Origin of the sequence: Qipengyuania citrea (assembly GCF_024171405.1) — a bacterium.
In the GTDB taxonomy this organism is placed as follows: Bacteria; Pseudomonadota; Alphaproteobacteria; order Sphingomonadales; family Sphingomonadaceae; genus Qipengyuania; species Qipengyuania profunda.
Window position 1 is genome coordinate 2,196,523 of record NZ_JALJZT010000002.1, and the last position, 112,913, is coordinate 2,309,435.

Consider the following 112,913-nt stretch of genomic DNA (forward strand, 5'->3'; position numbering starts at 1 on the left):
CGCGGCGATGATCGCTTGGCCGATTGCGCGTCCGTCGCGCAGCAGGAAGAAGCCGACATACAGCGCGATTGCGAAGGACAGGACGAACCCGAACACGCTTCCGCCCAAGGCGATCGCCTGGGTCGCGATCAGGCCGAGACTCGCCTGCACAAACGCGGTCGCGCGAGCCTGTACCTCGCCGAAATCGCCAAAGCCTGCGCTGTCGAGCGAAGCCTGGATATTGGTCGGGAGTGCGGCGAATATCTGTGCGAAATACATCGATACGTCGATATTGCCTTCGCGGAAGGCGACATAGAGGCCGGCCGCCTCCTCGACCACCGCACTGCCAATCCACAGCGCCGGAAGCACCACCGCGAACAGGATCACCACGAGGCTGGCCAATGCCGCCTGCGTTTCTTTGTCGGGCCGCCGCACGAGGAACCAGCGGTAAAGCGGCTGGAACATGATGGCCGCCAGCGCCGCCCACAGCATCGGGGTGAGGAATGGCAGAACCACCGCCAGCAGCGCAAGCGAGACCAAACCGAGAAAGAGCAGGAAACCGCCCCGCTCGGTCGCCGATGTCGACTGCCCCCCGCCCACCGCGTCAGACGTCCAGATTGGCCACGTTGAGCGCGTTGTTCTGGATGAACTCGCGGCGCGGTTCGACCACATCGCCCATCAGCCGGGTGAAAATCTCGTCGGTGACGTCGGCATCCTCGACCTTGACCTGCAGCAGCGCGCGATTGTCCGGATCGAGCGTGGTCTCCCACAATTGCTCGGCGTTCATTTCGCCCAGGCCCTTGTAGCGCTGGATCTTCTGGCCCTTGCGGCCGGCCGCCATGACCGTCTCGAGCAGCTGGGTCGGCAGGGTGATCGCATCATCGGCGAGGATCGGTGCGTCCTCCTCGACATCGCTGCTGTCGACCTCTTCCGCCGGCTCCGCGGCACCGCTGCGGACGAGCCGCACGGGCGAAGTGTAGACGTCGGCGAAATCCTGCGCGATGCGGTGCAGCTTGCGCGCTTCGGCGCTGTCGAGGAAAGCCGGGTCGATCTCGTGGACGTCGGTCACTCCGCGCCAGATGCGGTTGAGACGGACCTTGCCGTCTTCGCCGATCTCGGCGCTCCAGCGCGCTTCGGGATCGCCCATCTGCAGATGCGCGGCGGCCCGGTCGAGCGCCGAGCGGCGGTCGCCATCCGGTTCGAATGCGCCCGCCAGCGCCATCGCCTCGATCAAATCGGTCTTGTACTTGCGCGGGACGAAGCCGAGCATATTGCGCATCCGCAAACCATGGTCGACCAGCGCTTCGAGTTCGCCGCCGGCGTGGGTCGATCCGCTCTGCGATTCGAGCATGCGCCCGTCGAGGCCCTGCGCGATCAGATAGCGATCGTAGGCGGCCTGGTCCTTGAGATAGACTTCGCTCTTGCCGCGCGCGACCTTGTACAGCGGCGGCTGCGCGATGAAGAGGTGCCCGGCCTTGACGATCTCGGGCATCTGCCGGTGGAAGAAGGTCAGCAGCAGCGTACGGATATGCGCGCCGTCGACATCGGCGTCGGTCATGATCACGATCTTGTGATAGCGCAGCTTCTCGAGATCGAATTCGTCGCGCAGCCCGGTGCCCATCGCCTGGATCAGCGTGCCCACTTCCTTTGAGGAAATGATCCGGTCGAAGCGCGCGCGCTCGACATTGAGGATCTTGCCCTTGAGCGGCAGGATCGCCTGCGTCTTGCGGTCACGGCCCTGCTTGGCGCTGCCCCCTGCCGAATCGCCCTCGACCAGGAAGAGTTCGCAGTTCGCGGGGTTGCGGTCCTGGCAGTCGGCCAGCTTGCCCGGCAGTGAGGCGATGCTCATCGCGCCCTTGCGGCTCATTTCGCGCGCGCGTCGCGCGGCTTCGCGGGCGGCGGCGGCGTCGATCACCTTCTGGATGATCGCCTTGGCTTCGGCGGGGTTTTCCTCCAGCCATTCGCTCATCTTCTCGCCCATCAGGCTTTCGAGCGGCGAACGCACTTCGGAACTGACCAGCTTGTCCTTGGTCTGCGAGGAGAACTTGGGATCGGGCAGCTTGACCGAAACGATCGCGGTCAGGCCTTCGCGCATGTCTTCGCCCGAGAGCGAGACCTTCTCCTTCTTCAGCATCCCGCTGGCGCTGGCGTAATTGTTCAGCGTGCGCGTCAGCGCGGTGCGGAACGCGGCGAGGTGCGTGCCGCCGTCGCGCTGCGGGATGTTGTTGGTGAAGGTGAGGACGTTTTCGTAATAGCTGTCGTTCCACTCGAGCGAGACATCGATGCCGATGCCGTCCTTTTCCGCGCTCACCGCGATCGGTTCGGCGACCAGCGGCTGCTTGTTGCGGTCGAGATATTTGACGAAGGCGGCAATCCCGCCTTCGTAGAACAGGTCGTGTTCCTGCGCTTCCTCGTGGCGCTTGTCGCGCAGCAGGATCCGCACACCCGAATTGAGAAAGGCGAGCTCGCGGTAGCGGTGCTCGAGCTTTTCGAAGTCGAATTCGATGACGTTCTTGAAGGTATTTTCGGACGCCTTGAAGGTGACGCGCGTGCCCTTCTTGAAGCCGTCCTCGTCGGGGTTCTGTTCGACCCGCGGGGCATCGCCCACGACGCGCAAGCTTGCGACCGCATCGCCATGCTCGAAGCGCATCCAGTGTTCCTTGCCGTCGCGCCAGATCGTCAGTTCGAGCCATTCGGACAGCGCGTTGACCACCGATACGCCGACACCGTGCAGGCCTCCCGACACCTTGTAGGCATTGTCGTCGCTGGTGTTCTCGAACTTACCGCCCGCGTGAAGCTGGGTCATGATGACCTCGGCTGCGGAGACGCCTTCGCCCTTGTGCATGTCGACCGGGATGCCGCGGCCATTGTCTTCGACCGAGACCGAGCCATCGGCATTGAGTTCGATCAGGACGAGGTCGCAATGCCCCGCCAGCGCTTCGTCGATGGCGTTATCCGAGACCTCGAACACCATGTGGTGGAGGCCCGAACCGTCATCGGTATCGCCAATATACATGCCGGGGCGCTTGCGGACCGCGTCGAGGCCCTTGAGGACCTTGATCGAATCTGCGCCATAACCGGGTTTCTTCGGCGCTTCGGCGCCCGTGTTTTCAGGGGTTTCGTCCATAGTGAGCATATAGGCGTTCGAAGGCGGATTTCCAAAGTTTCGCGGGCGATTTTACCCACAGATTGCCGCTGCTCCGGTTTCGACTGCAACCGGTTGATTTCGAAGCGGCAAAGGCGCATCTCGCGGCCATGCTATCGGTGCTCGACATCTTCCGGATCGGGATCGGTCCTTCGTCCTCGCATACGGTCGGGCCGATGCGGATCGCGCGCACCTTCGTGCGGGCGCTGGCCAAGTCGGGCAAGCTCGACAGGACGGCGCGCATCACGGTGGAATTGCAGGGCTCGCTCGCGCTGACCGGCGTCGGACATGGCACGCTCGATGCGAGCATTCTCGGCCTGATCGGCTTCGCGCCCGACACGACCTGTCCCGACGACGCCGCGGCCGCGCTCAAGCGGGTGCGCGAGGGTCGGCGGCTGGTGCTGGGGGGCAAACGCGAGATCGCTTTCGACCCGGCGGCCGATATCGATCTTGCCGGGCATATCATTCCCGACCTGCATCCCAACGGGATGAAGCTGGCGGCCTTCGATGCGGCCGGGGAGCGGTTGTCCCAGCGGACCTATTATTCGACCGGTGGCGGTTTCGTCGCCTCCGAAGCGCAATTGCAGCGCAAGCCCAAGGACGACCGGATCAATACGGGCACGCGGGTGCCGCATGATTTCGGTTCGGCGGAGGAATTGCTGGCCGCCTGCGCGCAGACCGATCTGCCGATCGCCGAGCTGATCCTCGCCAATGAAGACAGCTTCCGCCCGCGCGAGCAAACGCTCGAGGGGATCGACCGTGTCGCCGCCGCGATGGACCAGTGTATCGATCGCGGCCTGCACCAGCGCGGTATCCTGCCCGGCGGCCTCAAGGTGGCGCGGCGCGCACCCGACCTGTGGGACAAGCTGTCCGCCAACCCGCTATCGAACGAGCGCGAACAATTGTTCGACTGGCTCAATTGCTATGCGATGGCGGTCAATGAGGAGAATGCCGCCGGGGGGCGTGTGGTCACCGCGCCGACCAATGGCGCTGCGGGGATCATCCCCGCGGTCATTCGCTTCTATTGCACGACCACCGGCGACGGCCCGTGCCGCGACAGCCGCCGTACCTTCCTGCTGACCGCCGGCGCGATCGGGCTGCTCTACAAGCAGCGCGCGAGCATTTCGGGCGCGGAAATGGGGTGCCAGGGCGAAGTGGGCGTGGCCTGCTCGATGGCTGCCGGGGGACTGGCGGCGCTGTGGGGGGCCTCGCCCGCGCAAGTCGCCTGTGCGGCGGAGATCGGGATGGAGCACAATCTCGGCCTGACCTGCGATCCGGTCGGCGGGCTGGTCCAGGTGCCCTGTATCGAGCGCAATGCGATCGGCGCGGTCAAGGCGGTCAATGCCGCACGGCTCGCGCTGCACCGGACCGAGGCGGAGACCTGCGTCAGCCTCGACCAGGTGATCGAAACAATGCGCCAGACCGGTCTCGACATGTCCTCGAAATACAAGGAAACGAGCCAGGGCGGGCTCGCGGTCAATGTGATCGAATGCTGATGCTGCTCGTCGTGGTGCTGGTGGTTTCGGGCGCTTTGGTCGCCGGGGCGGCATGGGGCATATACGGCAAGCTCCCCACCCGCGTCGAAGGGTTCCTCGTCGCACTCGCCGGCGGCGCGCTGCTGCTGTCGGTGACGAGCGAATTGATCGAACCCTCGATCGCCAAGAGCAGCGTGTTCCACGCCATGCTCGGCGTGGGGGCCGGGGCGATCGTCTTTGCCGTGGCGGACTATCTGATCGACGAAAAATGGGGCTCGAATAGCGGCGGCGGCCTGCTGGCGGCGATCACGCTCGACGGGATCCCCGAGAATCTTGCGCTGGGTGTCGCGCTAATCGGTGCAGGCGGGATGGAAGTTGCCGCGCTTGCGGGATCGATCCTGCTGTCCAACCTGCCCGAAGCCGCGGGCGGCGCGCGCGCCATGACCTCCGACGGGCGCTCCAAAGGCACCGTGATGCTGCTGTGGATCGGCACTGCAGCGTTGCTCGCGCTAGCGGCAATCATCGGCAATCTCGCATTGGCCGGGGTCGGCGAAGGCACGCTGGCGGTGATCCGCTGCTTTGCCGCCGGGGCAGTGGTCGCAAGCCTTGCGACCGAAGTCTTCCCGCAGGCGTTCCGCGAGGATCGCCACTGGGCGGGGGTTGCCACCGCGCTGGGCGTCATCCTCGCCTTTTCGCTTGGCAGCCTCGCTGGCAGCTAGACAGCGCAGCGCGCCGCGATAGGGTGCGCCGCATGGGAGAGACACAAAGAGCAGCGCTGGCCGAAACTTTCGGCAGCTTTCCGCACATCATCGCCGCCAATGCCGCCGCGCTGGACAGCCAGATCGCGATGCGGGACGACGAGGGCGAGCTGAGCTGGGCCGCGCTTGGCGACCGGGTCGAGCGGATCGCCGCACGGCTCGTCGCGGACGGGCTGGAGCGGGGGCAGGCGGTGGCGATCCTCGGCTATTCCTCGATCCCCTATGCGCTGGTGTTCCTCGCCGCGGTGCGCGCGGGCGGGGTGGCAGCGCCGCTGACCACCAGCGCCAGTCCCGACCAATTGGCGGGCATGGCGCGCGATTCGGGTGCGCAGCATATCTTCATCGACCGCGCAAAGCTGGCGGAACTGGGCGAGGATTGCTTCCCGGGCATGACGCGGATCGTGCTCGACGAGGAACTTGCCGAGTGGATGGCGCCCGCAGGCGCGCAGGCGCCCGAATTCCAGCCGCAGCCGGGCGATCCCTTCAACATCATCTATTCTTCGGGCACGACCGGCGTCCCCAAGGGCATCGTCCATTCGCACCAGATGCGCTGGCGGCAATTTGCCAGCACCGCATCGAGCTGGCTGGAGGGCGGCCTGCCCGTCCGTACGCTCGCCTCGACGCCGCTCTATTCGAATACCACCATGGTTGCGTTCCTGCCGCCACTGCTGGCGGGCGGGACGGTGCGCGTGATGCGCAAGTTCGATGCCCTGCGCTGGCTCGAATATGCGCAGGCGGACCGGACCACCGCGACCATGCTGGTCCCGGTGCAGTACCGGCGGTTGATGGAAGAGCCGCGCTTCGACGAATTCGACCTGTCCGCCATGCAGCTCAAATACTGCACCTCCGCGCCTTTCCCGGCGGAATTGAAGCGCGAGGTGCTGGTGCGCATGCCGGGCGCACTGATCGAGATCTATTCAATGACCGAGGGCGGGGTTGTCTGCCTGCTCGAGGCGCACAAGTTTCCCGACAAGCTGCATACGGTGGGCCGCCCGGCGCCGGGCAGCGAACTCAAGGTGCTCGACGATGCGGACCAGCCGGTCGTGCCGGGTACGCCGGGCAATCTGATCGGACGCAGCCAGACGATGATGGCGGGGTACAAGAACCAGCCCGACAAGACGCGCGAGGGCTACTGGACCGACCCGGAAACCGGCGATGTGTGGCAGCGCATGGGCGATATCGGCCGCGTCGATGCCGACGGCTTCGTCGAACTGGTCGGCCGCGCGAAGGACATGATCATTTCTGGCGGGTTCAATATCTTCCCGGTCGATCTCGAGGATGAATTGTCCAAGGAAGCCGATGTGGTCGAGGCCGCGGTGATCGGCGTGCCCAGCGCGCGCTGGGGCGAAACCCCGGTCGGGTTCGTGACGCTGGCGAATGACGCGCGCGATTGCGAAGCGATTCGCGAAGCGGTCAATGCGCGGCTCGGCAAGACCCAGCGGCTGGCGCAGCTCCATAGGATCGCGGACATGCCGCGCAGCCATATCGGCAAACTGCTCAAGACCGATCTGCGCGAAGAGGCCGATCGGCGCGGCCTGCCCGACTGAGCGGGTGGCGCAGCGCTTCGAGACGCGGCGCCGACTTCTTGGGGGGAGGGAGAGGAATGTCGGCGGCCGCGTCTCTACTCGCTGCCATATCGCCTCGCCGGTGCGGAGGGCCGGTGGCCGGCCGCCGTGGCGAGGAAGGCCAGAAACGCGGCTGCTTGGGGGGCCGACGCTTCTGTAAATCGTCCGGGACGGGAGTGTCAGGGTTCACCGTCCGGCTGTGAGGCGTGTAATAATCTTACTCGTCAGCGAACGAAAGTGAGAAAACTTTGAAAGATGTTGCGATTTGCGCAACCAAGCTTTCGCGCCTCTGCCGTCCCGTCTCAAAACGAGCGGTGCCGCCAAGACCGAGGTCATGGCGGCACCGGAATATCCTGCAGTCGCGCGTGCAGGAAAGTCGCTTAGCGAGCCTGCGCCAGCTTTGCCGAGGTCTTCAGCGTGATCATCTTGCGCGCCGATGCGACCAGCGAAGCCTTGCAGCGGCGATCATAGGAGAAGGCGTTGACCGACAGCGCGTCGGGATGCGTGCAGGCGGCTTCGGCGGCATCGGCAACGCGCTCGCGCAGGACTTCGACCTGGTCGGGATCGCGCAGGTCGAGGTCGTTGAATGCGACTTCGATGCTGACTTCGCTGCGTTCGGCCTGCGCCGGGGTGTGGACGAGTGCGGCAGCGACGAGGCTGGCGGCGAGAAACTGGTGATACTTCATGAGCGTCTCCTGGGGTAAAGGTTATCGCTCTTCAGGCATCCTCGGCCTTGTTCTTGATCGCGATTGTGCATCGCAACATAAGTGTTCGCAAGTGCAAAATACGCGACGATACGTTGTAAGCGATGCATCTTCGCCGCGGCCCGCGCGATATGACCGGCAGCAGCGCTGCGAATGCTGGACAGGCGACGCGCGCTGCCCTTATCGGGACCCATGCAGGCAGAACACCTCCCCGATTCCATTCTGATCGTCGATTTCGGCAGCCAGGTCACCCAGCTCATCGCGCGCCGCGTGCGCGAGGCGGGGGTCTATTCCGAAATCGCCCCCTTCACCCAGGCAGAAGAGGCGTTCCACCGGCTCCAGCCCAAGGGCATCATCCTGTCGGGCTCGCCCGCCAGCGTATGCGACGAAGGCAGCCCCCGCGCGCCGCAGGTGCTGTTCGACAGCGGCCTGCCGATCCTCGGCATCTGTTATGGCCAGCAGGTGATGACCGAACAGCTCGGCGGCGAGGTTCGCCCCGGGCATGAAACCGGCGAAGGCGGCGAATTCGGCCGCGCCTATCTCACCGTGTCGGAAGAGTGCGCGCTGTTCGACGGGCTGTGGCAGACCGGCGAGCGGCACCAGGTGTGGATGAGCCATGGCGACAAGGTCACCCGCTTCGCCCCCGGATTCGGCATCGTCGCCACCAGCGACGGCGCGCCCTTCGCGGTCATCGCTGACGAGAAGCGCCAGTATTACGGCACGCAATTCCATCCCGAAGTGGTCCACACGCCCGATGGCGGCAAGCTGCTCGCCAATTTCGTGCGCCATGTCTGCGGGCTCGCGGGCGACTGGACCATGGCCGAGTTTCGCCGCACCAAGATCGAGGAAATCCGCGCGCAGGTGGGTGACGGCAAGGTCATCTGCGGCCTGTCGGGCGGAGTCGATTCGGCGGTTGCCGCAGTGCTCATCCACGAAGCGATCGGCGACCAGCTGACCTGCGTCTTCGTCGACCACGGGCTGATGCGGATGAACGAGGCCGAGCAGGTCGTCACGCTGTTCCGTGACCATTACAATATCCCGCTGGTGCATGTGAATGCGGAGGAGATGTTCCTCGGCGGTCTCGCGGGCCAGACGGACCCCGAAAAGAAGCGCAAGTTCATCGGCGGTGCCTTCATCGACCTGTTCGAAGCCGAAGCGAAGAAGATCGGCGGCGCCGATTTCCTCGCGCAGGGGACGCTCTATCCCGATGTGATCGAAAGCGTCAGCTTCACCGGCGGCCCCTCGGTCACAATCAAGAGCCACCACAATGTCGGCGGCCTGCCCGAACGCATGAACATGAAGCTGGTCGAACCCTTGCGCGAACTGTTCAAGGACGAGGTCCGCGAACTGGGCCGGGAACTGGGCCTGCCCGAGATCTTCGTCGGGCGGCATCCCTTCCCGGGGCCCGGCCTCGCGATCCGCATTCCCGGCGAAGTCACCAAGGAGCGCTGCGATATCCTGCGCAAGGCCGATGCGATCTATCTCGAGGAAATCCGCAACGCCGGGCTCTACGATGCGATCTGGCAGGCCTTTGCCGTGTTGCTGCCGGTCAAGACGGTCGGCGTGATGGGCGATGGCCGCACCTATGACAGCGTCTGCGGCCTGCGCGCGGTGACCAGCACCGATGGCATGACCGCGGATATCTATCCCTTCGACAGCGCCTTCCTCAGCCGCGTCGCGACCCGCATCATCAACGAGGTGCAGGGCATCAACCGGGTGGTCTACGACTATACGTCGAAGCCCCCCGGCACGATCGAGTGGGAATAAGCGCGGGGAAACCGCGCGCACCGGCTGCGGCTGCGCGCCCGTTCGGGCTCGCGACGGTTCTGGTCCTCGCCAGCCTCGCGGTGCTGGCCTTTGCCGGCAATTCGCTCATCGCGCGCTATGCACTCGCCGGAGGGGGAATCACGCCGATTGCCTTCTCGGCGGTCCGGCTGGCGACCGGGGCGATCGTCCTCGCGCCGCTGCTGCTGGGGCGCGGCGGGACATGGAATTTTGGCGGCGGGCTCAGCCTGTTCGCCTATGTCGTGATGTTTTCCTGGGCCTATGTCGAGCTGCCCGCGGCGACGGGGGCGCTGATCCTGTTCGCCGTCGTCCAGGCGACGATCCTGCTGGCCGGCATGGCGCGCGGCGAACGGGTGGGCTGGCTCGGGTGGACGGGGCTGGTGCTCTCGCTTGCGGGTCTGGCGGTGCTGCTGGTTCCGCAAGTGCAGGGCGGACGATTGCTGCCATCCGCATTCATGGCGGTCGCCGGGATCGCGTGGGGTGCCTATACGATGATCGGGCGGGCGTCCGCCGGCGCGGGCCGCTATACGGCGCGCAGCTTTGTCATCGGTGCGGTGCTCGCGCTGCCGCTGCTGGCATTCGACATGACGATGCCCGAAACCCCCGGTCTGCTGCTCGCGATGCTGTCGGGTGCGGTCACGTCGGGGCTCGGCTACGTCATCTGGAACCGCGTTTCCCCATCGCTGGGACTGGCGACGCTGGCGACCGTCCAGCTGGCCACGCCGCTGGTCGCGGCGCTGGGCGGCATCGCCCTGCTCGACGAACTGGTGACCAGTGAACTGATCGTTGCCGGGGTGCTGATCGTGACCGGCATCGGCCTGACGCTACGGCGCTGACCGATGCTGCCGCTGGGTCCCGATCCGCGCACCGAGACGCTCCGCCGCCTGCAGGCGCTGCTGGTCCAGCGCTTCGGACATATCGAACGCGTGGCCGCCGAATGGCGCCAGCCCGAATGGGTGCTGGTGCAAGGCGTGATTGGCGCGCGGACCAAGTCCGAGATCTCGAACGCCGCAACCGACCGGCTGCTGCAGCGCTGGGGCAGCTGGGAGGCGGTGGCCACCGCGCCGCTTGAAGACTTGCAGGCCGAGCTCGCGACGCAGACCTACCCCAATGTCGCCGCCAAGCGCCTGCAGGCGAGCCTTGCGGCGCTCATCGACCTGTGCGGCGCGGTAGACCTCGCGCATCTCGCCGAGCTGGACACCGAAGCGGCGATGGACTGGCTCGAACAGCTCCCCGGTGTCGGGCGCAAGATCGCCGCGGGCGTGATGAACGCCAGCACGCTCGACCGCCGCGCCATCGTGCTCGACGGGCATCACACGCGTATCCTCCAGCGCATGGGGCTCGTCCCGCCCAAGGCCGGTACCGCACGCGCTTTCGCCGCGATCATGCCCGCCATGCCCGAGGACTGGTCGGGCGCGCAGTTCGACGAGCATCACCTGCTGATGAAGAAGCTCGGCCAGACCTGGTGCCGCCCCTCAGCCCCCGACTGCCCCAATTGCCCCGCGCAGGCGCTGTGCGAGACGGGTCGCCGCCGCGCCTGATTGCGGCGCGTGCCAGCTTGCGCCACAAGGGGCGGCAATGAAGCGTATCGGCTCGATCCTCCTGTGGTCCGCAATCGCGGCGGCATTCATCGGGCCGGGCACGGTCACGGCGGCTGCCAGCGCGGGGGCGAACACCGGCGCGGCGCTGCTGTGGGCGATCCTCTTCTCGGGCATCGCCACCTTCACGCTCCAGGAATTTGCCGGGCGGCTGGCGGTCGCCACGGGCGACGATCTGGCGACCGTGCTGCGGCGCCGATACCCGACAGGTTTTGCGCATGTGGCCACGCTGCTGTTGGTCGGCGGCGCGATCCTGCTGGGCTGCGCGGCCTATGAAGCGGGCAATATCCTCGGCGGCGCGGCGGGGGCGATGCTCGCCTTCGACGGGCCGCGGACAGGCGTTACGCTGGGTCTGGCGGCAGCGGCTGCGCTGTTGCTGCTGGCGGGATCGCCGCACAGCGTTGCGCGGCTCATGGCGGTGTTCGTCGCGCTGATGGGGGGCGGCTTCCTGCTCGTCGCGCTGTCGCTGGCGCCGCCCGCCACCGTGCTGCTGGCGGGCCTTGTCCCGGCACCGGGTTTTGCCGACGATCCTGCCGCGCTGCTCGCGGTGCTGGCGTTGGTGGGGACGACGGTGGTCCCCTACAATCTGTTTCTCGGCGCGGCGCTGGCGCGCGGGCAGGGGCTGGGGGACATGCGCTTTGGTCTTGCGATCTCGGTCGGGCTCGGCGTGGTGATCACTGCGGCGATCCTGGTGGTCGGCACGGCGCTGGTGGGCGAGTTTTCGTTCGAGGCGCTGGGCGATGTGCTCGATGAACGGGTTGGCGGCTGGGCGCGGACGGGCGCCGGGATCGGGCTGCTCGCGGCAGGCATTTCATCCGCGGTCACAGCCCCGCTGGCAGCCGCGCTCACCGCGCGTGGGCTGTTCGGCAAGGCGGATGACCCGCGGTGGCAGGCCCGTGGCTGGCGTTTCCGCGCGGTCTGGGGCGCGGTGCTGCTAGTCGGCCTTGGCTTCGGGCTGGCCGAGATACGCCCCGCTCCGGCCATCCTCGCCGCGCAGGCCTTCAACGGCATATTGCTGCCGCTGGTCGCGCTGTTCCTGCTTGCAGCGATGAACGACGCAGGCCTGCTGGGCGAGCGGGTCAACGGCCCGCTGGCAAATGGCTTCGGCCTGCTGGTGGTGGGGGTTGCCGCCATGCTCGGCCTGACCGCGCTGGCGCGCGCTACGGCGACGCTGTTCGGCTTCGATCTGCCCGACCCGGGCCTGATGCTACCCGCCTTTGCCCTGCTCGGCGTGTTCACGGGCCGCGCGGTCATGCGCCGCGCGGTGCTTTAATCGGGAAAGGCTACCCCGGTCAGTTCTTCCGACTTGCGCCACAGCGCTTTTGCCAAGTCCTCGTCGCGGATATGCGGCCAGCAGCCGCCCGCGCGCGGGTTTTCGGGATCGGCGGGGACCGCGATGTCGCAGTCCTCGCAATAGACGCCGCCCTTGCCCTCGAGCAACGGCGAGACCGCGCACCACACGCTGGTCGACGCGCCTTCCTCGGTCGATTTGAAGGCTTCGTGGACATTGCCTTCCTCGTCATACCAACCCATCGCGCGCTGCTCTTCCATGGTGAGGTGGCGCTGGAGCGGGGTCGCAATTCCGCCCGGATGGACGGCAAAGGCACGCACGCCCTGCGCTTCGCCCAGCTTGTCGAGCTGGAGCGCGAACAATGCGTTGGCCGACTTGGCCTGCCCATAGGCCAGCCACTTGTCATAGTCGCGGCGCTCGAAGTTGGGATCGTCGAGGTCAAGCCCGTTGAGCCGGTGCCCGATCGAGGACAGCGCCACGACCCGCGCACCGCCGTCAGCCAGCAGCAATGGCCATAGCCGCGCGGCGAGCTGGAAATGGCCCAGATGGTTGGTGGCGAATTGCATCTCGTAGCCACGCGCATCGCGCGCCAGCGGACTGGCCATGATCGCGGCATTGTTGATGAGGATGTCGATGGTCGCGGTTTCCTCCGCGACCTCCTCGGCAAAGGCATCGATCGAGGCGGGATCGGACAGGTCGAGCGGCAGGATGGCGATATCGCCGCTCACCCCTTCGAGGACATCCTCGGCCTGGTCGGGTCGCCGCGCGCCGACGATTACCTGCGCTCCGGCCCCGGCCAGTGCGTGGACGGTTTCGGTGCCGATGCCCGAATAGCCCCCGGTGACGACCACGGTCTTGCCCGCCAGATCCACGCCCTCGACCACTTCGCGCGCGGTGGAGCGATAGCCGAAGGGCGAATTCACGGGGGCTTGCGGGCTGGTCATTGGGCTCTCCTCGAAAAAAGAGAGCTATGCCCCCCGGATAACGGGCTGGCTACCCTTGGGGGCGATCAGCCCTCGGCGTCGACCTTCGCATAGGGGATGAACTCGTCGAGGAAGATCACCCCGCTGAGGAAGCCGCCGGTGCGGCTGACCAGTTCGATCTGGTCGGTGCGGCACAGGCTGGTGGCGCTGAAGCGCTTGATCACCATCACTTCGCTCTCGTCGATGCTCTCGGGATTGCGCGTGTAATTGACCCAGATGGTGTCGCCGTCGCGATAGGTCAGCGCGGTGCCGTCGATCTGGTTGATATTGCGGCTGCCGATGGTGCGGATGCAGTCGCGCGGTTCGCCCGCAACGCGGCCTTCGAGCAGTTTGGCGAGTTCGGCCTCACCGCGGGTCATTTCCTCGGTTTCGTCGGCCTGGACGGGCGCGGCAAGCAGGCCGAGCGCGGCAGTGGCAATGGCAAGCGGCTTGAACATGGCGAGTCTCCTGATGAGCGGCGGATACTGTATCACACCGCCTGAACCTGCGCTGAGTTGACGCGCGCGTGGGTCAGCCGGTTCCGCCCACGGTGATGCCATCGACCAGCAGGGTCGGCTGGCCGACGCCCGCAGGCACGCTCTGCCCGCCCTTGCCGCACATGCCGACGCCTTCATCCAGCGCCATGTCGTTGCCGATGCCGCGCACCTTGGTCAGCACGGTCGGGCCGTCACCGATCAGCGTTGCGCCCTTGATCGGCGCGACCACCTTGCCCTTTTCGACCTTGTAAGCCTCGGTGCAGGCGAAGACGAACTTGCCGCTGACGATATCGACCTGCCCGCCGCCGAAGCTGGTGGCATAGATGCCGTCGTCGACGCGGCTGAGCAATTCCTCGGGATCGTCGCTGCCGCCCTGCATGAAGGTGTTGGTCATGCGCGGCATGGGGGCATGTTCATAGGATTGGCGGCGCCCGTTGCCGGTCGCTTCGACACCCATCAGGCGGGCATTGAGGCGATCCTGCATATAGCCCTTGAGGATGCCGTCCTCGATCAGCACGGTCTCGCGCGTCGGCGTGCCTTCGTCGTCAATGCTCAGCGATCCGCGGCGATCGGTCATGCTGCCATCGTCGATCACGGTGACGCCGGGGGCGGCGACGCGTTCGCCGATGCGCCCGGCAAAGGCGCTGGTGCCCTTGCGGTTGAAATCGCCCTCGAGCCCGTGGCCGACCGCTTCGTGCAGCAGCACGCCGGGCCAGCCGGGGCCAAGCAACACGGTCTGCTCGCCCGCCGGGGCGGCAACGCTATCGAGATTGACCAGCGCCTGGCGGACCGCTTCGTCGACCGCGCGCATCCAGCGCCCCTCGTCGAACAGATCGTCGTAAAGATAGCGTCCGCCAAATCCGAAACTGCCGGTTTCGCGGCGGCCGTTGGCTTCGGCCACGATGCTGACGTTCAGGCGGACCAGCGGGCGCAGGTCGCGCGCGGTGAACCCATCGGCGCGGATGATGTCGATTGCGCTCCAGCTGGCCGACAGGCTCGCATTGACCTGCGCCACGCGCGGATCCTTGGCGCGCGCCACCGCATCGATCTTCTCGAGCAGCGCGACCTTCTCGGCGAAGGGCACGAGGTCGAGCGGGCTGGCATCGGTATAGAGATGCCGGTTGGTCCGCTCGGGCGGGGCGGCATGCGGCGAGGTGGTGGCGTCGAGCAAGCGCAGCGTCTCGCCGGCGCGGGCGATCGAGGCGGCGCTGATCTCGTTGGCATGCGCGAAACCGGTCGTCTCGCCCGACACGCCGCGCAGGCCGAAGCCCGAATCGCGGCTGTAGTCGGCGGTCTTGAGCCGTCCGTCATCGAAAGCGAAACTCTCACTCGCCATGAATTGCAGGTAGAGCTCGCCATCGTCGCAGGGGGCCAGCAGACGCGCGGTGAGCGCCTTGGCTTCCTCGGGATCGAGCTGGTTGTAGAGCAGGGCGTGCGGGTCGGTCGCTGGCGTCATGCGCCCTATGTAGGGGCTGGCGCCGGCGAAGGCGAGGGGGTCAGCGGTGGCCCGGGTCTGCGCCTTCGGAAATATCCATCAGCTGCGACTGGTCGACCCCGTCGGCGGGCCCGCCTTCAAGCACGAAGCGGCGATCGCAATAGCCGCAGTCGACATAGCCATGCTCGTCGATTTCGAGATAGATCTTGGGGTGGCCGAGCGCGGCGGGTTTGTAGTTCGCCCCCGTCCTGATGTCGGTCGCGCCGTCGCACCACACGCGCCGCGTGGTGACCTTGGTGATTTCGGGAGGAGGCAGGCTCATGCGCAAGCCGATAATGGGTTTGACGGAGCTGCTCAAGAGCCTAGGTCACGCGGCATGACCACCCCACCTGCGATCAAGATCGACAATCTCGTCAAGGAATACGCCTCGCCCGGTCCGGGCTCGCCGCCCAAGCTGGCGCTCAAGGGCGTCAGCTTCGATGTGCCGCAGGGCGGCATTTTTGGACTGCTGGGCCCCAATGGCGCGGGCAAGTCCACGCTCATCAACATCCTTGCCGGGCTGGTGCGCAAGACCAGCGGCAGCGCCGAGGTCTGGGGTTTCGACATCGCGGGCAATCCGCGCAACGCCAAGCGCTCGATCGGGATCGTGCCGCAGGAAATCGTCTTCGATCCCTTCTTCACCCCGTTCGAAGTGCTGGAGAACCAGGGCGGCTTCTACGGCATACCCAAGGCCGAGCGGCGCAGCGAGGAACTGCTCAAGGCAGTGCATCTGTGGGACAAGCGCGATGCCTATGCGCGCACGCTGTCGGGCGGGATGAAACGGCGCCTGCTGATCGCCAAGGCGATGGTTCACTCGCCGCCGATCCTGGTGCTCGACGAGCCGACCGCCGGCGTCGATGTCGAACTGCGCCGCCAGCTGTGGGAACTGGTCACCGAACTCAACCGCGAGGGCGTGACCGTGGTGCTGACAACGCATTATCTAGAGGAAGCCGAGCAGCTGTGCGACCGCATCGCGATCATCAATCACGGCGAACTGATCGCCGACAAGCCGACTCGCGAACTGGTCGACATGGCGCGCGAAAAGATCGTCTCGATCACGGTCGACAAGGATCTCGGCGGGCCGATCATGGAACCGGCTTTCACCAAGGCCGAAGTGATCGAGCCGCGGCGGCTGGAGATCACCTATGACCGCGACAAGACGAGCGCGGGACAGGTGCTCGCGCTCGTCCAGTCGCACGGCTATGCGATCGAGGATGTCACCACCCGCGAAGCCGATCTGGAGGACGTGTTCGTCCAGCTGACCGGCGCGGGATAGGCCTGCGCGTTACAGGAAGGCGCGCGGCCCGAGCCCTGCATCGCGGACCTTCTGTACCGCCCACAAATGCGGTTCGACCTCTTCCATCGGAGCCTTGCACTTGCGGCAGCGCCCGACCTGCTGCCCGCTGACGCGTGTTACATTCGCGTTGTCGACGCTGTGCCTACCCAAGGCACAGCCGATACGTCCCAAAGTCATGATCTCGCGACCCTTCCAAACCCGTTGTTTTGTCCCCTGTCGATTCGCCCCCTAGTGCAGCAAGCGGCTGACAATAACCTCGCTGCGCCGAATCGTTCCTTGCTTGCCGCGTAGTGATTGCGTCGGCATGACGCGGGCATGACAGACACCCCTTACGACGTCCTCGTCATCGGTTCGGGCGCTGCCGGACTTACCGCCGCGCTGGCGCTGGCGCAGACCAAGCGCGTGCTGGTGCTCGCCAAGGGCCGGCTCGACAGCGGCTCCACCGCCTGGGCGCAGGGCGGCATCGCCGCCGTGCTCGACGCGGGCGACACGTTCGACAACCACATCCGTGACACGATGGTCGCCGGGGCGGGTCTCAACGACCAGGAGACGGTCGAATTCGTGATCGAGCGCGCGCCTGCCTCGATCGACCGGCTGTGCGAGCTGGGCGTGCCCTTCAACCGCGAGGAAGGCGACCTTCACCTGACGCGCGAAGGCGGGCATTCGCACCGCCGCATCGTCCATGTGAACGATGCCACCGGCTGGGCGGTGCAGGCCGCGCTGCTCAAGGCGGCGGAGGAAAGTCCGAACATCACGCTGCTGCCCGGGCAAAGCTGCATCGACCTGGTCACCGGGCGCAACCAGGCGGATTATTCGGGGTCGGGCCGCGTGTGGGGTGCCTATGCGCTCGACGAGGCTACCGGCGACGTGGTGACGCATGTCGCGCGCGCGACCGTGCTGGCGGCGGGCGGGGCGGGGCGCGTGTACCAGTTCTCGACTGCGCCACGCGGCGCGACGGGTGACGGGATCGCCATGGCATGGCGCGCGGGCGCGCGGGTCTCCAACATGGAGATGATGCAGTTCCACCCGACCTGCCTCTACAATCTCGAGGTCAAGAATTTCCTCATTACCGAGGCAGTGCGCGGCGAGGGCGGGAGACTCTTCAACCCCGTCACCGGCGAGCGCTATATGGAGAAATACGACCCCGAGCGGATGGAACTGGCGCCGCGCGATATCGTGGCGCGCGCCAATGACGACCAGATCAAGCGCCATGGGCTCGACTATGTCCATCTCGATATAAGCCACCAGCCGCCCGAATTCGTGAAGGAGCATTTCCCCACGATCCACGAAAAGCTGCTCGGCCTCGGCATCGACATGACCAAGGGGCCGATCCCGGTGGTGCCGGCGCAGCATTATACCTGCGGCGGGGTGAAGATCGGGCTCGATGCGAAGACCGACTTGCCGGGTCTGTGGGCGGCGGGGGAATGCACCGAAAGCGGGCTCCACGGCGCCAACCGGCTGGCCTCGAATTCGCTGCTCGAATGCTTCGTCTTCGGTGAGGCGGCGGCCAGCGACATCCTGTCGTGCTGGGACGACCTCGATGATCCGCCCGCGATCCTGCCGTGGGATGCCAGCCGCGTGACCGATTCGGACGAGGAAGTGGTGATCAAGCAGAACTGGACCGAGATCCGCCGCTTCATGTGGAACTATGTCGGTATCGTGCGGACCACCAAGCGGCTGGAACGCGCGGGCAACCGGATCGAGATGATGCGCAAGGAAGTGGAGGACTATTACGGTTCGTTCCGCGTCACGACCGATCTGATCGAGCTACGCAATTTGCTCGATTGCGCGGGGCTGATCGTGACCAGCGCGCTCAGGCGCCACGAAAGCCGCGGGCTGCATTACATCATGGATTATCCCGCCACCGACCCGGTCGCGCGCGACATGGTGCTGGTGCCCTGACGAGGCACCCGGGCGGCATCAGCCCGTTACCGACCGCCAATTGGCTGCCGACCAGTCGCTGCGCAGCATCCAGTCGTCGAGCGCGAAGTGCCGCACCACCCCCACGCTGATGGGTTCGAGGAAGAAGATGCCGATGCTCTCGCCGAGCTGCCAGGCGACTTCGCCCTGCGCGATATAGCCGGGCAGCAGCACGACTTCGACCGGCGTGCCGACATCGGCAATCAGGTCGCGGCACTCGATCATGCATCCCGAAAGCGACAGATTGCGCATGGCACAGCGTAGACCGGTGCCGCCGATCGTGACGCGAAGATTGTCCTGCGTCTGGCTTCGCTGTTCGTCGCGTCGGTCCATCGCTCGTTCCCTCGTTCCGCCCAATGGGGCAGCGCGATTCCCTTCTACATCCCGGTCCAAGTCGGGAAGCTGAACAGCCGCGGCGGCGGTAGCCGTGCGATGATCCATTGCCGTCAAAGCCATTTCGTTCACCCTCGAGCCACGCCAATGCGTGCCATCCGCGCGGGGATATGCCAGCGGTCGGCGCGGTAGGATTGTAAGCACACGCCATTGTGATGAGCCGGCGAAACCCACAGCTGCAGGCCGGTTTGCGCTGGACAAGGGCATGAGCATGCGATGAGGTCTCCAGCCGGAATTCGGAGGAGGTAGAGCAATGCCCAAGGCAATCGCGAACGGGATCGAGATTCACTACGAGGAACAGGGCGACAAGGCCGCCCCGCCCATGCTGCTCATCATGGGGTTCGGCGCGCAGCTGACGCTGTGGCCCGACGAACTGGTCGAGGCGCTTGCCAGCCGCGGCTTCCGTGTCATCCGCTACGACAATCGCGATATCGGCCTCAGCCACAAGTTCGACGGGGTCAAGGCGCCGGGGCTGGTCAAGATGACGCTCCTCTCCAAGCTCGGGCTCAAGCCCAAAGTACCCTATACGCTGGCCGATATGGCCGATGACGGGGCCGGCTTGCTCGATACGCTGGGCATCGAGAAGGCGCACATCGTCGGCGCGAGCATGGGCGGGATGATCGCCCAGCATTTCGTCTCGCGGCATGCCGACAAATGCCTGTCGCTCACCACGATTTTCTCGACCACCGGCAATCCCAAGCTGCCGCCCGCCAAGCCCGAGGCGATGAAGGCGCTGGTTACCCGCCCCGACAGCACCGATGAGAAGGTGCTGGTCGAGCATGGCATGATGGTGGCGCGCACGATCGGTTCGCCCGGCTATCCGACCGAGGACGAGCGCCTGCGCGAGCGCACCACCGCCAGCGTGCGCCGCAGTTTCTACCCCGAGGGGCCGACACGGCACCTCTCGGCGATCGTCGCGGATGGAGACCGCCGGGGCATGCTGAAAGACGTTACCGTGCCGACGCTGGTCTTGCATGGCGAAGACGATCCGCTGGTGCCCTGCGAGGGTGGCCGCGATACGGCGGCCTCAATCCCCGGCGCCAAGCTGAAGACCATCCCGGGCTGGGGCCACGACCTGCCGCTCGAGCTGGTCGACGAGCTTGCCGATGCGATCACCGGCCATGCCACGGCGAATGCCGGCTAGGCCCTAACTCGGGCGGTTGTTCGACCAATGGCTGTCGCCGGTCGACCGGCGGACGAACGGAAATTGTCGCTAGTGGTTCGCAAAAGGCGAGTCTGCTGCGCCGCTGCGCTCGATTCTTGCGTTTGACGATAATGATCTCTTCCGGATGCAGGCGAGAAGTTGCGCTGTCCCCTCAGGGAATTGCCATTTGCCCTTCCGAGACCCCCTTGCGCCGGGAGTTTGACACGGAATTCTTCGCGCGTATCCTGATGCACAGGACGTCCGGCTCCCGCAGACGCCGGCCTGCCCCGATCGACCACTGATTGTGGACCATGGGACTGCCGCCCGCCTTGTGCCGGGCGTGCAACGCGACTGCGGCCGATCATCTTTGCACGCGAAAGGATGATCCGATGAAATCCCCCCTTATAGCCTTTGCCGGTGCCTTGCTGGTGACCGGCGTCCCCGCGACCTCGCAGGACATCGTGGTCTCGGCGGAGAGTGCCGCCGTCGAGACGATTTCCCGCGACCTCGATCGCAATCTCCTGCGCGCCGACTGGCCGCGGCGCGAGCTGGTTGGCGAAGGGATTGCCATGGTGCGGTTCCAGCGCGGCGCCGATGGCCGCCCGGCCGATGTGAAACTCTATCGCAAATCGGGCCAGCGCAGCGTGGATCGTCGCGCGCTGGTGGCGGTTGCCCGGCTGGGCCGGAGCAATCCGCTCCCGGCGATCGGGGCGCCCGACCAGATCTTCCAGGCCAACATCGTCCTCGCCAACAGCCACCAGGCCTTTGCCGATCTGTCGTCGCAGCTGGCGAAGCTGGAACAGGCGCGCCTCACCGACCCGCGCGAACGCACCGTATTCGCGTTCAATTCGGCTCCGCGCACCGCGTCCTAGCGCCGGCCCCGGCACTGTTCTTCGGCGTTGCCGTGATCCCGTGCTGCGGACGGGTTGCGGCGGCGCCGGAGTCTGTGCCGAATGCCCGCCTCGATTCCAAAATTGCGCACCCGGATTCGATTGTCTCACAAGCCGGACGGATCGTTTTTGCCCGCAAAATTTTTTTCACGGATTCATTTAGCCCCTTGCGCTCGCCCGAAGTCCAGCTTGGTCCACGCGTCGCGGCGTTGCAGCCGGATAAGGCACCGCGTCTGCCGGGCCCGAACCAGCCCTAAATCGGTGTTGACCCTCTTGCGCCGGAGTGCCGCCTGATTCAGTATCTAGTGGTCAGGCTACCATGGGTACCCACAAGACCTAGCTTTTGGCGGCCGGCTCCCCATATTGGAGAGCCCCGCCCCAGCGGCATGGCTGTGGGGAAAAAGGGGAAAAGTTTTCGCCCCGGAGCCACACAAAATTGGTAGGCGGGGCAGTGGTCTCGTCGACTCGAACACAACCGGAACGCGGGTGGCCTGATAGCGGCCCGCGGAGCACTCAGACGGCGGGGCACACGATGGATTTCAAGAGCGGGAACGATACGGCGATGGCATTGGATTTCGACACACAAGACACCGCGCCCGAACCCACCACCGAAGAGAAAGCGGTCGCCATGGACAAGACGGACAAGGGCAGTGACGAACTGGTCCAGGCAGCGGCGGGCGAGGCGCTGGCCGGCGCGGTCGCCAGCGCGACCTCGGAAGCGGCCGAACATGACAGCAAGAAAGTGCTCGATCGCCGGTTCGACGTGAAGACCGACGAGAGCCGCGATGCGCTGCTGACCGAATTCGGCAAGGAAACGCTGACCGATCGTTACCTGCTGCCGGGCGAAGGCTATCAGGACCTGTTCGCGCGTGTGGCCGATTACTTCGCCGACGATGCCGAACATGCGCAGCGGCTTTACGACTATATCTCGAACCTGTGGTTCATGCCCGCCACGCCCGTCCTGTCGAATGGCGGCACCACGCGCGGCTTGCCGATTTCCTGCTATCTCAACAGCGTGTCGGACAGCCTCGACGGCATCGTCAACACCTGGAACGAGAATGTCTGGCTCGCCTCGAAGGGCGGCGGCATCGGCACCTATTGGGGCAATGTCCGCGGGATCGGCGAACCGGTCGGCCTCAACGGCAAGACCAGCGGCATCATCCCCTTCGTGCGGGTGATGGATTCGCTCACGCTCGCAATTTCGCAAGGCTCGCTGCGCCGCGGTTCGGCGGCCTGCTACATCGACGTTTCGCACCCCGAGATCGAGGAGTTCCTCGAGATCCGCAAGCCGAGCGGCGACTTCAACCGCAAGGCGCTGAACCTGCACCACGGCGTGCTGGTCACCGATGCCTTCATGGAAGCGGTGCGCGCGGGCGAGGAATTCGACCTCGTGTCCCCGCGCGACGGATCGGTGCGCAAGACCATCGACGCGCGCGGCCTGTTCCAGAAGCTGGTCGAAACCCGGCTCGCCACGGGCGAACCCTACATCGTGTTCTCCGACACGGTGAACCGCATGATGCCCAAGCATCACCGCGAACTGGGGCTCAAGGTCTCGACCTCGAACCTGTGCGCCGAAATCACGCTGCCCACCGGCATCGACCATCTCGGCAACGATCGCACTGCAGTGTGCTGCCTGTCCTCGCTCAATCTCGAGAAATGGGACGAATGGAGCGGCGACAAGCAGTTCATCGAGGACATCATGCGCTTCCTCGACAACGTCCTGCAGGACTATATCGACCGGGCGCCCGACCAGATGGCGCGCGCGAAATATTCGGCCATGCGCGAACGCAGCGTGGGCCTCGGCGTGATGGGCTTCCACTCCTTCCTCCAGGCCAAGAGCATCGGCTTCGAAAGCCCGATGGCCAAGGTGTGGAACCTCAAGATGTTCAAGCATATCAGCGCCAAGGCGGAAGAAGCCTCGCTGGTGCTGGCGCAGGAACGCGGGCCGTGCCCCGACGCCGCCGAAACCGGCGCGATGGAACGCTTCAGCTGCAAGATGGCGATCGCGCCGACCGCGTCGATCAGCATCATCTGCGGCGGAACCAGCGCCTGCATCGAACCGATCCCGGCCAACATCTACACGCACAAGACGCTGTCGGGCTCGTTCATCGTCAAGAACCCCTATCTCGAGAAGATCCTCGACAAGAAGAGCAAGAACTCGACCAATGTCTGGAATTCGATCCTCGAGCGGGGCGGCAGTGTCCAGCACCTCGACTTCCTGACGACCGAGGAAAAGGCCACCTTCAAGACCAGCTTCGAAATCGACCAGCGCTGGTTGCTCGAATTCGCCGGCGACCGGGCCCCCTTTATCGACCAGGCGCAGTCGCTGAACCTGTTCATCCCGGCCGATGTCGACAAGTGGGACCTGATGATGCTGCACTTCCAGGCGTGGGAAAAGGGCATCAAGTCGCTCTACTACCTCCGCTCGAAGAGCGTGCAGCGCGCCGGTTTCGCGGGCGGCGTGGAAGCGGACAACACCGCCGATGCCGCGAAGTTCGAACTGGCCGCGGGCGCCGAGCAGACCGATTACGAGGAATGCCTCGCCTGTCAATAGTAATGTTGTGCTGTGTCTCATTCTATGGAACAGGATGGGGCTGCAGTCAATAAATGACTTGAAAAAGTGAGAAGTTGTGCCCTCATGGATCGGGAAACCCCGTAAACCATGAGGGCACACCGTCTTGCGTCTGGCTTTCGTCAATCCTGATCTTCTCGACCAGCCGGTCGACGAAGCCCTCATGCCGAGAGAGCTTGAACGGTTCTGGCACGAGCGGGCGGGCCCGTTGGCGAAGTCACTCTACGCCAGGATCGGGATCACCGAACGAGTCCCCTTCGTTCTCGATCAGAATTCTCATCCTCCTCAAATCCATCATCAGTCCTCTAGCGTCCTACGCAAGATGACCGAGCAGGTGGCCGGGCGGACCACCATGCGGACCTATGGTCAGCACGTCCTCAGGTTCATCGCCACGCTAGCCGAGGATGGTGGAGATCTGGCGACTGTCGATCCGGGATACCTTTCCCAATACCGGGCTCGCCGCTTGGCGAGCACGACGCCTCAAGGGAAACCACTCGACCCCGTCTCCTGGAACTCCGAGGCCGCAGCGCTGAAGACCATGTTCGATGCGGCCGTCCTCCTGCGTCTGCGCCCTGACAACCCGACCGAACATCCGGCATTGCAATGGTCCTTCAAGGGTGCCGCAGCTGCGTCCGAAGAGCCCAAGTTCATCACGCTCGACCGCTTCCGTATTTTCCGGGACGACGGTCTGATGGTGACCAGATCGCCGTTGCGCAATGCCGCCTTCGCCGAAACCATCCTGACGTCCGGCATGCGTCTCTACGAATGCAGCAGGATGCCGGCATCGGCTGTTCCCTCTCGCGCCGAAAGCACCGGTGGTCGAGCGTTCACCTATCCGGTCCCTGCGATCGATGGAAAGGGCTATCGCGCCCGGAAAGTCCCCGTCGGCATCCACGCGTTCCGTCGCCTCCAAGCATATCAGCAACTCGAGCGACTGCCGGCGCTCGAACGCAAGGGGCTTTCAGCGTCTTTAACTCCGCTCTGGATCAACCAATCCGGCGGCCTCATGGGGATCGGCGGCTGGGAAAAGGTCTTCGAGAACGCATCCGAGCGATCGGGTATCAAGGTGACGCCGCACACCCTCAGGCACACCTTCGCGGTCTACATGCTCTGCGCGCTCCTGCGTCGGCATCACGACAGCATGAAGATCAAGGACGATGTCAGACGCCTCACGGAAGGCGGTCGCGGTGACGTCTACGCTACGATCTTCGGCGACCCCCTCCGCGCCCTCCAGCGTCTCCTGGGACACAAGCACTACGAAACGACCTTCATCTACCTCGACATCCTCAGCGCAGACGATTTCGTCATCGACGAGGCGCTGCGGATCTTCGAGGATACCCTGGGATCGGAGGAGGACTACCTTGACCTCATCCGCTGAGAACAGGAACGACGCGTCCGATGCAAATCTCCCGCCGAGGCGCGGGCGGCCACGGCGGAAAGTCCCGAGTCTCGACCGTGGAGGCGTTCTCCAGTTCCCCACTCGGTCGAATCCGAAAGATTGGCGGCATCGCCATTTCGAACGCAAGAACCCCCTGAACTGGGACTTCGCTTCGCTGCGTCCCGCCCTCGGGAGGGCCATGCTCGATGCGGTCCACAGGATGTCCGGACCCGGCAAGGCCATCGCCACCGGATCGACGGCCTTGGCCTACCAGACACAGAGCAAGCCCTTCTTCCTCTGGCTGGCAGAGACGGAAAAGGACGCGCGAGGTCAGGAGCCCGGCAAGGAAGACACCATCCTCGATCCTCAGATCGTCGAGGACTTCCGCATAGCCATGGACCTGCGTGCGACGCTGGGAGAAGTCACCGGCACCACCGCCTATGCCTACAAGGCCGCGCCGCTGCGGATCCTGCGACAGCTGTATCTCGAGGACGCGGCGGTATTGGGTCCGGGTTGGCGTGACGAGGACTTCCTTCCCGGCGAGCGGATCGACGATACGAAGCCCAACGCACCCTATTCGCTCGCCGAATCACAGCGCATTATCTCCGCCTGTGCGGCCATACTGCACCGAACTCACGATAGTGGCGACCCCGGGGACAAGGCGGCCATGGAGATCGCCGCCTTCGTCATCATCGGCCTGAAGCTCGGGATCGAGCCCGAATGCCTTCCCGTGCTCACGCTGGCGAATCTCAGGACCGATGGGCGGCGCATCAAGGTGCGCTACATCAAGCGACGCGGCGGTGGCGGGAATGGATTTCGCAAGAGCCGGACCACCAACCCGAGCGACGGCAGCATCGACACTGAGGAGGAGGCCATCGCGGATGGGACCTCGTTCCGGGAAGCCGCGGGGGCCCTCGCTCTCCTGCGGGATCGAGCCAGAAAGAGGCAGGACCAGGACGGCGGAACCGACGATGCGACACCGCTGTTCACGTTCCACTGTGCCGCCGATGCCTTCAGGGCGTTCAGCGACCATCTCAACGAGAGCGGCCTGCGAGATGATCACGGCGGGCGATTGCCGATCGTCAGGAACAGGCTGCGCCCGACCTGGCGGACGCAGCGCACGATCAGGCATGGAGGCCGATTGTCAATCGACAGGTCGGACAACTCGGCCGACGTGCGCGCCAAGCACTATCTCGACAACGACCGTATCCGACCCTTTCTCGAGAATGCGGTCCTGGACGCGCAGGCGCAGGCCTGGGACCACGCGCTCTCCAGGCGGGTCATCGATCTTCCGAACGACGCATCCGAGGATCAGGTATCAACAGCCGCACGGAAGGTCGAAGTCGCCGAAAACGACATCGCAACCGCGCTGTCCGGCGAGCAGGACCTGTGGCTCGCCAGCTGCCGCGACTTCACAAATTCCCCGTTCGACAAGCCGGGAACGCCCTGCTCAAAGGCCTTCTTCGGCTGCGTGGTCTGTCCTAACGCTCTGATAACGCGTCGATCCCTGCCCGCGATCCTCGGCTTCCGGGCGCATGTCGAGCGGCGCCGCGACGAGATGGGGTCACCCGAGTGGGAGGCCCTGTACGGCGCTGCGTGGCGTGAGATCACCCATGCCATCCTCCCCCAGTTCGACCAACGCACCGTCGCAGAGGCGGAAGCGATCGCCAGGGGGCTGGACATGCATCTCCCTCCCGAGATGCTGCAATGAACGCGCATGCCGGCCATATCCGGGCTCAAGATGAGCGCAGCCAGCGGTCGCCCCACGGCGAATCGCCCATCCTGCTGCGTCGTCCCGACCTCAAGGGTCGGTTCGACGCGATGGTCTGGGATCTGACGGAGACGGATCACCATTCCGGCCGTGTCGAATCGATCTGCCGGATCGACTGGAACGACGTCGCCGCGAACCACCCGGGCTGGCTCTCCATCTGCAAGGAACTGTGCTGGCACCGGTTGAACACGCCGCTGGCGACCCAGAAGACGATCGGCAGCTACCATGCCTCACGCGAGCAGCTGAGGATGAAGCGGTTCCTGCGTTGGCTGGACGTCAAGCACCCCGATGTCGCGGGTCCTCTGGACCTCCGCCAGCGGCACGTCCACGAATATCGCGTATGGCTGGAGAACCATGGCCCGGAAGATGCAGTCAATGCCTCCGGCGCGAATGTGCGGACGGGTTCCTCCTGCAGCCCGCAGACGGTCTGGAGCTATCTCCTCCCGATAAAGGCGCTCGACGTCTTCCGTGAACGCCTGAATTCCCCACTGCCATTCTCCCCCTACGACGGCAACCTGACCGCAAAGATGCTCGGCGCCGGCGAGGCCAATGAGGAGAACGCGACCGAACCCCTGCCGGACGAGGTCATCGCGACGCTTATCGACTGTGCGCGACGCTATATCGAGCACTATGCACCCACCGTGCTTGCGATGCGGGAAGAGATGCACGAATTCTGGGACGATGGCAGGGCTGATTTTCCCGGTTGGAAGACATCACCTGGCACCTGCCCCGAGACGGGCATCACCTGGATGCCGGACCGCAAGAAGGCGGCGCACCATCTCTATCGCGAGGAACTCGGCCATCTTGTCGCCGCCTGCCTCATCGTGATCCTCTACCTTTCCGGAATGAGGTCAGGGGAGGCCAGTAACCTCGGTTCCGACTGCCTCGACCGTCCCGTCGACAGGGCTACAGGCCTCCGCGACCGCTGGCGCATAAGCGGCATACCGCTCAAAAAACGCGGCAAGGGCAAGGAGGGCAAGCCTCCACCCGTGGAATGGGTGGTCCCGGATATCGTCGCCCAGGCCGTGCAGATGCTGCAGAAGCTTCTGGCGCCATACCGCATGATGCACGGGTCGGACCTGCTCATGCTGAGCAAGGATGCCCTGCGCAAGCCCAAGTCGCGAGACAGGAAGCTGCTGCGTTCATCGAAGACCGGCTATCCACTGTCCGTCACGTCCATCGGGAGCCTGATCAACCTGTTCTACGAACGGGCAAGATGGCAGCGGGATGCGATCGTTCAATCAGACCCGAGCATCGCCCCTGCACCCGATTATCACATCAAGCCGAGCCAGTTCCGGCGCACGCTCGCGAGGTTCATCGCCAGGCAGCCCTTCGGCATCATCGCGGGACGCCTCCACTATCATCACGTGTCGACGGCCGTCTTTGAAGGATACGCAGGCTCCGCTTCCGACACCTTCGCACTCGATGTCGAAGACGAGCGCATCCTCGCGGGCATTGATATCCTCGAGGAGATGAGAAGCGATGCCCGGGCAGGCTGGCGGGCCGGGCCAGGTGCCAGCCGCGTGCTCGCTGAATGGGAGAACGTGCGGGAAGTGGGCCTCGCATCGGCCGTGGTGGACACGTCCTCGAAAGGAGCGGTGCTCGACAACAGCGTGCGCAAGCTTGTCCAGACGGTCCATGTTGGCAGCCTGAGCTACTGCGTGTTCAACGTGAGCAACGCGCTCTGCCTGACCGAGCAGGAAAAGTCCTCACCGGGCGCATCCCCGGCGATAAGCATGTGCTCTCCGGACAAGTGCGCCAATTCGGTGATAGCGCCCTGCCACGTTCCCAAGTGGCAGGGCCTGCTCGACGAAGTCCGAAGACTAACCGGAACCGCCCGGAGCGGACCGCAGAAACAGTCACTCCGGACCGCCGCCGAGAGATACGAAGGGGTGATCGCCAAGGCACAGGGAGGTGGAAATGAAAAAGATTGACCAGACCTCCTTCGAGGAACTCAGAAAGGACAATGCGGACCGCCTTCACGAACTCGACGTGCTGGCGGGAGGAGGCGACCTTCGCGGAACGGAAACGACCGAAAGGACGATCCGGGCCGGAATCGACCGCTTCTGCCGCGGGACCACGCAGACGGACGGCTCCTGGACGGTCGTCAACCTGGTCGAGGAGACCGGCGTCCCGCGGCCGACGCTCTATCGTTACAAGCGCGAACTCGAACTCTTCCAGAATCTCGGCGCATCGGCTCCGCACGGCGGCGCGCGCGAAGAGCTGAAACGCCTACGGAGCGAATTGGCGGCAGAACGCGAGGCGGCGAAGGCGGAACGCGCGCGGCACCGCAATGCCGAAGCCGTCCTTGTGGAACGCATCCACGCACTATCCCTACTGGTGGCTTCGGCGATGGGAGAGGATTCGCTGCCGCGAATGATCGAACTCAGCAAGCCGCCCGAATAGATCGGAGCTCAGGAAATGTCGCTGGTGATGGAAAACGGGTAGGAAACGCCTATCCTGATGAGGTGGAAGAGAAGGGGAAAAGCAGATGACGCATGCAGCGACCATTGCCGACGACCGGCTCGAGGCCGCCCTGGCCCTTCCAGGCGCAAGGCGTTCCCTGCGCGTGGCGATCGGTCATCTGAACGTGTCCCTTCCCGACAGTGTGAGCGAGCAGGAGTTGCTCGGCTCGCTACTCGACATCCAGCCTTTCTCCATCGACAGGGTCTGCGTCAGGGAATTCCTCAACGAGGCCGAACTCGAGACGCTGTCCGACCTCGTGACATCGGGGGCCATCAGCTACGACCAGCTCGCCGATGCCGCTTCGCTGCACCTCCCTTCCGGACACGAGACGAGGAGGTGGCTCGATGACCGCAAGGGCCTCTGAATGGCGCAAGCTCCTCGACAAGGCGCTCCCGGCACTGGATCACGTGTTCGGCGCGCAACCGGAGAAGACGGATAGCCCCGACTGGACGCTCGGGGGCGGCACCGCGATCGCCATCCAGATCGGCCATCGCATATCCTACGACATCGACATCTTCGTGCCCGGCACCGCGCTCAGGAACTTCGTGCCCGCGAACAATCCTGCCTCACGCGGCATTTCCGAACGCTTCCAGTGGCCGGGTCACTACCTGAAGTTCGAGCTCGACGAGGGAGAGATCGACTTCCTCTCCCCACCCTTGCAGACCGAACCGGGATTCGAATGGGCCAGATACGGGGATCGGCGGATCGCCGTCGAGACTCCCGAGGAAGTGATCATCAAGAAGATCCGATATCGATCGGCCAAGTTCACGCCTCGTGACGTCTACGATCTGGCAGCCGTTTCCCAGGAAAGGACCGCCCTCGCCACGATCATGTCGGAAGAGACATCCGACGCCTTACCGCGCCTCAAGGAGTCGCTGCGCGTATTGGAGGCCAAGGGCGGGACCGATCTGTCCCCCTACGTCACGCCAACCGCGAAGGGGCGGTCGATCCTCCCCGACGCATTCCGCATCGCCCACGCGACAATCGGCGAAGCCATGGGCATGGCGGACCGGGCCTCGCGGCAGATTTCCCGTGATCCGCGTCGATTCCCGCCTCCGGATCGCGGCATCGGGGACTGAGGCGACATGCTTCTTCTTCCGCTGCTCCGCATCGGAATCCGATATGAAGAGCGGTGTCGCTGCTGAACGATGAGACGTTGGAAAACGGTGTATCCACATAGGGAAGGAAAAGGCACTCCTACGACCTGACGCCATCACCGCCTGGGTGAAGTTGAAGATCCGGATGTGGAAGATTCCGGTCCGTCGTCCTATATTCGAAATGAAGAACAAAACGCAGAAAAGAGGAGGCTCTCTCATGGCTAATCAGGATTTCAGCCAATCCGACAGGGCCAAGGCAAAGCAGGCCGCGCGCGACCTCGATGAATGCGATCTCGCCGCCGGACGTATCGATGTCGCTTCGCTTCAGGAGCGCAACGGGTTCATCCCACGTGATATCGCTCGGCGCGCAAGAGTTCGTCAATGGAATGAGCTCGATTGATCGCCATGGAGCAAGGCATTCCTCGCTAACCATAAGAACTAGGTCGATGGCGATCTTAGCTTCGAGCGAGCTAGTCGCATAGCACCCGCTTGAACCTCGGCTCCGGATCCTCTGCGCGAGGATCGGAACGAACCAACACAACAATACACATCGCGTCCACCCGCGGAGGCCTTCGCCTCTGCGGGTGCTTCGCCGTGCCCATCTCAAAGGAAGGAGACCATCATGAGCAATGTCTGGTCGCGAATGCCGCATTGGTCGACGCTGGTACAGCGATGGACCGAAGCGATGGAACGCCACGGCGTGGACCTCGAAGAGGGGCTGACGACCGTGGTCGACGTCGTATGCGACGACCTGTCCGAATTGCGGACCGTCTCGGGCCTGCGCCACATGTGGATCGATCGCGGCTCGAGCCTTTACGACCGTCCCATTCCCGCCTTCCACCTTCTCTCGCTGGAAAGTCAGAAATCGCGCCTGCACGACGCAAACGAAGTACTGCGCGCACTTGGCGAGACCGGTGGGGACCTGGAGCTGGTTCCTGCCGTGATGATCGCCGCAACCGCCGCCGGCTATGACGATCACGACGACAGCCTGCAGGCGGCGGGAAGAATGGCCACGGCGCTCCTCGAAGCACATGCGATCAATCCTCCTCGGCAGGACAGGCGGCCGGTGTTCCTCATGGAGGACCGGTTCGACCTCGGTGGACTGGCCTCGGAACGCCTCGCCGACGCGCTCGCACGCGAACATGCCGGCATATTCCGGAGCATCATGGCGGCGCGCATCAGGTACCTCGTCAAGACCGCGGATGGTGTCCGCATTCCCAGCCGCGAGGAGCTGGCCATCGGCCTGCCCGGTGAATTCGATCTCGCCTTCGGTGCGCGTACCAGACCAGTGACGAGTGGCTCACTTGACGGCGCACGTGAGGATACCACCAGGGTCGCGCTCTCCAGCCTCCCGCGCGACGAACTGATCATGATCCTGGACGCGATCACTGCTGGGCTCGCGGCGGGTTGTCACGACATCGATGCGGTGACCAGTTTCGATCCCGAACGACGTTCGAGCAGCTACTTCGGACCGGCCATCCGCGCGACCGTAGACGCCAATACGAGAAACGGATGGCTCCTCCGGGTGAGCCGCCCCACTCTGATCACCATCAAGCCTGAGGACGCCGATTCCTGCACGGTCCTCGTCGGTCTGGACGGTTCGGTCAGGACCGAGGACATCGAGGCGCTGGGCAGACTCATGGAGCGCGCCATCGAAGCCGGTAAGCGCATCGACGCCGAAGGGCTCAGGATCGAGGATTGGGAGCATGTCGATCCCCGTGATCTGCGGGTGGACAGCCTGACGAGACGCATCGCCCACCTATGGGGAATTGATCTCATCCACGATGTCCGGTGGAGGTGGGGTGACGAAGGAAAAGAGGATCCGACCCCGATCTCCGAAAAGAACGTCCGTTCGATCGGCCTCAGGGCCACTGACCGGAGAGTGCATATATTGCGCCAGTGGCTGCCTTGCCCGCGCGATGGAGCGTTACTGTTCGAGGACGACGGACGGACGCAAACCATCCGGACGCCTCGTGCCATCGGCCGAGACGCGTTGGACCGGCCCATCGCGGAAGTCCTCGGTCAACCCGATCTGGCCGATATCCATGATGTGATCGTCGACGACATCATGACCGATGCGGACGGAAGAAGCGTTCTCTACCTCCGCTCCCGTCCCACTTCACTGCCGTTTCCCGACGAATTCCGAAGAGCGGAGTGAGACAGACAAGCCATGATTTAACCTTGGAGAACTGGCGACCTTGTCCTAGAATCAGGATGAACGTCATTCTCCTCCCAACCGACCGAATGACAGGAGAAGAATCAATGAACACCACGTTGCACAAATGCATCTGGCAGGTGCGCAATTGCGCAGTGAGACACCCTCACATTCTAACTAAGGCATGCCAGTAGTAGGCGGCCTCTGGTGACGTCCGGGCGGCCCTAGGTGCACCTCACCAGCCACGATTGCCGATATGAAAGGCCCCGCCACCGGAACATCCGGGGCGGGGCTTTTTCGATCCGCTATGGGATCGTAATGGCGGGGTCGCTCAGGCGACCGCCTTGTTGCCGAGACCGGCGGGAATGCGCGCACCTTCCTTGAGGTAGATACGGTTGTCGTCGATCTTCTCGACATCGTCGAGCGGCAGGAAGTGGTGCATGTCATCACCGCTGTCCGACTTGGTCAGCTTGATGGCGTCGCCTTCGACTTCGTCGACGGTTCCGACATGCTGGCCCTTGGCGTCGGCGATTTCCATGTGTTCCTTGATGCGAATCTTCTCGAACATGTAAATTCCTTTTGTTTTGCGTTGCTTACACCCTACCAACGGGCGGGCAGTGGCTTTGGTCCACGCTTCGCCGAAGCTGGTGCACGGCGCAGCCGACCCCCCCAAGATTTCTTGGGGCCGGACGCTCTCTCGACTGACGGGGCGCTCAAATTAAGGGCTTCGGCCTTCCGCGCGTATCCTGCGCCGCCCCGATGCTCTCGACAGCCGACCGGGACGGGCTAGTATTAACCAACCGGCGCAAGGCGCATTTAATCACCCATGCGCGGGCATTATTCAGACATCCCGTAATATCTTCGGATGGCATTCTGCATTGTCTTTGGGAGGAGGGGGAATTCGGTAGTGCACTCTCCATACGTATGTCCGGGGCACGGCCATGGGCGGGCTGAGGAATTTCTTCGAGGATTTCCTGGCGTCGCTTGACCATGCCGAAAGCGCGGATGCGATCTGGACCGCCGCGCTCGATGCGATCGGCCGGGTTCCCGTGTCCGGCGAGGTCCATGTCTTCTACCGCGATACGGAGCAGGAGCAGCAGGCGGCGACCGCGCTGTCCACACAAGCGCTCGGTGCCTCTGGGCCGGCTGTTGCCAGCAGCGTCGCGATCTCCGCATTCCCCTTCGGCCAAGTCGCCCGCGATGGGGCGGATGCGAACGCGGGCAGCATCGGGCAGTTTGTCGAGCGACCGGGCACGGGCGACAGGTCGACCATGCAGGCCATCGCCATCACCGTCGATGACCCGCCCTGCGAAGGCAGGGCCGGCCTCCCGGTGGTGCGCGATGCCAGCGCCCCCGACCGCGGCGTCCTGCCTGAGGATTTCGCCGACGACGTGACCGCGGCGCTCGATGACAGCTACTGGATCTACCTCTCGGCGGTGATGCATTTCACCTATGCCTATCTCGAGAAAATCGCCGGACCGGCGCCAAAGCGCCTGCGGCCCGCGCTGAGCGGCCGCCAGGCCGATGTCCTCGCGGGTCTTGCAGCGGGCAAGCGGCAAAAGGAAATCGCCTACGACCTCGGCATCAGCGAAAACACGGTGGCCTATCATGCCGCGCGGCTGCGCCAGCGGCTCGGCTGCAGCCATTCGAACGAGATCGTCGCGGCGGCCTATCTCAGCGGTCTGCTACGGTCTCCCGATCCGCGCCGCAGCTAGCGACCACGAATATGGTAATAGGAATCGATCTGGACGCGCCGGTAGGCGCGCTTCCCCGATAGCGCCCTGAAACTGCCGCGGATCATGACGTCGACGATTTGGCCCACAACCAGCAGGACTACCCCTAGCAGCGCCATGGATCCGAAGATCGGGGACAGCGGAAAGGTCCATACATGACGCCGCAGCAATTTGCTGGGCCAGGCAGAGGTGGCGATACGAACCAGCAATGAGGCGAACACGAGGCTTGCCACAAGGTAGGTACCGACCCCGGTCGCAACGTCATCGAGCCCGATGGACATGTCGATCTCCAATTCTCGCCTGCGCGGCGCGCAATTGCACATCTGCCGAAAGGCGGGAGCCGCTCGACCGGTGCCCGGCCCGGGGAAATGGACGGATTCGCTTCCTGGGTGTTCTGGTGAATCACCCCCCTGCCGTTAATGATAATGCCCAGCGGGCCGTGCAGCGACAATACCGAGGAACCTTGGGGTTGACGCAAAGCGCGGCGGGCTATCCAGCGCACAATGGGGCGCTCCGGTCGCGTGGCATGCGACCGCCGCGGGTACGGCGAGCGGCTGCTGCTTTGAAGAATCGCGCGGTTCGTCGCACATCGCCCCCGCGCCCCCGGGCGCATCTGCGGTTGACCACATCTTATCCCCGCCGAATCATTCCCGCTTGCCTTCGAATCCGGGTTCTGATTCCCTATATGAGTCGTTCACGCTGAATCGGAGAACTACCAGATGTCGTTGCTCGAAGCCCGTAAGACCTACAAGCCCTTCGAGTACCCCTGGGCCTACGACTTCTGGAAACGCCAGCAGCAGATCCACTGGATGCCCGAGGAAGTGCCGCTCGGCGAGGACTGCCGCGACTGGGCGCAGAAGCTCACCGAGCACGAGCGCAATTTGCTCACGCAGATCTTCCGTTTCTTCACCCAGGCCGATGTCGAGGTGCAGGATTGCTACCACGACAAATATGCGCGCGTGTTCAAGCCGACCGAGATCAAGATGATGCTGACCGCCTTCTCCAATATGGAGACGGTACACATCGCCGCCTATTCGCACTTGCTCGACACGATCGGCATGCCCGAAAGCGAATATTCCGCCTTCCTCGAATATGAGGAAATGGCCGACAAGCACAGCTACATGCAGCAGTTCGGCGTCGACAATGACGAGGATATCGCGCGCACGCTGGCGATGTTCGGCGGCTTCACCGAAGGCATGCAGCTGTTCGCCAGCTTCGCCATGCTGATGAACTTCCCGCGCTTCAACAAGATGAAGGGCATGGGCCAGATCGTCAGCTGGTCGGTGCGCGACGAAAGCCTGCACTGCGAAGGCATCATTCGCATGTTCCACGAATTCGTGCGCGAGCGCGACTGCCTGACCAAGGCGGTCAAGGAAGACATCATCGACATCTGCCAGAAGTCGGTGCGGCTGGAAGACAATTTCATCGACCTCGCCTTCGAAATGGGCCCGGTCAGCGGCATGACGCCCAAGGAAATCAAGAAGTACATCCGCTATATCGCCGACTGGCGGCTGGGCCAGCTGGGCCTCCAGCCGATCTACATGATCGACGACCACCCGCTGCCCTGGCTCGCCCCGCTGCTCAACGGCGTGGAGCACGCCAACTTCTTCGAACAGCGCGCCACCGAATATTCCAAGGGCGCCACCACCGGCGACTGGAACTCGGTCTGGTCGAGCTTCGACAAACGCACCAAGGCCAAGGCCGCGAACGAGGAAGAAGCCGCGGACGATGGCCCGGGCCTGTTTGGCGATGAGGCTGGAGCGCAGGCGGCGGAGTGAACTTAGACAACCGGACGCCAGGTTGCTTGGTCGACAAAAGACTTGAGTAGTATTATTCCGAACTCGAAACTGAAAGAAACTTGGGGCTTTTGCGCGGACTATGCGGCTAGTTTCTGGAATTTGTGCATTCTTTTTTCCGGCGCTTCTCATTTTGATGGAGCAATTTCTTAAGCCTGTTGAGGCTCAAAATTGGGATTTCGCTCCGGCAGCTCTTTGTGCGTGTTCCGTTTCGGTATTAATATCATCATTCCGTGTACACACCCGCAAAACGGGAAGCCATGCGGGTGTGGAATACACGCGCCAGCTCACCTCTGAATTATATGCTACCTACGTCACGTTTTTTATTGCGATAGCTCTCATTGCGATATGGGCCATGGTAATTGGCGATGTTTATGAGAAGAAGGTGAAATCAGGCCTCTTTGGTCTTTCCCTGACCTATACCTTAGGGCTGGCGTCCTATCTATTGGCTCAAATCACCGTTTTCGTAAAATCAGCTTCATATGAGCGGTAGTATGCCACTATTCTATGAGATCGCTATCGCAGTCGTTTCGGGGCTTGTTGCTCTTCTAGCAGCTCGCAAGGGTCGCGAAATATTTTCGAAGTTCGTGGTTAAAGATGGCTTCGAAGAAGTTATTGTCAAAGTCGGCCGCCTGCAGAAAGAAGAGAGAATCGATGTTGATTCATCAAAGCATAGCGTCGATCAAGTAGTCAAAAGATACTTGGACGATGAACTCATTGTGCACGAGGCGTTGATGAAAATATCCGACTCAATCGAAACCTACAGCGATTCGATGCCTTTCGATTTCGGTATTCGTAGCGGTGACGCAATAATCGGGATCGAAGTAAAGTCGATTTTCAATCCGAAATCCAACATAGGTAGGGTCTTAAATCCCGCAAATTTTAGTAATCATAACCGATCTGGATTGGTCGACGGATTGGTTTACGTTATCTTTAATCATTCCGAATTGGAGCTGGAGGGCGTAAATCCAAAAATTAGCGGTCCGCGCCCCATGGATTTTGTGCTGTTGAATGTTTGTGAAGATGTTGAAGGAAACATGATGGATAGCACCGTAAGCTCGGAGGAATTATCTCGAAGCCTTACGCACGCGGTATCGAAAATGCGGAGTGAAATTGCGTTGAATGAATAACGCGAGTCTGAATGAACCTATCTTGTTCGGATATAAGCTTTGAAACGCGAAAGATTTTTCTCGTTCAGCACCACTCCCCTCTTCCCCCACCCCAATAACCCCGCGCGCCGCCCTCGCGGCGCATGAAGTTCGCCAGCCGGTCCTCGCCGCCATCGGGGCGCAGGCGGTAGACGGTCCTTAGCGCGCGGCCGTAGCGGTCGGTGGGTTCGTCCAGCCGGTGCGTCATGCGGAACGGGCCGCGGTTGAGCCAGCCTTGCAGCCCGCGGGTCGAGGCTTCGGCCTGCACCGCCTCTGCCGGGCATTCGGCGTCGCGCTCCGCCGTGTCGATCCCGACCACCCGCACGCTGGTGTCGCCCATCTTGAACGTGTCGCCATCCACCACGCAGTAATAGCCGCGGCCCTGCCCGCGGCGGGTGCAGGGCCCTTCGATCACCTGCGGTTCGCTCGGCAGGAAGCCCGGGCACGGGAAAGGCGCAGGGCAGCGTAACAGGGATTACAACCAGCCCCATGCCTGCGGGTTGCATCCCGTGCCGCGATGGCAGAAAGACCTATCGCGTCAACGCGCTAGCGGCGTCTCGCCGACCGCCTATCGAGGGAGATACAGCGGTGTCGAAATTGCAGGTGCTCGAACTCGCGACCTATTATCTGATCGCGGTCAATTTCCTTACCTTCCTCGCCTTCGGCTACGACAAGATGCAGGCCGAGAGAGGCGGCTGGCGTGTGGCCGAGGCGACGCTGGTGTTCTTCGTCGTCATCGGCGGTATCGTCGGCGCGCTCGCCGGACGGGCGCTGTTCCGGCACAAGATCCGCAAATCCTCCTTCACCGCCAAGCTGGGGGGCGGGGTGCTGCTCAATCTGGGCATCGTCGGCGGGCTTGTTGCGTTGGAGAACCGGACGTCGCCCGAAGAGCAGGCGCGGCTCGATGCGATCATGGCGAGCGTCCATTACCCCGGCTGCAACGAAGTGCGCGCTGCGGGCAAAGCGCCGCTGCGCTATGGCGAGCCGGGCTACCGGACCGACATGGACGGCGACGGCGACGGGGTCGCCTGCGAACCGCATTACTGAGCCGCCCGCGCGAACGGCTTGCGTCGTATCCACTACGGTGCGAAGCTGCGGGGGCACCATCCCGTGACAGGAGTATTGCCATGACCACCCGTTTCACCGCCGCCGCCCTTCCGCTGGCTGTCGCATTCGCTCTCGCCGCTTGCGGCGAAGCCGAGGACACCACCTATGAAGTCGACGCGACCGATGAAGGTGGCGGCGAGCTGATCGTGACCGAGGAAGTGCCCGGCGCGGTCGAGGTTGATACGCCCGACACGCCGATGACCAATGTGCCCGAGGATGGCACCGAGCCGGCCGGCGACGAGGCCAGCGACGCGGAACCCATCGCGCGATAGGCCAGGCCCCCGCGCCGCGCTGTCGGGAATCTCCTATACGCGCGGCGGGCCGTGCCCCTAGCGTTTGCCGGTGACCGCAAGATGGCGGCATCGGCACTCTTGGGGGAGAGCGGAAATGGGCCTGCGAAAACTTGCCTTGGTACTGAGCTGTGCGGCGCTGGGGGGATGCGCCTCGTTCGACGGAATCCAGGAGCCGGTGATGGCATCCGATGCGGCGGTAAACGTCGCCGTCGGGAGCTACGGCCTCGCGCCGACGCTCCAGCAGATCCAGACGGAAACCGACAAGAAGGCCTATCGCAACCGCGTGATCAGCGTGTGGTTGCTGGCCATCGACACGCGCTACGATGCCTTCCGGCGGGACCTGTCGCGGGGCCGGAAGGGCTCGAATGTCGGTCTCGACATGCTGACGCTCGGCCTGACCAGCGCGGGCGCGATCTGGGATGGCGCGGCGAGCGAATTGTCCGCCCTCGCCACGGGCGCGGGCGGGGCGCGCGCCAGCCTCGACCGCGAACTGTATTTCGAGAAGACGCTGCCGGTGCTGATTTCCTACATGGATGCCGAGCGGCTCAAGCTGCGCGGACATATCATGGAAGGGATGGCGAGCCCGATCGGCGAATATTCGCTCGAGCAGGGCTTTTCCGACCTGTGGCGCTACCAGTCGGCCGGAAGTCTCGACCGCGCGATCGGCAAGGCCGCCGAAGGCGCCGCGGAAGAGATCAAGGATGCGGAATATGATTACAGCACCGCGATCGAGCTTTGTCTGCCAACCGAACAGCAGGATGTACGGCGGCGAAGTCTCTACAATCGGATGATCGCCGGCGTACCTGGTGACGAGTCCGCGGTGCCCGATGAGGCGCTGGCCCGCATCAACCGCGGCGCTGCACAGGCGGGCAAGTCCGCGGTCGCCAATGATGCTCCGCTCGCGAGCAAGTTGGGTCAGGCCTATGCCGCATCCGATCACCTCAACACATTGTGCAAGGAAAGCGAACTCGACGCTTTCGAAAACGCGGTATTCGGTGGAGGGCAGTAATGGCGCATATCATCCATAAACTGGCGGGACAGAACGCCGAGGACATTGGCCATGAATTGCGCGCGCGCGAGCTTTCGCTGATCCTGACCGATATCGGGACCGACGAGACGGACAATTACGGTGTGTATGCTCGCCGGCTCGTCATGCCTGCCAGTTCGATCGTGGTTCTCCCGGAAGCGTCCGTGCCGCCGGAAGACAGCGACTTCATCGCATCCGGCCCACTGGTCATCGGCGGTGTGAAGCAGGTCTTCCACGCTTACCGGGTCCCCGTCCGGGGCGAAGCCGCGGCGGCAGAGGATTAACGCCTACGCGGTGTCGCAAGGCGCTCCTGTCACCAGCCCCACGCAGCGGGTGGCGGTTCCACCCGCGCGTTGGCATCGATTTCGACGCGGAACACCCGGGTCGGGTCGTTGCGGCGCGTGAGCTGGTAGGCGAAGCGTGCGTTGGCGCTGCCGCGCGGTGTGACTTCGATCCGCCAGACATTGGTCAGCGACGCGCCAAGCCCTTCACGGGTGAACAGCGTCACGCTTTCGGCGTCCACGGGGAAGTCCTGCGCGCTCGCGCTGCCTGCGTCGGCAGTGGTCCCGCCATAAAAGGTCACTGCATCGGCCTCGCCATCGGCATGACGGTGGTCGTGCTTGAGCGTGAACCGCGTGTCTGCGCCGGTGCCTTCGCGGGTCACGATCCATGTGCGGCTACGGTTCCAGGATGGTTCTTGTTCTACCGCTTCGCTGCCTGAGGACGGGGGCGCTTCCTCGACATGGAAGGCGATCGCCACGCGGGTCTCCTCGCACTCGGCCCAATGCGCGACCATGCGCTTGCCCGCCCAATCGGCATCGCGCGCATCCGTGCTGGCGAGCCCGCCCGCATAGGCCTTGCCGCAATGGCTCGACAACGCCTGCCAGAATGCCTCCTGCGGGTGGGCAAGGGTGCCAGCGGCGGGGCCGGGCGCGGGCGCACAGGCGGTAAGGGCGAGAGCCGCGAGCGGCAGGAGAAATCGGGCGATATGCATCGCGCCAGCCTAGGGGCTGGGCCAGCCAACGCAAAGCCCGATGAATTTCGCGCTCGCGCCGCATGCCCGCGCAAAAAGGGGCGACGGGATTGACCCGCCGCCCCCGATGCGGCCGCTGTGCGGGAAGAGGAGGGATCGCCCGCCGCGGCCGATCGTCTGGTTTATCCTCAGCGCTCGGGCTGGGTATCCACCGTGGTCTCCGCCTCGGCATCTACCGTGGCGTCGACACCGGGTGCCGAAGCATCGGCATTGGCGCTGCCATCGACCTGCGTTTCGAGATCGGCGGCCTGCTGCGTTTGCTCGGCCGTGTCTTCGAGGCGGTCCTGAGCGGCGTCGGTCGCTGCCTCGGTCCGCGTGCGGGCCCGCGTTGCGGCGGTCTCGGCCCGATCGGTCACGCTGTCGGTCGTGCGCTGGGCGCGGTCGAGCGTCGGCTGTGCATCGACGCGGGCATTGGCGGTCGCATCGACGGCGCCGGTGACCGGTCCGGCAAGCTGCGCGCTCGCGGCGGTGGCGCCGGTGGTGGCAAGCAGGGCGGCGGCTAGTGCGGTAAGCTTGGTCATATCTGCGTTTCCCGTTTTCGTTCTTGGGACCCGGGATACGGCGGGGGCGGCGATCCGGCTCCCGCAATTGCGCCGAAATGTGCCCTGCGATTGGCGGGGCGAGCCGGTTCATCACCCGTTTATCGCGGGTTTATCTGCGGTTCATGAAGCCCAGCCATCGCCGCCCCTCTTCCAATTTCTTTGCCTCGCGGCCCCGCCGCCGCTATTTCGCCGCCGATGAACGAGACACGCGATATCCACGCCAAGGCCGAAACGCTGATCGAGGCGCTGCCCTATTTCCAGCGCTATGCGGGCCGCAGCTTCGTGGTCAAATATGGCGGCAATGCCATGGGCGACGAACGCGCGGCGCGCGAGTTCGCCGAGGATGTGGTGCTGCTGAAAGCGGTCGGCATCAATCCGGTGGTGGTCCACGGCGGCGGTCCGCAGATCGGCGCGATGCTCGAAAAGCTCGGCGTCGAGACGACCTTCGTCGATGGGCTGCGGGTCACCGACAAGCAGACCGCCGAGATCGCCGAAATGGTCCTGTCGGGCGCGATCAACAAGGCGATCGTCGGCTCGATCGCGCGCGCCGGGGGCAAGGCGATCGGGATCTCGGGCAAGGATGGCGGGCTGGTCACCGCGACCAAGCTGCAGCGCACGCGCAAGGACCCCGACAGCAATATCGAGAAAGTGCTCGATCTCGGCTTCGTCGGCGAACCGGCCAGGGTCGATACGGCGATCCTCGAAACCGCGACCGGTGCGGGGATGATCCCGGTGGTCGCACCGATCGGCGTGGGCGAGGACGGCCATACCTACAATATCAACGCCGACACCATGGCGGGCGCGCTGGCGGCGGCGCTGGGCGCGGCGCGGCTGCTGCTGCTGACCGATGTTCCGGGCGTGCTGAACAAGCAGGGCGAGCTGCTCACCGATCTGACGCCCGCCGACATCCACCGGCTGCGCGATGACGGGACGATCTCGGGCGGGATGATCCCCAAGCTCGAAACCTGCGTCCAGGCGGTGGAATCGGGCTGCGAGGCGGCGGTGGTGCTCGACGGGCGCGTGCCGCATGCGATGCTGCTCGAATTCTTCACCGCCCGCGGCGCGGGTACGCTGGTCAGCCGCGGGGTCTAACCCGTCGGATGGGGGTAGCGCGGGGCGTGTCGCGCTTGTAGGACGCGCGACACGGCAGCTTCAAGGGAACGCTCGATCACATGCAGGCGCTCAGCACTATCTACCAGATCATCGCCATGCTCACCAACGTACTGGTGATGCTGATCATCATCCAGTTCATCATCGGGCTGCTGTTTGCCTTCAACGTGGTGAACCGGTCGAACGAGTTCCTCGCTGGCTTCTACATGGCCATCAACCGCTTCCTCGAACCGGTCCTGCGTCCGATCCGCAACCTCCTGCCCAATACGGGCCAGATCGACTTCTCCCCCCTGGTGCTGATCATCCTGCTCAACATCGTCCTCATCGTTCTCGGCAATGTGATCTACGGCTGATGCCGGCGCAGGTCATCGACGGGAAGGCATTCGCCGCCAAGCTGCGCGAGCGCGTTGGCCAGCAGGCCGCGAAATTCGCCGAGGCGGCGGGCCGCAAGGCCGGTCTCGCGGTGGTGCTGGTGGGCGAGGACGCGGCGAGCCAGGTCTATGTGCGCAGCAAGCACAAGGCGACCGTGGCCGCACACATGGAAAGCTTCGAGCACCGCTTGCCCGCCGATACGGCGGAGGCGGACCTGCTCGCGCTGGTCGCGCAATTGAACGCCGATCCGGCGGTCGACGGTATCCTCGTCCAGCTGCCGCTGCCCGATCATCTCGACGAACAGGCGGTGATCGCCGCGATCAGCCCCGACAAGGATGTCGACGGCTTCCACGTAACCAATGCCGGGCGGCTGGCCGTGGGTCAGAGCGGCTTCGTGCCCTGCACGCCGCTGGGCTGCATGATGCTGCTGACCGACCGGCTGGGCGATCTGTCGGGCCTCGAAGCGGTGGTGATCGGCCGCTCGAACATCGTCGGCAAGCCGATGGCGCAGCTGCTGCTCGATGCCAATGCCACGGTCACCATCGCGCATAGCCGCACCAAGGATCTGCCCGGCGTCGTCCGGCGCGCGGATATCGTGGTTGCGGCGGTGGGCCGGGCCGAAATGGTCAAGGCCGAATGGCTCAAGCCGCAAGCGACGGTGATCGATGTCGGTATCAACCGCCTGCCGCCCGAACCGGGCGCGGACAAGGGCCGGTTGGTCGGTGATGTCGACTATAGCGGGGCGCAAGGCGTCGCTGCGGCGATCACGCCGGTCCCCGGCGGCGTCGGACCGATGACGATCGCGGTGCTGCTGCGCAACACGCTGGTTGCGGCCTATCGCAACGCCGGTCTCGACCTGCCCGAAGGCGCGCTGTGAGACTGGCGATCGCCCTGCTGGCGCTGGCGCTGACCGCCTGCTCCACCGGGCCGAACCCGCGCGACCGCTATGTGCGAATGCTCAAGCCGACCGCCAATCCTTCGAAAGTGGTCGCCGCCGAGCTCGGCTTCGCGCGCATGGCGCAGGACGAAGGGCAGTGGACCGCCTTTCGCGAATATGCCGCCGATGACGGCGTGATGTTCGTCCCCGAACCGGTCATCGCGCGCGACTGGCTGAAGGGCCGCGCGGATCCCGCGCAGGCCGTGCGCTGGCAGCCGCATCACGTCTGGTCGAGCTGCGACGGCTCGCTGGCGGTGACGCGCGGTGCCTGGCAGCGGCCCGATGGCTCGAACGGCTATTTCACCACCGTGTGGCAACGCCGCCGCGATGGCGAATACCGCTGGACGCTCGATCAGGGCGATAGCCTCGAGACACCGCTCGAAGCCCCCGAATTCGTGCGCACCGATGTCGCCGACTGCCCCGCTCGCGGGCTCGCCGCCGAACTGCGCGAACAGGCCGAACAATCGCGTCCGGTGACAGGCGGTACCTATTTCGACCAGGTCAGCGCGGACAGCAGCCTGTTCCTGACCTTCGTCGTGTCGCCCGATCTGTCGCGCAACTGGAAACTGATGCTGCACCGCGACGGCATGATGGTCGACGCCATGACAGGCAGCGTAATCGCACCTTCGGAGGATTAGCATGACCGCGCTGTTCTTTTCGGCTTTCATAACATTGTTCGTCGTTATCGACCCGCCCGGCTGCGCCCCGATCTATGCCGGGCTGACCAAGGGCGCGGCCCCTGCCGAGCGCCGCAGCATGGCGATCCGCGCAGTGGTCATCGCGGGCATCATCCTCATCGGCTTCGCGCTGTTCGGCGAGGATCTGCTCGACGCGCTGCATATCGAGCTCGACAGCTTCCGCATCGCGGGCGGCATCATGCTGTTCCTTATCGCGCTGGAAATGGTGTTCGAGAAGCGCACCCAGCGGCGCGAGGACCGGGCCGAGAAGGTCGCTGCGACACCTGAAGTCGAGGATGTCTCGGTGTTCCCCATGGCGATGCCGATGCTGGCGGGTCCCGGCGCGATCGCCGCGATCATGCTGCTGACCAATGAAGCGCGCGGGACCGAGGAAACGCTGGTCGTTCTCGGCGCGATGCTGGCCGTGCTCGCTCTGACCGCCGCGGCGCTGATTGCCGCAGGTCCGCTGATCCGCGTGCTGGGCGACCGGGTCGAGGCGGTGATCACGCGGTTGCTGGGCGTGCTGCTCGCCGCGCTCGCGACGCAATATGTGCTCGACGGGCTGAAGGGCACTTTCGTCGGGTGACGCGGCCCGGCGCCGGTTTCACCCGCCGGCGGCGCCTACTGCAAGGTAACGATTTCGTCGCCGTCGTCGCGCAGCGCAAAGAACTGCATCAGCTGGATCATCAATTCGCATCGCTGCTTGAGGTCGGGCACTTCGAGCAGGGCCTGTTTCGAGGCCGGGTCGAACGGGGCGATCTGCGCCACGCCATTGATCAGCGTTTCGTCGTCGAGCCGTGCGACCGAGTCCCAATCGACCGAATAGCCCTGCATGTCGGCAAAGCGGCGCGCCTCGAATTCGAAGCCGGCCCGCTCGACGCTCGAAAGCACCTCGTCCTCGGACTCCTCGATCAGCTCGGCCTCGACCTGGCGGAATGCGGTTGCGACATCGATTTCGCGCAACACGCGAAATCGCGATTCGCCGTCGAGGACGATGTTGTAGCGCCCGTCTTCGAGCGCCTCGACATCCGCGATCCGTCCCACGCAGCCGATCTCGTAGAGCGGGGCACCGTCCTTCGACTGCTGCGGCTGGATGATCCCAATCAGGCGGTCCTTGGCCAGCGCATGCCCGACAAGGTCGCGATAGCGCGGTTCGAAGACATGCAGCGGCAACTGCAGGCCGGGAAACAGGATCGCACCGGGGAGGGGGAATATGGAGAGACGGACGCTCAAGCTGCAGCTTACCCGAAGAGGAGCTTGGAGAGGCGGCGGCGCGTGTTCACCACCCACGGGTCTTCCAGTCCGACCGCTTCGAAGATCTGCAGCAGCTTGGCCTTGGCCGCGCTCTCGTTCCACTCGCGATCGGTTTCGAACATGCCCAGCAGCTCGTCGGCTGCAGCATCGCGGTCGCCCGCCGCAAAGGCCGCCTCGGCATATTCATAGCGCGCCTGCATGTCGCCGCCGGCGGCCTTGTCCTTCAGCGCTGCCAGTTCGCTGTCGTCGACGCGGTTGCCGGCCAGTTCGAGCGCGGTCTTGGCCTGCTCGACCTGTGGATCGGCGGCCAGCGCCGGATCGGCTTCGGCAGCCGCCAGCGCAGCCTGTGCCTGTTCGACATGCCCGGCCTGCACCAGCGCGCGGACCAGTCCGGCATGCGCGGCGGCATTGTCGGGCGCCATCTGCACGACCTGCGCGAAAATGCCCGCGGCGCGTTCGGCATCGCCTTCGGCCAGCACGTCTTCGGCCATGGTCACGAATTGCGAGACATCCTGCTGCGGCTGTCCGGCGGCGGCGCCCTGCTCCCCGCCCGCCTGGATCGGCAGCTGCGCAAGGATCTGGTCGAGCGTCTGCTTCATCTGCGATTCGCTACGCGCATTGGTCAGGTCGGCGACCGGCTGCCCCTGGAACAGCGCATAGACGGTGGGGATCGATTGGACCTGGAACTGCGCGGCGATGAACTTTTCCTCGTCGACATCGACCTTCCTGAGGATCACGCCCTTGTCGGCATATTCCGCCGCGACCTTTTCGAGCATCGGCGCCAGCGCCTTGCACGGGCCGCACCATTCGGCATGGAAATCGAGGATGACCAGCTGCGACATCGACGGTTCGACGACCTCGGTCTTGAAGCGTTCGACCGCTTTCTGTTCATCCATGCTCAGACCCATGCTCGCCACGTAAATCCACCTTTCGTTCGAAAATCGCGTCTGCCCCATGTGGGCATTCGCACGCCAATGTGAAGGAGCGCCGGTCCACCCGCAAGAGCCGCAAAAATTCTGCAATTTTCGGCTTGCGGGACTCAGGGACCGCTGCTAGTTGGCCGCCTCCCCACCGGGCCTACGGGTTCCGGTAGCGCCAGTGAGCGGGCGTAGCTCAGGGGTAGAGCACAACCTTGCCAAGGTTGGGGTCGGGCGTTCGAATCGCCTCGCCCGCTCCATTTTTCGTAGTCAATTCAACGGCTTAAAGAACCGTTCTTGAAGCTGACTAGCGATTTTTACGGCAGGTGACCACCGGGTGACCACCGTTTTTACGCTGGAGAACAGGTCGTCTCGGACGGCTAGATATTCGCCAGACGCGTACCAACCCGTCCCACCGCCGATCCTGCGAGGGCACTGGCGATTCGCGACATCGGAGCCCTCGTCGGCGCTGGCCTCGTGATCTCTTCGAGACTACCGACAACTAGCTGGCCATATTGTGAATCGGAATGCCCACTCGCCTTCATTATCTACATTGGCGAATTCGCCAAAGCGCGGCGCCGGGCAAAAAGTACTGCATCAGGCGGAAGACGACCGACTGCTTTGAGTCCCGAAAAGTAGGTATTGCTGACTATTTTCTTCCAACCTTGACGATTTATCAAAGACCCGCGAGCCACTGTTATTCGCGACCGGGTGTCGATGCGTATGTCCAGGCTGCACGCTAAAGGTATCGATGCGCCTGCCAACGGGCGTTTTCATCGCCCGGTCACATCCGCAATTTGCGGGCTGATTTATAATGGCATTATAAGTTGGCCGTTTTCCTTGCTCAGCTTCAGTCTTGGGGTTGCGACACAATGAGTCGTGAATCCAGAAAGAGGAGTAAGTGATGAAGGATTTCGAACATAATGAGAATGAGGTCATTGACCTCGGAAAGGCCTCGGTGGAGACCAAGGGCAACGCCCTGTTCGATATCGATGTGAGCAGCGGCCGACTGTCCTATGCGACCGGCCTCGCCGAAGAGTGAGCCTCGCGGGGGCGCGCGTTCTAGCAGGACCGCGCCCCTTCGCTGCAATCCTACTGCCGTGACCGAGTTCAGCAGCAGCGATATCGCCTGGGCCGAATGCAGCGGCAGGTTCGTTTTTCTCGATATTGCCGAGGATCGCTACTTTCAGCTGCCAGCGCCTCGCGAGGAGGCTTTTCGCGCCCAGGTTAAGGGCCAAGACTGGTATCAACCAACCGCTTTCCCGCGCCCACCTGAATGGACCAGACCGCGTATTGTTTCGCCCGAGATCCATGAGGGCCCCTTCCGGCTGGCCCGCGTTTCAGCGGCAATCTGGACCCAGCGCCGGATCGAGCGCCGAATTGCAACGCGTTCTTTCCGCGAAGTCCTGCTGGAGCTGAAACGCCCGAAAGGTCCGCTGGTGACCAGTGATACAAGTGAGACCGAGCGGGCTATTGAGCTTCGCGCCTTTGAACACGCCCGGCTCCTGCGCAGTGCAGCAGATCGCTGCTTGCCGCGCTCGATTGCGCTATCTCTGCGGCTGGCCCGGCGCGGTATCCACGCCCATATTGTTATAGGCGTCAGAAGCGATCCGTTCGGCGCTCATTGCTGGGTCCAGCACGGCGAGGCCGTGCTCAACGACACTGCCGAGGAAGTGCTGCGGTACACGCCGATACTGGTTGTATGACCACACTGCGCTTTGCTCTCGCATTGCCGCGCCTCAGATCGGGGGCGTCTGCTCGGCTGCAGACGATGCCAAGCCTGAAGGATCTGTGCGGCGATATCCCGCGGCTCTGGACAGCGAGAGACACGCGTGTCGCGGATCTTAGCTCTGCCGGATGTGTGATCGGCACGCTCTTCTCCCGGGACACCGCGCATCGCGTTTCTCAGTTGCCAGAGGTGGGTGCTCGCTCTGCGAAATGCCTCGCCGCCAAACTCGCCGCGAACTTCTGGGGTGCCTATATCGCAATTCTGCCCGATCAGGACCGTAGCGATTTGGCTGTACTGCCGGATCCTTCCGGACTGGTTCCGATCTACCGCCTGGTGACAACAACCCATGTGGTGCTCACCTCTGATCCGAAACTTTTCGAGCAGGCCTGCGGCAAGAGGATGAGTATATCTTGGGATTCTCTGGCTCGCTTTTCGATGTGTTCCGAATTGCGCGCGAGACAAACCTGCCTCGTCGGTGTCGACGAGCTTCGGCCCGGTGCCTTGACCTATCCGGCTGCTTGCGATTCCGAAGAATTCCCAATCTGGCGCGCGCAGCAGTTCCTGCCGGGCAGACTATCGCTCTCCTATGATGAAGCGAGATCACACCTTCGTGAAATGGCGATCCGTGTCATGGGCGCATGGGTCGACGAGCTTGGGCCCGTAGCAGTGGCGGTGTCGGGCGGCGTCGACTCTTCCCTCGTCTGCGCCGCGCTTGCGAGGGCGCAAAAACCGTTTTCCTGCGTCACGCTCGCGACAGCGGACAGAAGCGGCGACGAGCGGGACTATGCTCGCCTTCTGGCGGAGCACCTGGGTGCAGAATATGCCGAGCGGATTTACGATCCTGCGCGTTTCGATCCCCAAATCAGCGCCTCGGCCGGTCTTCCGCGTCCGAGCCGCAGATCGTTTCTGTCGACCATCGATGCGCTGCTCGCCGATGCCGCAGGTGACCTCGGAGCGCAGATCGTCTTCGATGGCAATGCCGGCGACAATCTGTTCTGCTTTCTTCATTCAGCGGCGCCGGTCGTCGACCACTTGCGTGTTGAGGGACCCGGACGCGGTGCGGTCGCAACCATTCTGGACATGTGCCGGGTTACCGGCTGCGATTTGCCTGCCATGGTCAAGGCGACGCTAAAGCGTTTGGTGCGCCGCCCATGCGGCGAATGGCCTTGCGACCGGCGTTTGCTTGCCGATCATCTTGCATCGGATGAGCCGCTGGACCCCGTAACACCCTGGGTCGATATCGATGTGGGGCGCCATGGGGGGAAACACGATCATCTTGCCCTGATTATGCGCGCCCAGCACCATGTTCACGGGCTTGGCATCGGGCCTGAACGCTTCTCACCACTGATGAGCCAGCCTTTGCTCGAATTGTGCCTGAGCATCCCCACATGGCTTTGGGCCAAAGGCGGTCGCAATCGTGCGCTCGCGCGCGACGCTTTTGCCGCTGACCTTCCGCCGAGCCTGTTGGCACGCACCTCCAAATCAGGACCAGACAGCTTCATCCGCCTCGCGTTCCACCACCATCGAAGCGCCCTTCGCGAATTGTTGCTCGATGGCCTGATTGCACGGAATGGATTGCTCGACCGCGCAAGTGTTGAAGCCGCATTTGAACTCGATACGTCGCTCGATGGATCGACCATCTACCGGCTTCTGGATCTGGCCGAGGCCGAAACCTGGACCCGGTCATGGCAATAAGGATTGCCCGTCGAAACATTTCAACTCTTCGGAAGAGGGGGCGCCTTCCATCTCGCTCCACCGCCGGTATTGCTGCACCCGTGCCGGATCGCAGTTGATACGATCCATCAGCCAGAATTCGAACCATTCGGTCGATCGCTCGTAGATCGCCTGCCGGTGGGCGGGCTGCCATTTCACATGCGTTTCGTTCTCCAGCACGTAGAGTTCGATGGCCCGCCCGCGATGCGAATAGGTTTCTATCACATCGAGGCCGCCTTCATATTCGCTGTCGCCAGTCTGGATGAGGATCGGCACATCTACCGTGTCGACATTGAGGATGAGCGACATGGGTCTCCAGAATTCTTCGGTCCCGGCCTCGAAGTGGCGGTAGCCCATCGCGCGAACGAAGTCTGTAAACCGGGGCCCGGCTGCCGTCGGATAGGAATACATATCTTCGCAGCATGAGCCCATAGAGGCCACTTGGAACAGGTCGGAGTTGATAAGAGCCCACTGCACTGTTGATCCGCCGTCGCTGAATCCGCTGATGCCCATCCTCCCGGCATCGACCGCACCCGTTTCGATGGCGAGCTCGAGCGCGATCTCCAGGGACGACTGCACTCTGCGGCGGTCGATCCAGTCGGCGCGGTTGGCGCGGACAAGCTCCTCTTCACTCGTTGCGGTGAGCGCTGCAGCCGAGAAGGTCGGGCGATCAAAACTGAGCACAGCAAAGCCGCGGTTTGCCAGCGGGTGGATCGGCACTTCGTCGCCGGTCCCGCCGCGCAGGAAGCCGTCACTGGTGTATTGCACGACCACCAATGGGTGTTGCTGCCCCGGTCTGTGATCGGGCGGCAGAACAAGATCGGCGAAGCTTTCCGAACCATATGCATTGCGAAACCGGAGCCGCTGTACGGTTCCGAAAACTGCGTTCGCCAGGTCTGGGTTGGGATCGTAGACCACCCGCTCGGCGCCCGTTCGGATATCGATGGCAACGATGCGCCGGGGCCTCGCAGCCCCTTCGCGCGCGCAGATCAGTTCGTTTGCAAAAGGGCTGCACCCGATCAGAACGTCATCGGTTGTCAGCAGCGAACGGGGCTGGCCCTCCTCCATATCCCAGCGCAGGATCGCCATCTGGCTGTTCGCCCAGCCCGTTCCCTGGAGGGCAAGCAATGTCTGGCCTGCGGTTGTCCACCACAGTTGGCGGATCCCTTCGCACGCCTCCGCATCGCAGGAGATCCGGCTGCCGCCGGGCTGCATCACTGCGATGCGCGATGGACTTATCAGCCGGTCGGGATGCTTGGGTTCAAGCCACGCCGCATATCCATCCGGCCCTGCGGCATATTCGCGTGCTTGCGCAGGCAGAGTGGCAGGCCGGTGGGCAACGAGAAGCTCGGCCTCGCTGGCTGTCGCCGGACGGACGCTGCCATCGCCGAGGGCCACGAAGACATATTCCGGGGCAATCTCACCAGTCGGGATCGGGCGGTCGGCAAATTGCGGGGAGAAGCGATCGTCAAACAGGAAGCCTCGCGCAGCCTCTTGCGCAATCGCTTCTGCCTGCTGGCGAATGCCCGGACGTGTTTGCACGATGAGGCCATTGCCGTCAGCCGTCCAGGCAAAGCGGTCGACATCGTCGGGCATGGCCGTTGCCCGATGCGTTGGATTTCCGCCTGCTGGATCGGCAATCCAAACCTGCGTCGAACCATCGATGCGCTTGAGATAGCCGATGCGTGCGCCGTCAGGAGACCAGCGGGGCGCATTGGGCCTGTCCCATCCACCCATGATCGTCGGAAAATCGCGGAGCGGAAAGTCATCCCGGATAAACTCACCGCCCCTGTCGATTTCGGTTTCAGTCTCGCTTCCATCCATCGTGGTCACCATGAGCCTCAGGCAATACGCATTGGCTTGCGGGTTTGCGCGCTTCACAACAAAAGCGATCCGTTCGCCATCGGGCGAGATTTCGAACGCCGAAGGCGCGCCGGTCGGAGCTGTCCTGCCGATGTCCGCAATCCGGACCTGGTCGTCGAGCGTGAATGCCGATCTTTGCGCTTGCGCGCTGCTCGGCGTTTCATCGAACAAAGCACACGGGTCCTGGTCGCCAGGATCGATATATGCCGTCGGCACGATAGTCTGCGAAAGAGCGGCGGCAAGCAGTATGATTGTCACCAGTGCCTCCGGATGCCGAAGGTGACGAACCGCCCGATCGGCGAATAATTGGTTGAATCATAGGGTGTGTCGGTCGGCCCAGTCTGGCCGAGCGTTTCGGGTTCGTCGTCGAACAGGTTCTGGATCGTGAGCGAGATTTCGAGGCCTGGTTCGCGGCCCTCACCGCGAACAATTTCATAGCTCAGGCCGAGATCGACCGTGGCGCTGGGCGAAAGGCGGCGCTCTTCCTCGAAGCGGCGGTCGCGCAGCGCGCCGATATAGTTGGCGGCGATATTGGCCGCGAACCCGCCAGACTGATAGCGTGCCGTACCTCGCGCACGGTAGCGTGGTGGATTGAAAACCGTTCCGGCGAGCTGAACCTCGGGCAGATCGGGCGTGACCTGTTGCTGGCTATCGAGAAAACTGCCCGAGAGATCGAAGGAAAGTGACTGTTCGTCGCCCAGGTTCTGGTTCCAGGCGATCCTCGCATCCACGCCTTCGATGGCCCAAACCGCAACGTTTCTGTTCCGGTTGTCGACAAAGGCGGCAACATTGGCGGGATCGTAGGGGGAGCCCGAGAAGTTTTCGAGACCGAAAAGCGATCCAGCAATGAGCTCGGATAAAGTTGTCGGATCGGGAGAGAAATCGATCAGGTTTGCAAACCCCGGGTCGCGGAAAGCAGCCGCAATCGAGCCCGCAATCGGTCGCACCACCCGGTCTTGATAGCGAATGTCGTACCAGGTGGCCGAAAACGTCAGTTCGGGAATGGCGACCGGCTGCAGTTCCACACCCGCGGTCCAGCTGCGCGCGCGTTCCGATGTCACGTCCGGATTGCCGCCGCTTGTGAAAAACACCGTGTCGGACCCCGTTCCGGCGCCGAATACGGCCGCTGGCAGCAGAATGGTCTGGTAGGGTATGAAACGCTGAAAGAGGGTCGGAGCCTTGAACGAGCGCGCCCAGCTGCCGCGCAAAGTCAGCCCTTCGACCGGTGCGTAGCTTAAGCCAAAGCGCGGCGTTGTCTGTTGATCGAGGCCTGGATAATCTTCGTGACGCGCCGCCGCCGAAAGGGTCAGTTCGGCGACTCCATCGATTGCATTGCGCGGCGAAACGACCGGCAAGAAGAGTTCGCCATAGGCAAAACGCGCGCGCTGCGTCTTGTCGAAAGCGATCAGTAAATTTCCCGCTTCGCTGCGGCTGAAATCGAGCGTGTTGTTTCGCAGACCCGCACCGACAGCGAGACGCGCCTCGCCTCCGGGGAGCGTGAACAGCGGACCCTCCAAACCCGCTTCGAGTGAGAAGACCTCGTTGCAAAAACATCCCTCGGTTACGCTCGAAGATCCATCCTGCAGCGCGAAGGCGGTCCGGTAGTGCGTCCGGTCGCGCCCAAACACTCCCAGCACTGTTGCCTGCCAGTCTCCTGCGACGTCGAATTTCAGTGACGGGGCGAGCGTATAGGATTCCACCTCGGGGTCGGCTTCCGATCGAAATGCCGATGATGCGGCCACGAGCGTTGAGCTTCGGCTTGAATAAAGCGCGTCGATACTGGCCTCGAGGCCTGGCGCGAGTTCATGATGCCCCGAAAGCGTAACGGCATGGCGTTGCTGCGAGGGGAAGAGCGTGGTCTCCGGATCAAGCGAGCTTGCATAGGAGCGCTGGCCAGCCTCGATCGCCGAATTGTTTGCAAAATCGTAAGCGACGAAGAACCCGCCCCCGCTCCAGCGCGTGCCCGCCACTATATCGGCCTGCTGGCGGAAATTGCCGCCATCTGTGCTTGCGCCGATCTGCGCGGATGTCGTGATGCCTTCAAAATCGCGGCGAAGGATTACATTGACCACGCCCGCGACGGCATCTGAACCGTAGAGGGCCGAGGCTCCGTCCGGAACGACTTCGATCCGGTCGACCGCCGCGAGCGGGATGGATGAAATGTCGACCCCTGCAAAAGCGGAATCATAGGGTAGCCGGTGGCCGTTGAGGAGTGTCAGCGTCGCATCTGGTCCGAGACCGCGCAGATTTGCGCTTGAGGCCGAGTTTACGTTGCTGTTGGCGAACCCTGCGCCTGATCCAATACCTGGATTTTGCCCGCCGGAAAAGTTCTGCGGAAGTGTCCGGATCGCTTCGCCCAGATCGATCTGGCCCGCTTCGACGATCGCCTCGCGGTCGAGCGAAATTGTATCGCCAATGATCCGGGCGCCCCGGATCCGCGTTCCTGTAACGACGATCGCGTTGTCCCCGCTGGCGACATCCGGGCGATCGTCCTGCACTTCATCGACTTCCCTCTGGGGCGGCCCTGCGGATTGGGCGAGAAGCGGCGAAGAAAAGCCTGTCAGGGCGGTTCCTGCCAAGAGCGCCGTAATGGTCCGGATTGTCGATTGCATTGTCATCTCCCTGATCTGTTGCGATTATGTCGCCACAGGGAATGACGCAGGCATTCACGAGCACCTTAGTTTCAAATGAAATTAAATTTGCAAGGCCTGATCTTTGCGCGGTAGATCTGTCGCGCTCATTCAGGCCCGATCAGCGAAAACCGTGCGAAGATGCGCGAGCGCTTTCATCATGTGATAATCGACTGTCGGCAGCGCGATGCCCAGCTCTTGGTGGATCTGACGGTAGGATTTTTTCTCGAAGCGGTTCATCCTGAAGATGCCCGCCGTTTTCTCGGGCAACTGCTCCAACGCGGTCTCGAAGCGCCCGGTCGTCTCTTCCACCTCAATTCTGTCTTCCTGCTTGGCGCAGCACGGCGCATCGGTGTTTTCGACCAGTGGCACCGTCTTGATACGGCATTTCTGTCTGCGGGCTTCATCGACCAGCAGGTTGCGAGCGATCCGGAACAGAAACCCTGCCGGGTTCCGGAGATCTGTCAATTGCGGGCTGGTCGCTGCGCGCACGAAAACGTCCTGCACCAGATCGCGGGCTCGCTCATTACCGACGCGGCGCGAAAAATAGGCAAGCAGGCATGCGCTCTCTCGGCGGTACAGGGTGTCGAGCGGGCAGGGCGAGCTAACCCGAACATGTGGTGCCGGATATCGCGCCACAGAGTTCGATAGTCGATGATCGTCTCGCCGGGTGTCGGCAGAAAGCTGGTTCATGCAATGGGCTGGGAGGCAACCGCAATCGGCGCTCGTCATTGCAAGCCGAGTGCGGGATCCAGTACTGTGCCGCCGTTCAGGACGTATCGACGTCCCTTGACCGGTTGGGCCGCCGGGCCTTGAGCGGACCGGCGTGCATGATGGCTGGCGGAAATATCCACGCGGTCGGTGCCAGAGTTTCGAACCGCGCGGGTCGAATGTGCCCAAGACAAAAGCAGCTTGCAAGGGGCAAGTGCCTCCATTTTCGAGGCAGCATGATAGGCGCTCGGCACTGCGGTCGCGCCGATATAGGGCGCTCACATGCCCACTACTGGGGAGGGCTCCTCCGCATGCTTGGAATGTCCGCTGTTATCCCGCGGCGCTAGCCATCCGAGCCGAAAGGAGGTGCTCTATGGCTCAATCATCCGCCGACGATACTGGTACAGGCGACTTCGATTTTTCGGACTTCGCGCAGGAATTCCTGCGACGCAATCCGGCCTACAAGGATCAATATGCCGGACTTCATGTGCGCGATACCGGCGACAAGAAACCATCCGCCGCGCAGCGAATGGCTCGGTCATGGGGCCTAGAATTTCCCGTTCGATCCGAGTGTTTCGGCCGCAGACAGCCCGGCGATCTGGAGAAGCGATGCGAACGCAAGCGTCGTTATCGTGGCTGGCGGCGCCCGGGACCTTGCCGGAATCAGAGGCACATTGGCTGAGTGCAAGGTGATTGCCCAGCACGAGAACGATGCCGGACAGCACATGGTGGTTTCCGATACGCGAAATCGTCACCGCGTCCTGTTGGCGCGCGAGCCATCTCCCGGCATTGATGGCTATGTCGTCCCCGACGATGCCGATCTTGGTGTCCGCGTAGCAGCTCTCAGTGAATTCCACCGGTCGAAAGAGGGCGCGGCGACAAAGGCGCACCATCGGCTCCTCAAGCCATCTGCTTACAAACGCTACAGGCTGAGCATCCTGCTTGCCATTCTCGATCTGCTCGAAGACGCTTCACCCAAGCAGGTGACATTGCAAGAGCTCGCCAAGGCACTGATCTATCCAGGCCTCAAAGCGGGCCGCGCGATCGACTGGAAAACATCATCGCATCGCCGGCAGACACAGCGCCTCGTCGCCGAAGCGCATCGCATGGCGGCTGAGGGTTATCGTGAATTGCTCAATCCCTCACGGGGCAAGCGTTGTGCGAATTAACTGGCGTCGAAATCGTATTCGCCCGGCTGGCCTACCAGTCACAGGCCAGACGACTATCAGGCCTACGTCCTTGCAAAGACTTCCCAAATTCGCTGAAGTCGTTATGCCTCTCCTTGTGGCGCGATCTGCATCTCGCGACCGACGCCGCAAGGAACCCGACCTTCGGGGGCGCAACTGCAGCAGCCGGAACCGGTGCAATGGAAGCGCCGGGACTGGCCACCAGCAGGCGATCGGACGGCGGCGTGTTGGATAGCGCCCTGCCGATCGGACGGGCAGGGCTATGCAGGCTTATTTCGCGGAGGAATTCGCATCCGAACTGGTCAATGTCCAGTCAGACGGGGAACTCGACCAGGCGCTGAAGCAAGTCTCTCGGCGGCTTGGCTTCGATCACTTCGCCTTGAGCCTCGAGCTTCGTTCAGGATCGCGCGACGCTCCCGGTTTGCTCCTGCATGATTATCCCGACGAATGGGCCAAGGTGTATGTCGGGTTCGATCTGGCCGGACAGGATCCGGTCCGGCGAGCCTGCGACAAGTCGTTTGTCGGCTTTGCGTGGGGCTCACTGGGCGAACTGATCCCGCTAACTCGCGGTGATCGCCAGATGCTGGCGGTGGGGCGCGAATGCGGAATCGGTGATGGCTACACTGTCCCGCGACATTTGCCCGGTCTTGCGCGCGGAACGTGTACATTTGCGGTCTGCCCCGACCGAGACCTGCCACATAGTCGCTTCTCGGTCGCAGAAATGGTCGGTACGCTCGCACTGAGCTGTGCACTGGGACTGGGCTCAGCTCAATCCGACGAATCCGTGCCTGTCCTGAGCGACCGGCAGCGCGAATGTCTTCTGTGGATCGCACGAGGCAAGACCTCAGCCGAGACGGCCATGATCCTTGGGATTGCGACCGAAACAGTAATCCAGCATCTCAAAATGGCGCGAGAACGCTATCAGGTTCACTGTAAGCAATCTTTGATCGTTTCGGCGCTGTTCGATGGTCTGATCGGGTTTTCCGATATCATCCGATGGCGCGATGCGGGATGATTGGCGAAACAGAAGCTCTAAGGCCGGAACCTCTCGGAGGCCGTCAATTGCTGACCATCAAGCTCGATGGAAAGTGAATATTCTACGCCCCAAACCATGCAAGCAGCTAACGTCTTCACCAGAAGCCGACGATCAACAGCTGGTATCGAGCAGATTACAGCATGGACCCTAAATCCGAGCCAACCGAGGGGTAGGCCGCGACCAATTTCTTCAGATCTCGAGTTGTCAGTGACAGCCTCATTGCAAGGCCGAAGAAATTGATAATCTCCCCGTATTCGGGTCCAAACAGATGCGCGCCGAGGATAGTGTCGGTGTCTTTATCGATGATAATTCTGGTGGCAGCACAGGTCTCGCCAACGCGAAGATTGGAATACCAATTGCCTGTGTCGTTTTCCGCGACGCGGATATTGTGACCGGCTTCCTCTGCTTCTTCTTCGAGCATTCCGACGCGGGTTAATTCCGGAATTGTAAACACAGCGCTGGGCACGCCGCGATAGTCTGGCTTGGTCTGATTGCCCTTGAGCATGTTGGAGGCAGCGACCTTGCCTTCGAATACTGCGACAGGTGTCAACGGAGGCCCGTGCGTGTTGGCCGCATCGCCTGCGGCGTAGATTTTCGGGTTGGACAGGCTCTGCAAATATTCATTGACTGCTATTCCCTTGTCTCCCGCCTCGATATTGGCAGCGCTCAGGTTCAGGCGATCGATTTCAGGCACGCGTCCCGCACCGTGCACGACCAGATCGGCGTGCAAGTCTTCGGTTTCACCATTCTTTTCGACAGTGACGATGAATTCGACGCCGTCAGTGGCGATCGATTTCAGCGATGTACGCCGACGCAATCCCACCCCAATTTCCTCGCCTCGTGCTACAAGCTTTTCAGCGAGGTTTGTGTCAAAGGCCTTCAATGGCCTGTCACCGCGATCAATGATCTGCACCTCGCTGCCAGCTCGTGCAGCGATATGACCGAACTCGAACGAGACGAACCCGCCGCCGATAAACAATATACGCTTCGGGAGGGCGTCCATCCGCATGAATTCGGTGCTGTTGGTGAGGTGTTCGGCACCTGGAACATCCACCGGGCGGGGCTTGGCGCCAGTAGCGATCAGGATATGGTTGGCTTGAAACCGCCCTTGGCCCTCGATTTCGATCGTGTCTTCGCCAGCAAATTGCGCCGTCCCGTGAAGCGTGGTGACGCCGTTACTGTCGAGACCGCCCTCGATCTTCTCGGGCATTCTGTCGGTAAAGCTCTGAGCGAAGGCGATGAGATCAGGCCAGTTGATCGCGATATCATTCGGTTCAATACCCTTGCCCTGCATCAGCCGAGCTCCATCGATGATTTCGGCGCCTCGCCGCAGCATCTTTTTGGGGTCGCAGCCGCGCAGCGCGCAGGTGCCGCCATAGGGAAGTTCGTCAACCACTGCGACCGACCAACCCGCAGCGGCGCATTTGTTCGCGGCATTCACCGCCGCCATTCCGACGCCGAGTACGATAAGATCGAAGCTGCGTTCGTTCATGTCATTGACCTCAGCAGCATTCAACGCTTGTGCCGTTGGCACGCGCTTCTTGAATTGGCGGGCAAGGCACTGTGCCGAACGAACAGAAGACACAGCAGTCGCCGGCATTGGGTTTCAGCTTCATTCCGCAGCCCTTGCAGTCGTAGAAAAACCAGCATGCGTCGGTCGGCATGGTTTCGATTTCCTGGTGGCCGCACTGAGGGCACGTGATCGTGGATTGTAATTCCATCAGAGGCCGGTCCCGCTAAATTGTGTTTGGGCGGGATAGCCTACCTCGGTCGAAGCAGTAGCGATGTCGCGCATGGTGGTTTTGGCAGGATCGAAATGCGCTGTAGCAGTCTTGGCTTCGTAATCGATTGTCACATCATGCACACCTGCAACGCCTTCCATTGCGCGCCGCACCGTGATCGGACAGGTCGCGCAGGTCATATTTTCAACCGCGAAGCTTGCCGTTTGCAGCGTTTCAGCACTTTGAGCGGTTTTCTCGTTCGAGGACTGCGGCATGAGCGTCGCTGCCCCAATGCCTGCTCCGGCGATGGCCAATCCGGCAGCAACGGCAATCATTGTTTTTTTCATCCGTCTAACTCCTAATAAAAATGCGGCGCCCACCAATCGACCGTGGCCGAGGCAGCAACCAAGGCGGTTGCCAGCCACAGGGCGCTTTTTAGGATCGGGCTCGCTTCAGGACGCGCGCAATATGTACTGTCCTCACAAGTCTCGACTTTTCGGGAATGGACATGCCAAAATCCAAGGCCCAGACAAGCGACCGCTACGGCAATAAAAATCCACTTATAGGGTTCGAGCGCGGTCAGATTGCCGATCCACGCGCCACTGACGCCGAGGCTCAACAGGAGCAGCGGAGCAATGCAGCAGGAGGCTGCAAAAACCGCACTTAATGCGCCACCGCTCGCCAACAATCTCTGGGAGGTCTTTTGCGTTTGATCGGCCATGGAGTTCAATATAATCTCTGTAGTCACTACAGGTTCAAGCACAAATTGGCACGCGGCATATGACGACATCAAAAATGATCAAGCGAGGCGAACTGGCCAATCGGTCAGGCTGCAACCTTGAGACCATTCGCTATTATGAAAAGATCGGTCTGCTGAAGCCGCCCGAGCGCACGGCCAGCGGGCACAGGCTCTATTCGCGCGATGACCAAGCGCGGCTTGGTTTCATCCTGCGTGGCCGTGATCTCGGCTTCTCGATCGGAGAGCTCAAGAGTCTGCTCACTCTCGTCGATTCTCACGACTACAGCTGTGGTGAGGTTTTAGAGTTGACTGACGGCCATCTAGCGAGCGTTCGGCAGAAAATTATTGACCTGAAGAAGCTCGAGCGAACGCTTGCCGATGTCTCGGCTCAGTGCGACGGCGGCGACGTTCCCGAGTGCCCCATCATCGACGCGCTTTACGGGCATAAGGTCGTTGTGCCCAATTGAGGTTTCACGTCGCCAAGGCCCGTAAATTGGCTGATTTAAGATTTGAAGAGAGGAACAGAACAGAGCGAGCTCGCCGGTGCGACTGCGTCCGATGACACGATTATGAGCACCCCAAAGTCGCAGCATCCCCAGTTCTTGGTATGTCTGCGATCGCCCCGATCTGGTGAAAGGCGACCTGTCTTCAAATCGCCAGGTAGCCGCCATGCAACACTCCCCAGTTTCTCTCCAAGCTTGCCCTTCGGATCCAGCACTTCGCGCAATGTTCGAGGCGCGCAAGCGGGTATTCGTCGATCTCCTTAAATGGAATGTTCCCGTTTTGGATGATGCATACGAGATCGACCAGTTCGATACGCCCGATGCGAGCTATTTGGTGCTGACCGACGGAGAAGGCCGCCATCGCGCTTCAGCGCGCCTTTTGCGGACTGACGGCGCTCACATTCTGGGAGAGCTTTTCCCCTGTCTGTGTGATGGTCCGATACCCTCTCGGTACGATTTTCGCGAGATCACGCGTTTCTGCATCGAACCCACGCTCTCGCGGTTTGAGCGCCGTACGGCACGCGATCAACTGGTGACCGCGCTTGCCGACCATGCCCTAAAGACCGGCCTGTCGGGCTACACCGCTGTGGCCAATAGAGTTTGGTTCCGCCAAATCGAAAGCTTCGGCTGGCAATGTCGCACACTTGGCGGCGGCTGCAGGATTGACGGTGAGGACCTTGTCGCACTGCAGATCGATATAGATTGCGACACGCCGGACGATCTCGCTCGCGGCGGTATCTATCGAAAAGGTGCCTATCGGGTCGCCGAGGCGGCATCGGAGGTGGTGTCATGAGCGATATCAAATCAATCGATTGGCTCGAACGGCTGCAGAAGGATGGCTATTGCATCATTCCGGACCTCCTTCCTCAGAGCAGCATCGCGGCGCTCGATGCAGATCTTGAACGGGATTTTACCGAAACCCCTATGGGTCACGGCGATTTCTACGGGTTTCGCACGAAGCGTTTCGGTAGTTTGTTGCGCCGCTCACGCTGGGCCTGTGACCTTGTTCTGCAGCCTCTCATCCTTTCGCTGGCCCGCGAAGTCCTCGGTAAGGCTTGCGACCGAATTCAGCTCAATGTGGCCCAGGCAATAGCCATTCATCCCGGCGAGATCGAACAGTTCCCGCATTGCGATCACGACATGTGGGCCGGTGCCAAGGGTGAACACGAATATCTGCTCAATGTCATTTGGCCGCTCACCGACTTCAACTCATCCAACGGCGCGACCCGCATCTATCCCGGGACACATAAACGTCCTGTCGAGAGCCTCGATCAACTCGGTGATCCGATTGTTGCGGCAAGCAAGCCAGGTGATGCGATCTGCTTTCTTGGTTCGACCGTGCACGGTGCTGGACCAAACTCGACCGAAGACGTCCGACGCGGCGTTGTGATCGGCTACAGCCTCGGCTGGCTCAAGCCGTACGAGAACCTTTGGCTGGCATATCCGCCAGAGGTCGCGCGAAATTTTCCGCCCGAACTTGCTGAATTGGCAGGTTATGCGCAGCACCGGCCGAATCTTGGGAACTACGAAGGTCAGTGTCCATCCATTCTGCTCGGTGAAGAGGTAGCCAATTATCCGCAGGCTACCGATGCGCTTCGGCCCGAGCAGCTTGCAGCTGTCCATGAATTTGCGGAAGCTCGTCGCTCCAAGAGATGAGCCCCGCACACGTCCTGGAACCGACCTATCGCCGCCTGAAAAGGGCATTGATGGAGGGTACTTGGCCGATCGGCCAGAAACTCGAAGCGATGCGATTGGCAGACGAGTTCGGTGTCAGCATGACACCTGTGCGAGACAGCCTCAATCAACTTGTCGGCGAAGGTCTTGTCGATCTGACCCCTGGCGAGGGGTACCGGGTCACGCTCCTGACCGAACATTCGTTGCGCGACATGCTCGCAGTAAATGTTCTTCTCTTGGAAAGCGTGGCCGATCCAGCACCACGGAAAATCGACACGGCTGATCTAGCCGCACCGATCGACACCTACGCTGACCGCGTTGGCGATGTTTTTTCGATTTTTGCCTTGGGTTCGGAAAACAGATTTCTAAGACAGACGGTCGATCTGATTAGCGACCGATTGCACATCGTAAGAAGGCTGGAGCCTGACGTCCTGCCAAACGCTCTGGAGGCGCTTGCGGAGCTGGAGGGCAATGCTTTGGCGTCTCCGTCGAAGCGCGTCCAAGCTCTAAGGCGATATCATGACCAATGCCTCGCGAACGTCTCCCGGCTGATTGCGGTGCTCGCGGAACAGGGATCGACCTGAGAGTTGCAAGGCATAGCTCCTCAAGCATATGCTTCAAGCCTGTTCGGACCCGTTCAGTATCTGGACCAGATGCTCATTCCAATCATCGAGCGCTTCTCTCTTCTCCTTTTTCCAGTCGTGGCGTTGGTAGATCCCTGCAACGCCTGCTCTTGAGCCGCTGACATGGTTCAAGACTGCCTCTGTAACCTCGAAGCGAACGCCGAGGCGCTGGAAGTTGGTCGCTAACGTGCGCCGAAGATCGTGCAGCCGCCAGGATTGCAATGGCTCGCCAAGTTTTTGCTCTATGAGACCGTCCAGTTTCTTCTTGCCCTTGGCGTAGCCGGTAAAGCCTGCCCCGCTTGACGTGGCAAAAACGCGTCCTTTCTTCGGCCAGTTTGCGCCACCTGCCTGCCGATCGAGTTCGGCAACGGCAAGGTCGTTCAGCGGGATCGCGTTTGGTTCATTATTCTTTGTTCGTGAACCTGGTAGCGTCCAGAACCGGTCTTTCCGATCAACCTCTTGCCAATGTATTCCTGAAACCTCTTCGCGGCGTTGCCCTGTTGCAATGAGCAAGCGGACAATTGGACCGAAGCAAAGATAGCATTCGGGAGCTGCCTCCCAAATGTGTCGAAGCTCGTCGTCCTGTAGCCAGCGATCCCGCGGTCTTACCGGCGGTGGTGCTTCCATTCCCTCCATAGGACTGCGCTCGATATCGCCACGACTGACAGCCCATCGGAATAGGCGCCGCATCACCGCAAAGACATTCCGGCGATTGGCAACCTGATGCTCGGGCATATTGTCCAGGACAGCTACGATATCCGGCCTCGAAACTCGGGGAAGCGGCTTTTTTCCGATAACCGGTTCAAGGTAAAGCCGGATGACGCGTTCAACGAGCCTCGCCCAGCCAACACCCTTGCAGGATCGAGCGAAATGCGACGCATAGTTGTCGAATGCGAGATCGACGGCTTCGCGGCGCCTCTGCTTATCATCGTCTACAGGGTCGATACCTTGCGCAATTAGTAACTGAAGGCGTTCCGCCTCCACTCTCGCTGTCGTCGGTGTCCACGGCGACCCGTGCGCCCCGATAGTATAGCGTCTTGTTCGAGCTTCACGGCCGCCCATTCGGAACTGCAGCACATAGGATATCGAGCCGGCTGGAGTGATTTTCGCACCGAATCCTTTGAGGTCCGTATCCCAAAGGAGCTGGCTCGAGCTGCTCGGCTCCAGCGCATCTATCGATTTTTTCGTGATTTTTCCTGTTGCCATCCGAAACCTCGTGTCCCTTTTCTGGCAATCACCGGGCAATCACGCAAGCGGAAAAAGGGGCGAAATGGAGGCAATTCTAGCGTAAGGTGAACCTGCTAAGTACATTGTTTTACAATGATTTCGTACTTTAGCGTCGTCTGAATCGAAAGTACCAGACTTCGTGGTTATAGATCGTGCGCGCCTTGTGCTCGTAGCGCGTTTCGGGCCAGCCCGAGGGACGGTTCTGCCAGCTCGCCGGGCCATCGACGACCCATTCGAACTCGTCGGTAAAGCGGCGCATCACCATCAGCGCATGGCGCAGATAGACCGCGTGATCGGTGCCGAAGCGAAACTCGCCGCCGGGCTTCAGCTTGTCGGCAATCATCCGCACCGGCCCGTCGTTCATCATCCGCCGCTTGGCATGCTTGTTCTTGGGCCAGGGATCGGGGTGGAGCAGATAGACCATCGTCAGCGCACCATCGGGTACGCGGCGCAGCACCTCCAGCGCGTCGCCATGCTGGATGCGGACATTGGCCAGCGTCCGGTCGCGCACATGCGTCAGCGCCTGCGCCACGCCGTTGACGAAGGGCTCGGCGCCGATGAAGCCGTGGTCGGGCAGCATGTCGGCGCGCTCGGCCATGTGCTCGCCGCCGCCGAAGCCGATCTCGAAATGCAGCGGGCGATCGAAGCCGAACAGGCGTTCCGCCGTCACCGGGCCTTCCGCGGGTACCGCGATCTGCGGCAGCAATTTGTCGACCAGTTCCTGCTGCGACGCGCGCAGCGGCTTGCCCTGGCTGCGGCCGTAAAGCCGGTTGAGGGTGGTGGGGTCGCCTTCTTTAAACGCGCTCATGGCGCGGGCGCCTACAAGCCTACCCCCACGCCGTCCAGATGCCGTAGGCGCTGGTCACGCTCAGTGCGATGCCGACAAGGACCAGCATCAGCTTGGGGCTGAAATGCTTGGCCGCCATAGCGCCGAAGGGCGCGGCAGTGATCCCGCCGATGATCAGGCCCAGCGTCGCCCCGGCGATATGCGAGATGCCCAGATGATAGATGAAGCTGGCCGAAATGGTCAGCGTGAGGAAAAACTCGACCGAATTGACCGTGCCCACGACCTTGCGCGGTTCGGCCCCCTGGACCAGCAAATTGGAGGTCACCACCGGCCCCCAGCCGCCCCCGCCTGCCGCATCGAGGAAGCCGCCGACCAGCCCCAGCGGCGCGACATGCTTCGCCTGGCGCAGCTTGGGCGGGTAGAGCAGGCCGCGGATCAGGAGCCACACGCCGATCCCGGCGAGATAGATCAACACGAAGGGCTTGATCGTATCGCCGTCGATCGAAGTGATCAGATAGGTGCCCAGCAGGCCCCCGATCACGCCGGGGACCAGCAGGCGGAAGAACAGTCCTTTGTCGATATTGCCGTGCAGCAGATGGCTGATGCCCGACGTCGCGGTGGTGAAACATTCGACCAGATGCACGCGCTGCGAGGCGAGCGCGGGAGGCACGCCAAGCAGACCGACCATCAGCGTATTGGTGATGACCCCAAAGGCCATCCCCAATGCGCCGTCGACCATTTGTGCTGCAAAACCGATCAGGATGAATGGGACGATGGGCCCCAGATCGAAACCGAACACCTCCATTGCGGGGGCGGGCCTTTCGCTGTTGATACCAGCGGCATCTACAGCGATTCGCGAAACCGCGCGAGATAGAAAATCTCTGCCGGTCTCGGGGGTTGAAGCGGGCTCCCGCCTGCGGCTAGGCAGCGCGCCATGGACGGACTTCTCGACCGCTACGCCGGCCTCGCACTGTGGCTCCAGTCGCTGATCGCCCTCGCCGGCCTGGTGGTAGTGGCGCTGGCAGTGAACTGGCTGATCAAGCGCGTGCTGCTGCGCGCCGCGGCGCCCTATCTCGACCGGCGCAGCGATACTGCCGATCGCGCGGTGGCATGGCTGGCGACGGTTATCCCGCTGCTGGTGGTGTCGCGCGGGATCGATTGGGTACCCAACCTGCCGCCCGAACTGGTCACGGTCACGGTCAATGTCGTGCGCGCGCTGATCGTGCTGTCGGTGGCCATGGCGATCAGCGGGGCGCTCGATTACGCCAACGAACTTTATGCGCGCCGCCCCGAAGCACGCAGCCGCCCGATCAAGGGCTATGTCCAGGTGGTCAAGATCGCGATGTTCTGCGGCGCGGCGATCCTGATGATCGCGGTGCTGATCGAACAGTCGCCGCTGCTGCTGCTGTCGGGGCTGGGCGCGATGGCGGCGGTCCTGCTGCTGGTGTTCAAGGACACCATCCTCAGCCTCGTCGCCAGCGTCCAGCTGGCCAGCAACGACATGCTGCGCGTGGGCGACTGGATCGAAATGCCGAGCATGGATGCCGATGGCGATGTCATCGATATCGCGCTGCACACGGTGAAGGTGCAGAATTTCGACAAGACCATCACCACCATCCCGACGCACAAGCTGATCGCCGACAGCTTCCGCAACTGGCGCGGGATGAGCGACAGCGGCGGCCGGCGGATCAAGCGCGCGCTGGTGCTCGACCAGAACTCGGTGCGGTTCCTGGACGAAGACGAGGTCGCGGGGCTCAAGCGGTTCCGCCTGCTCGAGAAGTATCTGGCGCGCAAGCAGGACGAGATCGCCGAATGGAACCGCCATGAACTGGCGAGCGATTCGGATGCCATCAACGCCCGCCGGATCACCAATATCGGCACGCTGCGCGCCTATGTGATCGCTTATCTGCAAAGCCATCCGCGGATTGCGGACGAGGGCTTCACGCTGATGGTGCGCCAGCTACCGCCCAGTCCGCAGGGCCTGCCGCTCGAAATCTATTGCTTTGCGAACACGATCGACTGGGCCGAATACGAGGCGATCCAGGCCGATATCTTCGATCACATGCTGGCGATCCTGCCCGAGTTCGGGCTGCGCGTGTTCCAGCAGCCGAGCGGGCTGGATTTGCAGGGCCTGGCCACGCCAGGGTGACACGCAGCGACCCGGTCGTCACCGTCGGCTTATCAGTCTGATCTACCCCGCATAAGCGAAACGCCCGGTAGCCGAAGCTCCGGGCGTCGCTTGCTATCCCGTCCAGGGCAGCTGGATCAGGCCGCTTCGGCCTCTTCGTTCGGGTCGCGCAGCACATAGCCGCGGCCCCAGACGGTTTCGATGTAGTTCTCGCCGCCGCAGGCATGGCTGAGCTTCTTGCGCAGCTTGCAGATGAAGACGTCGATGATCTTGAGTTCGGGTTCGTCCATCCCGCCATAGAGGTGGTTGAGGAACATTTCCTTGGTCAGCGTGGTGCCCTTGCGCAAGCTGAGCAGCTCGAGCATCGCATATTCCTTGCCGGTCAGGTGGACGCGGGCACCGTCGACTTCGACGGTCTTGGCATCGAGGTTCACCGCCAACTTGCCGGTGCGGATGATCGACTGGCTGTGGCCCTTCGAACGGCGCACCACGGCGTGGATACGGGCGACCAGTTCTTCGCGGTGGAAGGGCTTGGTCACGTAATCGTCGGCACCGAAACCGAAACTGCGGATCTTGCTGTCCATTTCGGCAATGCCCGAGAGGATCAGAACCGGGGTCTGCACCTTGGCGACGCGCAGCTTCTTGAGCACGTCGTAGCCATGCATATCGGGCAGGTTCAGGTCGAGCAGGATGATATCGTAATCATACAGCTTGCCCAGATCCAGGCCTTCCTCGCCGAGGTCGGTCGAGTAGACATTGAACCCTTCGGTCGTGAGCATGAGCTCGATCGCCTTGGCGGTTGTCGGCTCGTCTTCGATCAGCAGTACACGCATGGGAACTCCCCTGTCTGGCCCCTAGTGTCTCGCGGTAACTCCCGGGTAAGAGGAGTTGCCATGTATTAACCACACAACATCTGAATGGAAAAGGTTAACGCGAGGTAAAAGCCGTTAACTTTTTCTGCAGGGATCGTGGAAAATCAAATCGCTGCGAGTTTTTTCTGGCGCCGTCGCTGCGCGCTCGACCCAATGCCGATGGCCTCGCGATACTTGGCCACGGTGCGCCGCGCGAGGTCGAAGCCCTCTTCCTTCAGCAGATCGGCGAGCTTCTGGTCGGACAGCACCTTCTTGGGATCCTCGGCGTCGCACAGCGTCTTGATATGCGCCTTGATCGCTTCGGAGGATGCGCCTTCGCCATCGGCCGCCGAAACCCCGCTGGAGAAGAAATACTTTAGCTCGAAGGTGCCGCGCGGGCAGGCGAGATATTTGTTGCTCGTGACGCGGCTGACGGTGCTTTCGTGCATCTCGATCTGTTCGGCGACCTCGCGCAGCGTGAGCGGACGCATGGCGGTCACGCCTTCGCGGAAGAAGCCTTCCTGCTTCTTGACGATTTCGGCAGCGGTCTTGAGGATCGTCTTCTGGCGCTGGTCGAGCGCGCGGATCAGCCAGTCGGCCTCGCCCAATTGTTCGTTGAGCCAGCTGTGCGAGGCCTTGTCGCGCGCGCCGGTCTTGAGCTCGAGATAATAGTCGCGGTTGACCACCAGCCGCGGCAGGCTCGCTTCATTGAGGCGGATATCCCAGCCATCCGCGCTCGGCGTGATCAGCACATCGGGCACGATCGCGGATTCGGCGCTGCCGCCGAAAGCCAGCCCCGGCTTGGGGTCGTAGCCGCGCAATTCGCCGAGCATGTCGGCGAAATCCTCGTCGTCGACTTCGCACATGCGTTTGAGCCGCGCGATATCGCCGGTCACGACCAGGTCGAGATTGTCGATTAGCCGCGCCATGCACGGATCGTAGCGGTCCGCTTCCTGCGCCTGCAGCGCGAGGCACTCGGCCAGCGAGCGCGCGCCCACGCCGGTCGGGTCGAGCGACTGCACCGTGGCCAGTGCCCGCTCGGCTTCGGCCAGCGGGACGCCCATTTCCTCGGCAATCAGCCGCAGCTCGCCGAGCAGATATCCGGCTTCGTCGAGATCGCCGATGATGCGCTGCGCGACCAGCGCCTCGCGATTGTCATGCGCCACCGCGCCAACCTGGTTGGACAGGTGTTCGGCCAGCGTCGGCCCGTTGGCGGAGCGGTTTTCGAGATCGGGCAGTTCGGCGCTGCTGCTACCAATATCGCCGCGGCTCCAGTCGCCCATGTCGCCGGGCGCGGCTTCGGGGTCGATCGCGTGGTCGGCGATATCGAGCGCGTTATCGCCATCGAAATCGGGCGCGCTGTCGTGTTCCTGCGGTTCGGGGGCGCTATCCTCGCCCGCTTCGCGCTGGACTTCGCCCATTTCCAGCAGAGGGTTCGACTCCAGCGCGTCGCCGACGAAGGTCTCGATTTCCAGATTGGACAGCGCCAGCAGCTTGATCGCCTGCTGCAGCTGCGGCGTCATCACCAGCGACTGGGTTTGCCGCAGATCGAGGCGCGGACCCAGCGCCATTGATCAGTTCCCCGTGACTATCGGCATCACAGTGTGAAACTCTCGCCGAGATAGAGGCGGCGCACGTTCTCGTCGGCGACCAGCGCTTCGGGCGTCCCGGCGAACAGCACCTGCCCGCCATAGATGATGCAGGCGCGGTCGACGATCTCGAGCGTTTCGCGGACATTGTGATCGGTGATCAGCACGCCGATCCCGCGCGTGCGCAGATCCTTGACGAGATCGCGGATGTCGCTGATCGACAGCGGATCGATCCCCGCAAAGGGTTCGTCGAGCAGCATGATCGAAGGCTTGGCGGCAAGCGCGCGGGCAATCTCGCAGCGGCGGCGTTCGCCCCCCGACAGTGCCATCGCCGGGCTCGCGCGCAGGCGGGTAAGGCCGAATTCGCCGAGCAGGCGCTCCAGCTCCGCGGCGCGCGTGTCCTTGTCGGGCTCGACCATTTCGAGCACGCAATTGATGTTCTGCTCGACCGTCATGCCGCGAAAGATGCTGGTTTCCTGCGGCAGATAGCCCAGCCCCAGAATCGCGCGGCGGTACATCGGCAGATTGGTGACATCCTCGCCATCCATCAGGATGCGTCCGGCGTCAGGGCGCACCAGCCCCATGATCGAATAGAAGCAGGTGGTCTTGCCCGCGCCATTGGGGCCGAGCAAGCCGAGTACTTCGCCCTTGCCCACCGATAGCGAGATATCGGTCAGGACTGCACGCTTGTCATAGCTCTTGGCGATCGAAATCACCTCGAGTCCGCCCTGCGGGATCGGCGGGGCGGCATCGTGCAGCGCAGCGTGGTCCGGGTCGGTTGCGATATCGGCCATGCGCGGCGACATAGCATGCCAACTGCGCGTGAAAACCCCGCAGGCACGCCTTTTCGTTAATCTGGCAGGATTTGTGCATGGGCGGCAGTCGGGGAGGGTATGTGCCGCAAATGGACGCCGCGCATCGCAATTACGCAGGATTGCTTGCCACACGGAAGCAATTTTGAAACAATACGATTCGGGTTGGAGAGAGCAAGGAGAGACGCGTTGAACAAGGCGCTCCGGGAAAACGATATCGTCAGCGGTCCGATGACCGAACGCAGGCGCGACTGGCGCAAGGCCATGAGCGACAATGTCGCGCTCGCGCTGCTGGTCTATACCGGCCTCCAGATCTTCATGACCGTGGGGGCGATGAAACAGGGCGTTTCCTCCATCGTGCCCTATCTTGCGCTGGTCATCCTGGTCGCCGGGATTATCCCCGCCTGTCGCTGGTTCGAACGCCGCTGGTCCGATCTGTCGGACGACGAAGCCGCCGACCTCGCGCTCAAGCCCGCCTTCCGCCGCGACCAGATCATGCTGTGGGTGCTGGCGATCGGGCTTCCGGTCGTTCTTACGCTCATCTTCAAGCTGATCTTTTCCTGACCGGCCGGGCGGTTGCCAGCCGGCGGCGCGGGGCCTACCTCGCGCGCATGACTGCCCACTCTCGGACCCTGCCATGATCACTTCCGACGCGGCGCTTGCCCGCTGCCAGGACCTCGTCGATCTCGCGCGCCAGATGGGCGCGGATGAAGCCGATGCGGTTGCCCGTGCCTCCTCTTCCGAAAGCGTCAGCGTCAGGCTTGGTGCGCTGGAAGAGGTCGAACGCTCCGAGAGCGAGGAGATCGGTCTGCGCGTCTTCGTCGGCCGCCGCTCCGCTTCGATCAACACCAGCGATTTCGCGCCCGAGGGACTGCGGACGCTGGCGCAGCGTGCAGTCGAAATGGCGCGGCTCGCCCCCGAGGACCCCTATGGCGGGCTGGTACCGCGCGAGGCGCTGTTCAGCGGTGACGGTCCCGATCTCGATCTGTCCGATGGCGGTGAGCCGTCACCCGGCGAATTGCGCGAGGCCGCGCTGGCGACCGAGGATGCCGCGCGGGCGGTGGCCGGCGTGACCAACTCCAACGGCGGCAGTGCGTCCAGTTCGCGCTCGGTCTTCGCATTGGTCACCAGCAATGGCTTTGCGCGCGGCCATGCGGGCGGGGCGCACACGCTTTCTGCCAGCGTCGTCGCGGGCGAGGGCGGGGACAAGCAGACCGATTACGCCTATCGCACCCAGCGCCATCGCAGCGATCTGCCCGATCCTGCGGAGATCGGCCGCGAGGCGGGCGAGCGCGCGGTGCGTAAGGTCGGACCCGGCTCGATTCCCTCCGCCCAGATGCCCGTGGTGTTCGATCCGCGCGTGGGCGGCGGGATCCTGGGTCATCTGCTCGGCGCAATGGCTGCCCCCTCGATTGCGCGCAAGGCCAGCTTCCTGATTGGCCGCGAGCAGGACCAGCTGTTCGACAGCGCGCTGCGGATCGTCGAGGACCCGCACCGCTTGCGCGGCCTGCGCTCGCGCCATTACGATGGCGAAGGCACGGCGAGCGTGCCGCGCGCGCTGGTCGAGGAAGGCCGGATCACCGGCTGGCTGACCAATGTGGCCAGCGCGGCGCAGCTCGATCTCGCCCTGACCGGCCATGCCAGCCGCGGCGGCGGCGGCGCGCCGGGGATTGCGCCGGGCAATGTCTATATGGAAGCGGGCGGCCCCAGCGTCGCCGAGCTGATCGCCGATATCGAGGACGGCGTCTTCGTCACCGACCTGTTCGGCCAGGGCGTCAACCTCGTCACGGGCGATTACAGCCGCGGCGCCAGCGGGCTGCACATCCGCAACGGTGAGCTGGCGGGGCCGGTGGCCGAGATCACCATTGCGGGCACGCTGCCCGAGATGTTCCGTGCGCTGGTGCCTGCCGGCGACCTCGAACTGCAGCGCGGGATCGACGTGCCGACCTTGCGCATCGACGGCATGTCGGTGGCGGGCCAGTGAGGGCTCTGCTCGCCGCGCTTGCCCTGCTGTGGGCGATGCCGCTGGCGGCGCAGCTTGAAACCACCGCCGAACCTGCCGCGACCCCAACCCCGGTCCAGACCATCGCCGCGACGCAGGATGCGGGCGACGACGAGCGCATTGCCGAGCGGATCTCGGGCATATTCGCCGAACTGCCCGCCTTCGCCGCGGTCGAGGTGGCGGTCAGCGAAGGCGTGGTCTCGCTTACGGGCACCGTGCCCAAACCCGGGGATATCGCCCGCGCCGAGGCCATCGTGAACCGCGTCACGGGCGTGGTGACGGTCGAGAACGGGCTCGAGCGCGACTTGTCGCTCTCCGCCGACAGCGCGGGCATTTCGAGCCTCGCCGAACGCTGGAACTCCTTCGTTCGCATGCTGCCGCTGATCGCCGCGGCGCTGGGCGTGTGGCTGGTTATCGCCGCGATCGGCTATCTCATCGCGGGGCTCGGCCGGTTGTGGAAGCGCGTCGCGCCGAACAATTTCCTCGCCGAACTGATCGCCAGCGCGATCCGCTTCGTGTTCGTGGTCGGCGGGCTGGTGGTGGCGCTCGACATGATCGGCGCGACCGCGCTGCTGGGCGCGGTGCTCGGCGGCGCGGGGGTGGTCGGCATCGCGCTCGGTTTTGCCATGCGCGACACGATCGAGAACTACGTCGCCTCGCTCATGCTCAGCCTGCGCCAGCCCTTTCGCGCCAATGACTGGGTGCGGATCGACACTTTCGACGGCCGCGTGATCCGGCTGACCAGCCGCGCTACCGTGCTGATGACGCTCGACGGCAATCATTTGCGCATCCCCAACGGTCAGGTGTTTCGCGCGGTAATCCTCAATTACACGCGCAACCCGCAGCGCCGCTTCGAATTCGACCTTGGCGTCGATGCCGATGACGATGCCCGTGCGGCGCGCCAGCTGGGCCGCGATACGCTGGCGAGCCTTGAATTCGTGCTCGCCGATCCGCCGCCTGAGGCGCGGATCATGGAAGTGGGCGATTCCAATGTGGTGATCCGGTTCCTCGGCTGGATCGACCAGCGCGAGACCGATTGGTGGAAGGCGCAAAGCCAGGCGATCCCGGCGGTCAAGCAAGCGCTGGAAGATGCCGGGTTCGGCCTGCCCGAGCCGATCTACCGGCTGCGCTTCGACCCGCGCTCGGCCAGCGTTCCCTTCGCCACCGAGGCCAGCGCCGTGGCCGATACGGCTGCGCCGGAAAAGCCGCGCCCCGTCCAGACCATCGCCGCCGCGCAAGCCGACGAGGACGTGCGCCCCTCCGACGAAATCGCCGCTATGGTCGAGGAAGAACGCCGGACCGGAGGGGAGCAGGAAACCGACCTGCTCGACCCCTCCCGCCCGGTCGAATAACCGCTACTTCGCGGCGTTGTACCGCTCGATGCTTTCGAGCACGATGTCGCGCGCTTCGGCGGCATCGCCCCAATTGCCGATCCGCACCCATTTCTCGCTTTCAAGATCCTTGTAGTGGGTGAAGAAGTGCTCGATCTGCTGGAAGATGATGCTCGGCAGATCCTTCGTTTCGGCGATGTCCGAATAATAGGGGAAGGTCGTGTCGACGGGCACGCAGATCAGCTTCTCATCGCCGCCATGCTCGTCCTCGAGGTTGAGCACGCCGATCGGGCGGGTGCGCACGACGCAGCCGGGGACGAAGGACGAACGCGCAATGACCAGCGCGTCGAGCGGATCGCCGTCGGGGCTGAGCGTGTGCGGGACAAAGCCGTAATTGGCCGGATAGCGCATCGGCGTGTGCAGGATACGGTCGACGAACAGCGCGCCCGAATCCTTGTCGAATTCGTATTTCACCGGTTCGCCGCCGGTCGGGACTTCGATGATGACGTTGAGGCTTTCGGGCGGATTGTCGCCCGTGGGGATCATGTCGATGCGCATTGTGTGTCTTCTCTCTTTGCGGTCAGCCCCTCTCCCGGAAAGACTTCGCGGCGCCGATAGCGGCTTGTGAAGCATTGCGGAAGGGGGACGATGGCCCTAATCGCGCGCACCATGGCAAAGACACCCCAGGCAATCCGCGGCACGCAGGACATTTTCGGCGCCGACGCCGAGGCATTCGCATTCGTGGTCGAAACTTTCGAGCGCGTGCGCAAGCTCTATCGCTTCCGCCGCGTCGAAATGCCCGTGTTCGAAAAGACCGAAGTGTTCAGCCGCGCAATCGGCGAGACGACCGACGTGGTCAGCAAGGAAATGTACTCCTTCGACGATCGCGGCGGCGAAAGCCTGACGCTGCGCCCCGAATTCACCGCCGGGATCGCGCGCGCCTTCCTGTCGAACGGGTGGCAGCAGCACGCGCCGGTCAAGCTGGCGACGCATGGCCCGCTGTTCCGCTACGAACGCCCGCAGAAAGGGCGCTATCGCCAGTTCCACCAGATCGACGCGGAAATCATCGGCGCGGGTGAACCGCAGGCCGATGTCGAACTGCTCGCCATGGCCGACCAGCTGCTCAAGGAACTCGGCATCACCGGCATGACCCTGCATCTCAACACGCTGGGCGATGGCGACAGCCGCGAGGCCTGGCGCGCTGCACTGGTCGAGTACTTCCGCGCGGTGAAGGATGAATTGTCGGAGGATTCGCAGGAGCGGCTGGAGAAGAACCCGCTGCGCATTCTCGACAGCAAGGATCGCCGCGACCGGGCCTTCGTCGCCGATGCGCCCAAGATCGACCAGTTCCTGTCCGACGATGCGCGCGCCTTCTTCGACGCGGTCACCAGCGGGCTGGATGCGGCAGGGGTCAAGTGGCAGCGCGCCGAAAGCCTCGTCCGCGGGCTCGACTATTATCGCCACACCGCGTTCGAATTCATCCCCGACGAGGGCAGCGAGGCCGCGGGCAAGCTCGGCAGCCAGAGCACGATCCTGGGCGGCGGGCGCTACGACGGGCTGATGGAAAGCCTCGGCGGCGCGCCCACCCCGGCGGTCGGCTGGGCCGCGGGGATCGAACGGCTGGCGATGCTGGTGGGGGACAGGGCCGAACCCAATGCGGACGCCATAGTCGTGGTCGAAAACGACGGCGCGATGGACGCCGCGATCGCTGCGCTCGGCACGCTCCGCCGCGGCGGCCTCACCGTCGAACTGTTCGCATCCGGCAGCCCGCGCAAGCGGTTCGACAAGGCGGTCAAGGCGGGGGCCGAGGCGATCGTCGCCTTCGACCTGCGCGACGGTGCGCCCGCACGGCGGATCAAGGCCGACGAGGCCGCCACTGCGCGCCTCGAGGCGCTGCTCGGCCGCTCATGAGCATCCCCGCCGAACGCCTCGACCAGATCGCCCACCGCTTCGCCGAGCTCGAGGCGCGGATGGCGTCGGGCCAGCTGGAAGGGGACGCCTTCGTCCAGGCCAGCCGCGACTATGCCGAGCTCGAGCCCGTGGCCAGGGTCGCCGCCGAAGTGCGGGCGGCGCGCGAGGAGATTGCCAGCCTCGAGGAGATGCTTGCCGATCCCGAGATGAAAGCGATGGCCGAGGAGGAGCTGGCCGAGCTGCGCCAGCGCCTGCCCGAGGCCGAGCGCGAACTGGCCATAGCCATGCTTCCCCGCGACAGCGCCGATGCCAAGCCTGCCATGCTCGAAATCCGCGCGGGCACCGGCGGCGACGAGGCGGCGCTGTTCGCAGGCGATCTCTATCGCATGTACGAACGCTTCGCCGCCGAGCAGGGCTGGACGGTCGAGCCGGTCAGCATGAGCGCGTCCGAGGTCGGCGGGTTCAAGGAAGTCGTCGCCAATATTGCCGGCACGGGAGTGTTTGCGCGGCTCAAGTTCGAAAGCGGGGTCCACCGCGTCCAGCGTGTGCCTGAAACCGAAAGCGGCGGGCGTATCCATACCTCGGCCGCGACCGTGGCAGTGCTGCCCGAACCCGACGAGGTCGATGTCCAGATCGACGCGGGCGATCTCAAGATCGATACCTACCGCGCCAGCGGCGCGGGCGGACAGCACGTCAACACGACCGACAGCGCGATCCGCATCACCCATCTGCCGACCAATACGGTGGTCACCTGCCAGGACGGCCGCAGCCAGCACAAGAACCGCGAGAAAGCGATGCAGGTGCTGCGCGCACGGTTGTTCGAACAGCAGCGCGAGGCGACCGAGGGCGCCGAGGCCGAAGCGCGCAAGGCGATGGTCGGCTCGGGCGACCGGTCCGAACGCATCCGTACCTACAATTTCCCGCAGGGCCGCGTGACCGATCACCGCATCGGGCTGACGCTGCACAAGCTGCCCGAGATCCTCGCCGGGACCGGGCTGGGCGAACTGGTCGATGCGCTGATCGCCGAGGACGAAGCCAAGCGTCTTGCGGCGATGACCGAGTGAGCGACACGGACACGGTCGCCGCAGCGCTGCGCGCGGCCGCGAACCGGCTCGGCTCGACCAGCCCGACCCCGCGGCTCGATGCCGAATTGCTCATGGCGCAGGCGCTTGGCGTATCGCGCTCGCATATGCTGCTGCAGCGCATGGGCGAAAGCGTCCCCGCCGGTTTCGGCGATCTGCTGGCCCGCCGTGCCGCGCATGAACCCGTCGCCTATATCCTCGGGCACCAGGAATTCTATGGCCGCGAATTCCGCGTCACCCGCGACACGCTGATCCCGCGCGCCGATAGCGAGGCGGTAGTCGAGGCTGCGCTTGAAGCAGGCGCCGGGCCGAGCCGTGTGCTCGATATGGGCACCGGCACCGGCGCGCTGCTCCTGACCGTGCTGGCGGAACGGGGCGGCGAAGGGGTGGGCATCGACCGCAGCGCGGCTGCCATCGCGGTAGCGGCGGAAAACGCGGCTGCGATCGGCGTGTCGCAGCAGGTGCGCCTGCTGACCGCGGACTGGACCATGCCCGGCTGGAACGACGGGCTGGGCCAGTTCGACCTGATCCTGTGCAACCCCCCCTACGTCGAGGCGGATGCGGAGCTCGATCCCGATGTGCGCGACTTCGAGCCGGCCTCCGCACTTTTCGCCGGGCATGCCGGGCTGGACGATTATCGCGTGATCATTCCGCAACTTGGCACGTTGCTGCTGCCTGGCGGGGTCGCAGTACTCGAGATCGGGGCCACGCAGGACGCGGCAGTAAGCGCGCTTGCGCGCGAATCGGGCTTTGCCGTAACCCTGCGGCGCGATCTGGCGGGACGCCCGCGCGCGCTGGTCCTGCGATAAAAGACTTGGCAAAGTCGATTGGAACCCTTAATCGTGGCCACAGGCCTGCGGTGTACGGCTAACGCCACCCCGCCGGTTCCAGCTCCGACATTGCAGTTACGGTGCGCAGCCTACCGCTACGCATACCATGCACAAACCGGAGCACGCGAGCTGCGACAAGCGCAGGCGCGCAAGGGGTCACGCGGCCATTTGCGAACCGGATACGGTTCGCGCCGCGCTTTGTATGAGGACCAACTACCCTTGAACATGAATCGCAATAACCGTCGTCGTGGACGCGGTAACCGCAATCAGGGCGGCGCCAATTCGGCCAACCGCATCGACAGCCGCGCGCGCGGCAATGCCCCGCAGCTGCTCGACAAGTACAAGAAGCTTGCGCAGGACGCCCAGCACAATGGCGACCGCGTGCAGGCCGAATACTACCTGCAGTTCGCCGACCACTATCTGCGCGTGATCGCCGACAACAAGGCGCGCCAAGAAGAATCCAAGGGCAAGCGCGGCGACGATCGCGGCCAGAACCAGTCGGACGATGACGACGACGATGACGCCGGCGACGATCGTCGCAGCAACCGTCGTCCGCGCAGTCGCGGCGACGATCAGGAAGGCGGCAATCGTCAGCGGAGCCGCCGCGATGACCAGGATGACGGCAATCGCAAACCGCGGGCGCGCAAGCCGCGCACCAGCGATGACGGCGACGCCAATGATTTCGAATCCTCGGACAATCCCTTTACGCGCGAGGAAGAAAGCGAAGCGCCCAAGAAGCGCCGCGCTCCGCGCAAGGCGAAGAAGGACGAGGAAGGCACACCCGGCAGCGAAGGCGAAATCGATGCGACGGTCCTGCCGCCCTCGATCGGCGCGAATGACGCCGATGGGGATGCCAAGCCCGCTCCGCGTCGGCGCAAGCGCAAGCAGGACGACGACAGCGAAGTGAGCGCGGTCGGCTGATCGCGCTTGCACCGCTGACCTGACGATCTAAGGGGCAGGCCGATGGAGAGAATCCCCGGCCTGGCCCGCATCCACCCGAACATCGCCGCCCTCCTGTTGGGCGTGTTGTCGGCTTTCGGCTTCCAGCCCTTCCATTTGTGGCCGCTCGGCCTCGCCGCAGTGGGCGCGTTCGGCTGGCTCGCGTGGCGTATGCCCAGCTGGCAGCGCGCGCTGCTTGCCGGCTGGCTGTTCGGCGTGGCGCATTTCACGGTCGCGAACAACTGGATCGCGACTGCCTTCACCTATCAAGCGGAAATGCCTGCCGTCCTCGGCTGGGCGGCGGTGCCCCTGGTCTCGCTCTACCTCGCGCTGTGGCCCGCGCTGGCGACCTGCGCCGCGTGGCTGGTGGCGCGCCGCGGCAGCCTGATCGCTTTCGCGCTGGCCTTTGCCGCGATGTGGATTGCCGGCGAGTGGTTCCGCAGCTGGGTCTTCAGCGGATATGCCTGGGGACCGCTGTCGATGATGCTGCTGGGTCCGTGGGACCGGCCGGGCCTGGCGATGGCGCTGCCCTTCGTCGGCAGCTATGCACTGTCGGGTCTTACGGCGGGGTTCGCGATCCTGCTCGCCGATTTCGTGCGCACGCGCCGCTGGGCAGGCTTCGGGCTGGCCGCCGTCGCGCTTGCCGCGCTGCTCTACCTGCCCGCCGGTGCGGGGCGCGAGGGCTCGCTGCCGCTGACGCTGGTCCAGCCCAATCTCGGGCAGGACGAGATTAACGATGCCTCGCGGTTCGAGGAACAATTCCAGCGCACCGCGCGGCTGAGCAGGCCGCTGAAACCGCAAAGCCACCGCCTCGTCCTGTGGCCCGAAAGCGGCATCCCCGATTACCTGCGCGATGGCTATCCGCAGCGCTATTACACCCAGATGACCGCAGCCGGCGATCCTGCCTTCGCCCGCGCGCGCATCGGGCAGACGATCGGCGAGGGCAGCCTGCTGCTGACCGGCGTGGTCGACCTGGAAATTGCTACGGTCGACGGGCGCGAGCGCGCGGTGGGCGCCTATAACGCCATCACCTCGATCGACCCCGCGGGACGGCTGGGTGCGCGCTATGCCAAGGCGCATCTGGTGCCCTATGGCGAATATCTGCCGCTTCGCACATGGCTCGAACCGCTTGGCCTGTCGCGGCTGGTTGCAGGCACGCTCGATTTCATTCCGGGGCCGGGACCGCAAAGCTACGATCTGGGCGAGCACGGCACCGCGGGCATGCAGATTTGCTACGAGATCGTCTTCTCGGGCGAGACCGTCGACCGGGCGAACCGGCCTGATTACATCTTCAATCCCTCGAATGACGGCTGGTTCGGCATGTGGGGCCCACCGCAGCATCTGGCGCAAGCGCGGATGCGCGCGGCCGAGGAAGGCCTGCCCGTGCTGCGTTCGACCACCACGGGGATCAGTGCGGTCATCGATGCACGCGGCGTGGTGCGCGAACATATCGGGCGCAATGTCGCCGACCGGATCGATACGCTCGTCCCGCCGCCGCATGCGCCCACCTGGTTTGCGCGGCTGGGTCACTGGCTCACGCTGCTCTGGGCGATCGCCCTGCTGGCGCTATCGCTGGTTGCCATGCGTCGTTCGGGAGGCTACCCCGCAAAGAACACATAAAGATTTCTTTATATCGGGAATTCGACCTTCATGCGCGCCAGTTTCCTCTTCACTTCCGAGAGCGTTTCGGAAGGCCATCCGGACAAGGTTTCCGACCAGATCTCCGATGCCATCGTCGATCTGATGCTGGCCAAGGACCCCGAGGCGCGCGTCGCCTGCGAAACCATGACAACGACGCAGCGCGTCATCCTTTCGGGCGAGATTCGCTGCGCGCCGATGTATGATGCGAAGAACCTCGACTGGGCCGAAAACGCCGGATGGGCGCCGGGCGCAAAGGAAGAAATCGAAAAGGCCGTGCGCCGTACGGTGCGCGAAATCGGCTATGAACAGGACGGCTTCCACTGGAAGACGCTGACCTTCGAAAACCATCTGCATGGCCAGTCCGCCGAAATCGCGCAGGGCGTCGATGCCAATGGCAATAAGGACGAGGGCGCGGGCGACCAGGGCATCATGTTCGGCTTTGCCTGCGACGAGACCCCCGACCTCATGCCGGCGACGATCGACTACAGCCACAAGATTCTGGAACGGCTGGCGGCGGATCGCAAGAGCGGTGCGGCGCCTTTCCTTGAACCCGATGCCAAGAGCCAGGTCACACTGCGCTATGAAAACGGCACGCCGGTGGCCTGCACTGCGGTGGTTGTCTCCACCCAGCACGCCAAGGGCTATCACGAGGGTGCCAAGGAAGCCGAGCTCAAGGCCTATGTAAAAGGCGTCGTCACCGAGCTGCTGCCCGAAGGTTGGATCGATGGCGATACACAGTGGCATATCAACCCCACGGGTGCGTTCGAGATCGGCGGGCCCGATGGCGACGCAGGGCTGACGGGGCGCAAGATCATCGTCGATACCTATGGCGGCGCCGCGCCGCATGGTGGCGGCGCGTTCAGCGGCAAGGACCCGACCAAGGTGGATCGCTCGGCCGCCTACATTACCCGCTACCTCGCCAAGAACATCGTCGCGGCAGGCCTTGCCCGGCGCTGCACGATCCAGCTGGCCTATGCGATCGGCGTGTCGCAGCCGCTGTCTCTCTATGTCGATACGCATGGCACCAGCGCGGCGGGGGTCACCGACGAAGCGCTCGAGGATGCCATCCGCGGGATCGAAAAGCTCGGCGGGCTGACCCCGCGCGGGATCCGCACGCATCTCGGCCTCAACCAGCCGATCTACCGCAAGAGCGCTGCCTACGGCCACTTCGGCCGGCAGGCCGAAGGTGCGTTCTTCCCGTGGGAACGGACCGATCTGGTCGACGACCTCAAGGCGGCGCTCGCCTGACCGGTTCGGGCGGGCAAGATCGCCTACCCGCTTTGCCATCACGGATTTCGAACGCGGCGCGGAGGGAAATTTACCCGTGTTCGCCCTTGCGCGGGCTGGGGTGGTCGAGCGCGAGTTCGGCTTCGGAGAAGGTGAACGGGCTGCGCACGCCTGCAATGCCGTCGAGTTCTATCCGCATGCCGCGTGCGCGCACCTGCGGATCGGCGAACACGGCGTCGATCGGACTAATCGGCCCGGCGGGAATTCCCGCTTCGCCGCAAGCGCCGAGCAATTCCGTGAGTTCCCACTTGCGCGTCTCGTCGGCGATCATCGCGTCGAGTTCGGCGCGGTTGGCGAGGCGGCTTTCATTGGTGGCGAAGCGCTCGTCGCCCAGCAGGTCGTCGCGCCCCAGCAGCGCCAGCAGCCGCCGGAACAGCCCGTCATTGGCGGGCGCCAGTACCACTTCGCCATCGGCCACGGGGAAGACGCCATAGGCGCTCACCTGCGCATGCTCATTGCCCATCCGTGGCGGGTTCTCGCCAGTGGTAAAGAAATGCGTCGCCTGACTCGCCAGCAGGCCGACCGAACAATCGAGCAGCGCCATATCGACATGCTGGCCGCGCCCGGTGCGTTCGCGCATGGCCAGCGCGGCCTGGATGCCGATGACGGCATAGAGCCCGCAGGTCAGGTCCGAGATCGAAATACCCATCTTCATCGGCTGGCCCGCGGGTTCGCCGGTCAGCGCCATGAAGCCGCTCATCGCCTGGACGACGAAATCATAGCCCGCCTCATGCGCACGCGGCCCCGTCTGGCCGAAACCGGTGATCGAGCAATAGACCAGGCGCTGATTGGCCGCCGCAAGGCTGGCGTAATCGAGCCCGAATTTGGCCAGCGTCCCGGTCTTGAAATTTTCGAGCACCACATCGGCCGAAGCGGCGAGATCGCGCACTCGCGCGAGGTCCTCCTCGTCCTTGAAATCGGCGACGATCGAGCGCTTCCCGCGATTGGCGGCATGGTAATAAGCGGCTTCACGCTCGCCATTCTCGCGTTCGATCCATGGCGGGCCCCATAACCGCGTCCCGTCCCCCTCGGGGCTTTCGACCTTGATTACATCCGCGCCGAGATCGGCGAGAATCTGTCCGGCCCACGGCCCTGCCAGGACGCGCGCGAGTTCGAGGACCTTCAGTCCGGCGAGAGGAGCTTGCGGGTTGCGCGGTTGATCGAGCCACATGGCCTGCGGCTTGCGCAGCCCTGACCCCGCGGTCAAGTCACTGAGTGTCCATCGCCGCCATCAGCCCGCTTACCGCGTCGATAAACTCCTCGCGAAAATCCTGCACCACCTGCCGGCTCGAACGCACCTGCTCGACCAGCCCGACGCCCTGGCCGACGAAATAGCTGACCAGTTCGCGCGCGCCTGCATTGCCCGCCGCTGCCTCGCGCTCGATCCGCGCGAAGGCGGGTTCGGAGACCATGCCCATCAGCGGCATGGGCAAGGTGCCCGGCCCTTCGGGAGCATCCCAGGCGGCGTGCCACGGCGTCCCGAGCTGGCGCGCAGGCTTGCCGGTGCGGCTGCGCGAACGCACCGTATCGCGGCTGCGCGCGGCCACCATCTTCTCGCGGAACGCATCGGAGGTTTCGGCTTCGGGTGTGGCCAGCCAGATCGACCCGGTCCAGGCGCCTTGTGCGCCTGCCGCCATCATCCCCGCCATCTGTCCGCCGGTCATGATCCCGCCCGCGGCCAGCACCGGAATATCGTGGCCCGCGCGCGCCAGTTCGCGGACGACTTCGGGGATCAGCACCAATGTCGATACTTCGCCGCAGTGCCCGCCCGCCTCGGTGCCCTGCGCCACGATGATGTCGACTCCGGCCTCGGCCTGGCGGATCGCGTGTTCCTTGGCGCCGACCAGCGCCGCCACGGGCACGCCGCGCTGCTTGCCTTCCTTGATCATCGCGGGCGGGGCGATGCCCAGCGCATTGGCGATGAGCCTGATCGGATGGCGGAAGGCGACTTCCATCAGCGCGAGCCCGTTTTCGGGCGTGATGCCCATGCGTTCGCGCAGGATCGGCAGGTCCGCTTCGGGGGCGATGCCATATTCTCCCAGTACCGAATTGACGAAGCCCTGGTAGGACGGGTCGATCACTGCCGCCCGGCTCTTGTTGTCCGCCAGCTCGCGGACCCGCGGGTCGACGACTTCGGGGACGAGGACGTCCACCCCGTAGGGCGCGCCATCGACATGCGCATCGATCCAGGCGAGTTCTTCCTCAAGCTGGTCGGGGCTGAACCGCGTCGCACCGAGCACGCCGAAGCCCCCCGCCTTGCTGACTGCGGCAACGACATCGCGGCAGTGACTGAAGGCGAATAGCGGGAACTCGGCCCCCGTCATTTCGCATACGCGGTTCATCGGCATTGGTGTCTCCTCTCGCAGGTCACCCTATCCGCAAGCCGCGCCGGCGCAAGCGCGCGTTACTGGCGCTCCATGATTGCCGGCGCATCGCCCGGCGCGGGCTTCCAGCGGGTGGCGGGCGGGAAGACCTCACCCACGCTGCCGTGCTGCCAGCCGCCGTAGACCGGGTTCGGCATCAGGAACCAGCCATTGCCCCACAGCTGCGCATATTCACCGCGGGCGACCATCGCGCGGCGCGCGGCAATTGCGCTCTCGTCGGCATTGAAGACATCCGCGAAGTCGCCGAGATTGTCGCCCGCCAGGGCGATCACACAATAGCTTTCCGCGATCATCGCGCGGCGGCCATCCTTGCGGCTGCCCATATCGTCGTCGCCGCGCAGATAGAGCGTTTCGAGGTGGACCGCGGGCCCGGCGCCCGCCGCCTCGAGCGCGGCCACCGTGCCTGCCGCGGTGTCCGAATTGCGGTTGGTGTTGAAGATCACCGTGATGCCTGCCTCGCGCAGGCGCCTGAGACCGGTGACTGCACCCGGGACGGGCGGGGCGATACCTGCGCCTTGGTCCGCCCATTGTTTCCATTCGGACGGGTCGAAGGCCTTGCCCGTCAGCGCCTGCCAATATTCATAGCCGGTGTTGAGCAGCACGGTCTCGTCGACATCGAACACCGCGGCAAAGGGCTTCGCCGTCCCGTCTTCGGCCACGCATGACGGCGTGCCGATCCCGCCCGCTGCATCGGGCAGGCCGAGCGGCACAGAGCGCGGTGCGCTGCGCTGGCGTGAAACCGCGATGGTGTAATCGGCCAGCTGGCGCCATGTTTGGATCGATGCCCCCGCAGCTTCGCCCGAACCATAGAGCCAGCGCATCGTATCGGGGGCGGGCTGGTCCTCGCCCGTGGCTGCGGCGGGAGCAGCGGCGATCGGGGCCGCCTCCACGGTTGCGCAACCGGCAAGCGCAATGGTGCTGGCGGCAAGCAGGAAAAAGCGGGTCATCGGCGGGTCTCCATATCGGCGGGAAGGGGGCAGGCGGGCGTCTCGACCAGCCAGAGCAGCGAATGGATTCGCCAGCGTCCGGTTTGGTCGCGCCTTACCTGGAACGAATTGATGCCGCGAGTCGCCCCCGTGGTGCCGTCCGCTTCGGTCCATGCGCCATCATAGGATGACCATGCATGGCCAATGTCGCCGTAGACCTCGACGCGGTTGACCAGCGCGGTCTCGCCAAAGCCGTTATCGGTGAGAAAGGCGCGCTTGCCGGCGATATATTCCTCGACCGTACAGCTTTCGCTGCCGGTGGGGCGCAGCGCGGTCATCCGCGCTTCGGGCCAGTACAGTGCGCGCATCGCCGCCCAGTCACGTTCCGCGCCCGCGGGTCCGGAGATGACCGCATAGGCATCGGTGACCAGCTGTTCGATCACGCCGGCGGGGTCAGGCATCGCATTCTCCTCGCATCCTGCCTAATCCGCCGAAGAAGGGCTGTCACCTCGCTGCGTGCTCCGCGATCGGCAGCGCGATTGTGCGGCGCAATATGGAAAATGTGCACCCCGCGCATTTCCGAGCGACGGTAAATCAAGGGTTTACGATATCTGGAACCTCATATGTTGCGGTTCATGCAACAAAACTTGTTCTTTTCGCACTTGCACAATATCCGGATGCCGCGCATATCTCCTCGTGCCTTTTAGGCATCCTCTCCCAAGACTTCCAAGCCCGGTTGGTTCGCCAGCCGGGCTTTTTTCTGTCTGCGGCAGACCCGCTGCCCGCGCTCGTGCATTGCATCGGCGGCGACCGGTCCCCAAGTGGGGCCTCACCAGACCACAGGTAAGCGGAGCCCCACCCAGATGCCCGACGCGGACGCTTCAACAGCAGCAGAGGAAACCACCGTCAGACTGCAGGTTGCAGCGGCGCGCCAGGACGAAAGCGGGCAAGGCATCGCGCGCATGCCGCGCTCGGCCTTCCAGACGCTTGGCATTACCGAAGGCGATGTTGTCGAGATAACCGGCAAGCGCGCCACCGCGGCGATCGCCATGGCCGCCTATGACGAGGACCAGAGCCTCGACGTGGTGCGGCTCGACGGGCTGCAGCGCGGCAATGCCGAGGTCGGTTCGGGCGAACATGTAAAGATCGCAGTAGGCCAATCGCGCCCGGCGACGCGCGTCGTCTTCGCTCCGGCGCAGCGCGAAATGCGCCTGCAGGGCCCGGCGCAGGCGCTGAAGCGCAATTTCTTCCGCAAGCCGCTGGTCGCGGGCGATCTGGTCGCCACCACCGGGCAGCAGCCGGTGCAGAACATGCCGCCCGAAGTGCGCCGCATGTTCAATGCCCCTGCTTATGCGCTGACCCAGATCCGCCTCAGCGTTGTATCGACCACGCCCAAGGGCATCGTCCATATCGACGAGGATACCGAGGTCGAACTGCGCGCCGAATTCGAAGCCCCGCGCGATGCCCGCGCGGTGGTCAATTACGACGATGTCGGCGGGATGGAGGATACCATCCAGCAATTGCGCGAGATGGTCGAACTGCCGCTGCGCTATCCCGAACTGTTCACCCGGCTGGGTGTCGACCCGCCCAAGGGCGTGTTGCTGCATGGCCCGCCGGGGACCGGCAAGACCCGCTTGGCGCAAGCGGTCGCCAATGAAAGCGACGCCAATTTCTTCACCATCAACGGTCCCGAAATCATGGGCTCGGGCTATGGCGAGAGCGAGAAGGCGCTGCGCGAGGTGTTCGAACAGGCGGGCAAGTCCGCCCCTGCGATCGTCTTCATCGACGAAATCGATTCGATCGCCCCCAAGCGCGACCGCGTGCCGGGCGAAGCCGAAAAGCGCCTGGTGGCGCAGCTGCTGACGCTGATGGACGGGCTCGAAGCGCGCTCGAACCTGGTGGTGATCGCAGCGACCAATCGCCCCGACGCGATCGACGAGGCATTGCGCCGCCCCGGCCGCTTCGACCGCGAAATCGTGATCGGCGTGCCCGACGAACAGGGCCGCCGCGAAATCCTCGGTATCCATACCCGCGGCATGCCGCTGGGCGACAAGGTCGATCTCGATGAACTGGCCAAGGCGACCTACGGTTTCGTCGGCGCCGACATCGCGGCGCTGGCACGCGAAGCGGCGATCGACGCGGTGCGGCGGATCATGCCCAAGATCGACCTCGACGAGCGGACCATTCCGCCCGAAGTGCTCGACGAGCTTTACGTCGGGCGCGAGGACTTCCTTTCCGCGCTCAAGCGGATCCAGCCGTCCGCCATGCGCGAAGTCATGGTCCAGATGCCCAAGGTCGGCTGGTCCGACATCGGCGGCGTGGGCGATGCCATCGGCAAGCTCAAGGAAGGCATCGAACTGCCGATGAAGAACCCCGAGGCGTTCCATCGTCTCGGCATCCGGCCGGCCAAGGGCTTCCTGCTCTATGGCCCGCCGGGCACCGGCAAGACGCTGCTGGCCAAGGCGGTGGCGCGCGAGGCCAAGGCCAATTTCATCTCGATGAAAAGCTCGGACCTGCTGTCCAAATGGTATGGCGAAAGCGAGCAGCAGATCGCGCGTATGTTCAAGCGCGCACGCGCGGTGGCACCCTGCGTCCTGTTCATCGACGAAATCGACAGCCTCGTTCCCGCACGCGGGTCGGGGCAGGGCGAACCGCAGGTCACCGGACGCGTGGTCAATACGATCCTCGCCGAAATGGACGGGCTGGAGGAATTGCAGTCGGTCGTGGTGATCGGCGCTACCAACCGCCCGACGCTGGTCGATCCCGCACTGCTACGTCCGGGGCGCTTCGACGAACTGGTCTATGTCGGTACGCCCGACCGGCCGGGCCGCGAACAGATCCTCGGCATCCATACGCAGGACATGCCGCTGGCCGACGATGTCGATCTGGGTGATGTGGCGGGCAAGACCGCGCGCTTCACCGGCGCCGATCTCGAGGATGTCGTTCGCCGCGCGGGTCTCAACGCGCTCCACCGCGCGGGCGGCGACGTGCAGCAGGTGACGGGCATGGACTTCACCGAAGCGCTCAAGGACAGCCGCGCGACGGTCACTTCGAAGATGGAAGCCGAGTACAAGAAGATGCGCGGCGAGTTGAAGAAGCGTGCCGCCGAAGTGCGCCCGATCGGGTTTCTCTACGACGGCATGGTCGAAAGCACCCGCGACGCGAAGCACGGGCCCGAAACCGAAGGTTAGCCGCCGTCCGCGGCGCGCGCGTTGGCGGCCTCCACCTCGAGCCGGTGGCGGATCAACGCCTCGGGCTGGTTGGTCTTCAGCCAGCCCAGCATGTGTTCGCGGACCGCGCAGCGCAGCGTCCACAGATCGCCGATCGTCTCCGCGCTCATCGACAGGCGCAGTTCGACGCTTTCGGGGTACGCTTCGGTCATGAGCAATTGGAGGTTGCGCCCGTCCCACAGCGGGTGGGCCTGGACGAAACGCTCGAATTCGGCGCGGATCGGCTCGATATCGGCGATCGGGTCGAGATTGAGCATGACCGGGCCGGTCAGCTTCTCGTCGACCCGCGACCAGTTCTCGAAACTCTCGTCGAGGAAGCGCATGGTCGGCACCACCAGCACCCGCTCGTCCCAGGTGCGCACGGTGACGAAGCTCATGCGGATTTCCTCCACCCGCCCCGCCTGATCATCGACCTTGACCAGGTCACCGATCCGCAGCGGCTGGGTGATCGCCATCTGCAGGCCCGCGATCAGCGATTTCAGCGCAGGCTGCGCCGCGGCACCGACCGCGAGCGCGGCCAGGCCCGCCGAAGCGAGCATGGTCGTCCCGACATCGCGCACGCCGGGGATGTTGAGCATGATCAGCGAGACGGTGATGATGATGATCCCCACCTTCACCGTGCGCGACAGGATCGCGATCCGGGTCAATCGTCCGCGCTGCGCCACCGGGTCGTCGGCTTCGCCGATCTGCGCCTCGTACCCGCGTGCCAGGCCGCGAACGACCGCATAGGCGACCCAGCCGATCACTGCCGGGGTGAGGAATTTGGCGAAGAGGTCCCAGCCGCGTCCGACCAGCGCATCGTTTTCCGCGGCGGCGGTAATCGCGAAGGCAATCGCGGCCCAGCGCAGTGGCCTGCGCACTGTCTCGACCACCACGTCGTCGAGCGTGCTTTCCGAAGCGCGCGCCAAGCGGCGCAGGATGGCGAAGATGATCCAGTGCGCGATCAGCGCGATCACGACCGCGCCGCCCAGCACGATAAGCGTGTGAATCAGACCGTCGTAGGAAATCGGCCAATTGCGCGGATCGTAGCGTTCGAGCATCTGCGGCGGGAGTATGGGCGCAGGCGGGTTAACGCAAGCTAGTCGTCGGTGGGAAGCTCGATCGTGACCTGCAGGCCATCGTCGGCAAAGCTGCGGTCGAAGGTGCCGCCGAACTGGCGCGCCGCGCTGGTCATCAGCAGACTGCCGAAGCCCTTGCGTTCGGGCATCTCCGTCAGTTCGGCCCCGCTTTCGCGCCAGCTAAGGATGACGGTGCCATCCTGCTCGGTCCAGCTGACATGCACCGTGCCCTCGTTCTTCCACGCGCCATATTTGACTGCATTGGTGGTGAGTTCGTGCAGCACGAGGCCGAGCGGGGTGACCTGCTTGGCGGGCAGCAGGATTTCGGGTCCGTCGATTTGTGCCGGATGCTTGCTCGACCGATAGGGCGCAAGCGACGTCTCGACCAGCGCGCGGAGCGAGGCGACGGGACGCTCGAGTTCGCCCTGGCTCACCTCATGCGCGGTCAGCAGGGCGCGGATGCGCTGCGCGATGCTGTCGGTCACTTCCTTGGCTTCGGGCTTGTCGCGTGCGCTCATCTGCACGATCGCGAGGATCACCGCGAAGAGGTTTTTGACCCGGTGGTTGAGTTCGCGCGCCAGCAGGTCGGCGCGGTCGCGCGCTTCGCTGACGATCGCCGCCTGCGCCGCCTCGGCCTCGGCACGTGCCGCACGCCCGACGAGCCGGGTCCCGGCGAACATGGCAAGAACCAGCAACACCAGCAGCGCGCCGAGCAGCGGCAACACACGCGCTTCGGACCGTGCGGCCTCGGCGCTGTGATCGGCGAGAATCTCGTTCTCGATGTCCTCCATCTCGGCAATCGCGCGGACGAGCCGTTCCATCGATTCAATGCCTTCGTCGGTCAGCACTGCACGGCGCGCATCGAGCAGCCGACCGTCTTCGAGCAGTTCGACACTCTCGGCCATCTCGTCGAACTTGGCGCGAGCAAGCGCGTCGATCTGGTCGATCAGCTCGATCTGGCGCGCCGTCGCTTCCTCGCCGATCAGCGTGCGAATGCGGTCGAGCGCCGGATCGATCTGTTCCCTGCCAGCCTGGTAGGGGGCGAGATAGCGGCGATCGAGCGTGATCAGGTAACCGCGCTGGCCGGTCTCGCCGCTCAGCACCGAGCGGTTCACCTGGCGCAGTTCCTCGAGCACCTCGACCGTGCGGCGGACCTGTTCGCGCTGGGCGCGTTCGGACTCCACCGTCTGGTAGACCAGGAACAGGGTCGCGAACATTGCCGCGGCGATGACACCGAGCAGCGCGACATTCATCCAGCGCGGATCGCGCGTGCGCGCGACGAATTCCTCGATCTCGGTCAGTGTGCCGCTCCCCAGCTGGTGCCGGTGCCGATATCGACACCCAGCGGCACATCGAGCGTCACCGCGGGTTCGGCAGCGCCCGCCATGACCCGCTCGATAACCGCAGAGGCGGCGGCAACATCGGCTTCGGGCAATTCGAACACCAGTTCGTCATGTACCTGCAGCAGCATGCGGACATGGCCCAGCCCGGCTTCCTGCAGGGCGGGCATCATGCGGACCATCGCGCGCTTGATGATGTCGGCGCTGGTCCCCTGGATCGGCGCATTGATCGCTGCGCGCTCGCTGCCCTGCCGTTCGGCCTGGTTCTTCGAACCGATCCGCGGGAACCAGGTCTTGCGCCCGAACAGCGTTTCCGAATAGCCGCGTTCGCGGACTTCCTCGAGCGTACGGACGATGTATTTCTGGATGCCGGGGAAGCGCTGGAAATAGGTGTCGATCATCGCCTGCGCCTCATCCGCCTCGACCCCCAGGCGTCCGCCCAGGCCCCAGCGCGAGATACCGTAGAGGATGGCGAAATTGATCGTCTTGGCGCGTCCGCGCGTATCGCGATTGACCTCGCCGAACATCTCGATCGCGGTGCGCGCGTGGATGTCCTCGCCTTGCGCGAAGGCTTCCTTCAAACTCGGCACGTCGGCCATATGCGCCGCCAGCCGCAGCTCGATCTGGCTGTAATCGGCGGCGAGCAGGACATGGCCCGGCTCGGCGACGAAGGCCTCGCGGATCTGGCGACCGATCTCGGTGCGGATCGGGATGTTCTGCAGGTTAGGATCGGTGGAACTGAGCCGCCCGGTCTGCGCGCCGACCAGGCTGTAGCTGGTATGCACGCGGCCCGTCTGCGGGTTAATCGCTTCCTGCAGCGCATCGGTATAAGTGCTCTTGAGCTTGGCGAGCTGGCGCCATTCGAGTATCTTGGCCGCAATCGGCGCGCCTTCGCCCGACAGACGTTCGAGCACGCTCTGGTCGGTCGAATACTGCCCGCTCTTGCCCTTCTTGCCGCCTTTGTAGCCGAGCGTGACGAACAGCACTTCGCCCAATTGCTTGGGGCTGCCGACGGTGAATTCGGTCCCCGCAATCGCGTGGATTTCCTTCTCCAGCCGGGCGGTTTCGCCGGCGAATTCCTCGGACAATCTGGCCAGCCGCGCACGGTCGACCTTGATCCCGTGCCGTTCCATCTGCGCCACCACCGGGACCAGCTGGCGGTCGACCCGCTCGTAGATCTTCGTCCCGCCTTCGGTCGCGAGCCGCGGTTTCAGCTGCTGGTAGAGCCGCCAGGTGACATCGGCATCCTCGGCGGCATATGCGGTCGCCTTGTCGAGCGGCACTTCACCAAAGGGGATCGCCTTGCGCCCGGTGCCGCACAATTCCTTGAAGGTCAGGCAGGTATGGCCGAGATGGCGTTCGGCCAGTTCGTCCATCCCGTGACCGCCGCCGATCCCGTCGAGCTGGCGCCCGGCATCGAGATCGAAGCTGATGATCATCGTATCGTCGACCGGCGATACCGCCACGCCGTTGCGCGCCAGCACGTTGAGATCGTATTTGCCGTTGTGGAACACCTTGAGCACGGCATCATCCGCCAGAAGCGGCGCGAGCGCGTGGAGCGCGGCAGCCTTGTCGATCTGCACCGGCTTCTCGGCAAACATGTCGCTGCCGCCATGACCGAGCGGGATATAGCAGGCATCATTGGCGCCCAGCGCCAGGCTGATGCCGACCAAATCGCACTGCATGCAATCGAGCGAGCTGGTTTCGGTATCGACCGCGACCAGCCGTGCGGCCTGCGCGCGTTCGACCCAGGCCTCGAGCCGGTCGAGCGTCTGGACGCATTCATAGGCGCTGCGATCGACCGCGGGAAAATCGGGCAGCGGCTGGCGATTGCCCGCCGCATTGGCGGGCGCGCCGGCCGTGTCGCGCTTCGCCGGGTCGAGATCGGTGGTGCGCGAGGGGCTGCCATTGCCTGCCTCGAGCCGTTTGAGCAGGCTGGAGAAGCCATGCTTGCCGAGGAAGGCGGCGAGCGGTTCGCTGGGGACCTGGTCGAGCTTCATGTCGTCGAGCGACACGGGCAGGCCGCAATCCTCGCGCAGCGTCACCAGCACGCGGCTGAGCTCGGCATCGGCGCGATATTCGAGCAGGCGTTCCTTGAGCTTGCTTTTCTTCATGCCCTCTGCCGCATCGAGCGCAGCGGTCAGTCCGCCATGTTCGGCGATCAGGCGGCTGGCAGTCTTGGGCCCGACGCCGAAGATGCCGGGGATGTTGTCGACCGAATCGCCCATCAGCGCGAGGACATCGCCAACCTTTTCGGGCGGGACGCCGAATTTCTCCTCGACCTCCTCGATATAGATGCGCGCGTTCTTCATCGTGTCGAGCATGTCGATCCGCGCGCCGTCCTGCTCGCCGACAAGCTGCATAAGATCCTTGTCGGAGGAGACGATCGTGACGTTCCACCCCTGCCGCTGCGCTTCGCGTGCGTAGGATGCGATCATGTCGTCCGCCTCGACATCGGGTTCCTCGATGCACGGCAGGCTGAAGGCGCGGGTGGCGTCGCGGATCAGCGGGAACTGGGGCACCAGATCCTCCGGCGGCGGGGGCCGGTTGGCCTTGTACTTGTCGTAGATCTCGTTGCGGAAGCTGCGGCTCGACTTGTCGAGAATCACTGCCAGATGCGTCGGCCCATCGGCCTTGTGCAGATCGTCGGCCAGCTTCCACAGCATGGTGGTATAGCCATAGACCGCGCCCACCGGTGTCCCTTCGGGGTCGGTCAGCGGGGGGAGGCGATGATAGGCACGGAAGATATAGGCCGAGCCATCGACGAGGTAGAGATGCGGTGTTTCAGCCATGGCCAAGCGGCTTAGCAACGGCTTGGCACAATGGGGAGCGCGATTTTCGCCCATCCCCACAAGTCGCGGAATTCTGTCGATTTTGGCCAAAATGAGACCGGAATGTGGCAAGATTGCGGTGAATCTGCTTGCCGTGCCCCATTTCTGCCATTATTCAGACGCTGTGAGGCCCCAATGGGGTTTCGCGCGGGAGGGGCCACTGGCCTTGCACCGCACCCAACACTCGCTGTTCAAGGATTTAGAACTATGCGCAAGATCGCTCTTTTCGCTGCTGCTTCGGCCGCTGCCCTGACCCTCGCCGCTTGCTCGGAAGCTACCGAAGACAGCGCCGAAGCAACTGCCGATTCGGTTGCTGCCGACGCTGAAGCCAACATGGAAGCCACTGGCGAAGCCATGGAAGCCGGCGCTGACGAAATCGCTGCTGACGCCGATGCAACTGCTGCTGAAGTCGAAGCTGCTGTCGAAGGCGACGAAACTGCTGCTGAAGCTGAAGTCGACTAATTCGATTTCGCTTCGCGGACGGTTTTACGTTCACGAACAGAAAGGGCGGTGCCTCACGGCGCCGCCCTTTTTGTTTGTCCGGATGGTAAGCTGGGGGTCAGTCCCCGCCGTAGTCCGCCGTGGCCCAGTTGCGGCCGTCCTGCGCTTCGCGGCCAAATCCGTCATACAGCGCCTGGGTGATGGTCGAGATCCGCGAATCGCGATTGTAGCGCGCTTCGAGCTTGCGCGTGCGGCTGCCGTTTTCCACCGCCATCGACGGGCTTTGCCCGGTGACATAGATCGCGGCGGCAATCGCGCGCCCATCGGGCGTATGGAAAATACCGATATCGCTCGCGGTCCGCGCAAGCGTCCCGGTCTTGTGCGCCAGATTGGCGCTGAGCGGCAGCGCCGAACGCATCCGCTGCTTGCCGGTCGTGGTTTCTTCCATCGCGTCGAGCAGGACGCGGCGCGAATAATCGCTCAGCCACTTGCCCTGGTAAATCCCGGCGAGCAGCTGGCCCATGGCGCGCGGGGTCGCGCTGTCCTTGGTATCGACGCTCCAGGCGGGGTCGATGCGGCCATCCTCGCGGATGAGCGTGGCGATATCGCGGGTCAGCTGGAACCCTTCGATCCCGGCATCTTCCATCCATTTGTTGACTGCGCGCGGGCCGCCGACTGCGGCAAGCAGCGCGTCGGTGCAATCGTTGCAGCTCTTGCTGATCATCAGGCTGAGATGACGGTAGGCGGGCATATAGGCCCCGCCCGGACGCGGCAGGCGAAACTCGCTCGTCAGGCTCCACCGGCCGGCATCGACACCCGCCAGATAGGTCGCGGCAATCGCGACCTTGCTGGTGCTGGCCATTGGGAAACGCTGGTCGGCCAACACGCCGACCTCGCGCCCGGTCGACAGATCGATCGCATAGACGCCGATCCGCCCGTTCGACCCTTCCGCCAATTGCGCGATCTGGCGCTCGAGCGGGGTCGCATACAGCGCGTCATAGCTTGGCGGGGTCCGAACCTCGGTCCCCAGAACAGTGTCGAATTGGGATTCGAAGCCATTGCCCTGCGCCAGCGTGGGCGTGGCGCATGCCATCGCCGCAATCGCCAGCAGTCGTCCGAAAAGTCTGTTACCCATACTGACCCTGTATACCTTTCAAGGTTAGGCGAAGCTTAATGCTGATCGATTGGGGCTAGACAAGGGCGCCGCGATGAAAAGTGTTGCGCGCGCGACAGGTTCGGTGATCGCCGCGTTACTTTGATGCGGGAAGCATCGATCAGGCGTTGGCAATCACCTGTTCGATCCGCTCGGTCGGCTCGCCAGACATGGTCTTGTCGATCTCACCGACCAGCCGCTTTTCCAGTTCGGAATGATAATGGCGGCGCATTTCGCCCAATGTCTTGGGATCCGCGATCACCAGTACATTGTCGATCTCTCCCGCGATTGCCTTGGCGTTGAGCCATTCGCTGGCCGCGGCGCCATGCGCGAGCTCGTTGAGATCGGTGCGCCCATGCTGCTGACCACCTGCGTCCTGATGCTTCACCCCGGCGCTGAAATTGGTCGCCGACAGATCTGGTTTTTCGGCTGCCCCAAGCTTGGGTTCGAGCGGCTGGCCGCTGTTGCGCATCACGATGAAGTTCTCGCCGTCGACGATGGCGACATGGGCATTGGTGGGAAGGCGCATGGAGTCTCCTCTGGATTGTTGCTTGCCCTGACAACGATCGAGGCGGCGATGAGGTCCGGGCTTGAGCAACGGCCCGTTTCAATGCACAACTCATTCTATGGGAGAGACGGAAAGCGCGGGCGCGCTGGAGCAGGGACTGGCGCAGGCGCTCGCACGCGCCGGTATGGCCGCACCCGAGGGGATCACGCGGCTGACGGGCGGTGCAACCATGGAAAGCTGGCGCTTTACGAGCGGCGACGGGGATTATGTCCTGCGCCGCGCGCCCAGCCTGTCGTTCATGGAAGACCGACCCTTCGGACACGGTACCGAGGCCGCGATCATCCGCGCCGCGCATGGCGCAGGCGTCACTGCCCCCGAAGTGCTGGTCGAATTGCAGCCCGGCGACGGCATCGGCAGCGGTTTCGTGATGCGCGCCTTGCCCGGGACGCCCGATCCGCGCGCTATCTTGGCGATGGACGAGCCCGCGCAATTGCTCCGTCAGGTGGCGCGCGACCTGGCGAAAATCCATTCGCTGCCGCGCGCCGCGCTGCCCGGAGATGTGCCCGAAATGGACTATGCCGAGGCAGTCGACGGCCTCGCCGTGCAGTTCGAGGAGGCCGGCGCCGACCGCCCGATCATCGCGCTCGGCCTGCGCTGGCTGCGCGATAACCTGCCCGAGCGTGTCGAGCCGGTGCTCAACCATGGCGACTACCGGCTGGGCAATCTGTTGGCGCAGGATTCGCAGCTGACCGGCGTGCTCGACTGGGAGCTGGCGCATTTCGGCGATCGCCACGAGGACCTCGCTTTCGGCTGCATGGCGGTGTGGCGCTTTGCCCGGGTCGACCGGCCTGCGCTCGGGCTGGGATCGCTGCAGGACTATGTCGATGCCTATGAAGCCGAAAGCGGCGCGCAGGTGGATGCCGGGCGGTTCCGCTTCTGGCTGGTCTATCGCACGGTGTGGTGGGCGCTCGGCTGCCTGCGCATGGCGAGCTTCTGGCGCAGCGGCGATGATCGCATGCTCGAACGGGTGGTAATCTCGCGGCGGACGAGCGAGCAGGAGCTCGACCTGCTCCTGCTGCTCGAAGAGGATGCCCCGGCCGCCGAACAGGCTCGGCCCGTGCCCCCGGCCGACGATCCGCTCGAACCCGATGGCGAGGCGAGCGCCGGCGAAATCGCCACTGCGATCGCCGAATGGCTCGGCACGGTGAAGGACCGGATGGAGGGGCATGACCGCTTCCAGCTGGCAGTCGCGCGCAATGCGCTGGGCATGATCGCGCGCAATGACGCGGCCGCCACGCAGAGCGAAGACGCCATGCTCGCGCAGGATCTGCTCGACGGCAAGGCGACGCTGGCAACCCCCGGCCTGCTGGCGATGCTGCGCCGCGCCGCGCTCGACAAGCTGGCCGCCGACGTACCCAAATACCCGATGCTCGCGCTCGCGCAGGCCAAATGGACAGGAGAGGATTGATGGACTTCGCGATACCGCAGGACCTCGAGGACTATTACGCCGAGCTGGAAGGCTTCATCGACAGCACCATCGCGCCGCTGGTGGCGCGCGACGACAACATCCGCTTTTTCGATCACCGCCGCGAGGATGCGCGCACCGACTGGGATCGCGGCGGCCTGCCGAGCCACGATTGGGAAGACCTGCTGCGCGAATGCCGCAAGGCCGCCGACGAGGCAGGCCACTGGCGCTTCTCCGCGCCGAAGAAATACGGCGGCAAGGATGGTTCGAACCTGTGGATGGCGGTCATCCGCGACCGCTTCGCGCAGCGCGGGCTGGGGCTGCACAACGATCTGCAGAACGAACATTCGATCGTCGGCAATTTCCCCTTCGTCGCGATGTTCGAAACCTTCGGTACCGAAGACCAGAAACAGGAATTCATTACCGGTGGCTTCGAAGGCACGCGCCGGGTCGCCTTCGGCCTGACCGAGCCCGACCACGGTTCCGACGCCACCTGGATGGAAACCAGGGCGGTGCGCGAGACGCGTGACGGGGTTTCCGGCTGGCGCATCGATGGCGAGAAGATGTGGATCACCGGCATGCATGTCGCCACGCATTGCGCGATGTTCGCGCGCACCGGCGGCGAGAATGGCGATGCCAGCGGGATCACCTGCTTTCTTGTTCCGAACCCCACACCGGGCCTCGAGATCGAGGAATGGATGTGGACCTTCAACATGCCCACCGATCACCCGCGCCTGTCGGTCAACAATGTCTGGGTGCCCGACGAGGCGATCCTCGGGGTCGAGGGGCGAGGGCTCGCGCTGGCGCAGAGCTTCGTCCACCAGAACCGCATCCGGCAGGCCGCATCGAGCCTTGGCGCGGCGCAATATTGCGTGGAAGAAAGCGTCAAATACGCGCGGACCCGCAAGCCGTTCGGCGAGGAACTGGCGCGCAACCAGGCGATCCAGTTCCCGCTGGTCGAGCTCGCGACGCAATGCGAAATGCTGCGGCTGCTGATCTACAAGACTGCCTGGGACATGGACAACATGCCGCATGAAGAGATCGAGAAGACGATCTCCGACAAGGTCTCGATGTGCAATTACTGGGCGAACCGGCTGGTGTGCGAAGCCGCTGACCGCGCAATGCAGGTACATGGCGGGATCGGCTATTCGCGGCACAAGCCATTCGAGCATATCTATCGCCACCACCGCCGCTACCGCATCACCGAAGGGGCGGAGGAAATTCAGATGCGCAAGGTCGGCGCCTATCTGTTCGGCTATCTCGGTCCGCGCCGCGGGAAGTTCTCCGCAGCCTGACCGGGCGCGAAAGCGGTTCCCGAAATTGCCGCTTGACCGGCTGCGGATCGCAGGGCCTTTTGGGGCAGCAAACTTGGGGATCGACATTATGAAAATCACGCTTCGTGCGCTGGCTACCGGCCTGCTGCTGTCTACCTCGGCTGCGGCCCTTGCCCAGCCTGCGCCGATCGTGCTGCCCGGCGCGCCGGGCACTGCCTCGCGGGTGATCGACGAGGATGAGGCGATCCGCCTGTCCGACACGCGGTTCTCGCCTGCCGACGTCAAGTTCATGCAGGACATGATCGTCCATCATCAGCAGGCGGTCGATCTGGCCGCGCTGGTCGAGGGCCGCAGCAACCACGCCGATCTGGCGAAGATTGCCGGTCGCATCGATGCGAGCCAGGCGGACGAGATCACCTTCATGCGCGACTGGCTGGCCGAACGCGGACAGCCCGCCGCGGCAATGCACCACGCGGGAATGGACCATTCCGCGCATCACTTGATGATGGGCATGGCGACGCCCGAACAGATGGCCGAACTGGCAACGCTCGAAGGAACCGCGTTCGACCGCATGTTCCTGCAGCTGATGGTACGCCATCACGAGGGCGCGATCGACATGGTCGAGACGCTGCATCGCCAGCCCGGCACTGCCTACGATCCGGTGATGTTCGAATTCAGCAACGATGTGGTCAAGGAACAGAAAGCCGAGATCGACCGGATGAACGGCATCCTCGCGGCGCTGTCGAGCGATCCGCGCGCGAGCCTTGCAGCGGGTTTCCGCGATGCAGAGGAAGCGATCAGCAATCTGCGCCTCGTAACCGCGCTGCCAAAGCCGACCGGCTTTTTCGATCCGGAGAACCCGGCCCAGCTTGCGCCGCTGATCGAAGAGGACGAGGAAACCGAAGACAAGGCAGAACTGGTCGATGCGTCCCGCCCCGATATTCGCGACGAGGAAGACGAGGACGGCCAGCCCCGCTTTGGCGAGCGCGGCTCGCTGCTGAGCTTTGCCAATACCGACATGGCGTTCAGCCGCGACCTGCTGGTGGCGGGCAATTACCACGGCTTCAACACCTACCGGCTGGGCGCGGACGGCGCTCCGCAACTGGTCAGTTCGACCGTCTGCCCCGGCGGGCAGGGCGATGTCTCGATCGTCGGCGACCTCTTGTTGATGAGCGTGCAGGACAGCCGGGCACGCAAAGATTGCGGGCTGCAGGGCATTGCCGACAATGTCAGCGACGAACGGTTTCGCGGCCTCAGGATCTTCGACATTTCGGACGCCACCCGCCCGCGCCAGGTCGGGCAGGTACAGACCTGCCGCGGCAGCCATACGCATTCGGTCGTCAGCGCCGATGCGGACCGCGTGGTGGTCTATAATTCGGGCACCAGCTACGTCCGCGATGGCAAGGAACTGGCGGGCTGTTTCGAAAGCGGCGGCGACAGCACCGCGCTGTTCAGCATCGATGTGATCGCGATTCCCGTGGATGATCCGGGCGCCGCGCGGATCGTCGACAGCCCGCGCATCTTCGCGCAGGACGGACAGATCGCGGGCCTGTGGCGCGGCGGCGACCATGGCGAGGGCACGCAGGATACCCGCGTCACCGATCAGTGCCACGACATCACCGTCTTCCCGGCGCTTAACCTCGCGGCGGGCGCCTGTTCGGGCAATGGCATCATCCTCGACATTGCCGACCCGCTCAAACCGCAGCGGATCGACGATGTGACCGACCAGGGCTTTGCCTATTGGCACTCGGCCACCTTCAACAATGACGGCACCAAAGTGCTGTTCACCGATGAATGGGGCGGCGGCGGGCGACCGCGCTGCCAGGCGGGCGATCCGGTGACCTGGGGCGCCAATGCGATTTACGCGATCGAGGATGGCAAGCTCGGCTTCCGCAGCCTCTACAAGCTGCCCGCACCGCAGACCGACAAGGAAAACTGCGTCGCGCATAATGGCTCGATCATCCCGGTGCCGGGGCGCGATATCTTCGTCCAGGCATGGTATCAGGGCGGCATTTCGGTGATCGATTTCACCGATGCGGAAAACCCGTTCGAGATCGCCTATTTCGACCGCGGGCCGGTCGATGCGGACCAGCTGGTGACCGGCGGCTACTGGTCGGCCTATTGGTACAATGGCCGCATCTACGCGACCGAGATTACCCGCGGGCTCGATGTCTTCGCGCTCGAGCCAAGCGAGTTCTTGACTGCCGAGGAGATCGCGGCGGCCGAGGCGGCGCAGTACGAAGGCGAGCTGTTCAATCCGCAGACGCAGACGCAGGTGACCTGGCCGGCAGAAGTCGCCGCGGCGGCGGAGGCTAGCCGTAAGGGCGGTTGAGATGGCTATCGATCAGCGAAGCGGCGCCCGCTCCCGCAGCCGGACGATCGGGGCGAGGCTGCTCATCGGGCTGCTCGCGCTGCTCGCCATCGCAGCGCTGATATCGCTGCTCGATACCAACCGCGGTTCGGTGCGCATGCTCGACATGCTGCGCGAGCCGTCGGTCTATCTGGCTGCCGCGCTGGCGGTGGTGGGCCTGATCCTGTCGCACAGGCGGGCCGTGGTGCTGGGTCTCGCGGCGATCACCATCGGCATCAATATGTGGCGTTTGTGGCCCTATACTTTCCTCGCCACTGCGCAGGTTCCCCTGCCCGACGAGGTCGACGGGATGAGCTGCGCGCGGCTGCTGTCGTTCAACGTGCTGCAGGACAACGACCGCTATGGAGACACCGCGAAGCTGATCGAGCGGGTCGATCCCGATATCCTGTTGCTGATGGAAACTCACCAGCCGTGGCTCGACGCGCTCGAGCCGCAATTGGCGCGCTATGGCTATCGGCTCGACCGGCCGCTCGACAACAAATACGGCATGGCCTTCGCCACCCGGCTGACCGTCGACCGCGCCGAAATGGTCGCCAACACCAGTTCGAACACGCCGACGCTCTATGCCACCCTGCGCATGGACGGTGGCGCGCGGTTCGAACTGATCGGCCTGCATCCGCGCCCGCCGCTGCCGGGGCAATCGACCGAGAGCCGCGATGCGAATATCGCGCAGGCGGGTGCGCGCACACCCGACGGCCTTTCGAACGTGCTCGCGATTGGGGATTTCAACGATGTCCCGTGGTCCAAAACCACGACGCGCTTTGCCCGCGAAGGCGGCTACCGCGATCCGCGCGCGGGCCGTGGCAGCTTCGCGACCTTCCCCGCCGACTATGCCTGGGTCGGCTGGCCGCTCGACCAGATCTTCGTCAAGGACGGGGTGAAGGTGGAAGAACTCGTGATCGGCGACGATGTCGGTTCAGATCACCTCCCGCTGATCGCACGGGTCTGCGTCGATCCGATGTCCGCCGATGCCGATATCGAAGGACTTTTCGCGCCGGAAACCCCCGCCGCACAAGGGCTATAGGACGCACTTTCTCCAGCGCGCGGTGACCCAATAAAAAGGCCCGGCAGGATCGCTCCTGCCGGGCCTCTTCATGTGACCTGTCGGTCGGGGGCGGGGCTTAGAAGCCCATGCCGCCCATACCGCCCATGCCGCCCATGTCGGGCATTGCCGGGGCAGCCGACTTGTCTTCGGGCTTCTCGGCGATCGCAGCCTCGGTCGTGATCAGCAGGCCGGCCACCGAAGCGGCGTCCTGCAGCGCGGTGCGCACGACCTTGGTCGGGTCGATGACGCCGGCCTTGACCAGGTCTTCGTAGGTGTCGGTCGCCGCATTGAAGCCAAGCGAGGTATCGTTGGCATCGGTCAGCTTGCCGGCAACCACAGCGCCATCATGGCCTGCGTTCGAGGCGATCTGGCGGACCGGAGCCTGCAGCGCACGACGGATGATGTCGATGCCGCGGGTCTGGTCGTCATTGATGCCTTCGAGGCCTTCGAGAGCCTTGGTCGCATAGAGCAGCGCGGTACCGCCGCCCGGGACGATGCCTTCTTCGACGGCTGCGCGGGTGGCGTGTAGCGCGTCGTCGACGCGGTCCTTGCGTTCCTTGACTTCGATCTCGGTAGCGCCGCCGACCTTGATCACGGCCACACCGCCGGCGAGCTTGGCGAGACGCTCCTGGAGCTTCTCGCGGTCGTAATCGCTGCTGGTGTTGTCGATCTGGGTGCGGATCTCGTTCACGCGCGCCTTGATGTCGCCTTCGTCACCGGCACCGTCGACAATCGTGGTGTTGTCCTTGTCGATGGTGACGCGCTTGGCTTCGCCGAGCATGCCGAGGGTAACGTTCTCGAGCTTGATGCCGAGGTCTTCCGAAATCATCTCGCCCTGCGTCAGGATCGCGATGTCCTGCAGCATCGCCTTGCGGCGATCGCCGAAGCCGGGAGCCTTGACCGCTGCAACCTTGAGGCCGCCGCGCAGCTTGTTGACCACGAGAGTGGCCAGCGCTTCGCCTTCGATGTCTTCCGCGATGATCAGCAGCGGGCGACCGCTCTGAACAGCCGCTTCGAGCACCGGCAGCATTGCCTGCAGGTTCGACAGCTTCTTTTCGTGGATCAGGATGTACGGATTTTCGAGTTCGACCGTCATCTTGTCCGGGTTGGTGATGAAGTAGGGCGACAGGTAGCCGCGGTCGAACTGCATGCCTTCGACGGTTTCGAGCTCGAATTCGAGACCCTTGCTCTCGTCGACGGTGATCACGCCTTCCTTGCCGACCTTTTCCATGGCTTCGGCGATCTTTTCGCCGACTTCACGGTCGCCATTGGCGGAGATCACGCCGACCTGGGCGATTTCTTCGCTGCCCGAGACGTCCTTCGAACGGTTCTTGAGGTCTTCGACGACCTTGATGACGGCGAGGTCGATGCCGCGCTTGAGGTCCATCGGGTTCATGCCCGCGGCGACCGACTTCATGCCTTCGGTCACGATCGACTGTGCCAGCACGGTAGCGGTGGTGGTGCCGTCACCGGCGGCGTCATTCGCCTTCGATGCGACTTCCTTGATCATCTGCGCGCCCATGTTCTCGAACTTGTCCTTGAGTTCGATTTCCTTGGCGACGGTGACGCCGTCCTTGGTGATGCGCGGGGCGCCGAAGCTCTTGTCGATCACGACATTGCGGCCCTTGGGGCCGAGCGTGACCTTAACGGCATTGGCGAGGGTATCGACGCCGCGCAGGATGCCTTCGCGCGCGTCGCGGCCGAACTTTACGTCCTTGGCTGCCATTGGTGTTTCTCCTGGAATTGGTGTGTCTGGTGGAAAGCGTCAGGATCCGGCGATCAGCCGATGATCCCCATGATGTCGCTTTCCTTCATGATCAGCAGGTCTTCGCCATCGAGCTTGACCTCGGTGCCCGACCACTTGCCGAACAAGACGCGGTCGCCGGCCTTGACGTCGAGCGGGGTGACCGTGCCGTCTTCCGCCTTGGCACCCGAACCGACAGCGACGATTTCGCCTTCGCTCGGCTTTTCCTGGGCGCTGTCGGGAATGATGATCCCGCCGGCGGTCTTTTCTTCGGCTTCGATGCGACGGACCAGTACGCGGTCGTGCAGCGGACGAAATGCCATGATGATGACCTCTCTTCTAAGAGTGAAAAAGGGATGTTGGCACTCACTCGGTGAGAGTGCCAGCACGGGGCATTTGGGTGCGCGGCTTGGCAGAGTCAACGGGTCGGCGAGCAAAAAATGAACTCTTGCGCCAGTGCTGCGTTGGGGGTGGCGAAGCGGGTGGACCAATCCCCGGTGGGCCCACCCCGATCGATATGAAAATGCCGCGATAAAGGGCTGCCCACGAATGACGACCGACCAAGCCATTTCCGCACTGACCATTCCCGAACAGATCTGGCTTTGGCTGCGGCTGCACATGATGGACATCGCGGGCGCTTTCGCGGTGCTGGTCATCGGCCTGCTGCTTGCCGGGATACTTTCGCGCTGGGCGGAACGGGCGATGACGCGCTCGCCGCGGTTCGAGCCGACCGTGGCCAACTTCCTCTCGAGCATCGTGAAATACGCTCTGTGGGCGGTGGTGCTGGTCACCGTGCTCGCGCAGTTCGGAGTGGAAACCACCAGCATCCTCGCCGCGCTCGGCGGCATGGCGCTTGCGATCGGCCTCGCGTTGCAGGGCACGCTCAGCAATGTTGCTTCCGGGGTGATGATCCTCGTCCAGAAGCCGTTCAAGGTGGGCGAGGCGATCTCCGCCGGATCGGTGACCGGCACGGTCCAGCAGATCGGGCTGTTTACGACCGAACTCAAGCAGTTCGACGGCCTGTTCGTGATGGTGCCCAATTCGCAGCTGTGGAACCAGGCGATCGTCAACTTCCACCGGCATCCGAACCGCCGGCTCGAACTGGTCGTGGGCATTGCCTATGGCGACAGCATGCTGCGCGCGCGAGAGGAGCTGTTGAAGCTGGCACTGACCGACGAGCGTGTGTTGTCCGAACCCGAGGCGGTCACCTTCGTCAGCTCGCTCGATGACAGCTCGGTCGGGATCGGCCTGCGCGTGTGGTGCAGCACCTCCGACTATCTCGGCCTGTCATGGGATCTCACCGAAGCGGTCAAGGCGCGCTTCGACGATGTCGGCATTTCCATCCCGTTCCCGCAGCGCGAGGTGGTGCAGCGCGCCGCCTGAGCTATGCGTTAAGCGGGTGGCGGGTCAGCCCCAGCGCCTCGCGCCGGTGCCAGCGCCAGCCGAGCAGTGCGGCGGCCACGGTCAGCCCGGTCGCCAGCCCGATCCACACGCCGATCCCCGCCAGCGGGGTGTAGAAGCCCAGCACCAGCGCGGTGCCGATCCCCGGGACCCAATAGGCGAAGGCGGCGATCCACATCGGGATGCGGGTATCCTGCAATCCGCGCAGCGCGCCTGCGGCGACCGCCTGCATCCCGTCGAACAGCTGGAAGGCCGCGGCGATGACGATATACTGCAACGCGAAGCCTACCAGCACGGCATTCTTCGGGTCCCACGGATCGACATAGATCGCGATCAGCGGCTTGGGGATCACCACCATCGCCAGCGCGGTGAGCGCCATGAAACCGGTGCCGACGATGATCGCGGTCCATCCCGCGCGCTTGACCCCCTCGGGATCGCGCGCGCCATAGAAATAGCCCACCCGGATCGTCGCCGCCTGGCCAACGCCGAAGGGCACCTGGAACGCCAGCGCCGCGATCTGCAGCGCCACCGTGTGCGCCGCCAGCTCGCTCGCACCGATATTGCCCATCAGGAAAGCGGCCGCGCCGAAGATGCCTGCCTCGGCGGTAATGGTCAGCGCGATCGGCGTGCCCACGCGGACGATGTGCATGAAGCGCGCCCAGTCGGGCGACCACCAGCGTCCGAACACGCGGTAGCGGTGCAGTTTGGGGTCCAGCCGGATCGCGACGACATATGCCGCAAGCGTGGTCAGAGTGGTGAAGATCGTCGCGACCGCGGCGCCCTGCAGCCCCAACTCGGGCGCGCCCAGATTGCCGAAGATGAAAGCGTAATTGGCCAGCGCATTGACGAAGATGCCGCCCGCAGTGATCGCTGTGGCGAAGATCGGCCGGTCGAGCGTGGAGACGAAGCTGCGCAGCACATTGCAGAACAGCATCGGCACCAGGCTGAGCACCAGCAGCGAGTTGTATTCGATCGCCATCGCGATGATCTGCGGTTCCTGCCCGGTAACCTGCATCAGCGGGCCGAGCAAAAGGCACAGGCCGATCCCGGCCACGCCCGAAAACAGCGCCAGCCACAGCGCCATGCGGACCGTCCGCCGGACCGAGCGCAGCGCCGGGGCACGTTCGCCCAGCTCGGCAGCTGCCACCGGCGCCACCGCCCCGGTCAGGCCCGACAGCGCCCATAGCACCAGGCCGAACAGCGCGATCGCCAGCGCCGAGGCAGCGAGCTGGTCCTCGCCCAGCCGCGCGATGAAGATCACGTCGATCGCATAGGTCAGCATCTGCAACAGGTTTGCCGCCGCCAGCGGCCAGCTCAGCCGCAGCGTCGCGCGCAGCTCGGTGCGCCAGCCATCACCGCCAGGAGGCGTGGGCTCCATGGCGGTTGCGATCGACATGCAGCCGGACCGGATAGGGCAGGATAGTGCCCGGACCAACCCCGTGCATTTGATGAAACCGCTTTCCCCCGGAAGGCGAGGCCCGGAGGGCACACTCTTTGCGATGCGGCATGGCCACGCAAAGAGAGATATGAGCTGTTAGTCCCCGCGTGGATCCGTGGCAGGATCGATGTCCGCCGTCATTTCGGCCACAATCCGGCTGACCTGTTCACGGCCGGTTGCGTTGCCACGGCTCGCATAGAGTCCGCGCAGCAGTGCCAGATCGTAATCGGTCAGGCCAAACCGCGCGGATTCGTCGCGCTTGGTGTCGAACATCGCGAGGATCGAACTCTTGGGCCACGGTCCCTCCATGTCGGGCGCGGCGAGCGAGACCATCGCAAGATAATCGGCCAGCTCGCCGATCTGAAAGTCTCCGATCTGTTCGTGGTCGACAATTACAACCAATATCTGGAAATTGGCCTGACTCGAGTGGCTGAGGCGGGAATTCGGCAAGGCGCAGCCTTCGCTACAGAAATTGGTGACAGTCAGCCAGCGAACCGGTCGGTGGGTTTCGCGAAACTGTTGCCATTTGGCATAGCCATCCTGTCTCAAGAGGACGCGCTTGCGATCGGTCAGCGATATGGCGAGTTCACCTGCCCCAAGCGAAAAGGCGATCAGCATGGTGGTATTGCACTCGCCGTCGGCCACGCGAAGCCCGACATCGCTGGCCAGGCTGGTGATCCGTTCACGAATAAAGCGCGCTTCAGCGTCGCGTACGCCGGTGATCTTGGGGCAAACACGGGCGTTCCACCGGGCGAGCTGGTCCGTCTTTGCCGGTTCCAGAACCTGCTCGGCAAAGCGTCTGAGAGCTCTGACACCCTCCGCGGTCTTCACTCGATTTCCGCTAACAACGATCTGCTCTCTATCGGGTTGATTTGAAGCGGGTTCGATATCACCGGGCGTCTGCGCAACCGCTACGACCGAAGTAAAAAGCAGTGCGATTAGGAGACCCGGATGAACAATCATCCACGAAGTATATTGCGGTAACTGCCCGAGTCAAAGTCTCCAAACCCGACTGCGGTTATTGAGATTGCTGCGGGATGATGGACAACTTCGAGCTACCCGATCCATTTGCATTGCACGTTTTCTGCCGGGCGCTCCGCCCGTCGACAAAAAAGGGCGGCGCCTTGCGGCACCGCCCTTCCGTGATCTCGCACGCGAGATCGAAGCGTAAGCGCCCAAACGGGCAGTAGCTTACTTGAGCTCGACGGTACCGCCGGCTGCTTCGATCTTGCCCTTGATTTCTTCGGCTTCTGCCTTGTTGACGCCTTCCTTGACGGGCTTGGGCGCACCTTCGACGAGAGCCTTGGCTTCCGAGAGGCCCAGACCGGTGATGGCGCGGACTTCCTTGATGACCTGGATCTTCTTGCCACCGTCGCCGGTCAGGACGACATCGAATTCGTCCTTTTCTTCGGCTGCGGGGGCATCGCCGCCGCCGGCGGGGCCAGCAACAGCAACAGCAGCAGCGGCGCTCACGCCCCACTCTTCTTCAAGTGCCTTGGCAAGCTCAGCGGCTTCCATGACGGTCAGCTTCGACAGTTCTTCAACAAGCTTGGCGATATCGGCCATGATGTTTCACTCCAAATATAAGGCCGGGGTGTCCTGATGGACGAATGCCCCGATGAATGTGTGTTCGTACGTCGAACCGGCTCTTACGCGGCTTCCTTGGCGCCATAAGCGCCAACAACGCGTGCGAGCATCGACGTGGGTTCCTTGATCGTGCGGACAACCTTGGTTGCCGGCGCGTTGAGGAGGCCCACGATAGTGCCACGAAGTTCGTCGAGGCTGGGCATCGAGGCAAGCGCCCGAACCCCTGCTTCGTCGAGCTTCTGCGCGCCCATCGAACCACCGACGATTTCAATCTTGTCGGTAGTCTTGGCGAACTCCACCACGGCTTTCGCCGCAGCAACCGGATCCTCGGAATAACCAAGGGCGGTCGGACCGGTCAGGTACTCTTCGAGACCTGTGTAGTCGGTGTCCTTCAGGGCGAGCTTGGCGAGACGGTTCTTGGCAACCTTGTAGGACGCACCGGCTTCACGCATCTTCGTACGCAGTTCGGTGGACTGATCCACCGTAAGCCCCAGATTGCGGGTGACGACCACCACGCCGGACTGGGCGAAGACTTCGTTGAGCTGGGCGACCGCATCGGTTTTCTGCGAACGATCCATGCCATACTCCTTCACTATGGCCACGCCGGGAAAACCCGCCGCGACCGGCTACGTTTGTCCGCCCCGGCGAACCGGAACGGGCGAGTCCGTTGATGGGGAAGGAGTGCGCCTGGTGGCGCGAAACGGTGCCGAAGCACCGGAAATCTCTGTCCCCGCCTAGGCTGGAAATTAAGAAGGCGCCAATTCGCCTTCACCAACTGTCTCGGACGGATGAACGGGCGGAATCGAAAGAGACCCGCCGTTCGACCGCGGGCCTCTAAGGATTTGGGCGATTCTGTCAAGCGTCTGGCGCTATCGCGCGGCGGGCCCGGACGACGCGTCGATCGGGGCGGGGCGCGTGGCGATCACATATTGGGCAGCGATCATCACCAGCGCGAGCCATGCGGTGACGACGCTGTCGAGCGTCAGCATGGCCCATTTCAGCGCTGTGCCTTCGACGAAGATTGCGCCGATGCCCAGCGCATAATGCAGCACCATCAGCGGGAGCATGGCGGCCAGCGGGAAGAGGATCGCGAACAGCGCGTCTGGCGCCATCACGCGGATCGACTGCAGCGGACTGATGAAGCTGCCCAGCGGCGCAGCGACGATGAAGCGCACGATCAGCGGCATGAAAATCAGGCCGAAGACAAAGAAGCCGATACCCATCGGCCCTTCGGTCCAGACATAGAGGCCAAGCCAGGCGAGCAGCGCCTGCAGCGCAATAACGAGGCCGAACAGCGTCACTGCGGGCCTGTCGAACCGCGTAGCGAAGCCGCGATCGCCCTGCGTATGCAGCCAGCGAATGAGGAAATAGGCGGGCAGGCCCAGCGCGATCGTCTTGAAGAACCCGGCGATCATCCGGTCGGGGTCGCTTTCGAGCGCCTGCGCGGCCTCGACCCCGGCATACATGCCGCTGCGTATCTCGACCACGTGCTGGACGAACTCGGCCACCAACGGAATCGCCGCGACGAGCGGCAGCGCTGCGGCAAAGGCGAGGCTGCGGGTGTGAACGGTGCGGAATGCGGACAGGAAAGTGGTCATGGTTTGGTCCCCCCGGTTTCGGAATGGATTATCGGCTCGCCCGGTCGATAGAAATACGAACGGATGCGCGGCCGCGCCACCGGATTGTCCCATCCTGATACATCTGCAGGCGAAGAAAAGTGCCCGCAATTTGGCGACAACCCGAATGCGCTGGTTGGCGGCGTGCAAGCCGTTGACTATGACGGGAAACCTAGGTGGTTCCCCTTATCGAGCTTCGATATGACAACGCTGCCAATTATCGTCAATCGACCATCCCGAATTCCGCCGGGTCGGTTGGTTATGCCATTCGCCGGGTGCTGGCGGTCATTGGTGGAGGAGGTTTCGACCGTGAGGGTTCGATCGGCCACCGCGTCCTTGGATCGAAGGAGGAACTGTATGTATCGCCTGGCACCCCTGGTGGCGGCCTTTAGCCTGGCGGCCTGTTCCGGGTCCGCTGCCGATGCGCCCGTCCCCACCGAAGTGCGGATCGGCGGGCTGACCGCGGGGGATCGCGAGGCGCTGCATTCGCTCGACCGGGCCTATGTCAAAGCCTGGCGCGAGGATGGTACCGAGGCGCAGGCGGAAGCGTTGCTGAAGCTGTTTGCGCCCGATGCAATCGTTTATCCCGGGCGCGGCCGCGGGCCGCTGTCGGGGACCGAGGAATTGCGCGCCTTCTGGTTTCCCGAAGGCGCGCCGCCGACCAGGATCGAGTATATCGACCATCGCACGATCGATGTCGAAGGCTCGGTCGCGCTGGCCGCGATCACCGGTTACAGCGAGATTGCCTTCGTCTTCGATGGCACGCGCACCGCGCAGCGCGGCCATTATATCATCCACGCCCGCCCCGACGCGGCAGGCCACTGGAAGATCGAACGGATGATGTGGAGCGCCCGCGCGGAGGGCTGAGCCCCGCCGCAAATCCGGCCCGATCGATTCCGCGTTTGACAGGCGCGGGGGCAATTCCTACATGCTGCTCCGACCGCACGCTTCGAGCGAGTCCGATTCAAGCGCGGGAATCGGACACAGGATGGAAGCGGCGTTTCCATAATCGCGACGCTCGAGAAGCTGCAGCAGCCACCGCAACCGGTGTGCCATACGCTGCGGCCTTTTCGCGTCCCGACCATGGATCTCACGCGCATGAGAAGCAATCACCGGTCTTCCCCGCACGGGACCGGCGCACACGAGAAGAGGTACGTACCCCTTATGGCTACCAAGGCGAAAGCTCCCGCGAAGTCCCCCAAGAAGGCACGCGGAGCAAATGCGCAGGGCACGGCGAAACGCCGGATCCGCAAGATCTTCGGCGACATCCATGAAGTCGTCGATATGCCTAACCTCATCGAGGTGCAGCGCGAGAGCTACGAACAGTTCCTGCGTTCGAACAAGGAGATCGATTACGTCTCCGGCCTCGAGAAGACGCTGCGCTCGGTGTTCCCGATCCGCGACTTCGCCGGTACCGCCGAACTCGACTTCGTCCATTATGAACTCGAAGCGCCGAAATACGACATCGTCGAATGCCGCCAGCGTGGGATCACCTATGCCGCGCCGATGAAGGTCACGCTGCGCCTGATCGTGTTCGAGGTCGACCAGGAAACCGAGACCCGCTCGGTCCTCGATATCAAGGAGCAGGACGTCTACATGGGCGACATGCCGCTCATGACCGGCAATGGCACCTTCGTCATCAACGGCACCGAGCGCGTGATCGTATCGCAGATGCACCGTTCGCCGGGTGTGTTGTTCGATCACGACCGCGGCAAGACGCATTCCTCGGGTAAGCTGCTGTTCGCCGCGCGCATCATTCCCTATCGCGGTTCGTGGCTCGATTTCGAATTCGACGCCAAGGACATCGTCAACGTCCGGATCGACCGCAAGCGCAAGCTGCCGGTCACCGCACTGCTGTATGCGCTGGGTCTCGACAGCGAGGACATCCTCGCGCATTTCTACGAAACCGTCACCTGGAAGCGCGCGACCGGCAAGAAGGGCGAAGGCTGGAACATCCCCTTCGTCCCCGAAAACTGGCGCGGCCAGAAGCCGGCGTTCGCGCTGGTCGATGCCAAGACCGGCGAGGAAGTGTTCCCCGCCGGCCAGAAGATCAGCCCGCGTGCCGCCAACAAGGCGGCCAAGGACGGTCTTGAAACGCTGCTGCTGCCGACCGAGGAAATCTTCGGCCGCTATGCCAGCCGCGACATGATCGACGAGAAGACCGGCCGCATCTACATCGAGGCGGGCGAGGAAGTCTCGGCCGAGAACCTCGAAGTGCTCGATGCCGCGGGCGTCGATTCGATGGTCCTGCTCGACGTCGACCATGTCACCACCGGTCCGTGGATCCGCAACACGCTGCAGGTCGACAAGGCCGAGAACCGCGACGAGGGTCTCGAAGCGATCTACAAGGTCATGCGTCCGGGCGAACCGCCGACCAAGGAAACCGCCGAAGCGCTGTTCGAAGGCCTGTTCTTCGATAGCGAGCGCTACGACCTTTCCGCCGTCGGCCGCGTCAAGCTCAACATGCGTCTCGAACTCGACGCCGAAGACACCGTGACCACGCTGCGCAAGGAAGACATCCTGGCCGTGGTCAAGGAACTGGTCGACCTCAAGGACGGCAAGGGCGACGTCGACGACATCGACAATCTCGGCAACCGCCGGGTGCGTTCGGTCGGCGAACTGCTCGAAAACCAGTACCGCGTCGGCCTGCTGCGCATGGAACGCGCGGTCAAGGAACGCATGAGCTCGGTCGATGTCTCGACCGTGATGCCGAACGATCTGATCAACGCGAAGCCGGCTGTCGCCGCAGTGCGCGAGTTCTTCGGCTCCTCGCAGCTCTCGCAGTTCATGGACCAGACCAACCCGCTGTCGGAAGTCACCCACAAGCGCCGCGTCTCGGCGCTTGGCCCCGGCGGTCTTACCCGCGAGCGGGCCGGCTTCGAAGTGCGCGACGTCCACCCGACGCACTATGGCCGCATCTGCCCGATTGAAACGCCCGAAGGCCCGAACATCGGTCTGATCAACTCGCTCTCGACCTTTGCGCGCGTCAACAAGTACGGCTTTATCGAAACGCCGTATCGCAAGGTCCTCGACGGCAAGGTCACCGAAGAGGTGGTCTATCTCTCGGCGATGGAAGAGCAGAAGCACACCGTTGCGCAGGCTTCGGCCGATCTCAACGATGACGGTTCGTTCGTCGAAGAACTGGTTTCGGCCCGTCACGACGGTGACAACCTCATGGCGCCGCGCGAAACCATCACGCTGATGGACGTCAGCCCCAAGCAGCTCGTCTCGGTTGCAGCGTCGCTCATTCCGTTCCTGGAAAACGATGACGCCAACCGCGCGCTGATGGGCTCGAACATGCAGCGTCAGGCTGTGCCCCTGGTCAAGGCCGAGGCACCCTTCGTCGGTACCGGCATGGAAGAAACCGTGGCGCGTGACAGCGGCGCGGCGATCGCGGCGACCCGCGGCGGGATCGTCGACCAGGTCGACGCGACGCGTATCGTCATCCGCGCGATCGGCGATGTCGAAGCCGGCCAGTCGGGCGTCGACATCTACACGCTGCAGAAGTTCCAGCGTTCGAACCAGAACACCTGCATCAACCAGCGTCCGCTGGTGAAGGTGGGCGAGACGGTCGAACCGGGCGACATCATTGCCGACGGTCCCTCGACCGATCTCGGCGAGCTGGCACTGGGCCGCAACAGCCTCGTCGCCTTCATGCCCTGGAATGGCTACAACTACGAGGATAGTATCCTCATCTCCGAGCGCATCGTGAAGGACGACGTCTTCACCTCGATCCACATCGAGGAATTCGAAGTCATGGCGCGCGACACCAAGCTCGGGCCCGAAGACATCACCCGCGACATTCCCAATGTCGGCGAGGAAGCGCTGCGCAACCTCGACGAAGCGGGCATCGTCTACATCGGCGCCGAAGTGCACCCGGGCGATATCCTGGCGGGCAAGATCACGCCCAAGGGCGAAAGCCCGATGACGCCGGAAGAAAAGCTCCTGCGCGCCATCTTCGGTGAAAAGGCCAGCGATGTGCGCGACACCTCGCTTCGCCTGCCGCCGGGTGTTGCCGGGACCGTCGTCGAAGTGCGCGTCTTCAACCGTCACGGTATCGAGATCGACGACCGTACCCGGGCGATCCAGAACGAGGAAATCGAACGCCTCCGCAAGGACTCGAACGACGAACGCGCGATCCTCAACCGGGCGACCTACAACCGCCTGCGCGACATGCTGATGGGCCAGACGGCTTCGGCAGCGCCCAAGGGCGTCAAGAAGGGCACCGAGATCAGCGAAGAGCTGCTCGACGACATCGACCGTCACGAATGGTTCAAGTTCGCCGTGGCTGAC

General features: G+C 63.8%; 108 protein-coding genes and 1 tRNA gene (2 of these 109 only partly in view). 63 read left to right on the forward strand and 46 right to left on the reverse strand.

Going from position 1 to position 112,913, the window contains the following annotated elements; all coding sequences use genetic code 11:
- Both J2S32_RS11650 and gyrB read right to left on the reverse strand, forming a co-directional pair.
- A protein-coding gene (locus J2S32_RS11650; protein ID WP_253521541.1) for an AI-2E family transporter crosses the window boundary here: on the reverse strand, positions 1–579 show its 5' portion. The gene continues 516 nt to the left of window position 1, outside the view; 579 of the gene's 1,095 nt are visible here — the first part of the coding sequence; its start codon is at positions 577–579; the stop codon falls past the left edge of the window.
- Between the two features lie 4 nt (positions 580–583).
- Positions 584–3,106: a DNA topoisomerase (ATP-hydrolyzing) subunit B gene (gene gyrB / locus J2S32_RS11655; RefSeq protein WP_253521544.1), complete on the reverse strand. Its 2,523-nt coding sequence runs from the start codon at positions 3,104–3,106 to the stop codon at positions 584–586.
- 128 nt (positions 3,107–3,234) lie between these two features.
- Here gyrB and J2S32_RS11660 point away from each other — a divergent pair, with 128 nt between their 5' ends.
- Genes J2S32_RS11660 through J2S32_RS11670 form a run of 3 tightly spaced genes read left to right on the forward strand, consistent with a single transcriptional unit; the run spans position 3,235 to position 6,904 of the window.
- Positions 3,235–4,620 carry an L-serine ammonia-lyase gene (locus J2S32_RS11660; RefSeq protein WP_253521547.1) on the forward strand — a complete coding sequence of 462 codons (1,386 nt, stop codon included), beginning with the start codon at positions 3,235–3,237 and terminating at the stop codon, positions 4,618–4,620.
- The gene (locus J2S32_RS11665) at positions 4,614–5,318 is read left to right on the forward strand and encodes a ZIP family metal transporter (protein ID WP_253521549.1); all 705 of its coding nucleotides are present in this window, start codon (positions 4,614–4,616) and stop codon (positions 5,316–5,318) included. The genes J2S32_RS11660 and J2S32_RS11665 overlap by 7 nt, the downstream gene beginning before the upstream one ends.
- Positions 5,319–5,350: 32 nt before the next feature.
- A complete protein-coding gene (locus tag J2S32_RS11670; RefSeq protein WP_253521553.1) occupies positions 5,351–6,904 on the forward strand; it encodes a class I adenylate-forming enzyme family protein in 1,554 nt (517 codons plus the stop codon).
- Between the two features lie 398 nt (positions 6,905–7,302).
- Here J2S32_RS11670 and J2S32_RS11675 read toward each other — a convergent pair whose 3' ends face one another.
- The gene (locus J2S32_RS11675; protein ID WP_253521556.1) at positions 7,303–7,608 is read right to left on the reverse strand and encodes a UrcA family protein; all 306 of its coding nucleotides are present in this window, start codon (positions 7,606–7,608) and stop codon (positions 7,303–7,305) included.
- A gap of 210 nt (positions 7,609–7,818) precedes the next feature.
- Here J2S32_RS11675 and guaA point away from each other — a divergent pair, with 210 nt between their 5' ends.
- The 4 genes from guaA to J2S32_RS11695 are packed head-to-tail and all read left to right on the forward strand — an operon-like array spanning position 7,819 to position 12,282.
- Entirely contained in the window at positions 7,819–9,393 is a 1,575-nt protein-coding gene (gene guaA / locus J2S32_RS11680) for a glutamine-hydrolyzing GMP synthase (RefSeq protein WP_253521558.1), read from the forward strand.
- Entirely contained in the window at positions 9,384–10,247 is an 864-nt protein-coding gene (locus tag J2S32_RS11685; RefSeq protein WP_253521561.1) for a DMT family transporter, read from the forward strand. The genes guaA and J2S32_RS11685 overlap by 10 nt, the downstream gene beginning before the upstream one ends.
- Positions 10,248–10,250: 3 nt before the next feature.
- On the forward strand, positions 10,251–10,952 hold the full coding sequence (locus tag J2S32_RS11690) for an endonuclease III domain-containing protein (RefSeq protein WP_253521564.1): 702 nt from the start codon (positions 10,251–10,253) through the stop codon (positions 10,950–10,952).
- Between the two features lie 37 nt (positions 10,953–10,989).
- Positions 10,990–12,282 carry an NRAMP family divalent metal transporter gene (locus tag J2S32_RS11695; RefSeq protein WP_253521566.1) on the forward strand — a complete coding sequence of 431 codons (1,293 nt, stop codon included), beginning with the start codon at positions 10,990–10,992 and terminating at the stop codon, positions 12,280–12,282.
- Here the strand turns inward: J2S32_RS11695 and J2S32_RS11700 are convergent.
- From J2S32_RS11700 to J2S32_RS11715, 4 genes are all read right to left on the reverse strand, one after another.
- Positions 12,279–13,244 carry an oxidoreductase gene (locus J2S32_RS11700; protein ID WP_253521568.1) on the reverse strand — a complete coding sequence of 322 codons (966 nt, stop codon included), beginning with the start codon at positions 13,242–13,244 and terminating at the stop codon, positions 12,279–12,281. The two genes, J2S32_RS11695 and J2S32_RS11700, sit on opposite strands and share 4 nt — an antisense overlap.
- Positions 13,245–13,309: 65 nt before the next feature.
- Positions 13,310–13,720, reverse strand: a complete 411-nt coding sequence (locus J2S32_RS11705) for a hypothetical protein (protein ID WP_253521570.1) — start codon at positions 13,718–13,720, stop codon at positions 13,310–13,312.
- Positions 13,721–13,793: 73 nt separating this feature from the next.
- Positions 13,794–15,215, reverse strand: coding sequence for a metalloprotease TldD (tldD, locus tag J2S32_RS11710; RefSeq protein WP_253521572.1), 1,422 nt, complete (start codon positions 15,213–15,215; stop codon positions 13,794–13,796).
- A 40-nt stretch (positions 15,216–15,255) separates the two neighbouring features.
- Positions 15,256–15,516: a zinc-finger domain-containing protein gene (locus J2S32_RS11715; RefSeq protein WP_253521574.1), complete on the reverse strand. Its 261-nt coding sequence runs from the start codon at positions 15,514–15,516 to the stop codon at positions 15,256–15,258.
- 54 nt (positions 15,517–15,570) lie between these two features.
- On the opposite strand from J2S32_RS11715, the gene J2S32_RS11720 reads away from it, so the two are divergent.
- Positions 15,571–16,509, forward strand: coding sequence for an ABC transporter ATP-binding protein (locus J2S32_RS11720; protein WP_253521576.1), 939 nt, complete (start codon positions 15,571–15,573; stop codon positions 16,507–16,509).
- Between the two features lie 9 nt (positions 16,510–16,518).
- Here the strand turns inward: J2S32_RS11720 and J2S32_RS11725 are convergent, their stop codons facing one another.
- Complete coding sequence (locus J2S32_RS11725; protein WP_253521579.1) at positions 16,519–16,707, reverse strand: hypothetical protein; 189 nt, start codon at positions 16,705–16,707, stop codon at positions 16,519–16,521.
- Between the two features lie 138 nt (positions 16,708–16,845).
- Between J2S32_RS11725 and nadB the strand changes: the two genes are divergently transcribed.
- The gene (gene nadB / locus J2S32_RS11730) at positions 16,846–18,432 is read left to right on the forward strand and encodes an L-aspartate oxidase (protein ID WP_253521582.1); all 1,587 of its coding nucleotides are present in this window, start codon (positions 16,846–16,848) and stop codon (positions 18,430–18,432) included.
- Positions 18,433–18,450: 18 nt separating this feature from the next.
- Here the strand turns inward: nadB and J2S32_RS11735 are convergent, their stop codons facing one another.
- On the reverse strand, positions 18,451–18,783 hold the full coding sequence (locus tag J2S32_RS11735; RefSeq protein WP_253521585.1) for a PilZ domain-containing protein: 333 nt from the start codon (positions 18,781–18,783) through the stop codon (positions 18,451–18,453).
- 313 nt (positions 18,784–19,096) lie between these two features.
- Here J2S32_RS11735 and J2S32_RS11740 point away from each other — a divergent pair, with 313 nt between their 5' ends.
- The 11 genes from J2S32_RS11740 (at position 19,097) to J2S32_RS11790 (ending at position 32,319) form a co-directional block, all read left to right on the forward strand.
- Entirely contained in the window at positions 19,097–19,987 is an 891-nt protein-coding gene (locus tag J2S32_RS11740; RefSeq protein ID WP_253521587.1) for an alpha/beta fold hydrolase, read from the forward strand.
- Positions 19,988–20,376: 389 nt separating this feature from the next.
- The gene (locus J2S32_RS11745) at positions 20,377–20,859 is read left to right on the forward strand and encodes an energy transducer TonB family protein (protein WP_253521590.1); all 483 of its coding nucleotides are present in this window, start codon (positions 20,377–20,379) and stop codon (positions 20,857–20,859) included.
- Between the two features lie 550 nt (positions 20,860–21,409).
- Entirely contained in the window at positions 21,410–23,431 is a 2,022-nt protein-coding gene (locus J2S32_RS11750; protein WP_253521592.1) for a ribonucleoside-diphosphate reductase subunit alpha, read from the forward strand.
- A 124-nt stretch (positions 23,432–23,555) separates the two neighbouring features.
- Positions 23,556–24,827: a tyrosine-type recombinase/integrase gene (locus J2S32_RS11755; RefSeq protein ID WP_253521595.1), complete on the forward strand. Its 1,272-nt coding sequence runs from the start codon at positions 23,556–23,558 to the stop codon at positions 24,825–24,827.
- 199 nt (positions 24,828–25,026) lie between these two features.
- Positions 25,027–26,538 (forward strand): hypothetical protein, encoded by a 1,512-nt coding sequence (locus J2S32_RS11760; protein WP_253521598.1) that lies wholly within the window; start codon positions 25,027–25,029, stop codon positions 26,536–26,538.
- Positions 26,535–28,532 (forward strand): hypothetical protein, encoded by a 1,998-nt coding sequence (locus tag J2S32_RS11765; RefSeq protein WP_253521601.1) that lies wholly within the window; start codon positions 26,535–26,537, stop codon positions 28,530–28,532. Before J2S32_RS11760 ends, J2S32_RS11765 begins: the two co-directional genes overlap by 4 nt.
- A complete protein-coding gene (locus J2S32_RS11770) occupies positions 28,519–29,004 on the forward strand; it encodes a hypothetical protein (RefSeq protein WP_253521605.1) in 486 nt (161 codons plus the stop codon). Before J2S32_RS11765 ends, J2S32_RS11770 begins: the two co-directional genes overlap by 14 nt.
- A gap of 163 nt (positions 29,005–29,167) precedes the next feature.
- A complete protein-coding gene (locus tag J2S32_RS11775; protein ID WP_156494297.1) occupies positions 29,168–29,428 on the forward strand; it encodes a hypothetical protein in 261 nt (86 codons plus the stop codon).
- Positions 29,409–30,143 carry a nucleotidyl transferase AbiEii/AbiGii toxin family protein gene (locus J2S32_RS11780; protein WP_253521609.1) on the forward strand — a complete coding sequence of 245 codons (735 nt, stop codon included), beginning with the start codon at positions 29,409–29,411 and terminating at the stop codon, positions 30,141–30,143. Before J2S32_RS11775 ends, J2S32_RS11780 begins: the two co-directional genes overlap by 20 nt.
- A 235-nt stretch (positions 30,144–30,378) precedes the next feature.
- Positions 30,379–30,561, forward strand: a complete 183-nt coding sequence (locus tag J2S32_RS11785) for a hypothetical protein (protein WP_253521612.1) — start codon at positions 30,379–30,381, stop codon at positions 30,559–30,561.
- A gap of 222 nt (positions 30,562–30,783) precedes the next feature.
- Positions 30,784–32,319, forward strand: coding sequence for a hypothetical protein (locus tag J2S32_RS11790; RefSeq protein ID WP_156491301.1), 1,536 nt, complete (start codon positions 30,784–30,786; stop codon positions 32,317–32,319).
- 328 nt (positions 32,320–32,647) lie between these two features.
- On the opposite strand, the gene J2S32_RS11795 is transcribed toward J2S32_RS11790, so the two are convergent.
- On the reverse strand, positions 32,648–32,884 hold the full coding sequence (locus tag J2S32_RS11795; protein WP_253521615.1) for a DUF2171 domain-containing protein: 237 nt from the start codon (positions 32,882–32,884) through the stop codon (positions 32,648–32,650).
- Between the two features lie 373 nt (positions 32,885–33,257).
- On the opposite strand from J2S32_RS11795, the gene J2S32_RS11800 reads away from it, so the two are divergent.
- On the forward strand, positions 33,258–34,031 hold the full coding sequence (locus tag J2S32_RS11800; RefSeq protein ID WP_253521617.1) for a response regulator transcription factor: 774 nt from the start codon (positions 33,258–33,260) through the stop codon (positions 34,029–34,031).
- Here J2S32_RS11800 and J2S32_RS11805 read toward each other — a convergent pair.
- A complete protein-coding gene (locus tag J2S32_RS11805; protein WP_253521619.1) occupies positions 34,028–34,330 on the reverse strand; it encodes a hypothetical protein in 303 nt (100 codons plus the stop codon). The genes J2S32_RS11800 and J2S32_RS11805 overlap by 4 nt on opposite strands.
- A 438-nt stretch (positions 34,331–34,768) precedes the next feature.
- Between J2S32_RS11805 and J2S32_RS11810 the strand changes: the two genes are divergently transcribed.
- The 3 genes from J2S32_RS11810 to J2S32_RS11820 all read left to right on the forward strand — a co-directional run bounded on the left by J2S32_RS11810 (position 34,769) and on the right by J2S32_RS11820 (position 36,975).
- Positions 34,769–35,827, forward strand: a complete 1,059-nt coding sequence (locus J2S32_RS11810) for a ribonucleotide-diphosphate reductase subunit beta (RefSeq protein WP_253521621.1) — start codon at positions 34,769–34,771, stop codon at positions 35,825–35,827.
- Between the two features lie 154 nt (positions 35,828–35,981).
- Positions 35,982–36,338 (forward strand): hypothetical protein, encoded by a 357-nt coding sequence (locus J2S32_RS11815; protein ID WP_253521623.1) that lies wholly within the window; start codon positions 35,982–35,984, stop codon positions 36,336–36,338.
- Positions 36,328–36,975: a hypothetical protein gene (locus tag J2S32_RS11820; protein WP_253521625.1), complete on the forward strand. Its 648-nt coding sequence runs from the start codon at positions 36,328–36,330 to the stop codon at positions 36,973–36,975. The genes J2S32_RS11815 and J2S32_RS11820 overlap by 11 nt, the downstream gene beginning before the upstream one ends.
- Before the next feature lie 64 nt (positions 36,976–37,039).
- On the opposite strand, the gene J2S32_RS11825 is transcribed toward J2S32_RS11820, so the two are convergent.
- Positions 37,040–37,408, reverse strand: a complete 369-nt coding sequence (locus tag J2S32_RS11825) for a thermonuclease family protein (protein WP_253521627.1) — start codon at positions 37,406–37,408, stop codon at positions 37,040–37,042.
- Between the two features lie 173 nt (positions 37,409–37,581).
- Here J2S32_RS11825 and J2S32_RS11830 point away from each other — a divergent pair, with 173 nt between their 5' ends.
- The 4 genes from J2S32_RS11830 (at position 37,582) to J2S32_RS11845 (ending at position 39,704) form a co-directional block, all read left to right on the forward strand.
- Complete coding sequence (locus J2S32_RS11830) at positions 37,582–38,040, forward strand: DUF1294 domain-containing protein (RefSeq protein ID WP_253521630.1); 459 nt, start codon at positions 37,582–37,584, stop codon at positions 38,038–38,040.
- An 80-nt stretch (positions 38,041–38,120) separates the two neighbouring features.
- Positions 38,121–38,372, forward strand: coding sequence for a hypothetical protein (locus J2S32_RS11835; RefSeq protein WP_253521632.1), 252 nt, complete (start codon positions 38,121–38,123; stop codon positions 38,370–38,372).
- A 199-nt stretch (positions 38,373–38,571) separates the two neighbouring features.
- The gene (locus J2S32_RS11840; RefSeq protein WP_253521633.1) at positions 38,572–39,402 is read left to right on the forward strand and encodes a hypothetical protein; all 831 of its coding nucleotides are present in this window, start codon (positions 38,572–38,574) and stop codon (positions 39,400–39,402) included.
- Positions 39,402–39,704 carry a hypothetical protein gene (locus J2S32_RS11845; protein WP_253521635.1) on the forward strand — a complete coding sequence of 101 codons (303 nt, stop codon included), beginning with the start codon at positions 39,402–39,404 and terminating at the stop codon, positions 39,702–39,704. Before J2S32_RS11840 ends, J2S32_RS11845 begins: the two co-directional genes overlap by 1 nt.
- 29 nt (positions 39,705–39,733) lie before the next feature.
- Here J2S32_RS11845 and J2S32_RS11850 read toward each other — a convergent pair whose 3' ends face one another.
- Both J2S32_RS11850 and J2S32_RS11855 read right to left on the reverse strand, forming a co-directional pair.
- A complete protein-coding gene (locus J2S32_RS11850; RefSeq protein WP_253521638.1) occupies positions 39,734–40,414 on the reverse strand; it encodes a hypothetical protein in 681 nt (226 codons plus the stop codon).
- Between the two features lie 167 nt (positions 40,415–40,581).
- Positions 40,582–40,974, reverse strand: coding sequence for a hypothetical protein (locus tag J2S32_RS11855; protein ID WP_253521641.1), 393 nt, complete (start codon positions 40,972–40,974; stop codon positions 40,582–40,584).
- Between the two features lie 216 nt (positions 40,975–41,190).
- Here J2S32_RS11855 and argB point away from each other — a divergent pair, with 216 nt between their 5' ends.
- The 5 genes from argB to J2S32_RS11880 all read left to right on the forward strand — a co-directional run bounded on the left by argB (position 41,191) and on the right by J2S32_RS11880 (position 44,677).
- The gene (gene argB / locus J2S32_RS11860; RefSeq protein ID WP_253521643.1) at positions 41,191–42,087 is read left to right on the forward strand and encodes an acetylglutamate kinase; all 897 of its coding nucleotides are present in this window, start codon (positions 41,191–41,193) and stop codon (positions 42,085–42,087) included.
- Between the two features lie 80 nt (positions 42,088–42,167).
- Positions 42,168–42,458, forward strand: coding sequence for a YggT family protein (locus J2S32_RS11865; protein ID WP_253521646.1), 291 nt, complete (start codon positions 42,168–42,170; stop codon positions 42,456–42,458).
- On the forward strand, positions 42,458–43,354 hold the full coding sequence (gene folD / locus J2S32_RS11870) for a bifunctional methylenetetrahydrofolate dehydrogenase/methenyltetrahydrofolate cyclohydrolase FolD (protein WP_253521649.1): 897 nt from the start codon (positions 42,458–42,460) through the stop codon (positions 43,352–43,354). Before J2S32_RS11865 ends, folD begins: the two co-directional genes overlap by 1 nt.
- Positions 43,351–44,052: a YybH family protein gene (locus tag J2S32_RS11875; protein WP_253521652.1), complete on the forward strand. Its 702-nt coding sequence runs from the start codon at positions 43,351–43,353 to the stop codon at positions 44,050–44,052. Before folD ends, J2S32_RS11875 begins: the two co-directional genes overlap by 4 nt.
- A 1-nt stretch (position 44,053) precedes the next feature.
- Positions 44,054–44,677 (forward strand): MarC family protein, encoded by a 624-nt coding sequence (locus J2S32_RS11880; RefSeq protein WP_253521656.1) that lies wholly within the window; start codon positions 44,054–44,056, stop codon positions 44,675–44,677.
- A gap of 35 nt (positions 44,678–44,712) precedes the next feature.
- Here J2S32_RS11880 and J2S32_RS11885 read toward each other — a convergent pair whose 3' ends face one another.
- Together J2S32_RS11885 and J2S32_RS11890 are read right to left on the reverse strand one after the other, a co-directional pair.
- Entirely contained in the window at positions 44,713–45,324 is a 612-nt protein-coding gene (locus J2S32_RS11885; protein WP_253521658.1) for an LON peptidase substrate-binding domain-containing protein, read from the reverse strand.
- Positions 45,325–45,332: 8 nt separating this feature from the next.
- A complete protein-coding gene (locus J2S32_RS11890; protein ID WP_253523092.1) occupies positions 45,333–46,253 on the reverse strand; it encodes a tetratricopeptide repeat protein in 921 nt (306 codons plus the stop codon).
- Positions 46,254–46,447: 194 nt separating this feature from the next.
- Here J2S32_RS11890 and J2S32_RS11895 point away from each other — a divergent pair.
- The 4 genes from J2S32_RS11895 (at position 46,448) to J2S32_RS11910 (ending at position 49,686) form a co-directional block, all read left to right on the forward strand.
- Positions 46,448–46,522: transfer RNA gene (locus J2S32_RS11895), tRNA-Gly, on the forward strand.
- 644 nt (positions 46,523–47,166) lie between these two features.
- Positions 47,167–47,304, forward strand: coding sequence for a benenodin family lasso peptide (locus tag J2S32_RS11900; RefSeq protein ID WP_253521660.1), 138 nt, complete (start codon positions 47,167–47,169; stop codon positions 47,302–47,304).
- A 58-nt stretch (positions 47,305–47,362) separates the two neighbouring features.
- Positions 47,363–47,968 (forward strand): lasso peptide biosynthesis B2 protein, encoded by a 606-nt coding sequence (locus J2S32_RS11905; protein ID WP_253521662.1) that lies wholly within the window; start codon positions 47,363–47,365, stop codon positions 47,966–47,968.
- A complete protein-coding gene (locus tag J2S32_RS11910; protein ID WP_083437435.1) occupies positions 47,965–49,686 on the forward strand; it encodes an asparagine synthase-related protein in 1,722 nt (573 codons plus the stop codon). The genes J2S32_RS11905 and J2S32_RS11910 overlap by 4 nt, the downstream gene beginning before the upstream one ends.
- Here the strand turns inward: J2S32_RS11910 and J2S32_RS11915 are convergent.
- The 3 genes from J2S32_RS11915 to J2S32_RS11925 all read right to left on the reverse strand — a co-directional run bounded on the left by J2S32_RS11915 (position 49,675) and on the right by J2S32_RS11925 (position 54,890).
- On the reverse strand, positions 49,675–51,738 hold the full coding sequence (locus tag J2S32_RS11915) for an Atxe2 family lasso peptide isopeptidase (RefSeq protein WP_253521664.1): 2,064 nt from the start codon (positions 51,736–51,738) through the stop codon (positions 49,675–49,677). The genes J2S32_RS11910 and J2S32_RS11915 overlap by 12 nt on opposite strands.
- Before the next feature lie 83 nt (positions 51,739–51,821).
- Entirely contained in the window at positions 51,822–54,179 is a 2,358-nt protein-coding gene (locus J2S32_RS11920; RefSeq protein ID WP_253521668.1) for a TonB-dependent receptor plug domain-containing protein, read from the reverse strand.
- A 129-nt stretch (positions 54,180–54,308) separates the two neighbouring features.
- Positions 54,309–54,890, reverse strand: a complete 582-nt coding sequence (locus J2S32_RS11925) for an RNA polymerase sigma factor (protein WP_253521671.1) — start codon at positions 54,888–54,890, stop codon at positions 54,309–54,311.
- A gap of 391 nt (positions 54,891–55,281) precedes the next feature.
- On the opposite strand from J2S32_RS11925, the gene J2S32_RS11930 reads away from it, so the two are divergent.
- The 3 genes from J2S32_RS11930 (at position 55,282) to J2S32_RS11940 (ending at position 57,110) form a co-directional block, all read left to right on the forward strand.
- A complete protein-coding gene (locus J2S32_RS11930) occupies positions 55,282–55,590 on the forward strand; it encodes a transcriptional regulator domain-containing protein (RefSeq protein WP_253521674.1) in 309 nt (102 codons plus the stop codon).
- Positions 55,591–55,597: 7 nt separating this feature from the next.
- Positions 55,598–56,077, forward strand: coding sequence for a DNA -binding domain-containing protein (locus tag J2S32_RS11935; protein WP_157052183.1), 480 nt, complete (start codon positions 55,598–55,600; stop codon positions 56,075–56,077).
- Between the two features lie 280 nt (positions 56,078–56,357).
- Entirely contained in the window at positions 56,358–57,110 is a 753-nt protein-coding gene (locus J2S32_RS11940) for a LuxR family transcriptional regulator (RefSeq protein WP_253521677.1), read from the forward strand.
- A 154-nt stretch (positions 57,111–57,264) separates the two neighbouring features.
- On the opposite strand, the gene J2S32_RS11945 is transcribed toward J2S32_RS11940, so the two are convergent.
- Genes J2S32_RS11945 through J2S32_RS11955 form a run of 4 tightly spaced genes read right to left on the reverse strand, consistent with a single transcriptional unit; the run spans position 57,265 to position 59,573 of the window.
- On the reverse strand, positions 57,265–58,731 hold the full coding sequence (locus J2S32_RS11945; protein ID WP_253521681.1) for a dihydrolipoyl dehydrogenase family protein: 1,467 nt from the start codon (positions 58,729–58,731) through the stop codon (positions 57,265–57,267).
- Positions 58,634–58,852, reverse strand: coding sequence for a GDCCVxC domain-containing (seleno)protein (locus tag J2S32_RS15760; RefSeq protein ID WP_367398980.1), 219 nt, complete (start codon positions 58,850–58,852; stop codon positions 58,634–58,636). The genes J2S32_RS11945 and J2S32_RS15760 overlap by 98 nt, the downstream gene beginning before the upstream one ends.
- The gene (locus J2S32_RS11950; protein WP_253521684.1) at positions 58,852–59,199 is read right to left on the reverse strand and encodes a heavy-metal-associated domain-containing protein; all 348 of its coding nucleotides are present in this window, start codon (positions 59,197–59,199) and stop codon (positions 58,852–58,854) included. Before J2S32_RS11950 ends, J2S32_RS15760 begins: the two co-directional genes overlap by 1 nt.
- An 11-nt stretch (positions 59,200–59,210) precedes the next feature.
- Positions 59,211–59,573: a mercuric transporter MerT family protein gene (locus tag J2S32_RS11955; protein ID WP_253521687.1), complete on the reverse strand. Its 363-nt coding sequence runs from the start codon at positions 59,571–59,573 to the stop codon at positions 59,211–59,213.
- 59 nt (positions 59,574–59,632) lie between these two features.
- Here J2S32_RS11955 and J2S32_RS11960 point away from each other — a divergent pair, with 59 nt between their 5' ends.
- The 4 genes from J2S32_RS11960 to J2S32_RS11975 all read left to right on the forward strand — a co-directional run bounded on the left by J2S32_RS11960 (position 59,633) and on the right by J2S32_RS11975 (position 62,352).
- Positions 59,633–60,058, forward strand: a complete 426-nt coding sequence (locus J2S32_RS11960) for a MerR family transcriptional regulator (RefSeq protein WP_050601710.1) — start codon at positions 59,633–59,635, stop codon at positions 60,056–60,058.
- A gap of 259 nt (positions 60,059–60,317) precedes the next feature.
- The gene (locus J2S32_RS11965) at positions 60,318–60,887 is read left to right on the forward strand and encodes an acyl-homoserine-lactone synthase (protein WP_253521690.1); all 570 of its coding nucleotides are present in this window, start codon (positions 60,318–60,320) and stop codon (positions 60,885–60,887) included.
- Entirely contained in the window at positions 60,884–61,750 is an 867-nt protein-coding gene (locus J2S32_RS11970; RefSeq protein WP_253521693.1) for a phytanoyl-CoA dioxygenase family protein, read from the forward strand. Before J2S32_RS11965 ends, J2S32_RS11970 begins: the two co-directional genes overlap by 4 nt.
- Positions 61,747–62,352 (forward strand): GntR family transcriptional regulator, encoded by a 606-nt coding sequence (locus J2S32_RS11975; RefSeq protein ID WP_050601713.1) that lies wholly within the window; start codon positions 61,747–61,749, stop codon positions 62,350–62,352. Before J2S32_RS11970 ends, J2S32_RS11975 begins: the two co-directional genes overlap by 4 nt.
- A 33-nt stretch (positions 62,353–62,385) precedes the next feature.
- On the opposite strand, the gene J2S32_RS11980 is transcribed toward J2S32_RS11975, so the two are convergent.
- The 3 genes from J2S32_RS11980 to J2S32_RS11990 form a co-directional block, all read right to left on the reverse strand.
- Entirely contained in the window at positions 62,386–63,597 is a 1,212-nt protein-coding gene (locus tag J2S32_RS11980; RefSeq protein ID WP_230834131.1) for a tyrosine-type recombinase/integrase, read from the reverse strand.
- A 127-nt stretch (positions 63,598–63,724) separates the two neighbouring features.
- Entirely contained in the window at positions 63,725–64,426 is a 702-nt protein-coding gene (gene trmB / locus J2S32_RS11985) for a tRNA (guanine(46)-N(7))-methyltransferase TrmB (RefSeq protein ID WP_253521696.1), read from the reverse strand.
- Positions 64,427–64,445: 19 nt separating this feature from the next.
- A complete protein-coding gene (locus J2S32_RS11990) occupies positions 64,446–65,210 on the reverse strand; it encodes a sulfite exporter TauE/SafE family protein (protein WP_253521699.1) in 765 nt (254 codons plus the stop codon).
- Positions 65,211–65,339: 129 nt separating this feature from the next.
- Here J2S32_RS11990 and J2S32_RS11995 point away from each other — a divergent pair, with 129 nt between their 5' ends.
- Complete coding sequence (locus J2S32_RS11995; protein WP_253521701.1) at positions 65,340–66,554, forward strand: mechanosensitive ion channel family protein; 1,215 nt, start codon at positions 65,340–65,342, stop codon at positions 66,552–66,554.
- Positions 66,555–66,670: 116 nt separating this feature from the next.
- On the opposite strand, the gene ctrA is transcribed toward J2S32_RS11995, so the two are convergent.
- From ctrA to lptB, 3 genes are all read right to left on the reverse strand, one after another.
- Positions 66,671–67,366 carry a response regulator transcription factor CtrA gene (gene ctrA / locus J2S32_RS12000; RefSeq protein ID WP_142787809.1) on the reverse strand — a complete coding sequence of 232 codons (696 nt, stop codon included), beginning with the start codon at positions 67,364–67,366 and terminating at the stop codon, positions 66,671–66,673.
- Positions 67,367–67,509: 143 nt separating this feature from the next.
- Complete coding sequence (gene rpoN / locus J2S32_RS12005) at positions 67,510–68,955, reverse strand: RNA polymerase factor sigma-54 (RefSeq protein WP_253521703.1); 1,446 nt, start codon at positions 68,953–68,955, stop codon at positions 67,510–67,512.
- 26 nt (positions 68,956–68,981) lie between these two features.
- A complete protein-coding gene (gene lptB / locus J2S32_RS12010; protein ID WP_253521705.1) occupies positions 68,982–69,767 on the reverse strand; it encodes an LPS export ABC transporter ATP-binding protein in 786 nt (261 codons plus the stop codon).
- Positions 69,768–69,974: 207 nt separating this feature from the next.
- Between lptB and J2S32_RS12015 the strand changes: the two genes are divergently transcribed.
- The 3 genes from J2S32_RS12015 (at position 69,975) to J2S32_RS12025 (ending at position 73,139) form a co-directional block, all read left to right on the forward strand.
- Complete coding sequence (locus tag J2S32_RS12015; protein WP_320181487.1) at positions 69,975–70,349, forward strand: hypothetical protein; 375 nt, start codon at positions 69,975–69,977, stop codon at positions 70,347–70,349.
- 73 nt (positions 70,350–70,422) lie between these two features.
- A complete protein-coding gene (locus J2S32_RS12020) occupies positions 70,423–71,769 on the forward strand; it encodes a TldD/PmbA family protein (RefSeq protein WP_253521707.1) in 1,347 nt (448 codons plus the stop codon).
- Complete coding sequence (locus tag J2S32_RS12025; RefSeq protein ID WP_253521710.1) at positions 71,766–73,139, forward strand: mechanosensitive ion channel domain-containing protein; 1,374 nt, start codon at positions 71,766–71,768, stop codon at positions 73,137–73,139. The genes J2S32_RS12020 and J2S32_RS12025 overlap by 4 nt, the downstream gene beginning before the upstream one ends.
- Before the next feature lie 3 nt (positions 73,140–73,142).
- Here the strand turns inward: J2S32_RS12025 and ppa are convergent, their stop codons facing one another.
- Positions 73,143–73,676, reverse strand: a complete 534-nt coding sequence (gene ppa / locus J2S32_RS12030; protein WP_253521712.1) for an inorganic diphosphatase — start codon at positions 73,674–73,676, stop codon at positions 73,143–73,145.
- Between the two features lie 111 nt (positions 73,677–73,787).
- Between ppa and hisS the strand changes: the two genes are divergently transcribed.
- The 6 genes from hisS to metK all read left to right on the forward strand — a co-directional run bounded on the left by hisS (position 73,788) and on the right by metK (position 80,769).
- Positions 73,788–75,029 carry a histidine--tRNA ligase gene (gene hisS, locus J2S32_RS12035; RefSeq protein WP_253521715.1) on the forward strand — a complete coding sequence of 414 codons (1,242 nt, stop codon included), beginning with the start codon at positions 73,788–73,790 and terminating at the stop codon, positions 75,027–75,029.
- Positions 75,026–76,093, forward strand: coding sequence for a peptide chain release factor 1 (gene prfA / locus J2S32_RS12040; RefSeq protein WP_253521718.1), 1,068 nt, complete (start codon positions 75,026–75,028; stop codon positions 76,091–76,093). Before hisS ends, prfA begins: the two co-directional genes overlap by 4 nt.
- Positions 76,090–76,920: a peptide chain release factor N(5)-glutamine methyltransferase gene (prmC, locus tag J2S32_RS12045; RefSeq protein WP_253521720.1), complete on the forward strand. Its 831-nt coding sequence runs from the start codon at positions 76,090–76,092 to the stop codon at positions 76,918–76,920. The genes prfA and prmC overlap by 4 nt, the downstream gene beginning before the upstream one ends.
- A 246-nt stretch (positions 76,921–77,166) precedes the next feature.
- Complete coding sequence (locus tag J2S32_RS12050; protein WP_253521722.1) at positions 77,167–77,862, forward strand: DUF4167 domain-containing protein; 696 nt, start codon at positions 77,167–77,169, stop codon at positions 77,860–77,862.
- A 42-nt stretch (positions 77,863–77,904) separates the two neighbouring features.
- Positions 77,905–79,500, forward strand: a complete 1,596-nt coding sequence (gene lnt, locus J2S32_RS12055; RefSeq protein ID WP_253521724.1) for an apolipoprotein N-acyltransferase — start codon at positions 77,905–77,907, stop codon at positions 79,498–79,500.
- A 30-nt stretch (positions 79,501–79,530) separates the two neighbouring features.
- Positions 79,531–80,769: a methionine adenosyltransferase gene (gene metK, locus J2S32_RS12060; RefSeq protein WP_253521726.1), complete on the forward strand. Its 1,239-nt coding sequence runs from the start codon at positions 79,531–79,533 to the stop codon at positions 80,767–80,769.
- A gap of 70 nt (positions 80,770–80,839) precedes the next feature.
- Here the strand turns inward: metK and J2S32_RS12065 are convergent, their stop codons facing one another.
- Genes J2S32_RS12065 through J2S32_RS12080 form a run of 4 tightly spaced genes read right to left on the reverse strand, consistent with a single transcriptional unit; the run spans position 80,840 to position 84,579 of the window.
- Positions 80,840–81,979 carry a CaiB/BaiF CoA transferase family protein gene (locus tag J2S32_RS12065; RefSeq protein WP_253521728.1) on the reverse strand — a complete coding sequence of 380 codons (1,140 nt, stop codon included), beginning with the start codon at positions 81,977–81,979 and terminating at the stop codon, positions 80,840–80,842.
- A gap of 37 nt (positions 81,980–82,016) precedes the next feature.
- On the reverse strand, positions 82,017–83,156 hold the full coding sequence (locus J2S32_RS12070) for a nitronate monooxygenase (RefSeq protein ID WP_253521731.1): 1,140 nt from the start codon (positions 83,154–83,156) through the stop codon (positions 82,017–82,019).
- 56 nt (positions 83,157–83,212) lie between these two features.
- Entirely contained in the window at positions 83,213–84,139 is a 927-nt protein-coding gene (locus J2S32_RS12075) for a 5'-nucleotidase, lipoprotein e(P4) family (protein WP_253521733.1), read from the reverse strand.
- Positions 84,136–84,579 carry a hypothetical protein gene (locus J2S32_RS12080; RefSeq protein WP_253521736.1) on the reverse strand — a complete coding sequence of 148 codons (444 nt, stop codon included), beginning with the start codon at positions 84,577–84,579 and terminating at the stop codon, positions 84,136–84,138. The genes J2S32_RS12075 and J2S32_RS12080 overlap by 4 nt, the downstream gene beginning before the upstream one ends.
- A 402-nt stretch (positions 84,580–84,981) precedes the next feature.
- Here J2S32_RS12080 and J2S32_RS12085 point away from each other — a divergent pair, with 402 nt between their 5' ends.
- Positions 84,982–87,309 (forward strand): CDC48 family AAA ATPase, encoded by a 2,328-nt coding sequence (locus J2S32_RS12085; protein ID WP_253521740.1) that lies wholly within the window; start codon positions 84,982–84,984, stop codon positions 87,307–87,309.
- Here the strand turns inward: J2S32_RS12085 and J2S32_RS12090 are convergent.
- Genes J2S32_RS12090 through polA form a run of 3 tightly spaced genes read right to left on the reverse strand, consistent with a single transcriptional unit; the run spans position 87,306 to position 92,538 of the window.
- Positions 87,306–88,388 carry a mechanosensitive ion channel family protein gene (locus tag J2S32_RS12090; protein WP_253521742.1) on the reverse strand — a complete coding sequence of 361 codons (1,083 nt, stop codon included), beginning with the start codon at positions 88,386–88,388 and terminating at the stop codon, positions 87,306–87,308. The two genes, J2S32_RS12085 and J2S32_RS12090, sit on opposite strands and share 4 nt — an antisense overlap.
- Positions 88,389–88,426: 38 nt before the next feature.
- Positions 88,427–89,659 (reverse strand): sensor histidine kinase, encoded by a 1,233-nt coding sequence (locus tag J2S32_RS12095; protein ID WP_253521744.1) that lies wholly within the window; start codon positions 89,657–89,659, stop codon positions 88,427–88,429.
- A gap of 44 nt (positions 89,660–89,703) precedes the next feature.
- Complete coding sequence (polA, locus tag J2S32_RS12100; RefSeq protein ID WP_253521747.1) at positions 89,704–92,538, reverse strand: DNA polymerase I; 2,835 nt, start codon at positions 92,536–92,538, stop codon at positions 89,704–89,706.
- 246 nt (positions 92,539–92,784) lie between these two features.
- Here polA and J2S32_RS12105 point away from each other — a divergent pair, with 246 nt between their 5' ends.
- Positions 92,785–93,039: a hypothetical protein gene (locus tag J2S32_RS12105; protein ID WP_253521748.1), complete on the forward strand. Its 255-nt coding sequence runs from the start codon at positions 92,785–92,787 to the stop codon at positions 93,037–93,039.
- A gap of 97 nt (positions 93,040–93,136) precedes the next feature.
- Here the strand turns inward: J2S32_RS12105 and J2S32_RS12110 are convergent, their stop codons facing one another.
- Both J2S32_RS12110 and J2S32_RS12115 read right to left on the reverse strand, forming a co-directional pair.
- Positions 93,137–94,153 carry a serine hydrolase gene (locus J2S32_RS12110; protein ID WP_253521750.1) on the reverse strand — a complete coding sequence of 339 codons (1,017 nt, stop codon included), beginning with the start codon at positions 94,151–94,153 and terminating at the stop codon, positions 93,137–93,139.
- A gap of 139 nt (positions 94,154–94,292) precedes the next feature.
- Positions 94,293–94,700 carry a baeRF12 domain-containing protein gene (locus J2S32_RS12115; RefSeq protein ID WP_253521753.1) on the reverse strand — a complete coding sequence of 136 codons (408 nt, stop codon included), beginning with the start codon at positions 94,698–94,700 and terminating at the stop codon, positions 94,293–94,295.
- Between the two features lie 97 nt (positions 94,701–94,797).
- On the opposite strand from J2S32_RS12115, the gene J2S32_RS12120 reads away from it, so the two are divergent.
- From J2S32_RS12120 to J2S32_RS12135, 4 genes are all read left to right on the forward strand, one after another.
- Positions 94,798–96,147, forward strand: a complete 1,350-nt coding sequence (locus J2S32_RS12120) for a phosphotransferase (protein ID WP_253521755.1) — start codon at positions 94,798–94,800, stop codon at positions 96,145–96,147.
- Positions 96,147–97,439: an acyl-CoA dehydrogenase family protein gene (locus J2S32_RS12125; RefSeq protein WP_253521757.1), complete on the forward strand. Its 1,293-nt coding sequence runs from the start codon at positions 96,147–96,149 to the stop codon at positions 97,437–97,439. Before J2S32_RS12120 ends, J2S32_RS12125 begins: the two co-directional genes overlap by 1 nt.
- A gap of 88 nt (positions 97,440–97,527) precedes the next feature.
- A complete protein-coding gene (locus J2S32_RS12130) occupies positions 97,528–99,750 on the forward strand; it encodes a DUF305 domain-containing protein (protein ID WP_253521760.1) in 2,223 nt (740 codons plus the stop codon).
- A gap of 1 nt (position 99,751) precedes the next feature.
- Entirely contained in the window at positions 99,752–100,813 is a 1,062-nt protein-coding gene (locus tag J2S32_RS12135; RefSeq protein WP_253521762.1) for an endonuclease/exonuclease/phosphatase family protein, read from the forward strand.
- A gap of 97 nt (positions 100,814–100,910) precedes the next feature.
- Here the strand turns inward: J2S32_RS12135 and groL are convergent, their stop codons facing one another.
- Positions 100,911–102,560, reverse strand: a complete 1,650-nt coding sequence (groL, locus tag J2S32_RS12140; protein WP_253521765.1) for a chaperonin GroEL — start codon at positions 102,558–102,560, stop codon at positions 100,911–100,913.
- A 53-nt stretch (positions 102,561–102,613) separates the two neighbouring features.
- Entirely contained in the window at positions 102,614–102,901 is a 288-nt protein-coding gene (gene groES / locus J2S32_RS12145) for a co-chaperone GroES (RefSeq protein WP_253521769.1), read from the reverse strand.
- A gap of 226 nt (positions 102,902–103,127) precedes the next feature.
- Between groES and J2S32_RS12150 the strand changes: the two genes are divergently transcribed.
- Positions 103,128–103,961 (forward strand): mechanosensitive ion channel family protein, encoded by an 834-nt coding sequence (locus J2S32_RS12150; RefSeq protein WP_253521772.1) that lies wholly within the window; start codon positions 103,128–103,130, stop codon positions 103,959–103,961.
- Between the two features lies 1 nt (position 103,962).
- Here the strand turns inward: J2S32_RS12150 and J2S32_RS12155 are convergent, their stop codons facing one another.
- The 5 genes from J2S32_RS12155 to J2S32_RS12175 form a co-directional block, all read right to left on the reverse strand.
- On the reverse strand, positions 103,963–105,375 hold the full coding sequence (locus J2S32_RS12155) for an MATE family efflux transporter (RefSeq protein ID WP_253521775.1): 1,413 nt from the start codon (positions 105,373–105,375) through the stop codon (positions 103,963–103,965).
- Positions 105,376–105,513: 138 nt separating this feature from the next.
- On the reverse strand, positions 105,514–106,380 hold the full coding sequence (locus J2S32_RS12160; RefSeq protein WP_253521778.1) for a hypothetical protein: 867 nt from the start codon (positions 106,378–106,380) through the stop codon (positions 105,514–105,516).
- A 228-nt stretch (positions 106,381–106,608) separates the two neighbouring features.
- On the reverse strand, positions 106,609–106,983 hold the full coding sequence (rplL, locus tag J2S32_RS12165) for a 50S ribosomal protein L7/L12 (protein ID WP_253521782.1): 375 nt from the start codon (positions 106,981–106,983) through the stop codon (positions 106,609–106,611).
- Positions 106,984–107,066: 83 nt separating this feature from the next.
- On the reverse strand, positions 107,067–107,582 hold the full coding sequence (gene rplJ / locus J2S32_RS12170; protein ID WP_253521785.1) for a 50S ribosomal protein L10: 516 nt from the start codon (positions 107,580–107,582) through the stop codon (positions 107,067–107,069).
- 291 nt (positions 107,583–107,873) lie between these two features.
- Positions 107,874–108,602, reverse strand: a complete 729-nt coding sequence (locus tag J2S32_RS12175; RefSeq protein WP_253521788.1) for a hypothetical protein — start codon at positions 108,600–108,602, stop codon at positions 107,874–107,876.
- 375 nt (positions 108,603–108,977) lie between these two features.
- Between J2S32_RS12175 and J2S32_RS12180 the strand changes: the two genes are divergently transcribed.
- Both J2S32_RS12180 and rpoB read left to right on the forward strand, forming a co-directional pair.
- A complete protein-coding gene (locus tag J2S32_RS12180) occupies positions 108,978–109,487 on the forward strand; it encodes a YybH family protein (protein ID WP_253521790.1) in 510 nt (169 codons plus the stop codon).
- A gap of 297 nt (positions 109,488–109,784) precedes the next feature.
- Positions 109,785–112,913, forward strand: the 5' portion of a protein-coding gene (gene rpoB / locus J2S32_RS12185; RefSeq protein ID WP_253521793.1) for a DNA-directed RNA polymerase subunit beta. Its footprint extends 1,092 nt past the window's final position; the window shows 3,129 of its 4,221 coding nt (coding positions 1–3,129); the start codon lies at positions 109,785–109,787; its stop codon lies beyond the right edge, outside the window.

Bases quoted from the DNA above. Each gene is read 5' to 3' on its own strand.
- J2S32_RS11930 (WP_253521674.1), top strand. From the start codon at position 55,282: ATGGCTCAATCATCCGCCGACGATACTGGTACAGGCGACTTCGATTTT.
- J2S32_RS11865 (WP_253521646.1), top strand. From the start codon at position 42,168: ATGCAGGCGCTCAGCACTATCTACCAGATCATCGCCATGCTCACCAAC.
- hisS (WP_253521715.1), top strand. From the start codon at position 73,788: ATGGCAAAGACACCCCAGGCAATCCGCGGCACGCAGGACATTTTCGGC.
- J2S32_RS11660 (WP_253521547.1), top strand. From the start codon at position 3,235: ATGCTATCGGTGCTCGACATCTTCCGGATCGGGATCGGTCCTTCGTCC.
- J2S32_RS11890 (WP_253523092.1), bottom strand. From the start codon at position 46,253: ATGGGTCTGAGCATGGATGAACAGAAAGCGGTCGAACGCTTCAAGACC.
- J2S32_RS11835 (WP_253521632.1), top strand. From the start codon at position 38,121: ATGACCACCCGTTTCACCGCCGCCGCCCTTCCGCTGGCTGTCGCATTC.
- rpoN (WP_253521703.1), bottom strand. From the start codon at position 68,955: ATGGCGCTGGGTCCGCGCCTCGATCTGCGGCAAACCCAGTCGCTGGTG.
- J2S32_RS11770 (WP_253521605.1), top strand. From the start codon at position 28,519: ATGAAAAAGATTGACCAGACCTCCTTCGAGGAACTCAGAAAGGACAAT.
- J2S32_RS11955 (WP_253521687.1), bottom strand. From the start codon at position 59,573: ATGGCCGATCAAACGCAAAAGACCTCCCAGAGATTGTTGGCGAGCGGT.
- ctrA (WP_142787809.1), bottom strand. From the start codon at position 67,366: ATGCGTGTACTGCTGATCGAAGACGAGCCGACAACCGCCAAGGCGATC.
- J2S32_RS11690 (WP_253521564.1), top strand. From the start codon at position 10,251: ATGCTGCCGCTGGGTCCCGATCCGCGCACCGAGACGCTCCGCCGCCTG.
- J2S32_RS11910 (WP_083437435.1), top strand. From the start codon at position 47,965: ATGACCACACTGCGCTTTGCTCTCGCATTGCCGCGCCTCAGATCGGGG.
- J2S32_RS11995 (WP_253521701.1), top strand. From the start codon at position 65,340: ATGGACGGACTTCTCGACCGCTACGCCGGCCTCGCACTGTGGCTCCAG.
- J2S32_RS12050 (WP_253521722.1), top strand. From the start codon at position 77,167: ATGAATCGCAATAACCGTCGTCGTGGACGCGGTAACCGCAATCAGGGC.
- J2S32_RS12020 (WP_253521707.1), top strand. From the start codon at position 70,423: ATGATCACTTCCGACGCGGCGCTTGCCCGCTGCCAGGACCTCGTCGAT.
- J2S32_RS11880 (WP_253521656.1), top strand. From the start codon at position 44,054: ATGACCGCGCTGTTCTTTTCGGCTTTCATAACATTGTTCGTCGTTATC.
- J2S32_RS11800 (WP_253521617.1), top strand. From the start codon at position 33,258: ATGGGCGGGCTGAGGAATTTCTTCGAGGATTTCCTGGCGTCGCTTGAC.
- J2S32_RS11785 (WP_253521612.1), top strand. From the start codon at position 30,379: ATGGCTAATCAGGATTTCAGCCAATCCGACAGGGCCAAGGCAAAGCAG.
- J2S32_RS11845 (WP_253521635.1), top strand. From the start codon at position 39,402: ATGGCGCATATCATCCATAAACTGGCGGGACAGAACGCCGAGGACATT.
- J2S32_RS12110 (WP_253521750.1), bottom strand. From the start codon at position 94,153: ATGGGTAACAGACTTTTCGGACGACTGCTGGCGATTGCGGCGATGGCA.
- J2S32_RS11765 (WP_253521601.1), top strand. From the start codon at position 26,535: ATGAACGCGCATGCCGGCCATATCCGGGCTCAAGATGAGCGCAGCCAG.
- J2S32_RS11815 (WP_253521623.1), top strand. From the start codon at position 35,982: ATGGAGCAATTTCTTAAGCCTGTTGAGGCTCAAAATTGGGATTTCGCT.
- J2S32_RS11695 (WP_253521566.1), top strand. From the start codon at position 10,990: ATGAAGCGTATCGGCTCGATCCTCCTGTGGTCCGCAATCGCGGCGGCA.
- polA (WP_253521747.1), bottom strand. From the start codon at position 92,538: ATGGCTGAAACACCGCATCTCTACCTCGTCGATGGCTCGGCCTATATC.
- J2S32_RS11795 (WP_253521615.1), bottom strand. From the start codon at position 32,884: ATGTTCGAGAAGATTCGCATCAAGGAACACATGGAAATCGCCGACGCC.
- J2S32_RS12135 (WP_253521762.1), top strand. From the start codon at position 99,752: ATGGCTATCGATCAGCGAAGCGGCGCCCGCTCCCGCAGCCGGACGATC.
- J2S32_RS15760 (WP_367398980.1), bottom strand. From the start codon at position 58,852: ATGGAATTACAATCCACGATCACGTGCCCTCAGTGCGGCCACCAGGAA.
- metK (WP_253521726.1), top strand. From the start codon at position 79,531: ATGCGCGCCAGTTTCCTCTTCACTTCCGAGAGCGTTTCGGAAGGCCAT.
- J2S32_RS11990 (WP_253521699.1), bottom strand. From the start codon at position 65,210: ATGGAGGTGTTCGGTTTCGATCTGGGGCCCATCGTCCCATTCATCCTG.
- groES (WP_253521769.1), bottom strand. From the start codon at position 102,901: ATGGCATTTCGTCCGCTGCACGACCGCGTACTGGTCCGTCGCATCGAA.
- J2S32_RS11725 (WP_253521579.1), bottom strand. From the start codon at position 16,707: ATGACTTTGGGACGTATCGGCTGTGCCTTGGGTAGGCACAGCGTCGAC.
- J2S32_RS12090 (WP_253521742.1), bottom strand. From the start codon at position 88,388: ATGCTCGAACGCTACGATCCGCGCAATTGGCCGATTTCCTACGACGGT.
- tldD (WP_253521572.1), bottom strand. From the start codon at position 15,215: ATGACGCCAGCGACCGACCCGCACGCCCTGCTCTACAACCAGCTCGAT.
- J2S32_RS11705 (WP_253521570.1), bottom strand. From the start codon at position 13,720: ATGTTCAAGCCGCTTGCCATTGCCACTGCCGCGCTCGGCCTGCTTGCC.
- J2S32_RS11970 (WP_253521693.1), top strand. From the start codon at position 60,884: ATGAGCGATATCAAATCAATCGATTGGCTCGAACGGCTGCAGAAGGAT.
- J2S32_RS12085 (WP_253521740.1), top strand. From the start codon at position 84,982: ATGCCCGACGCGGACGCTTCAACAGCAGCAGAGGAAACCACCGTCAGA.
- prfA (WP_253521718.1), top strand. From the start codon at position 75,026: ATGAGCATCCCCGCCGAACGCCTCGACCAGATCGCCCACCGCTTCGCC.
- J2S32_RS12130 (WP_253521760.1), top strand. From the start codon at position 97,528: ATGAAAATCACGCTTCGTGCGCTGGCTACCGGCCTGCTGCTGTCTACC.
- J2S32_RS11790 (WP_156491301.1), top strand. From the start codon at position 30,784: ATGAGCAATGTCTGGTCGCGAATGCCGCATTGGTCGACGCTGGTACAG.
- J2S32_RS12095 (WP_253521744.1), bottom strand. From the start codon at position 89,659: ATGAATGTCGCGCTGCTCGGTGTCATCGCCGCGGCAATGTTCGCGACC.
- J2S32_RS11780 (WP_253521609.1), top strand. From the start codon at position 29,409: ATGACCGCAAGGGCCTCTGAATGGCGCAAGCTCCTCGACAAGGCGCTC.
- J2S32_RS11715 (WP_253521574.1), bottom strand. From the start codon at position 15,516: ATGAGCCTGCCTCCTCCCGAAATCACCAAGGTCACCACGCGGCGCGTG.
- J2S32_RS11925 (WP_253521671.1), bottom strand. From the start codon at position 54,890: ATGAACCAGCTTTCTGCCGACACCCGGCGAGACGATCATCGACTATCG.
- J2S32_RS11675 (WP_253521556.1), bottom strand. From the start codon at position 7,608: ATGAAGTATCACCAGTTTCTCGCCGCCAGCCTCGTCGCTGCCGCACTC.
- guaA (WP_253521558.1), top strand. From the start codon at position 7,819: ATGCAGGCAGAACACCTCCCCGATTCCATTCTGATCGTCGATTTCGGC.
- J2S32_RS11855 (WP_253521641.1), bottom strand. From the start codon at position 40,974: ATGACCAAGCTTACCGCACTAGCCGCCGCCCTGCTTGCCACCACCGGC.
- J2S32_RS12150 (WP_253521772.1), top strand. From the start codon at position 103,128: ATGACGACCGACCAAGCCATTTCCGCACTGACCATTCCCGAACAGATC.
- J2S32_RS11670 (WP_253521553.1), top strand. From the start codon at position 5,351: ATGGGAGAGACACAAAGAGCAGCGCTGGCCGAAACTTTCGGCAGCTTT.
- J2S32_RS11975 (WP_050601713.1), top strand. From the start codon at position 61,747: ATGAGCCCCGCACACGTCCTGGAACCGACCTATCGCCGCCTGAAAAGG.
- J2S32_RS11940 (WP_253521677.1), top strand. From the start codon at position 56,358: ATGCAGGCTTATTTCGCGGAGGAATTCGCATCCGAACTGGTCAATGTC.
- J2S32_RS11740 (WP_253521587.1), top strand. From the start codon at position 19,097: ATGCCCAAGGCAATCGCGAACGGGATCGAGATTCACTACGAGGAACAG.
- J2S32_RS11665 (WP_253521549.1), top strand. From the start codon at position 4,614: ATGCTGATGCTGCTCGTCGTGGTGCTGGTGGTTTCGGGCGCTTTGGTC.
- nadB (WP_253521582.1), top strand. From the start codon at position 16,846: ATGACAGACACCCCTTACGACGTCCTCGTCATCGGTTCGGGCGCTGCC.
- J2S32_RS11720 (WP_253521576.1), top strand. From the start codon at position 15,571: ATGACCACCCCACCTGCGATCAAGATCGACAATCTCGTCAAGGAATAC.
- folD (WP_253521649.1), top strand. From the start codon at position 42,458: ATGCCGGCGCAGGTCATCGACGGGAAGGCATTCGCCGCCAAGCTGCGC.
- rplJ (WP_253521785.1), bottom strand. From the start codon at position 107,582: ATGGATCGTTCGCAGAAAACCGATGCGGTCGCCCAGCTCAACGAAGTC.
- J2S32_RS11745 (WP_253521590.1), top strand. From the start codon at position 20,377: ATGAAATCCCCCCTTATAGCCTTTGCCGGTGCCTTGCTGGTGACCGGC.
- lptB (WP_253521705.1), bottom strand. From the start codon at position 69,767: ATGGCCGATATCGCAACCGACCCGGACCACGCTGCGCTGCACGATGCC.
- J2S32_RS11735 (WP_253521585.1), bottom strand. From the start codon at position 18,783: ATGGACCGACGCGACGAACAGCGAAGCCAGACGCAGGACAATCTTCGC.
- J2S32_RS11950 (WP_253521684.1), bottom strand. From the start codon at position 59,199: ATGAAAAAAACAATGATTGCCGTTGCTGCCGGATTGGCCATCGCCGGA.
- J2S32_RS12075 (WP_253521733.1), bottom strand. From the start codon at position 84,139: ATGACCCGCTTTTTCCTGCTTGCCGCCAGCACCATTGCGCTTGCCGGT.
- J2S32_RS12125 (WP_253521757.1), top strand. From the start codon at position 96,147: ATGGACTTCGCGATACCGCAGGACCTCGAGGACTATTACGCCGAGCTG.
- gyrB (WP_253521544.1), bottom strand. From the start codon at position 3,106: ATGGACGAAACCCCTGAAAACACGGGCGCCGAAGCGCCGAAGAAACCC.
- J2S32_RS12160 (WP_253521778.1), bottom strand. From the start codon at position 106,380: ATGATTGTTCATCCGGGTCTCCTAATCGCACTGCTTTTTACTTCGGTC.
- rplL (WP_253521782.1), bottom strand. From the start codon at position 106,983: ATGGCCGATATCGCCAAGCTTGTTGAAGAACTGTCGAAGCTGACCGTC.
- J2S32_RS11820 (WP_253521625.1), top strand. From the start codon at position 36,328: ATGAGCGGTAGTATGCCACTATTCTATGAGATCGCTATCGCAGTCGTT.
- J2S32_RS11965 (WP_253521690.1), top strand. From the start codon at position 60,318: ATGTTCGAGGCGCGCAAGCGGGTATTCGTCGATCTCCTTAAATGGAAT.
- groL (WP_253521765.1), bottom strand. From the start codon at position 102,560: ATGGCAGCCAAGGACGTAAAGTTCGGCCGCGACGCGCGCGAAGGCATC.
- J2S32_RS12180 (WP_253521790.1), top strand. From the start codon at position 108,978: ATGTATCGCCTGGCACCCCTGGTGGCGGCCTTTAGCCTGGCGGCCTGT.
- J2S32_RS12155 (WP_253521775.1), bottom strand. From the start codon at position 105,375: ATGTCGATCGCAACCGCCATGGAGCCCACGCCTCCTGGCGGTGATGGC.
- J2S32_RS11760 (WP_253521598.1), top strand. From the start codon at position 25,027: ATGCTCGATGCGGTCCACAGGATGTCCGGACCCGGCAAGGCCATCGCC.
- J2S32_RS12065 (WP_253521728.1), bottom strand. From the start codon at position 81,979: ATGTGGCTCGATCAACCGCGCAACCCGCAAGCTCCTCTCGCCGGACTG.
- ppa (WP_253521712.1), bottom strand. From the start codon at position 73,676: ATGCGCATCGACATGATCCCCACGGGCGACAATCCGCCCGAAAGCCTC.
- J2S32_RS11960 (WP_050601710.1), top strand. From the start codon at position 59,633: ATGACGACATCAAAAATGATCAAGCGAGGCGAACTGGCCAATCGGTCA.
- J2S32_RS11980 (WP_230834131.1), bottom strand. From the start codon at position 63,597: ATGGCAACAGGAAAAATCACGAAAAAATCGATAGATGCGCTGGAGCCG.
- lnt (WP_253521724.1), top strand. From the start codon at position 77,905: ATGGAGAGAATCCCCGGCCTGGCCCGCATCCACCCGAACATCGCCGCC.
- J2S32_RS12080 (WP_253521736.1), bottom strand. From the start codon at position 84,579: ATGCCTGACCCCGCCGGCGTGATCGAACAGCTGGTCACCGATGCCTAT.
- J2S32_RS12120 (WP_253521755.1), top strand. From the start codon at position 94,798: ATGGGAGAGACGGAAAGCGCGGGCGCGCTGGAGCAGGGACTGGCGCAG.
- J2S32_RS12115 (WP_253521753.1), bottom strand. From the start codon at position 94,700: ATGCGCCTTCCCACCAATGCCCATGTCGCCATCGTCGACGGCGAGAAC.
- J2S32_RS12105 (WP_253521748.1), top strand. From the start codon at position 92,785: ATGCGCAAGATCGCTCTTTTCGCTGCTGCTTCGGCCGCTGCCCTGACC.
- J2S32_RS11805 (WP_253521619.1), bottom strand. From the start codon at position 34,330: ATGTCCATCGGGCTCGATGACGTTGCGACCGGGGTCGGTACCTACCTT.
- J2S32_RS11920 (WP_253521668.1), bottom strand. From the start codon at position 54,179: ATGCAATCGACAATCCGGACCATTACGGCGCTCTTGGCAGGAACCGCC.
- trmB (WP_253521696.1), bottom strand. From the start codon at position 64,426: ATGAGCGCGTTTAAAGAAGGCGACCCCACCACCCTCAACCGGCTTTAC.
- J2S32_RS12070 (WP_253521731.1), bottom strand. From the start codon at position 83,156: ATGCCGATGAACCGCGTATGCGAAATGACGGGGGCCGAGTTCCCGCTA.
- J2S32_RS11840 (WP_253521633.1), top strand. From the start codon at position 38,572: ATGGCATCCGATGCGGCGGTAAACGTCGCCGTCGGGAGCTACGGCCTC.
- J2S32_RS11750 (WP_253521592.1), top strand. From the start codon at position 21,410: ATGGATTTCAAGAGCGGGAACGATACGGCGATGGCATTGGATTTCGAC.
- J2S32_RS11810 (WP_253521621.1), top strand. From the start codon at position 34,769: ATGTCGTTGCTCGAAGCCCGTAAGACCTACAAGCCCTTCGAGTACCCC.
- J2S32_RS11850 (WP_253521638.1), bottom strand. From the start codon at position 40,414: ATGCATATCGCCCGATTTCTCCTGCCGCTCGCGGCTCTCGCCCTTACC.
- J2S32_RS11700 (WP_253521568.1), bottom strand. From the start codon at position 13,244: ATGACCAGCCCGCAAGCCCCCGTGAATTCGCCCTTCGGCTATCGCTCC.
- J2S32_RS11900 (WP_253521660.1), top strand. From the start codon at position 47,167: ATGAAGGATTTCGAACATAATGAGAATGAGGTCATTGACCTCGGAAAG.
- J2S32_RS11945 (WP_253521681.1), bottom strand. From the start codon at position 58,731: ATGCCGGCGACTGCTGTGTCTTCTGTTCGTTCGGCACAGTGCCTTGCC.
- argB (WP_253521643.1), top strand. From the start codon at position 41,191: ATGAACGAGACACGCGATATCCACGCCAAGGCCGAAACGCTGATCGAG.
- J2S32_RS12175 (WP_253521788.1), bottom strand. From the start codon at position 108,602: ATGACCACTTTCCTGTCCGCATTCCGCACCGTTCACACCCGCAGCCTC.